This is a genomic window from Actinomadura sp. KC06 (assembly GCF_004348735.1).
Classification (GTDB): Bacteria; Actinomycetota; Actinomycetes; order Streptosporangiales; family Streptosporangiaceae; genus Spirillospora.
On sequence record NZ_SMKT01000002.1, the window covers coordinates 1 to 115343 of the forward strand.

The following is a 115343-nucleotide window of genomic DNA, read 5'->3' on the forward strand; positions in this document are numbered from 1 at the left end:
CCACATCCAGTTGGCCCGGGGTCAGCTTCAGGAAGCTGAACGGAGCCGCTTCCATCAATGCCCGGCCTAGATCAGCGAGGTCCAGGTCTTGCGGGAAGATGCGCACGGGCTGGCCGCACACCAGCGGCGCCCACAGGTTGGGCACCGGCAGGTCGAACGCCACCGACGAGAACAACGCCCCGCCACCAGAACCGTGCGAGGCCAGCTCATCGGCCGCCCACCGCACATGGTTGACCAGACCCCGGTGCGTGACCTGCACACCCTTGGGACGACCCGTCGATCCAGAGGTGAAGATGACGTAGGCCAAGTTGTCCTGGTCCACCGCTACATCCAGCGGTCCGTCGTCCAGACCGGACAGCGCCTCCCAGTCCACCGTGGAAACCGTCAGCTCAGCAGCGGCATCGGACAGCATCGACTCCACCCGGCCCGCCGGGTAGGTCGGGTCGAGCGGCACGTAGGCGGCGCCCGCCTTCCACACACCCAGCAACACCGCCACCAGATCCGGACCGCGATCCAGCTGCACACCGACCGCGGACTCCGGACCCACACCCAAACCCTGGAGGTGACGCGCGAACCGGTTCGCACGGGCGTCCAGCTCGGCATAGGTGAGCGAGCCCTCGTCCCACACCAAAGCGGCCGCGTCCGGTGTCTGTGACGCCTGCTGCTCGAACAACTCGCCCACCGACACCTGCGGCGCCGGCGCTGACGTGCGGTTCCAACCCGACACCAGCAGGTCGCGCTCGCCCTCGGGCAGGTAGGCGGCCTGCGCGTCGCCTTCGGGGTCGGCGGCCATCGACTCCAGGACGGCCCGGTACATCGAGGCCAGGCGGTCGGCGTTCTCGCGGGTGAGGCTGGGGGTGTTGCAGGACAGGATGAGGTAGCCGACCCGGGCGGAGACGGCGAAGGCGAACTCGGTCGGGCTCTCGTCGATGCTCGCGAGGTAGTCGATGAGCTCGGTGTCGACCTGGTGGAAGTCCTGGTAGCTGAAGCTGGTCTCGACGACCCGGTCGACGCCGGCGAGCCGCTGGATCTCCGGCATGGGGAAGCGGCGGTGCGGCCACAGCTCCACCTCGCGGGCGAACACCTGGCGCACCAGGTCCCGCCAGGTGCGGGCGCCGCGCTCGTGGGCGAACGGCAGCGTGTTGAGGTACATGCCGTACACGCGGTCGGCGCCGGTGACCTCCGGGCGCGCGTTGCAGACGAGGCCGGTGTAGAACGACTCCTCGCCCGTCAGCATGCTGAGGACCTTCAGGTGCGCCGACAGCAGGACACTCTTGAGGGACACCTCGGTCTTGCTCGCGAGAACGCGCAGGTCGTCCACGAGGTCGCGGAACATGACCGGGACGACATATCCCTGGCGGGGCGCGTCCGGGCCCTCGCCCCAGCCCTGCGGCCAGGCGAACTTGGCGTGGTCGCGGACGATCTCCGTCCAGTACGAGCGGTCCTCGTCCGAGCGGAGCGCCTCCTGTTCGGCGGCGATGAAGTCCGCGTACCGGACCGGCGGGGCGTCGAACGGCTCGGGCTCGGCGCCGTCCCGGATCCGCCGGTAGGCGTCGAGCAGCTCCATCAGCAGCGTGTGATGGCTCCAGCCCTCCAGGATCGGGTGGCACTCGGTGGTCGACAGCCACCAGACGTCGTCGTCGCAGGCGTAGGCGAACAGCCGCAGCAGCGGCGGGACGCCGAGGTCGAACAGTTCGGCGCGGTTCCGGACGGTGTAGTCGTGCAGGGCCCGCCGCTGCTCCTCCTCGTCCCGGCCGCGCAGGTCCGCCATGCCCAGCGACATCTCCGCGCCGGCGTGGACGAGCTGGAGCGGCTCGGAATAGGACTCCAGGTCGAAAGAGGTCCGCAGCACCTCGTGCCGCTCCACGACGAGCGCGACGGCGCGCCGGAAGGCGTCCATGTCGAACGGCGCGTCGTCGCGGATCCGGAAGGACGTCACGTTGTGGTACTTGTTCGTGCCGTCCCCGGACAGCATCTCGACGATCATGCCGAGCTGGACGCGCGACAGCGGGTAGGCGTCGACGACGCCGTCCGGGAGCGCGGCCCGGTCCGCGTCGGAGATCTGCTCGAACGGCGCGACCGCGGCCACCATCCCGGTGACGGCACCATCCTGCGACCCTTCCCCGGTGAGGTCGAGTGCCTCGCACAGCGCGGCGATGGTGCGGTGGTCGAAGATGTCGCGGACGGTGACGGCGAAGCCCGCCTCCTTCATCGCGCCGACGAGCGCGACGGCGCGGATGGAGTCGCCGCCGAGGTCGAAGAAGCCGTCGTGGACGCCGGCGCCGTCCACGCCGAGCACCTCGGCCCAGATCGCGGCGACCCGCTCCTCGGCGGGGGTGCGCGGGGCCACGAACTCGCGTCCCGACCCGAGCGCGGCGCGGTCCGGGGCGGGCAGCGCCGCCCGGTCCACCTTTCCGTTGGCGGTCAGCGGGATCGCGCCGATCGGCACGTAGGCGGCGGGGACCATGTAGTCGGGCAGGACCGCCGCGCAGTGCGCGTCGAGGTCGGCGCGGGACGGCAGGTCGCCGACGGCGGGCACGCAGTAGGCCACCAGCCGGGCGCCGCCGCCCTCGGCGCCGCTGTCGTCGGTGACGACGACGGCGTCGCGCAGGCCGGGGTGGCGGGCCAGCACCGAGCGGATCTCGCCGAGCTCGATCCGGTAGCCGCGGATCTTGACCTGGTCGTCCACCCGGCCGGCGAACTCCACGTCGCCGGCGGCCGTGGCGCGGCCAAGGTCGCCGGTGCGGTACAGCCGCGCTCCGGGCGGCCCGAACGGGTCGGGCACGTAGCGTTCGGCGGTCAGGTCCGGGCGGTTCACGTAGCCGCGGGTGACGCCGGCGCCGCCGATGTAGATCTCGCCGACGACCCCGGCGGGCACCGGCTGCATCAGCGCGTCCAGCACGTACATCGTCGTCGCCGGGATGGGACGGCCGATCGAGACCAGTTCCGCGCGGGCGCCGCCGGTGACCTCCAGCCCGGAGTTGCCGACCGTGATCTCGGTCGGGCCGTACTCGGCGGCTAGCCGGGTGCCGTCCGGGCCCGCCAGCTCGCGCCACCGGTCGGCGAGCCGGGCGGTGAACGCGTCGCCCGCCGCGATCGCCAGGCCCGCGAGACTCGCCAGCCGCTCCGCGTCCAGTTGCTCGGTGAGCAGCGCGAGGTGGCTGGGGGTGACCTTGATGAACGCGTAGGGCGCCCGCTCCGCCAGCAGCTCGCCCAGTTGAGTGATCTCGAACTCCTGCGGTAGCAGGTGCACGGGCTGCCCGGTCATGAGCGGGGTGTAGAGATCAGGGACGCCGAGGTCGAAGGCGATCGAGGAGAACAGCGGCGCCCCGCCGGACCCGGCGGACGCGTACGCGTCAACCGTCCAGTCGAGGTAGCCGGACAGGCCCCGGTGCGGGACGAGCACGCCTTTGGGACGTCCCGTCGAGCCGGAGGTGTAGATGACGTAGGCGAGGGTGTCGAGATCGGCCGCGGGCTCCACGGGGTCCTCGCCGGCCGCGCCGTCCAGGCCGCCGCGGTCGATCACGAGGCGGTCGCCGCTGTGGACGCCGTCCAGGAGGGGCTCGTGCCGCGCCTCGGTCACCACCAGCCGGGCGCCGGTGTCGCCGAGGATGTAGCCGAGCCGGTCGGCCGGGTAGGACGGGTCGAGCGGCACGTAGGCGCCGCCCGCCCGCCAGATGCCGAGCAGGCAGGCCACCATGTCGGGGCCGCGGTCCAGCAGGACCCCGACCAGGGTCTCGGCGCCGACGCCGAGGCTTCGCAGCCGCCGCGCGAACAGGTCGGCCCGCGCGTCCAGGTCCGCGAACGTCGTCTCGCCGTCCCGGGTCGTCACGGCGACCGCGTCCGGGGTCCGCGCCGCCCACTCGGCGATCACATGGTGGACGGGACGCGGCGTCGCGGCCGGCTCCGGGCCCGCGCCCGCGGCGAGCAGCCCGTCGCGCTCGGCGGCGGGCAGCAGGTCGACGGTCGAGGTCCGCGCGTCCGGGTCCGCGACGACGTTCTCCAGCAACCGGACCAGGTGCCCGGTGAGGCGACGCGCGGTCTCCGCGTCGAACAGCGCCGTCGCGTACTCCAGACGGCCGCTCATTGCGCCGTCCGGCCCGTCCTCGATCTGGAGCGTCAGGTCGAAGCGTGCGGTGCGGCCCGCCGCCTCGACCGCCGTGACCTCGATCCCCGGCAGGTCGAACAGCGCGGCCCGCGGCTCGACCAGGTCGAACACGACCTGGAACAGCGGCGTGCGGGACAGATCGCGGTCCGGCTGCAGCTCGTCGACCAGGCGGGCGAACGGGACGTCCTGGTGGTCGAAGGCGTCGAGCGTCGTCGTCCGGCCGCGGGCCAGCAGCTCGGCGAAGGTCGGGTCGCCGTCCCAGCGGGCCCGCAGCACCAGGCTGTTGATGCCGTAGCCGATCAGCCGCTGCAGCTCGGGCCGCTCCCGCCCGGAGACGGCCGTGCCGACGGCGACGTCCGTGGTCCCGGTGTAGCGGGCGAGCAGGACCTGGAAGCCGGTGAGCAGCACCACGAACGGGGTCACGCCGTGCCGCGCCGCCAGGTCGCGCACGCCGCCGGCGAGCCCGGCGGGGAAGTCGAAGGCGACCAGCGCGCCCGCGCGGTCGCGGACGGCCGAGCGCGGCCGGTCGGTCGGCAGTTCGAGCGGGTTCAGGCCCGCCAGCCGGTCCCGCCAGTACCCGAGGTGCCGCTCCAGGGTCTGCCCCGACATCCGGGCGCGCTCCCACGCGGCGAAGTCGGCGTACTGGACGGGCAGCGGTTCGAGCGACGGCTCGCGGTCCGCGGCGAACGCCCCGTACGCCGCGCTCAGCTCCGCGGCGAGCAGACCCGTCGACCAGGCGTCGCAGGCGATGTGGTGGAACGCCATGACCAGCAGGTGGTCGTCGGCGGCGAGGCGCACCAGCCGGGCCCTGGCCGGCCACTGGCGCTCCAGGTCGAACCCGGTGGCCGCCTCGCGCTCGGCCAGCGCGAACGCCTCGTCCCACCGCCCGTCCTCGGGGACGGAGGAGAGGTCGGTCAGCGGCACCTCCACGTCCGCGGCGGGGTCGATGACCTGCACCGGCTCGTCCCCCGCCATCGCGTAGCGGGTGCGCAGCACCTCATGGCGCCCGACGACCGTGTTCCAGGCCCGGGCGAACGCGGCGGCGTCCAGGGGGCCGCGCAGCCGCAGCACCATCGGGACGAGGTACTCCGTGCCGTCCGGGTCGAGCCGGTTGAGGAACCACATCTGCTGCTGCCCGAACGACAGCGGCAGCCGGCCCGAGCGGTCCGCCGGTTCGATCACCTGGCGGCGGCCGCGGCCGCCGCCGCCCTGCCCCAGGCCCGCGAGCCGCTTGCGCAGCAGCTCCGCCCGGAGCCGCGCGGGGTCCGACGTCACGATCTCGCCCGTGCTCATGACTCTCCCTCGGTGTCCGCCGCCAGCGCGGCGTCAGGCAGCGCGTCGATCTCCGCCCTGATCTGCTCCTCGATCGCCGCGGCCTGGCCGGCGACGGTCGGCCGCTCGAAGATCGTCCGGACCCGCAGCTCGATCTCGAAGGCCTCCTGCAGCTTGGAGATCAGCCGGATGGCCAGGATCGAGTTCCCGCCGATCTGGAAGAAGTTGTGGTCGACGCCGACCTGGGTGCCGCCCAGCAGGTCCGTCCACAGCTCCGCGACCCGCTCCTCGACCACGTTGCGCGGCTCGACGAGCTCGGGCCCGTCCGGTCCCGCCTCCGGGTCGGGGAGGGCGGATCGGTCGAGTTTGCCGTTGGCGTTGAGCGGGATCTCCTCCAGCCGGACCAGCACCGCCGGGACCATGTACTCCGGCAGCCGCTGCCCGCAGTACTCGGCCAGATCCGGGACATCCTGGTCGGCGGTGTAGTAGCCCACCAGCCGCTCGGCCTCAGCGATCACCGCAGCGTCCCGGATGTCCTCGTGCCCGGCCAGCACGGCCCGGATCTCGCCCGGCTCGACCCGGTACCCGCGGATCTTGACCTGATCGTCCACCCGCCCGACGAACTCCACGTTCCCGTCGGGTGCGCGGCGCACCAGGTCACCCGTGCGGTACAGCCGCGTCCCGGGGGTCCCGAACGGGTCGGGGACGAACCGGTCAGCGGTCAACTCCGGACGGCCCGCATACCCGCGCGCCACCCCCACACCACCGACATACAGCTCACCGACCACACCCACCGGGACCGGGCGCATCCCACCGTCCAGCACATACATCGTCATGTTCGGCAACGGCGACCCAATGGGAACCACATCCCAATCGGCATCGTCTGGCACCGGGAAAATGCAGGTGCCTACGGTCGCCTCGGTCGGGCCGTACTCGTTGACGATCGGGCCGGTGACCCCCAGCTCCCGCACCCGCTCCAGCGTCCGCCGCGTGAACGGCTCACCCGCCGCCATGATCAACCCGGCCAACCCGGCGGCGTCGCTCAACCGCTCGGTCGCCACATCCAGTTGGCCCGGGGTCAGCTTCAGGAAGCTGAACGGAGCCGCTTCCATCAATGCCCGGCCTAGATCAGCGAGGTCCAGGTCTTGCGGGAAGATGCGCACGGGCTGGCCGCACACCAGCGGCGCCCACAGGTTGGGCACCGGCAGGTCGAACGCCACCGACGAGAACAACGCCCCGCCACCAGAACCGTGCGAGGCCAGCTCATCGGCCGCCCACCGCACATGGTTCACCAGACCCCGGTGCGTGACCTGCACACCCTTGGGACGGCCCGTCGATCCAGAGGTGAAGATGACGTAGGCCAAGTTGTCCTGGTCCACCGCTACATCGAGTGGCCCATCGTCCAGGCCGGACAGGGACTCCCAGTCCACGGAGGACACGGTCACCTCCGCGCCTGCGTCGGCAAGCATCGACGCCGCACGCTCGGCCGGATAGGTCGGGTCGAGCGGCACGTAGGCGGCGCCCGCCTTCCACACACCCAGCAACACCGCCACCAAATCCGGACCGCGATCCAGCTGCACACCGACCGCAGACTCCGGACCCACACCCAAACCCTGGAGGTGACGCGCGAACCGGTTCGCACGGGCGTCCAGCTCGGCATAGGTGAGCGAGCCCTCGCCCCACACCAACGCCGCCGCGTCCGGTGTCTGTGACGCCTGCTGCTCGAACAACTCGCCCACCGACACCTGCGGCACCGACGCTGACGTCTGGTTCCAACCCGACACCAGCAGCTCGCGCTCGTCGGTGGCGAGGAAGTTCACGGCGTCGACCAGGACGTCGGGGTCGGTGGCGAGCGCGTCCAGCAGGCGTACGAAATGGCGGCCCAGGCGCTCGACCGTGGCGGCGTCGAACAGGGCGGTGGCGTACTCGAAGGCGCCCACCAGGGAGCCGTCGGGGCGGCGGCGCATGAAGAGAGTGAGGTCGGTCTTGGCGACGTGCCAGCTCTCCTGGTAGGTGTCCAGGTCGGTCAGGTCGGCGCCGCCGCTGGTGAGCCGCTCGTCGTGCAGGTCGAAGGCGACCTGGTAGAGCGGCGTGCGGGACAGGTCGCGCTCGGGCTGCAGCTCGTCCACCAGGTGCTCGAAAGGAAGCTCCTGGTGGGCGAAGGCCGCCAGGCACATGGCGCGGGTGCGGGTCAGGACCTCGCGGAAGGACGGGCCGCCCGCGAGGTCGCAGCGCAGGACGAGGGAGTTCAGGAAGAATCCCGCAGTCTCCTGCACCTCGGGCTGGCTCCGCCCGGCGACCGGGGTGCCGATCGCGACGTCCCGCTGGCCCGCGTAACGGCCCATCAGGACGGAGAAGGCCGACAGCAGCGTCATGAACGGGGTGGTCCCGGCGGACCGGCCGAGCGCGTCGAGGGCGCCGGCGAGCGGGGCCGGGACGGTGAAGGGCATGACGGCGCCGTGCGCGTCGCGTTCGGCGGGGCGCGGGCGGTCGGTGGGGAGCCGCAGCGCCGGGAGGTCGGCGAGCGCCCTCCGCCAGAACGCCAGCGCGCGTTCGAGCCGTTCGGGCGACAGCCAGTCGCGCTGCCAGGCGGCGAAGTCGGCGTACTGGACGGACGGCCGCGCCCGCTCAGGCGTGCCGCCGGCCGCGCGGGCGGCGCACAGTTCCCGGACGTCGCGTTCCAGCAGCGCCGCCGTCCAGCCGTCGCAGGCGATGTGGTGGATCGTCAGGAGCAGCAGCGGCGGTTCGCCGTCCGGGCGCGCCAGGACCGCGCGCCAGACGGGGCCCGTCTCAAGGTCGATGCCCCGGTCGAACTCGGTCCGGAAGATCTTGGCGAGACCTGCCCGGTCGGTGTCGAGGACGGCCAGGTCGGGTTCGGTCTCCGCGTCGACGATCTGCCGCGGCTCGCCCGCTTCCTCGGTGTAGCGGGTCCGGAGGATCTCGTGCCGGTCGGCGAGGTCCGCCAGCGCGCGGCGGACGACGTCGGGGTCGGTGCCGGGGTCGAGCCGGATGAAGACCGGCGCGAGCCATTCCGGGCTGCCGGGCCGCATCCGGTCCAGGAACCACAGCCTGCGCTGCCCGAACGAGACGGGCAGCGTGCCCCCGGCGGGACGCGGCACGGCCTGGACGGGCGGCGGCTCGTCCCCGGCCCCGGACAGCAGGCGTGCCTGCTCGGCGACGGTCGGGGCGCCGAACAGGCCGCGCAGCCGGTCCCGGCCGCCGAGCGCGGTCCGCAGCCGTCCGGCGAGCCGGGTGAGGATCAGCGAGGTGCCGCCGAGCTGGAAGAAGTCGTCGTGCACGCCGACCCGGTCGACCTTGAGCACCTCCGACCAGGTCTGCGCGATGAGCTCCTCGGCGGGGTCGCGGGGGGCGACGTAGGGCGGACGGCCGGGGTTCTCGGTCAGGTCGGGGGCGCGCAGCGCGGCGCGGTCCACCTTGCCGTTCGCGGTCAGCGGGAGGGCGTCCAGGCGGACGAACACGGAGGGGACGAACTGCTCGGGCAGGCGGTCGCGCAGATGTCCGCGCAGCATGTCCGTGGAGATGCCGTCCGCGCCGACCACGTAGCCGACGAGGCGGTCGGTCCCGTCGGGGGCGGTGGCCGCGGCGACCACGGCGCCCCGCACCGCCGGGTGGGCGAGCAGCGCGGACTCGACCTCGCCGGGCTCGATCCGGACGCCGTTGACCTTGACCTGGTGGTCGAGGCGGCCGAGGTACTCCAGCGTCTCGTCGGGCCGCCACCGGACCCGGTCGCCGGTCCGGTAGAGGCGGGATCCTGGCGGCCCGTACGGGTCGGGCACGAAGCGTCCGGCGGTCAGGTCGGCCCTGCCCAGATAGCCGCGGGCGAGGCCGGGGCCGCCCGCGAACAGCTCGCCGGGCAGGCCCGGCGGGACGGGCGAGCCGTGCGGGTCCAGCACCAGGACGCGGGTGCCGTCGATCGGCCGGCCGATGGGCACGGGCCCGGACGGCTGCGCGGGATCGAAGCGGTGCGCGGTCACGTCGATCGAGCATTCGGTCGGGCCGTAGGTGTTCCAGATCTCCACGCCGGGGACGAGCCCGCGGAACTCCTGGCACAGCTCGGCGTACAGGGGTTCCCCGGCGGAGAACAGCAGCCGCAGCGACCCGCACTCGTCCCAGCCGGGCTCGCGGACGAGCATCCGCAGCACGGACGGGACGACCTGCAGCACGGTGACGCCGTCCCGCGCGATCGCGCCGACCATGGCCGCGGGGTCGCGCTCGGCGCCCACCGGGGCCATGACGACGGTCCCGCCGCTCACCAGCGGAGCGAAGAACTCCCAGCACGCGGCGTCGAAGCTCAGCGACGTCTTCTGCAGGACCCGGTCCCGCTCGCCGAGGCCGTGGGTGCGGACCGTCCACGCCACCCGGTTCGCGATCCCCTCGTGGTTGATCACGACGCCCTTGGGGACGCCGGTCGAGCCGGAGGTGAACACGACGTAGGCGGCGTCCGCGGGCCCCGGGCCGCCGTCCGGCGGGGTCGCGGGCAGTTCGGCGAGCATCGGGTCGGCGTCGGCGTGCACCGCCTCGGTGCCTGTTCCGGCCAGCTCGGCGGCGAGCGCCCGCTGCGTCACGACGAGCGGGCCGCCGGTCTCGGCCAGCATCCAGCGCAGCCGTTCGGCGGGGTGCGCGGGGTCGAGCGGGACGTAGGCGGCGCCCGCCCGCCAGACGCCGAGCAGCGCGACGGCCAGGTCGAGGCCGCGGTGCATGCGGACGCCGACCAGGGACCCCGGCCCGGCGCCGCGGGCCCGCAGCAGATGAGCGAGCCGGTTGGCGCGGCGGTCGAGCTCGGCGTAGCCGAGGCGGTCGCGGCCGGCGGTGACGGCGACCGCCTCCGGCGACCGCTCGGCCCGCCGGGCGACCTTGCCGGGAAGCAGGCGCTCGGTGTCGGAAAGCAGGCGCTCGGTCATGGGTCAGCCCGCGCTCTGCCCGGCCATGCGGCGGCGGAGGCTCAGCGGACGCAGGTCCGTCCAGATCTCGGCGATGTGCGCCAGGCACTCCTCGCGGGCGCCCTCCGTGCCCTCGGCGTGCCAGCCCTCGGGCAGCGGCCGGTCAGCCCACCACACCGAGTACTGCTCCTCGTCGTTGCGCACCACGCGGTAGCGCACGTCGTCGTTCTGCTGCTGGTCAGCCACCTGAACTCGTCCTTCCTTGCGATCAGCCTTGATGGGTGGCGGTCCGCGGTCGCGGCGGCCCGTCCAAGGGGTCCTTCCAGAGGTGGAACACCTCGCCGAAGCGGGCGCGCACCCAGTCGTCCGAGTAGACGGTGCCGAGGTAGCGGTCGCCGCCGTCGGGGAAGACCAGGACGCAGTTGGCGCCCGGCTCCAGCTCGGGGGCGAGCCTGGTCAGGGCGGCGACGGTCGCGCCGGACGAGCCGCCGGCCAGGATCGCCTCCCGGCCGATGAGCCGCCGGCACGCCGCCACGCACTCCAGGTCCGTCACGTGCACGACCCGGTCGGCGAGCTCGGGCGCGGCGAGGGCGGGGAGGATCGAGGCGCCGTGGCCCGGGATGAGCCGGGGCGCGGGCGCGCCGCCGAACAGGACGCTGCCGACGGCGTCCACGCCGACGACGGTGGTGTCCATCCCGTTCGCCCGGAGGTAGGCGGCGCAGCCGCGCAGCGTCCCGAAGGTGCTGGTGGCGCAGAACAGGTAGTCGACCCGCCCGTCCAGCGCGGCGGCGATCTCGCCCATGGTGCGCTCGTGCGCCCGCGGGTTCAGCGGGTTGGAGTACTGGTCGGGCCAGAACGCGTGCGGCGTGTTCTCGACGATCTCGCGGACCCGCCGCACGCGGACGGGAAGGTACTCGCCGGACTCCGGGTCGGGCTCGGAGACCACCTCGACGTCGACCTGGTAGGCCCGCAGGATCGCCAGGTTCTGCTCGGTCGTCTTCGCGTCCACCACGCAGATGAAACGCAGCCCGAAATAGCGGCAGATCTGCGCGATGCCGATGGCCAGATTGCCCGAGCTGGACTCCACGACCACCGAGCGGCCCGGCACCAGCTCGCCGGAGCGGAGCCCGCCCAGCAGCAGGCTGAGCGCGGACCGGTCCTTGATGCTGCCGCCCGGGTTGAACCGCTCGAGCTTGGCGAAGACCCGTCCGGGAAAGTCGGGCAGCAGCTTCGCCAGCTCGACGAGCGGCGTGTCGCCGATCGTCGAGAGCACTCCCGCGGCCGTCACCTCGTCCACGAATTCCCTTCCCCCGATAATTCCGTTGGCTCGAACACGCGATTCTCCCGCCACGTTTTCCCCATAATGTGAAATGCCGCTATACCGCAGCTATATATGGCTCAGGCCAGCACATTGCCGTTCTCGGCGCGCAGGGCGCGGGAGCGCCGGTGGTCCAGGTGGACGAACGTGCGGTACAGCCACCGGTCGTTGCCGTCGTAGCGGGGCGTGAACGCGGTGCGCCCGTGGATCGCCAGCCGGTTGTCGAGCAGGGCCATCTCCCCCGTCCGCAGCACGAGCGTCCGGGTGACCTCGGTGAACGCGTCCTGCAGCGCCCTGATCGCCGCCCGCGCGCCGTCGTCGCGGGGGTGGGTGCTGAGGAAGTCGACCCGCACGTCGGGGTCGTCCCAGGCGCCGGTCAGCACCGCGTGCGGGACGGCCGCCCCGGCCATGTCGCCGAAGGAGGGCGGCGGCTCGGTCACGAACCGCTCCTCCGACAGCACCTTCCGGTCGTCGTCGGTCAGCAGCGCCGCCGCGCGGCGGATGGAGCCGACCCGCAGGCCGGCCTTGTCCTCGTGGTCGTTGCGCAGGCAGAACAGCGCGACGAAGTCGGGCCGGTGCGGGTGGAAGGCGTTCTCGATGTGCATCTCCAGCACCTCGGCGCCCGCGTTGCTCTGCGACGTCTCCCTGCCCGGCACCGGCACCACGTTCTGCACCAGCGCGCCGGACTTCTCGTTCCGGAACGCGATGATCTCCCCGAGCTGCAGGGTGAGGAGCGCCTGCACGGCGGCGGCCACGGTCGCGGTCCGCTCCACCGAGCCGGGGACGCTGGGGGTGGGCGGCAGCGACGCCGCGTCCACCGGGAGCCCCGAGATCAGCAGCAGCCCGTCGGTGCCCGGATCGGTGCGGAACGCGCGCAGCCGCTCCCGCAGCCGGCGCGGCGCCGCGCAGGACAGCGCCCTTGCCGCGTCCACCCATGCGCGCTCGTCCACGCGCCGCGGCTCGGTCCGCGTCAGCCTGTCCGCGAGCGCCCGCAGGTCGTCCCGCTCGGCCTGGGTGAGCGCCAGCCTGTCGATGTCCGTCGATGTCATGCCTGGTCCCCGTCCTCTTCCGTGGTCTTCGCGGCCGGTGGCCGCCCCCCTGGCGGATGTCGTCTCACGGTCCGGCGGCACCCTGCCCGAGCCGGAGCAGCCCGCGCAGCTCGTCGTCGGTCATCAGGGAGACGGCGCCGACGCGGGCGCCGGGGTCGTCCACCGCGGCCCGCGCCAGCAGCAGGAAATGGTCGCCGAGCCGCTCGATCGTTTCGCGCTCGAACAGGTCGGTGTTGTAGCGGAGCACGGCGGTGAGCGAGTTGCTGCTCCGCCGGAGCTCGACGCTCAGGTCGAGCTGGCCCTCCATGTGCGCGACGTCCACGATCGACAGGCGCAGCCCGCCGTAGTCCAGCTCCGCGGCGGCGTCGTCGGCGAGCAGGTCCAGCAGCGGCTCCAGCCGGCTGGTGGCCACCATCGTGGCGGCGATCTGGAAGACCGGCGGGCGGTCCTGCGCCCGCGGCAGGCCCAGCACGCCGGGCACGAGCGCGAAGGGGTAGCGCGCGACCCCGACGGCGTCGCGCATCTGCCGCCGCGCCGACTCCACCGCCTGGGCGAACGTGGTGTCGGGCGTGAACGAGGCGCGCAGCGCGACGGTGTTGACCAGGTATCCGACGACGTCCCGCATGGCGCCGCCGAACCGGGTGGCGACCGGGCAGCCGATCAGGAACTCCGGCTGCCCCCCGTACCGGTGCAGCAGCGCCTGGAAGACGCCGAGGAGCTGGACGAACGGCGTGACGCCCGCGCGCTCGGCGCGCTCGCGCAGCCGCCGGTCGAGGTCGGCGGGGAAGGCCACCCGGTGGGTCGCGCCGCCGAAGGTCTGCCGCACCGGACGCGGCCGGTCGGCGGGCAGCTCGGCGGCCGGGGCCCCGGCGCAGAGCCGCGACCAGCGCTCCTCCAATTCCGCCCGCTGCGGGGAGGCGAGCATCCGCCGCTCGGCCGCCACATGGTCGTCGAACGTCGCCTTCAGCGGCCGCCAGGCCGGGCGCCCGGTTTCGGCAAGCCCCAGGTAGGCGTCCAGGAGGTCGCGCATGATCAGCCATTGGGAGGTGCGGTCGGACACGATGTGGTGCGTGACGACGACCAGCACCGCGTCGTCCGGGGCGCGGCGCAGCAGGACCACCCGCAGCGGCGCCTCCTCGGTCAGCCGGAACGGTGCGGAGCCGGCCTCGGCGACCAAGTCGTGCAGCTCCGCGTCGCCGGCGCCGGGGACCTCCCGGACGTCCAGGCCGACCAGGTCCACCTGTCCGGCCAGGCGGACCGGGCCCGCCCGCTCCTCGGCGAACGTCGAGCGCAGCACCTCGTGGCGTCCCGCTAGCTCGGCCACGGCCCGGCGCAGGATCGGCACGTCCAGCGGCGCCGACGCGGGGGTCCGGACCCGGAAGGCCAGCGTGATGTTGTAGGCGGCGCTGTCGGGGGCCCACCGGTGGACGAACCACATGGCCTCCTGGCCGGCCGAGAGGCCGCGCTGGTTCCCCTCCATCAGCGCCGCCCCAGCTCCCCGATCAGGAAGGCCGTGATGGCGTTCACCGTGGGGTGGTCCCAGCCCAGCGTGGGCTCGACCTCGAAGCCGAACTCGTCCTCGATGTCGCCGCACAGGTTCAGCGCGTAGACCGAGTCCAGGCCCAGCTCCACGATCTGGACGTCGGGATCGACCGCGTCCGGGGCGCGTTCGGTGTAGAAGGCGACCCGCTCGATCAGCCAATCGCGGATGGTCTGCTCCGACGGGACGGTGCTCGCGTCCGGCATATGTCGCTGCTCCTCTGGCCGGGGATGGGATCTGGTCAGCCGGCGAGACGCCGGGCGTACAGGTCGAAGGTCAGGTGGTCGTCCGCCCGGCCGAACAGCTCGGCGGCCAGGCGTGCCTCGGTGCCCTCGGGGAGCCGGGCGCGGCGGCCGAGGCGGGCCTCCAGCCGGGCGAGCGCGCCGGTGATCCAGTCGGGCCCCGCCAGGAAGCCGGTGGCGTGCCGCCGCACGCCGACGCACGCGGCGGCCCCGAGCAGGACGATGTAGCGCTCGCAGAGGTCGAAGGCGGCGCGGCCCGCGAGCGCGGTCCGGTCCCGCGCCGGGAGGTCGAGGCAGGCCCGCCGCAGCCGGTCCAGCTCGGCGACGAGGCGGGCGCCGGGTTCGGCGACGCGCGGATCGGCGTCGCCGGCCGCCACCGCGAGCATCGCCGACAGCCCGTCGGCGCCCCGCGCGTTGATCGCGAGCCCGCCGAAGTCCAGCGGCGGCAGCTCGGCGCGGGTGTCGAACAGCGCGTCCGGCGGCGGGTCGGCGCGCAGCCAGCTCCGGGCCGCCAGCCGGGGCAGCTGCGGGATGATCGTCGCCTGGCAGACCGCCGCGTTGGCGTGCGCGAACGTCACCAGCGGCAGGTCCCGCATGGTCTTCTCGAAGATCGCGTACGGGCCGTCGCGCAGGTAGGAGCGCGCGCCGACCAGCACCGACAGGGCGTAGGACGCCTCTCGCAGGATCTTGGGCACCAGGAACTTCACCGCCGCGGTCAGCACGCTGGTCTCCGCCGGGCGCAGGTGCAGCGCGCGGGCCCCCACGGTCGCCAGGGCGTCGCAGATCAGCAGGTCGACGAAGGCGCCCACCAGCGTGGCGCGGGCGTTCGGCAGGTCGGCGACCGTCCCGCCGTACAGGACGCGGTGCCGGGCGAAGTCCGTGGCCGTCCGCAGCTGGGTGTCCAGCGCACCGATGACCACCCCCGGCAGCACGGCGCGGGTGACCTGGAACGCCTTGAGAACGGTCTCCATGGCCCCGCCGCGCTCGCCGAGCAGGCTGTCGCCCGGCACGGGGCAGTCCGTGAACTCGACGCCGCCGAGCAGGCAGCCGCGCACGCCCACGGTCGGGAAGCGCGGCAGGTAGGTCCGGCGGTCCGCGGGCAGCGCGGTCATGTCGACCAGCAGGTGCGAGTGGCTCCGGCTGCCGGGCCCGTCGTCGGTGCGGGCGAACAGCACGACCGCGTCGGCGCGGCCCACGTTGTTGACGAGCTCCTTGCGCCCGTCCACCGTGAACCCGCGGGCGGACGGCAGTGCGGTCAGCTCGTTGCGGGTGAAGTCGTTGCCGTGCGGGAGCTCGGTGTAGGCCGCGGCCGCCCGGCGGTTGCGCAGCAGCAGCCGGGCGAGCCACGCCTGCTGCTCCGGGTTCCCCGAGGCCCAGACGGGTGCGGCCGCGACGAAGTTGGTGATGCCGTAGCCCAGCCCGAGCGTGACGTCGCGGCGGAACACGGCGCGGACGGTCTCGGCCAACCGGTCCGCCCGCTCGAACCGGCCGCCGAGCGGGCGCGGCACGAACTCGGCGTTCAGGCCGTAGGCGTCGAGCGCGTCCTCCCCTGCGGCGAGGATCTCGCCGCGCTCGTCGGCGGCCAGGACGGCGGCGTGGCCCAGCGGGTTCGCCGGGTCCAGCGGATCGCCGAGGAGGGCCTCCAGCTCGCCCGGACCGGCGGAGCCGGTCTCGGGGGCGGGGGTCGCGGTGGCATGCGTCATGGCCGCTCCTCGGGCAGTCGGCAGAGCAGCGGGGAGAACAGGTGTCCCGCGCGGTACTGGGCCACCAGCTCGGGCAGCAGCCGGTCGAAGACCGTGCCGCCGTCGTAGTCGTCGTCGTCGGACGGGCTGGGCCGCAGCCTGGCGAGCAGGCGGGTCAGGCAGGCTTCCAGCCAGAGCGCGTCGTCCCAGAGCCCGGCCGTCCGCTTCTCGGCGCCCGCCCACTCACGGTTGTGGAGCCAGAAGTGGAGGCAGGCCGCGCCGGTGACGCACAGGGCGTACTCGCGGGCGAGGTCGAAGGCCGCTCCGGGGACGTTCCGCGCGGAGGGCCGATGAGCGGCCATCCGCTCGTGGACGCCGGCGGCGATCTCGCAGAGCCGCCGCGCCAGATCGGCCACGGCCGGGGGCATACCGCCGGGCGGCGCGGCCACCGTGGCGGGCAGTCCCTGGAGGAGCGAGCATCCGGCGCGGGCGACCAGTTCGAGCCGCTCCGGATCGAAGTCCGGCGGCGGCTCCGCCGCGCCCGCCGCGGCGGCCACGCCGGGCTCGTCCGCGCGGCCCCGGGCGAACCCGCGCGCCAGCACCGGGAACTGGTTGATCACGACGTTCAGGTTGACCAGCGTGTTCCCGTCGAAGATGCCGACGATGCGATGGTCGCGCTCGACCTTCTGGAACATGCCGTTGCCGTCGTCGGTCGCGAGGAAGGCCCGCGCGCCCATCGTCTGCCCCAGGTTCGCGATCAGCGCGTCGACGCTCGTCGGCACGTGGTACTTGACCACCGCCGAGAGCACGCTCAGCTCGCCGGGCAGCGCGTGGATCGCGCGCGTCGCCACCAGGCTCAGCACCTCGGCGGTCAGCAGGTCGGTGTAGGCCTCGGCGAGGGTGCGCGCCGCGTGCGGGAGGTCGGCGAGGCGGCGGCCGTACAGCTCGTGGCCGAGCGCGAAGCCGGTGCACAGCCGCAGCGCACGGTCGGCGGCGCCGAGCGACAGCGCGGCGACCAGGGTCCGGGTGAGCTGGAGCCCCTTCAGGACGGTCTCGACACCGCTGCCGGGCTCGCCGAGCATGTCCCCGGCGTCCACCACCGCGCCGTCGAAGCCGATGCCGCTGATGTCGGCGCCGCGCACCCCGTGCGTCCGGACCTTCGGCAGGCACCGGTAGCCGCCGGGGCCGAGCCGGCGCTTGTCCATCAGCAGCAGGCTGAACCCGCGCGGCCCGCCGCCGGGGTCGGTGCGGGCGAGCAGGCACACGACGTCGGACCGGGTGGCGTTGTTGATCAGCCATTTCTCCCCGGCGACCCGGTAGCCGCCCGCCACCGGCGCCGCGGTGACCTCTCCCGCGAGCAGGTCGCTGCCGTGCGCCGCCTCGGTCAGCCCCCAGGAGACGACGCTGCCGCCGAGCACCTCGGCGGCGACCCGCCGGGCCTGGTCCGGCTCTGCGCCGACCCAGGCCGAGACGCCGCCGAGGAACGTCTTGCCGTGGCCGATCGCGACGGTCAGGTCGCGGCGCGCCATCAGCCGGACGGCCTGCAGCGTGTCCTCGAACGTCCGGACGGCGCCGCCGTAGCGGGCGGGCACGTAGTAGGCGGCGACGCCCGCCTCGTCCAGCTCCCGGCAGATGGCGGCGGGGAACTCCTCGCGCCGGTCCAGCTCGGCGCAGCGGGCGAGGGAGAAGGCGCGGGACGCGTCGCCCGGGTCGCCGAAGCGCTCCTCCAGGCGCTCGGTCAGCGCGTACGGCTGGTACCTCATGCCGGGTTCCGCACGGGCTCGGCCGCTCGCCGCACGGCTGGGCGGTACCGGTCGCGGACCGCGGCGTCCAGGTCCTCGTGGACGGTGCGCAGCGCCCCCTCGGCGAAACGCTCCCGGACGCGGAGCCGCTGAATCTTGCCGCTGGTCGTCCGGCTCACCTGGCCCACGCGGACGAGGACGAAGCCCCCGACGGCGACGCCCAGCCGGGTGGAGAGCGCGGTCCTGGCCCGGCGCGCCAGCGCGGACGGCTCCGCGGCGTCCAGCCCGCGGACCCGGACCTCCTGCACGACGACGATCTCCTCGCGCGGCGCGGGCACCGCGAACGCGCAGCTCGCCAGCCCGGCGAACGCCTCGTCGAGGCCCTCGGCCTCCCGCTCGATGTCGTGCGGGTACAGGTTGCGGCCGTGCACGATGAGCATCTCCTTGAGGCGGCCGGTGATGTAAAGCTCCGTGCCCTGCCGGACGCCGAGGTCGCCGGTGCGCAGGAAGCCGCCCTCGCCGCCGGACGTGACCGCGCCGAACGCGCGCGCGGTCTCCTCGGGCCGCATCCAGTAGCCCTGGGCCACGCTCCCGCCGCGGATCCAGACCTCGCCGACCCGTCCGTCGGGCAGCGTCCGCGCCGTCGCGGGATCGACGATCCGGACGTCCAGGTCCCGGACGTGACCGCTGCTCACCAGGCTGGCCGAGCCGCCATCGGCGGGGACGAACGCGTCCCGCCGGAGCGCTTCGGCGTCGACCCGGGTGACGACCGGGGCGGACGCGGCGGGCGCCCCGGAGACGTAGAGGGTCGCCTCGGCCAGCCCGTAGCCGGGCAGGAACGCCTCGGGCGCGAAGCCCGCGATGGCGAACCGCTCGCCGAACCGCCGCAGCGTCTCCGCCCTGACGGGCTCGGCCCCGTTGCATGCCTGGCGCCAGCGCGACAGGTCCAGCTCAGCCGCCTGCTCCGCCGTGACGCGCCGCGCGCAGAGGTCGTAGGCGAAATCGGGCGCGCAGCTGACCTGGGCGCCGGTCTCGTCCATCAGCTGGAGCCAGGTCCGCGGGCGCTTGAGGAAGTCGGTCGCGGGCATGATCGCCGCCGTGCCGCCGAGGTAGAGCGGCATCAGCAGCATGGCGATGAGCCCCATGTCGTGGTGGAGGGGCAGCCAGCTGCAGAAGCGCGTGTCCCGGTCCCAGCCGTGGCTGCGCCGCATCAGGTCCAGGTTGTGGACGAGGTTGGCGTGCGAGACCATCACGCCCTTGGGATCGCTGGTCGAGCCGGACGTGTACTGGAGGAACGCCAGGTCGTCCGGGACGCGGGGCGGGGCGTCCCAGCCGTCCGGGTCCGCCTCCCGCGCGGTCTCGATCGCGACCGCGCCGAGCCGGGCGAGCCCCTGGCCGTCGAGCCGGGCGCGGACGTCCGGCAGCGCCGCCGCCGCGGTGAGGACCAGTGCCGGACGGGCGTCGGCCGCGACGCTCACGGTCCGGTCGACCTGGTGGCTGGTCCGCGCGGGCACGGGAACCGGCACCGGGACGAGTCCCGCGTACTGGCAGCCGAGGAACGCCTCGGCGAAGCCCGGACCGGGCGGGAACGGCAGCAGCACCCGGTCCCCCGGAACGCACCGCTCCCGGAGCGCGACGGCGGTCGCCCGCGCCGAGCGGTCGAGCGCGCCGTAGGTGAGGACCTCCTCCGTCCGGCGCTCGCCGGCGCCGCTGAAGAAGCGGACGGCGGCGGCGCCCGGGGCCCGGCCGGCATGGCGCGAGACCACGGTCATCAGATCAGCGAGATCAGGCACGCGCGACCCCGGCCTCCCAACGGTCTCTGGCTCGTCTGGACGAGCGTTTCGATGATCGGATCGTCACGGCCGCCCCTATACGTGGGCTATACGCGGCCTATGGGTCGCGGTCAGCCGCAGCCGCCGGCGTGGCCATCGTCGACGAGCGCGGAGACACCGCCGCCCGCCCGCGCGGGCGCGGGCCCGCCGTCCGCGGCCCTGCCGTCCGCGGCGGGGCCGCGGACGGAGGCGGCGAACGCGGCCAGCCGATCCACGCCCCAGAACCTCTCGAACCCGTTCACGAAGTACGGCACCCCGAAGACGCCGTCCTTGTAGACGTCCATGAGGGCCTGTACGCCCTCCGTGCGTATCTCCGGGTCGTCCACCGCCTTGGTGAGGTCGGCCGCGTCCAGCCCGAGCTCGGCGCCGATTCCCGCGACGGTCGCCGGGTCGCAGATGTCGCGGCCCTCCTCCCAGCGCGCCCGGTAGGCCAGCGCGATGAACTCCGCGCCCCGGCCGTGCCGGCGGGCGACCAGGTAGGCCAGATGCGGCACCTCCCACCACGGCTCGCGGTCCACCGGCCAGGCGATCGCGAGCCCGCGGTCGGCGGCCAGGCGCCGGACGTCCTGGAGGATGTAGAGGTGCTTGGCCTTGGACATCGGCGTGAAGGGGAACTCCCCGCCCGCTTCGGCGAGCAGTTTCAGGCTCGTCTCGTCCGGTTCCCAGAACGGCGCCCATTCCAGTCCCTCGGCCACGTCCGGGTACCGGTCGAGCAGGTCGCGGTAGGCCAGCCACGAGTAGGGGCTGCGCAGGTTGAAGTAGAAGCGCGGCGGGCGGTTCCGGCGGCTCACAGCGCCATTCCCCCGTCGACCTGGAACACCTGGCCGGTGACGTAGGAGGCGCGGTCGGACAGCAGGAACGCGACGAGGTCGGCGACCTCCTCGGCCCGGCCGAACCTGCCGAGCGAGATCCGTCCGAGCATCTCCCCGGTGAGCTTGTCCGGGAGCCCGGCGGTCATGTCGGTCTCGATGAAGCCGGGCGCCACCACGTTCGCGCGCAGCCCGTGCGGGCCGACCTCCTTGGCCAGCGCCTTGGTGAACCCGATGATGCCCGCCTTGGCGGCCGAGTAGTTGGTCTGCCCCGCGTTGCCCGCCACGCCCGCGATCGAGGAGACGGTGACGACGGCGCCCGCCTTGCGTTTCAGCATCGGGAAGAGGGCGGCGCGGCACACGTTGTAGGTGCCGTCGAGGTTGGTCCGCAGGACCGCGTCCCAGTCGTCGTCGCGCATCAGCAGCAGCGGCCGGTCGGCGACGATCCCGGCGACGCCGACCAGCGCGGCGACGGGGCCGAGCTCGTCCTCGACGGCGCCGGTGAACGCCTTGACCGCGGGACGGTCGGTGACGTCCACCTGCCGGGCCAGCACTTGCGCGCCCCGCTCTCGCGCCTCCTTGGCGACCAGCTCGGCCGCCTCCCGGCTGCGCTGGTAGCAGAACGCGACGTCGTACCCCGACTCGGCGAGCCGGTGGACGACGGCGCGGCCGATCCCCCGGGAGCCGCCGGTGACCAGTGCGACGGGACGTGCCGTGTCCGTCACGGTGCTCTCCTTCACGCGGTTGTCTCCTTCACGCGGCCGGTTTCGGGCACCGGCCCGAGCGCGTCGATGGAACGCAGCGCGACCACGAAATGGCCGACGGACATGACGGTCGCCCCGTCCACCGTGGTCTCGCCCGCGAGGATGGCGGTGTCCGCGACCGCCCGGACCATCCGCACCTCGTGCCGCAGCGCCTCGCCCGGGTGGACGGGGCGCTCGAAGCGGACGTCGTTGATCGCCCCGGCCAGCTCGACCTTGCCGGCGAGCACATCGGGGTTGGGCTGCTCCCAGACCGCCAGCAGCACGGCCGACTGCGCCCACGACTCGATCAGCAGGGACGGGGGGTAGGCGTGGTCCGCGTCGTCCGGGACGTCCGCGTAGCACGGCTCCGCCGCTGTCACCGCCTTGAGCGAGGTGAGCCGGACGCCCGGTTCGACGGACAGCACCCGGTCCACCAGCAGGATCGGGTGGCGGTGCGGGATGATCCGCTTGATCGCGTCGACGCCGATCATCCGGCCTGCTCCCGCCGGTAGGACAGCGTGATGTCGGCGGCGGGACCGCGGCCGGTCGCCGCCTTCGCCGTGCACCGCAGGCCCGCCTCGGTGTCCTCGGCGGTCAGCGCGATGGTGACCACGTCGCCCGGATAGACCGGCGCGAGGAAGCGGCAGCGCTCCACCGCCGCCAGCCGCACCGGCGGCCCGCCCGCGGCGAGGGCGGGCTGGGCGCGCACGGCGCGGTCGGCGTACTCGATCAGGTACACGCCCGGCAGCACCGGGTAGCCCGGGTAGTGCCCCGGGAACACCGGGTCGCCGGCGTCGACCGGGAACGACGCGACCGCCTCCGTCCGCCCGGGGGCGGCGGAGGGGTCGTGGACGACCTGCGTCATGACACCGCCTTGAGGCGGCCGTCCAGCAGGTCGTAGGTGCCGGCGAGGGTGGTGATGGACTCGAGCTCGGTCTCCTCCAGCCGGAGGCCGTACGCCTTCTCCAGCCGGACCATGATCTCCAGCGCCATCAGCGAGTCCACGTCGAGGTCGTCCAGGAAGTGCGCCTCGTCGGTGACCTCGGCCACCGGGAGGTCCAGCACCTCGGCGATCAGGCCCCGCAGCTCCTCTTTGTCGAGCTTGTCGAACCGGTCAGCCATGTCACTCTCCCTTCTCTCGGCCGCCGCCGTCGGCGGCGGGCAGGTCGAACAGCGCGCAGCCGGCCGTGCCCTCGGCACGGTCGACCGAGGTCACCAGGGCGAGCCCGGGACGGTCCGCCGCGCCGGCGAGCACGGCCGCGAGCTGGAAGGCGGCGGACGCCGCGCCGGTGTCGCCGATCGCCTCGCGGCAGTGCACGGCGGGGGCGGCGCCCACGACCTCGTCCAGGGCGGCCCGCTCCTCCTTGCCCTCCCGGCCCTGCGCGTCGGACGGCGCGACCACGCGGACGTCGGCGGCGTCGCGTCCGGCGCGGTCCAGGGCCCCGCGGACGCACCGGACCAGCGCCTCCCGCAGGGACAGCTCGGGGCCCGCGGCGGCGAAGCCGAAGCCGAGCACGGCCGCGAGGGCAGGACGGCCGCCGCGGGCGGCGTCGGCGGCGCGCTCCAGCAGGAACATCGCGCAGCCCTCGCCGATCGGCGCGGCGTCGCCGCCGGTCGCCCGCCATTCCAGCCAGGCCCGCCGCGGGGTGAGCTCCTCGGCCGCGCCGCACAGCATCGTCCCGGCGTGCCCGCAGCGCTGCAGCCGGGCGGTGTAGTTGAGCGCCGACAGCCCCGTCAGCGCGCCGGCGGCGACGGTGGCGTTGGGACCGCGCAGCCCGTGCCAGATGGCGCTCAGCCCGGCCATCCGGTTCATCACCGTGTTGGGGAACAGCGCGGGATCCACGTGGTACGGCTTGTCGCCGGTCAGGCCGTCGCGGGTGAAGTCCATGATGCTCTGCACGCTGCCGGACCCGGTGCCGAGCACCAGCCCGACGCTGTCGGGGTCGTCGGTCAGCCCAGGGCCCGCCGACTCCAGCAGGAGGCCGCTCGCGGCGACGGTCAGGGCGGTGACGCGGTCCATGGAGCGGGTGCCCTTCTTGCCCAGCACCTCCGCGGCCTCGAAGCCCGGGACCGCTCCGCCCCGCTCGAACGGCCCGAGCCCGCCTTCATCGGATCCGGCCGCGTCCGCGGCGAGCGGCCGTACGCCGGAGCGTCCGGCCCGCAGTCCTCCGGCGAAGGCGTCCGCGCCCAGGCCGAAGGCCGAGATCGCCGACCATCCGGTGATCACCAGTGCATCGGAGCTCATCGTGTCCCCTCTTCGCTGTCGTCACGGGCCTCGGCGGCCGGGCGGGCGCCCCAGACCGTGCCGGGCGCGTACAGCTCCCCGCCGTCGATCCCGATGGTGTTGGCGGTGATCCAGGAGGAGTCGGTGCGCGACAGCAGCACCACCGCCTCGGCCACGTCCTCCGGTGTGGTGAGCCGTCCGTGCGGGTTGGACAGGGCGGCCTCGTCCACGAACTCGGCGTGCTCGGGGATGCGCTCCAGCGCGGGCGTCACGGTCGTCCCGGCGCGCAGGGCGTTGACCGCCACCCGCCGGGGCGCCAGTTCGAGGGCGAGCTGGCGGACGTGCGACTCCAGCGCCGCCTTGGCCGCGCTCACGGCCCCGTAGCTGGGCAGCGCCTGCGTGGTGCCCGAGCTGGTCATCGCGTAGACCTTGGACCCGGGCGGCAGAAGGCCCGCGGCGGTGAGGTCCTGCACCCAGTAGACGAGGCTGTGCGCCATGACGTCGAGCGTCATGGCCATCTGCCGCCTGCCGATCCCCGCGGGGTGGCCGCCCCTCGGCAGGAACGGCACGAGCGAGCCGAACGCCAGCGAGTGGACGAGGACGTGCAGCCCCGCCCCTCCGGTCAGCTCCGCCACGCGGGCCGTCATGTCGGCGCGGGTCTGCTCGGCGGCGGCGTTGACGTTGAAGAAGTGCGCCTCCACGCCGTGGCCGCGCAGCTCCTCGACAAGGACCGCGACCTTTTCCGCACGCGCCCCGGTGTCGAAGTGGACGCCGATGACGTTGACGCCCTCGCGCGCCAGCCCCTCGGCGATGGCCTTCCCGATGCCGCTGGACGCGCCCAGCACCAGGCACCAGGCGCCCTTGATCGATATCAGCACGATCGGCTCCCCTCGACGCGCGCGAGCGCGAGGTTCCCCTCGCCCGCGGCGGCCACGATGAGTCGGTCCCCGGGCGGGCCGGTCAGCAGTTCGGCCAGCCGCGTCATGGGGGTGAGGCACCCGTTCCCGGCCGGTGTCCGCCGGATCTCCGCCGCGTGCCCGGCCGCGTCGGCCAGCGCGCGGCACGCCAGGTCGGCGACCTCCGACCCGTCGTCGACGACCTCCGCCGGAAGGGTCGCGCCGTTGCCCAGGTCCTTCGCGGCGGCGCGGATCGCCGCGCCGATCCGGTCCCGGCCTGCGGCGTCGCCGAGCAGGCGGGGCGGGGCGAACATCGTCCGGACCCGGCACGCGCCGTACGGGCGGGCGCCGCGAGCCTCCGCCGCCGCGCGCGGCTCGAACGCCAGGGCGACGGCGCCGTGCTCGGGCGCGCGGTCCGGCAGGCCGTCCTCGGCCGCCGCCACCAGCAGCGCCTCGCACCGCCCGGCGGACAGGGCCCGCAGGCCCGACTGCACGGCCTCCAGCCCGGCGACGCGGGGGGAGGTGACGGTGAGGGCGAACCCCTTCAGGCCGTGGTCGGACGCCAGGCGGTTGCCCAGCACGTTGATCGCGAAGAACGGGGCGCGGGCCGGGCTCAGGTCGTCGGCGCCCTGGTCGGCGACCGTGCGGTCCATCTCGTCCAGCGTCGCGGTGAGGCCGTTGTTGGTGGCCAGGACGGCGCCCCGCCGGTCCTCGGGGACGTCGCCCGCTCCGGCGAGCGCGTCCCGTGCGGCGGCCACGAGGTACTGGGCGGCGGGCGGAAGGTACCGGTAGCCGCGGCCGCCGAGCCGGGTCCGGACGTCGAACCAGGTCGCGGGGTCGTCGCCCGCCTCCGGGACGACCACCCCGATCCCGGTCACGACGGCGTCCATCTCAGGAGTCACGCCGCCTCCAGGACGACCGAGCAGTTGTTGCCGCCGAAGCCGTAACCGTTCACGAGGACCCTGCGGCCGGGGCCGGTGAGCGGTTCGGGGCCGGACTGCGGAAGCCATACCGGGCATTCGGGGTCCTGCTCGTCCAGCGGCACGTTCGGCGGGACCGTCCCGCTCCGCAGCATCAGCACCGCCGCGCACGCCGCGATCGCCGCGGACGCTCCGCCGGTGTGCCCGATGAGCGCCTTCAGGCTGTAGAGGGGGACGCGGTCCAGGCCCGGGCCGATCACGTCCCGCAGGGCGCCCGCCTCCAGGACGTCGTTCAGCCGGGTCCCGGTGCCGTGCGGGATGACGCAGTCCGGCGCGCCGCCGTCGCCCAGCGCCTCGCGCGCGGCCCTGGCGACCTGCGCCCCGCCGGGCTCGGGCGCCGTCGGATGGTGCGCGTCGCAGCTCCAGCCCGCCCCGCCGATCCGCGCGAGGACGGCGGCGCCGCGGGACTCGGCGCGGGCGCGGGACTCCAGCACGAGCATCCCGGCCCCCTCACCGAAGATCGTCCCGGCGCGGTGCCGGTCGAACGGGCGGCAGCGGACCGGGTCCACCGCCCCGAGCCGGTTGAAGCAGCCGAGCGCGATGCGGGAGTAGCCGTCGGAGCCGCCCGCGATGACCAGGTCGGCCTCGCCGGCCCGGACCAGGTCGGCGGCCGCGCTCACCGCGAACGTGCCCGCGGCGCAGGCGTTGGCGACGCTGAGGTTCGGCCCGGTCGCGCCGAGCCGGTCGCCCACCGCCGCCGCGAGCCGGAACGCGGGGTCCCATGCGGCGCCGGTCGCGCCGCGTCCCCGCTCGCTCGCCGCCACCTCGCCCATGCAGCTGCCGACGACGACGGCCGCGTCCGGCGCCGCGGTGAGCCCCGCGTCCCGGAGCGCCTCGTCGGCGGCGGCCAGCGCGAACCGGGCGGCCCGGTCGGCCTCGCCGCCGCCGTCCGGGACCAGGTGGATCAGCGGCAGCGCCATGCGCGCCAGCGGGTCGGCGGGACGGTCGGGCCCGCGCGCCGCGGCGGCGCCCATCGCCTCCCACAGCGTCCCGGCCCCGTAGCCGAAGCAGGTGACGGCGCCGACGCCGGTCACCACCGGTTCGGCCCCGGGATCCCCCGTCATCGGATCATCCCCGTCCCGTGCCGTGCCCCTGCCCGCCGGCGCCTTCCAGCGCGCCGGCGAGACGGTCGTCGAAGGAGACCAGGCTCCAGTCGCGGCGGTTCTCGATCACCGCGTAGCCGTGCGTGATGTGACCGGTGGCGGTGGGCACGAGGACGCCGTCGCGCAGCGCGTAGCAGTCCATCCGCGCCGTGTAGGTGAACCGCTTGAAGACGTTCTCCACGGTGAAGACGGTGTAGAGGTCCTCCTCCATGCGCGCCTCGTCCAGCAGGGTGATGCGCGAGTGCGGGACGACCGGGATCCAGTTCTGCTCGTCCAGCAGCCGCTTGATCGACACCCCGCGGTCGGCGAGGAACAGGTCGACGACCTCCTCCATGAGCCGCAGGTAGCCCGACATCTGCACCCGCTCGGTGAAGTGGCAGTAGAAGTAGGGCATCCGCCACTTCCACACGAAGGAGTTGCCGCCGCCGAGAGCCGCGGCGGCATCGCCGTCCCCGACCGGGACGGCGGGGGTGTCGTAGGGGGCGGGCAGCCCGGCGTTGGACACGACGAACGGCGCCAGGTGCGCGGGCACGTCCTCGGCGGCGCTGCCGTGCGGGTCGCTGCGCAGGACGACGCGGACCTTGGCGGAGACCGCGATGTTGGAGGGATCGGCCTGCCGGTTCAGCCGCACCGTGAACGCCAGCTCGCCGCCGGACGCGCTCGGCGCCGGGGCGACCTCGCCGACCGCGAGGTCGTCGATGTGGAAGGCGTGCAGGATGCGGGTGTCGATGTCGGCGATGTCCACGCAGAGGCCGTACCGCTCGTACAGCTCCCCGGCCGGCGCCCCGCGCCGCCGCAGGTGCTCGAGGACGGCCTCCTCGACCAGGTAGTTCACATGCTTGAAGCCGATCCAGGTGCAGATGTTCGACCCCTCGTACCGGGGGCGGATCTCCAGGTCGGTCGGCTGCGCGAGGGGCCCGGCCGGGCGGGTCGCGTCGGTGACGGTCATATCGGCTCCGGTTGCTTGCGGATCGGGATCGGGACGAAGCGGGCCAGGAACCCGCGGACGAGGTCGGCGAAGCGGTCGGGGTGCTCGATCATGGCGTTGTGGCCGCAGGCGGGCAGCAGCTCCAGGCGGCAGTCCGGCAGGGCGGCGGCGAGCGCCCGCGCGTCCCGCGGCCGGGCCGCCGGGTCCTGCTCGCCGCCGACGATCAGCACCGGCAGGTCGAGGGCGGCGGTGTCGAGGAACGGCGTGCGCAGGTAGGCGTCGAAGAAGCGGATCCAGCCGTACGGGCCGAGCCGGTCGCGGATCCGCAGCGCCATGCTCGCCCGCAGCTCGCCGGACAGCCGCCCGGCCGAGCCGACTCGCAGGCCCTCGTCGATGAGCGGGAGGAACCCGTCCATGTAGCGGGTCATCGCCGCCCAGTCGAAGTCCTCCTCCGACGCCCGGTAGAAGGGCGCGACCAGAACCACGGCCGCGGGGCGCGGACGCGTCCGGTCCGCGAGGAGCGTGAGCAGGACGTTCGCGGCGTAGGAGTGCGCGACGACGACGTCCGGCACGCCGCCGGGGCCCGCCATCGCGCCGGCGACGGCGCGGACCGGGTCGGCCCGGTGGTCCCAGCGGAGCCCCTCGCCCGCCGACCAGGGCAGGACGGGCGCCCGCACCGGCAGGGTCTCCGGCAGCCGGGCGCGCAGGGGCGCCCAGGCGAGCGGGCCGCCGGCCAGCCCGTGCAGCAGGAGCAGGCCGCCGCTCACCGCGCGGCTCGCAGGATCAGCGCGGCGGCCGCGTCGGTGCCGCCGTCGCGGCCCGTCCCGGCCGTGGCCAGCACGCCGGACGTCTCGTCGTCCAGCCAGGCGGTTCCGGCGGCCGCCTGCAGCACGCCGAGGGCGCCCGAGCATTCGCCCATCTTCGCCGTGAGATCGCAGGTCAGGGCGGGCTCCAGCGCGTGCGGCGGGACGGCCCCGCCTGGCGCGCACCACAGCCCGACCGGTTCGGCCGCAGGCCCGCGGACGGCGGCGACGGCCTCCGTCCAGGTGCCCTTCCTGGCGTACGGGCCGATCTCGGCGAGCCCGGGCACTCCGCGTTCGCGGGCGGACTCCGCGGCCTCCACGACGAGCGCGGCGGCGCCGTCGAGCAGTCGGACGTCGGCGCCGGTCCCGCCGGACGCCAGGTGCCTGACGGGCGGGTTGACCGGCTCGACCCCGACGACCAGCACCCATCCGACCCGGCGGGCGGCGATCAGCTGCCGGGCCCAGTGCACGGCGTCCAGCCCGGACGTCTCCCCGTTGCACAGCGTCAGGTTCGCGCCGCGCAGGCCGTGCGTGATCGCGACCCAGGAGGCGACGACGTTGCTGGCGGTCGCCGGGAGCGCCATGGGGCTGGTGCCCGCGTAGGTCTCCTTGGCGATGGTGGTGACCGCGTCGCAGACGGTGTCGACGTTGCCGTAGTTGGTGCTGGCGACCACGCCGGCCCGGTGCGCGGGCACGGTCAGCGCACCGTCGCGGACCAGTCCGGCGGCGGCCAGCGCGTCCCGCGCGGCGCACATCGCGAGCCGGGTCGCGCGGTCGCGGTAGCGCAGCCCGCGCCCGGTGAGCCGGGCGGCGGGGTCGTCGGCGTCCGGCGCGGGCGGGTCCGGCGCGAGCAGCCCGCGGGCGCCGTCGACGCCGCGCAGCGCGAGCCCGAGTCCGGTGACCACGACGTCCATGCTCAGACCGCCTTCTCCACGACCGCGACGGCGTTGAGGCCGCCGAACCCGAACGAGTTGACCTGGGCGACCGACAGCCCCTCGGCGCGCGCGGCGGCGCCCCGGACCAGGCGGAAGCCCGCCACCTCGTCGATCGGGTCGTCCAGATGCACGATGGGCGGGACGGTGCCGGTCCGCATCGCCTCCACCCCGGCGACCAGGCTGTGCAGCCCGGAGGCCCCGGCCGTGTGCCCGGTCATGCACTTGATGGCCGTCAGGTACGGGCGGGCCGCGGCCGCGCCGAAGACCTCGGCGAAGGCGTCGACCTCGGCCTCGTCGTTCAGCGGCGTCCCGGTCCCGTGCAGCATGACCAGGTCGATGTCGTCCGGGCGCACGCCGGACCGCTCGTGCGCCTCGCGGATCGCGACGCCGATGTTCGCGGCGTCCGGCGCGGACGGGTGCGAGGCGTCGCAGTTGATCGCCACCCCGCGGACGGTGGCGTGCCGCCGTCCGGACGGGCCGGGCCCGTCGGCGGCGCGGCGCAGCACGACGGCGACCGCGCCCTCGCCCTGCAGCATGCCGCGGCGGTCCCGGTCGAAGGGCCGGATCCGGTCCGGCGCCTCGGGGTAGCAGCGGTCCAGCAGCCCGTAGGTGCTCTCGGTGATCGTGTCGACGCCGGCCACCACGACCGTGTCGCACTCGTCCAGCTCCAGCAGGTCGGTGCCGAGGCCGAGCGCGTAGAGGGACGCGGAGCAGGCGTTGGCCACGGTGTAGGTGCGGGTCGCGCCGAACCGGCGGCCGAGCGCGGCGCCGAAGTGCAGGTCGGCCGGATCGAACGGGATGCCGTCGCGCCAGCTCAGCTCGACCGAGCGCAGCTCGCGCAGGGTGGTGCCGACCAGCACGGGGACGTCGCCCAGCCGCTCGTCCATGCCCGCGTCGCGCAGCGCGGCGGCGACCGCCCGCTCCAGCCACCGGCTCGCGCGCAGCGGCACGTCGCCGGAGTCCGGGCGGTCGTCGATCTCGTAGGCGTTCCGGGCCCGGTACCGGGTCGGGTCGAAGCCGCGCAGCGGGGCGTGCGCGCTGCGTCCGGCGCAGAGCGCGGCGAAGAACGCCGCGACGTCGTCGCCGGGCGCGGCGACGGCCCCCATGCCCGTGACGATCCAGCTCATCAGGCCGCCCCGGCCGCGTGCGAGGGCTCGGGCGCGCGCCCGAGGATGAGCACGGCGTTGTTGCCGCCGAACGCCAGCGCGTTGTTCTGGACGACCCGCAGGTCCGCCTCGCGCGCCTGGTTGGGGACGCAGTCGACGCCGCACTCCGGGTCGGTCTCGACATGGTTGATGGTCGGCGGGATGAAGCCCTCGCGCAGCGCCAGCGCGCACGCCGCCGCGGCGATCGCGCTGGCCCCGCCCATCGTGTGCCCGATCATCGCCTTGATGGAGATGGTGGGCGGCGGACGGTCGCCGAACACCTGCCTGATCGCGCCGGTCTCGGTGACGTCGTTGGCCTTCGTCCCGGTGCCGTGCGCCGAGATGAAGTCGACGTCGCCCGGCCCGATCCCGGCGTCGCGGTGGGCCATCTCGATGCCGCGGGTGATCCCGTCGCGGTCCGGGGCGACGGGATGGCGGGCGTCGCACGACAGCCCGTAGCCGAGCACCTCGGCGTAGATCCTGGCGCCGCGCGCGAGCGCGGCGTCCAGGCTCTCCAGCACCAGGACGCCCGCGCCCTCGCCGGTGAGGATCCCCTTGCGGTCCTTGTCGAACGGGCGGCAGACCTCCGGGGTGATGGTGCCGAGCCGGTAGAAGCCGGTGAAGGTCTTGCGGCAGACCGCGTCGGCCCCGCCGACGAGGGCGATCTCGGCGTCCCCGCAGCGGATCGCGTCGAACCCGCTGCCGACCGCGAAGTTGCCCGCCGCGCAAGCCGTCGGAAGGGTCGTGGCCTCGACGTCGGTCAGCCCGAACTCGGCGACGATCGAGGTCGACAGCCGGACCGCGCCGACCCGGCGGGCGATCACCGGGTCGAAGGCGCCGGGGCCCCGCTCCAGCTCGCTCTCCACCAGGCCGTCCAGGTCGCGGGACTCGCCGTCGGTGGTCCCCATCGACACCAGGGCCCGCCGGGCCCGGAGGTCCGCCGGGGCAAGGCCGGCGTCCGCGACGGCCATCCGCGCGGCGGCGACCGAGAACCGGGCCGCCCGGCCGAGGTCGTCCAGCGGGGTGCCGGTGATCCAGTCGGCGGCCCGGAAGTCGTCGATCTCGCACCCGTTGGCGTGGGCGAACCCGGCGGTGTCGAACGCGGTGATCGGCTTGGCGCCGCTCCGCCCGGCGCGCAGCCCGGCGGCGAAGTCCGCGACCCCGATGCCGATGCTGGTCACCGGTCCGAGCCCGGTGACCACCACCCGCCGGGACGCCTCCAGACCGGTCATGGCGCGGGTCACTCCCGCGCGGCGTCGGCCACGACGGCGTAGACGCCGTCGAGGTTCACCATCCGGTCCATCGCCGCCTGGTCGATCGTCACGCGGAACGTGCGCTCGAGCGCGGCCAGGATCTCGATGGCGCGCAGCGAGTCGGCGCCGTGATCCTCCTTGAAAAGGCTTCCGTCGGTGAGCTCGTCGGGGTCGATCTCAAGGATCTCGCAGACGATCTCCTTGATCTGACCCTTTTGCTCGCCGTCCAGGACCGCCGTGATATTCGAGCCGGACATGTCACCTCCGCGATTCGACGTACCGGTTCACGTCACTGCCGCAGAGCGTGCGATTGGGCGCTATATCTTTCCTATACGGCCGCCAGGTGCCCGGACGCGACCGCCGGTGTTCCGCGCCCCGCTCGCCGGGCAAGGGGTTGCGGGTCCGAGATTCGCGTGTATACGGTGATGCTCCGCAATGGCGCTGACGCGTGGCGGCGGCGAACTCGGGGGACGACCAGAAATTGTTTCTTCAGCCGTAGGTCAAAGCGCGCCCCTCATCACCGGGCCCGCGGGAATTCAACGGCGACTTGCGGAGGCGGCCCCGCGGAATCCCCGGCCGCCTGATCATCCAGCCGACATGGAGTTTCCATGAAACAGGTCCCGACATTCGCCGTGATCTCCGGCGCCCAGGTCCACGACGCGGTCGCCGGACGCGAGAAGCAGGTCATCGAGATGATCGAGGCCGCCTACCGGCTGCACGGCGAGGGCCGCACGGTCAATCCCGACTCCTACTTCCTGCGCTTCCCCGACCGCCCGTCCGACCGGATCATCGCGCTGCCCGCGTCGGTCAAGGGCGACGTCGGCGTGCACGGCATCAAATGGATCTCCAGCTTCCCCGGCAATGTCGCCGGCGGCCTTCCCCGCGCGTCCGCCGTGCTGATCCTCAACGACGCGGAGACCGGCTATCCGTTCGCGTGCATGGAGAGCTCCATCATCTCCGCCGCCCGCACCGCCGCGTCCGCCGCCCTCGCCGCCGCGGCCCTCACCGACCGCCGCGGCGCCCGGCCCCGCCGCGTCGGCTTCGTCGGCGCCGGCCTCATCGCCCGCTACATCCACACCTACCTGGCCGCCAACGGCTTCACCTTCGACACCCTCGGCGTCCACGACCTCTCCGCCGAGCACGCCCGGGGCTTCGAGGGCTACCTACGGCGCACCGAGAAGGGCGCCATCACCGTCCACGAGACGGCCGAGGCCCTCATCCGCTCATCAGACCTGATCGTCTTCGCCACCGTCGCCGGCGAACCGCACGTCAGCGACCCGGCCTGGTTCGCGCACAACCCCCTCGTCCTGCACGTCTCCCTGCGCGACCTCTCCCCCGAGATCATCCTCTCGTCCTGGAACGTCGTGGACGACGTCGAGCACTGCCTGAAGGCGAACACGTCCCCCCACCTGGCCGAACAGCACGTGGGCAACCGCGACTTCGTCGCCGGGACCCTCTACGACGTCCTCACCGGCGGGGCCACCCCGCCCGCCGACGAGCCGGTCGTCTTCTCCCCGTTCGGCCTGGGCGTCCTGGATCTGGCGGTCGCCCGCCACGTCTACGACCAGGTGGCCGCATCCGGCGCCCTGCACACCGTCCCGGACTTCTTCCACGACCTCACCCGCTACGGCTAACCCTCGCGAACCGGACCGGGGTCTCGGGCGCGCACGCCACAGGTGGTTCTGGCATGCGTGTAACGTATCCTGCATGACAGGACAGCGGTCTGAACGGTCGAGCGGTTACCGGGAGCGCAACTCCACCGCCGACCGCGCCCTCGACATCCTCCTGCTCTTCGAGGACACGCGGCTGGTGCTGACCGGCCAGGAGGTCGCCGACCAGCTCGGCGTCGCCCGGTCGACCGCCTACCGGTATCTGCAGAGCCTGGTGTCCTCGGGCTTCATCGAGGAGCAGCGGCCCGCCGGGTACCGGCTCGGGCCCCGGGTGTTCGAGCTGGCCCGGCTCGCCCGCAAGGGGATCGGGCTGTCGGAGATCGCCCGTCCGGTCATGCGGGAGCTGGTGGCGACCGTGGGCGAGGCCGTGCTGCTCACGCGGCGGACGGGCGGCACCGTCGTCTGCCTGGAGCGCGAGGAGACCGACCATCCGGTGCGGCTGTCCTACGAGCGCGGGCACGTGCTGCCGATCAACGCGGGCGCGGCGGCGCTCGTCCTGCTGGCCTGGGCGTCCGACGAGGAGATCACCGAGGTCGTCGAGCAGAGCGGGCTGCCGCGGTTCACCGGCGCGACCGTCACCGACGCGGACGTGCTGCGCAAGCGGCTGGGGGAGATCAAGGCGGCCGGGGTGGCCGTCACCCGGGGCGAGCTGGACGCCGACGTGCTCGGCGTCGCCGCCCCCATCCGCGACGAGTCCGGCGGCGTGGTGGCCGCGGTGAGCATCGCCGCCCTCTCCCACCGGGTGCCGGACGAGCGGCTGCCCGAGGTGGCGCGGGCGGTCGAGGTCGCCGCCGCCGAGATCAGCGAACGGCTCGCGGTCCTCGAATCCTGAACATCCGCGCGAGCCTGAAAACTCGCGCGAGTCCTGATCGTTCGCCGTCCACGGCCCCGGAGCGCGGCTCCGGGGCCGAATCTTTTTCGGCCCGTCCCGGGACCGCTCTCCGGACCCGTCCGATCGGCGTCTTCCCAGCTCAGCGCATGTCCCGTATGTTAGGAGCGCTGTTCTCCAGCACAGGACGGACCGCGTCCGGCGGCCGTGCCCCTTGTCGGCAACCCGTCCCAGTTGCATAATTCAGGACCACTGTCCCGCAAAGCGAGACATGTCCGAGGAGGAGGGGTTCGGATGAGGCTCCGTCTGTCGCGGCCTTGGAGGCCGGTCATCACAGCGGCGACGCTCGTGACACTGATCGCGGGGGCCACGGCCGCCTGCGGTTCGGACGCCGGCGATGAGGCCGCCGCCACGCAGGCCGCGGGCGCGGCGAAGGACCGCCTGGCCGCGACCCCGGCGCTGGCCGCGCTGGTCGAGGCCGCCAAGAAGGAGGGCGCGCTCGACCTCAACTGGGGCTTCGACGGGCGGGACACCGGCAAGGTGCTCACCGAGACCTTCAAGCAGGCCTACGGCCTGGACATCAAGATCACCCTGACCCCGGACCAGAACCAGCCAGGCAACGCCGCCAAGCTCGCGCGGGAGTACAAGGCCAAGTCGCCCGCCTCGACCGACGCCTACATGGGCAGCCCCGAGCTCGTCCAAGGCATCGGCCCGAAGCGCGACGACGTGCTCGCGAAGGTCGACTGGGCGGCGATCGCCCCGTGGACGAAGGGCCTGGCCAACTCCGACGGCACCGCGCTGACGTTCGTCGACCTGATCCCCGGCTTCACCTACAACACCACGCAGGTGGAGGAGGGCAAGGTCCCCGCCACGGTCCAGGACGTGCCGAAGATCGGCAAGCCGATCGCGAGCACCCCCTACGCCGCGCAGTTCAACGTGCTCGGGACGAAGGAGGGCATGGGCCAGGACGCCCTGCGCGCCTACCTGCGCGGGTTCAAGCCCGCGGGCTTCGTCGGCTGCGGCGAGCTGAACCGCGTCGCGTCCGGCGAGTTCGCCGCGCTGTGGATCTCGTGCGGCAAGAACATCGCCGACGTGTTCGCCGCGCAGGGCGCGCCGCTGAAGACGGCCGTGCTCAAGGACGCGGCGATCACCTCGACGCGGTACGTCGCCGTCCCGAAGCACGCCAAGCACCCGAACGCCGCGCGGCTGTGGGTCACGTGGCTGCTCACTCCGGAGGCGCAGAAGCTCGTCTTCAAGCACGACTTCGCCGACAACCACCGCATCCCCGGCAGCAAGACGGCCGCGCAGCTCGCCGAGTACGAGGCCAAGGGCGTGAGGTTCACCCGCGTCGACTACGAGTTCACGCTGGCCCATCCGGAGATCTACAACCCGAAGTTCAAAGGTGAGCTGATCAAGCTCCTGACGGCCAAATGACCCTGCCCGGCGCCCGGCTCGGCCGGCGGCCCACCGCGCTGGGGCTGCTGGCCGGGCTGATCACCGTCCCGGCGGCGTGCGTGGTGGGCCTGCTCGCGCTGGTCGTCTACCTGGGCTTCCGCGCGCAGGGCTCGCTGGACGGCGCGTTCACCCTCGGCAACCTGCGGGCGCTGTTCGGCGACGCGCAGGTCTGGGACGTCGTCCGCAACACCGCCGTCTACGTGACGGTGACGCTCGCCGTGGCGCTCTTCTTCGGGACCGCGATCGCGCTGCTGGTGGAGCGGACCGACTTCGGCTGGGGACGCACGGTCGGCACGGTGATGGTGCTGCGCATCCTCATCCCCGGCTTCTTCACCGCGATGGGCTGGATCTTCCTGCTGCACCCGCGGATCGGCGCGATCAACCAGTGGCTGATGGAGGGTTTCGGGCTCGCGAAGGCCCCGATCAACATCGTGTCGCTGGTCGGCATGGGCGTGGTGGAAGGGCTGGCCCTGTCCGCGCTGGTCTTCACGATGGTGTCGAGCAGCCTGCGCATGCTCGACGGGACGCTGGAGGAGGCGGCGCGGGCGTCCGGCGCGGGGCCCTGGACGGTGCTGCGCCGCGTGACGCTCCCCCTCATCTACCCGAGCCTGCTCGGCGCCGGGCTGTTCGCCGGGACGATCGCGATCTCCTCGCTGGACATCCCGCTGATCATGGGTCTGTCGAACCGCATCTACGTGTTCAGCAGCTACCTGTACGTGGCGACCAACCCGTCCGCGGGGACCCCGGAGTACGGCGTCCCGGCGGCGTTCAGCGGCGTCATGATCCTCGTCGGGCTGGCGTTCAGCCTCTGGTACCAGCGGACGCTGCGCTCGGGACGCAAATACCAGGTCGTCTCCGGCAAGAGCTACCGCCCGGCCCGCATCACCCTCGGACGGTGGCGCTGGGCCGCCTGGCTGCTGGTCGGCGGCTACTTCCTCTGGTCGATCGTGCTGCCGATGGCGATGGTCGTGTGGATCTCGCTGCTGCCGTTCGTGCAGAAGCCGTCGGCGGCGGCCCTCAAGGTGGCGTCGTTCGACAACTACCGGCACCTGGACTGGACGTTCGTCGGCCGCGGCCTGGAGACCTCGGCGAAGCTGATGGTGCTCGCGCCGACGCTGGCGGTGCTGATGAGCCTGGCGTTCGCGTTCGTCGTCGTCCGCTCGCGCGGGCGGCACCGGTACGTCTACGACCTGGTCGCGTTCCTGCCGCAGGCCGTGCCGAGCACCGTCTTCGCGTTCGGCGCCATGATCGCCGCGCTGTACTGGACGGAGGGCTGGTACGGCCTGTACGGGACGCTCGCGCTGCTCGTCGGCGTGACGGCCCTCATCCAGCTCGCGTTCGGCACCCGCATGTTCAACGCCGGGCTGCTCCAGATCCACACCGAGCTGGAGGAGGCGGCGGCGATGTCGGGCGCCTCGACCTGGACGTCCGTCCGCCTGATCACGCTGCCGCTGCTGCGCCCGGTGCTGACCTACACGTGGCTGTGGCTGGCGCTGCTGAGCCTGCGCGACCTCACGGTGCCGACGCTCATCGGCGGCCAGGACACGCTGACCCTCTCGGTCGCGTCCTGGACGCTCTTCAACACCGGGCAGGTCGGGGCGTCCTCGGCCCTCACCCTGCTGATGATCGGTTTCATGACCCCGGTCGTCGTGGTGTTCCTCCTGCTCACTCGCAAGAACGAAGGGAAGGCCCTCTCATGACGGGCACGCCGCTCGCGGTCGAAGGGCTGCGCAAGGGGTTCGCCGACCGCGGCGCCACCGTCCAGGCGGTCGACGACGTGAGCTTCGACGTCCGGGAGGGCGAGGTCTACACGCTGCTCGGTCCGTCCGGCTGCGGCAAGACCTCCACCCTGCGGTCGGTGGCGGGGCTGGAACGGCCGGACGCGGGACGGATCGTCATCGACGGGACGGTGGTGTCCGACACCGGCTCCTTCGTCCCGCCCGAGCGGCGCGACATCGGCATGGTGTTCCAGAGCTACGGCATCTGGCCGCACATGACCGTCTTCGACAACGCCGCGTTCCCGCTCAAGGTGGGCAAGGCGAAGGTGCCGAAGAAGGAGATCAGGGAGCGGGTGGAGAGCGCGCTCGCGGCCATCCACCTGTCCGGATACGAGGGGCGCATGGCGACGCAGCTGTCCGGCGGCCAGCAGCAGCGCCTCGCGCTCGCGCGGGCGCTGGTGCGCCGGCCGAAGCTGCTCCTGCTGGACGAGCCGCTGTCCAACCTGGACGCCAAGCTGCGGCAGGCGATGCGCGCCGAACTCGCCTCGCTCCAGCAGGAGCTGGGCGTCACGACGCTGTTCGTGACGCACGACCAGGACGAGGCGCTCAGCATGTCCAGCCGGATCGCGGTGATGCAGAACGGGAAGATCGTGCAGGAGGGCACCCCGCGCGAGGTCTACCAGCGTCCCGCGACCCGGTTCGTGGCCGACTTCGTCGGGACGACGAACTTCCTGGACGGCACGCGCGGAACGGGCACCCTGGTCGAGACGGCGGCCGGGACGATGGACGTCCCCGCCGTCGCGGACACGGCGGCGAAGGCGGGCGACCCGGTGGTGCTGGCCGTGCGGCCCGAGGCGGTGCTGCTGCACGCGGCCGAGCCGGGCGCGGTGCCGAACACGGTCAAGGGCGAGGTCGACCGGGTCATGTTCGTGGGCGAGAGCGTGGACTGCCACGTCCGGGTCGGGGACGGCACGTGGGTCACCCGCCAGGACCCCCGCCTCGACGTGGCGCCCGGGGACGCGGTGTGGCTGGAACTGCCCGGCGACCGGCTGTCGGTGCTCACCTGACCGGCGGGAGGCAGGCGCGGTGCGCGTCGTCGCACCGCGCCGCCGCGCCCCCGTCTCGGCTACTGGACGGGCTGGTAGGCCGGGCCGCCGTCCGCGAGCAGCCGCTCGGCCTCGGCGTAGATCTCCTCGGCGGGCAGCCCGAAGTCGATGGTCTTGCGGAACGGCTGCCGGACGTCGCGGTCGAGGCGCAGGTAGACCTCGTTGCGGTTGCCCTCCGGGTCGAAGAAGTAGATCCCGAAGGCGTTCCCGTGGGTGACCTCCTGCTGCACCTCGACGCCCTCGTCCTGGAACGTCCGGTGGTAGGCGCGGATGTCGTCCAGCGTCTCCACCCGCCAGGAGATCTGGTGCTGCTGCTTCGCGCCCGGCTCCGCGGTCCGCCCGGTCTGGAGCACGAACTCGTGATGCTCCACCTCGGGCCGGGAGCTGAGGAAGACGATGCCGAGCTCCTCGTCCTGGTCGGTGACGGTCAGGCCGAGCACGCGCTCGTAGAAGTCCCTCATCAGCGGGAGGTCGTGGACCCACAGTCCGGTGTGTCCGAGTTCGGCGATGGCCATGTCCGGCTCCTTGTCCTGATTTTCAGGAGTTAAATCCTGACTTACAAACGAGGCTAGCTCATTGACCCCGGGACGCTCTAGATCTAATCTGTTTCGCAATACAGGATATTTGCTCTGAAATTCAGGACACAGGAGTTGACCATGCGGTTCGTCGCCTACCAGGACGAGACCGGCGCCGAGGCGGTCGGCAGGCTCGACGGCACGCGCGTCCACCGGCTGCGCGGAACCGACCGGATCGACCGGCACACGTCCACCGCCACGCTGCGCGACGCGCTCCCCGACGACGAGGGCGTCGAGCTGGACGGGCTGACCCTGCTGCCGGTCTGCCGCCCGCAGAAGATCTTCTGCGTCGGCCTCAACTACCGGGCGCACATCGAGGAGACCGGACGGGAGCTGCCGGAGTACCCGGTGCTGTTCCCCAAGTTCGCGTCCAACCTCATCGGGCACGGCGCGGCGATCGTCCTGCCGCCCGAGTCCGCCCAGGTGGACTACGAGGCGGAGCTGGCCGTGGTGATCGGCACGGCGGGCCGCCGGATCTCCCGCGACGACGCGCTCGACCACGTGCTCGGCTACACGATCTGCAACGACGTCACCATGCGCGACTTCCAGTACCGGACCCACCAGTGGATGCAGGGCAAGGCATGGGACGGCTCCACGCCGCTCGGGCCCGTGCTGGTGACCGCGGACGAGCTCGACCCCGGCAAGCTCGACATCGCGCTGCGCCTCAACGGCCGCGGGATGCAGTCGTCCACCACCGACCGGCTGATCTTCGACGTGCCCGCGCTGATCGAGGTGACCTCGCGGTTCACCCGGCTGGAGCCGGGGGACGTGATCCTCACCGGCACACCGGGCGGCGTCGGGTACCGTCGCGATCCCCAGGTGTTCCTCACCGACGGTGACGAGGTCGAGGTGGAGATCGGCGGCATCGGCACGCTGCGCAACACCGTCCGGGCCGAGGGCTGAGAGGGGCGGCGGTGCGGGCACGCGACGTCCGGATCCTGTGTCCGGGCCAGAACTGGATGAACATCGGCAGCCTGATCGCCAACGGCATGGGCGGCTACGGCAGCCCGCTGCCGGACGGCTCGACGATCGCGGCCGTCACCGGGACCCCGCCGGCCGCGCTCGGCATGGACGGCCCGCGCCTGGTCGCCGAGGGCCGCTACGACTTCGGCATCACCACCCCGAGCTGGGCGCTGGCGATGGCCCGCGCCGGGAAGGGCCCGTACGCCGAGCCGCTGCCGGTCAAGGCGGTCGCCGCGTTCGCGCACGACGACCGGCTCGCGCTCGCCGTCCGCGCCGAGACCGGGATCACGAGCCTCGCCGAGATCGCCGAGCGCAGGCCCCCGCTGAAGATCTCCATGCCGTCCCGGGAGATGGGGCATCCGGCGCGGTGGGTGATGGACGAGATCCTCGCCTGCCACGGCTTCTCCCAGGAGGACGTGGAGCGCTGGGGCGGCGAGATCCTGCGCGACCGGCCGCGCTCGCAGAACTCCCCGGACGCCGTCCCCGCCGACCCCGCGTTCGACGCCGTCTTCGACGAAGCGATCATGACGTGGCGGTGGCGGAACCTGACCACGATGTACGACCTGGAGTTCCTGCCGCTGGACGAGCCCGTGCTGCGGCACTGCACGGCGATGGGCATGCCCGCCGGGGTGCTGGAGAAGGGCCGGCTGCGCGGCCTGCGCGAGGACGTCCCGACGATCGACTTCTCCGGCTGGATCCTGTACTGCGCCGACGACCTGCCGGACGAGCTGGCCTACCTCGCCGTCCGTGCCATCGAGGAGCAGAAGGACCTCGTCTCCGCGCGGTTCACCGGGCCGACCCGGGCGCTGACCAGCCCGGTCGACATGCGGGAGATCTGCCGCGACCTGCCCGTGCCCCTGCATCCCGGGGCCGAGGCGTACTACCGCGAGAACGACCACCTCGAGAACGACCGCTTCAAGCCCGCCGAGGAGAACTGACATGGGAACCGTCCACGAGCATTTCGAGACCTTTCCCTTCGACGCGCCGCCACGCGTCTTCGTCCGGCGGGAGGAGCTGCTGCTCGCCGAGCCCCTGACGCCCCCGGACGGCCGCAAGCGCTGGCGCGACCACCCGGAGATCCAGGTCGTGCACTTCCCGCCGGAGTACGTGGCGCAGCCGTTCGCGCACCCGCGCGGCGTCTACGAGAGCGACTTCATGCGGCTCGAATGGCAGACCATGGACAACCGGCAGCCGTTCTACCACCGCAACTGCGACGTGGACGAGATGTCGTACCAGGTGACGGGCGTGCGGTCGCTGATGACCGACCTCGGCAGCGTCGACCTCGTGCCGGGCGACTTCTCCCGGCTGCCGGTCGGGGTCGCGCACGACAACTACGGGCGCGAGGACATCCACATCCTGTTCTACGTGCCCGCGCCCGTCGCCGAGGCCCACCCGCACTACCGGACGTCGGAGGTGACGATCCCGCCGTTCGAAGGGTGGGAGCCGGTCATCACCAACGAGCTGATCACCGAGTGCCTCGCCGGTCCCGGGCACGACGTCGTCATGGCTCCGACCGACGAGCTGGCGCTGCTGGAGCACGCGAAGGAGGAGTCCGAGCGGCTGCGCATCCTGAAGCCCGCGGACGCGGCCGGGACGACGTGGCTCTACACCTCGTCCCACGTGCTCATCGGGCGGACGTTCCACGCCTCGTCCGACGGGCGCGTGTACCGGCGCGTCCGCAACGCCGACGAGATCCAGTACCAGCTCGACGGGCGGCGGACGCTGGTGACGCAGCGCGGCACCGTCCCGCTGGAACCGGGCGACTTCGCGCGCATCCCGGCCGGCATAGCGTTCACGAGCATCCACCACGAGCCGAGCGCCCACCTCACGGTCGCGTCCGCGCGGGAGCTTCCGCAGGTCGCGGAGACCACGAAGACGGCGGAGCGGGTGCCGGCGGACCAGATCGAGCGGCTGCGATGACGCTCATGCAGGCGGCCCGGGCCCACGACCGGACGGGCCCGCTCCGCCAGGAGAAGATCGCCGTGCCCGAGCCGGGCCCGCGGGACGTCCTGGTCAAGGTGGCGGCGGCGGGCCTCGCGCCGAGCCTGATGAAGCTGCTGGCGCGCGGCTCGTTCCGGCACCTGCCGGCAGTGCCGGGGCACGAGATCGCCGGAACGGTGACGGCGGCCGGGTCCGAGGTGGACGCCGCGCTGGTCGGTGAGCGGGTGCGGGTGCATCCCGTCCTCGCGTGCCGGGCGTGCCGGTTCTGCCGGAGCGACCGCGAGCAGCTGTGCCCGTCGGCCGCGATGATCGGGCACGGCGCGCACGGGAACGGTCCGATGCCGCTGTACGAGCGGTACCACGACGGCGGGCTGGCCGAGTACGTCCGGGCGCCGTCCTGGCTGGTGGACGTGCTCCCCGCGGCGGTCGGGTTCGACGTCGGCGCGAAGACGCACGACCTCGGCAACGCCGTCCGGGCGCTCAAGTGCGCGGACCTCCCGCCGGGCGGGACGCTCGTGATCACCGCCGCGACCGGGACGATGGGCACCGCGACGGTGAAGCTCGCGCCGTTCTTCGGCGCCGCCCGGCTCGTGCTGGTCGGACGTTCGGCGGAGCGGCTCGACGCCGTCCGCGCCCTGAGCGCGCTGCCCGCCGAGACCGTCGCCCTGGACGAGCTGGGCCCCGGTTGGGAGGACGAGCACACCCTGACGGCGCGGCTGCGCGCCCTCGTCCCGGACGGACCCGACGCGGTGATCGACTTCCTGCCCCAGGGCGGCGGCACGGCCCAGGCCCTCGCCGCGCTCGCCCCCGGCGGGACGCTCGTGCACATGGGCGGCAACCGCACGCCGCTCCCCTGCTCGGCCCGCGACCTCCAGCACCACTGCCGCCGCATCGTCGGCACCCGCGGATGCACCCGCACCGACACCGCAGCCGCCCTCGACCTGCTGGGCTCCGGCGCGCTCCGGGCCGACGAGCTGATCACGCACCGGTTCGCGCTCGACGACGTCAACGCCGCGCTGACCGCGCTGAGCAGCCGAGACGAACCGATCTGGATGGCGGTGGTGAACCCGTGACGCCGGACGAGGCGCGGCGGCTGGCCGCCCAGGCGAGCCGCGCGCTGGCGGCGGCGGGACAGTCGGACCTGGTCTGGGGGCACGCCGCCGTCCGCGACCCGGACGGGCGCGGCATCTGGATCAAGGCGCCGGGCTGGGGCTTCGAGGAGATCGACGAGGACCGCGTCCAGCTCGTCTCGTTCGACGCCGATGTGCTGGAAGGCGAGGGCAGGCCGCACCTGGAATGCCACATCCATCTGGAGATCCTGCGGCGGCGGCCGGAGCTGCAAGCCTCGGTGCACACGCACGGCCGGTCGGCCGTCGCGTTCGCCGCGCTGGACGTCCCGCTCCTGCCGATCTCGCACGAGGCGACGATCTTCGGCGGGGACGATCCGCCGCGCTTCACCGCGACCGGCGGCCTCGTCCGGACCCGCGAGCTCGGCGCGGCGCTGGCCGACGCGCTCGGCGCCGCGCCCGCCGCGCTGATGCCCAAGCACGGGCTGGTCGCGGCGGGGACGAGCGTCGAGGCGGCGGTGATGCACGCCGTCCTGCTCGACCGCGCCTGCGAGGCGCAGCTCGCGGCGATGGCGGCCGGTCCGGTGCGGGTGCACTCCGACGCGGCCGAGGCTGCGGCCAAACGCGCGGAGTGCTGGCCGGAGAGTCAGCTTCGCGCGGGCTACCGGTACCTCGCCAGGAAGGGCGGAGGCCATGACTGACCCCGTTCTCATCGTCGGCGCCGGTCCCGTCGGGCTGACGATGGCGAACCTGCTCGCCGCCCGCGGCGTGCCGGTCGTGCTCGTCGAGCGCAACGCCGCCACCAGCGACGAGGCCAAGGCGATCAGCCTGGACGACGAGTCCCTGCGCACCCTGCAGGCCGCCGACCTGGCCGAGGCCGTGCTCGGCATCGTCGTCCCGGGCACGGGCACCCGCTACTACGACCGCAAGGGCCGTCCGCTCTTCCACGCCCGCGGGCCCGAGCCGTACCGGCTCGGCTACACGTTCAAGAACCAGTTCGCCCAGCCCGAGCTCGAACGCCTCCTCCTCCAGTCGCTCAAGGACCGGGACGGCGTGGACGTCCGCTTCGGCACCGAGCTCGTCGGGATCGAGGAGACGGACGGCGCCGTGACGGCTCGCACGTCCGGGGGCGAGCTGCGCGCGTCCTGGGTGCTGGGCTGCGACGGCGGCCGCAGCACGATCCGCGAGCTGAAGCGCATCGACATGACCGGCACGAGCCACCGCGACGTGTGGCTCGTCGCGGACACCGTCGGCGACGAGCACGACGAGCGCTACGGCATGCATCTCGGCCGTCCCGACCGTCCGACGGTGATCGTGCCGGGCCGGGACGGACGCTGCCGCTACGAGTTCCGGCTCCGTCCCGGCGAGGGGAAGGGCGGCACCAAGCCGGACTTCGCCACCATCGAGCGGCTGGTCGCGCCGTACCGGGCCATCACCCCCGACCAGGTCGAACGCTGCATCAACTACACCTTCAACGCGGTGGTCGCCGACCGCTGGCACGACGGCCGGTGCTTCCTGCTCGGCGACGCGGCGCACATGATGCCGCCGTTCGCGGGCCAGGGCCTCAACTCGGGCGTCCGGGACGCCGCCAACCTCGCCTGGAAGCTCGCCGAGGTGTGGCACGGCCGCGCCGACGAGCGGCTGCTGGACACCTACGAGCCCGAACGCCGCCCGCACGCCACGGCGATGGTCGCGTTCTCCGAGCGCCTCGGCCGGGTCGTCATGACCACCGACCCGATGCGCGGCCGGATCCGGGACGGCGCCGTCCGCACCCTGCTGCTCACCCCATGGGGCCGCCGCTACCTCGCCGAGATGCGGTTCCGCCCCCGCGCCGAGCACACCGGGGGGCTCGTGGTGCGCACCGGGACGGGAGACGAGCGGCTCGTCGGCACCCTGCTCCCGCAGCCGCGCGTCCTCGTCCCGCCGAGCCTGCGTCCGCGGCTGCTCGACGAGGTGCTGGGCGACGGCATGGCGCTGCTCGGCACCGGCGTCGGACCCGACGACTGGGACCGCGTGGCGAGCGCGCTCCCCGCGCCCCCGGCGATCGCGCACATCGACGTCGCGCTCGGCGACCGGCTCCCCCGTCCCCACGACGAGCGCCAGGCGATCGCCGACGCCGACGGCCGGCTCGAAGCGGCCCTGGCCGGGACGCGCGGCCGCTTCGTGCTCGTCAAACCCGACCGGTACATCGCGGCCGTCTTCTCCGCGGCGCAGGCGGCACAGGTCGCCACCGCCCTCGACCAGCAAGGAATCGCATGAACGACCAGACAGCGGCCGTGCGGCCGCCCGAGCCGTCGATCGACCGGTCGCTGACGCTGCACCTGCGCGGCGACTGGGGAGCGGCCAACCTGCATCGCGTGTGCGGGTGGATCTCGCAGGAGCTCACCGACCGGTGCGGGCCGCACACCCGCGTCGCCGTGTGGAACAGCCGCGGGTTCTCCGACGCCGTGCACGCGGTCGGGCGCGGCGAGGTGCACGTCGCGATGACCACGCCCGCCGCCTTCACCGCCGCCGCCCTGGACGGCCGCGGCGTCTACGCCGGTGAGAGTCACCCCGACCTGCGGGCCCTGGGCGTGGTGCCGCAGCGGGACCGGCTCGTGGTGGCCGTCCACCGGTCAGTGGGCGTCTCGACGTTCGCCGAGCTGCGGGACGCCAAGCCCGCCCTCCGCCTGGCGACCTCGGTGAACGACGGCGTGAACCACGTCGGGCTCGCCGCGCACGAACTGCTGGAGCGTTCCGGCGTGGACGTGCCCGGCTGGGGCGGCACCGTCCTGGCGGACGAGCGCCCGTTCGAGACGTTCGCCCACGTCAAGGCCGGACGGGCGGACGCCGTCGTCCACGAGGCGGTCATGCTGCCGCACTGGCAGGAGTTCGGCGGCGACATGCACTTCCTTGAGGTCGAGGCCGGCGTGCTCGACGGGCTGCGGGCCGACTACTCCTGGCCCGACGCCGTCGTCGAGGAGGGCTTCTTCCCGGGGTGCCCGCGCTTCCGGACGCTCGACTTCTCCGACTTCCTGGTGCTGGCGCGCTCCGATCTCGCGGACGACGTGGCATACGCGATCGCCTGGGTGCTCGGCGAGACGCGGGACGTCATCGAACGGCAGTACCGGCACATCCCGCCCGAGCGCAGCCCGGTCACCTACCCGCTCGACCCGGCCGCGATGGGCCGCGCGCCGATCCCGCTGCACCCCGGCGCCGCCGCCTACTACGACGCACTCTGAAAGGACCCGACCATGCCGACCATGAGCGAATGGATCACCGTGGACACCGCCGACGGGCCCATGCGCGTCTACGCGGCGCGCCCCGAGTCCCCCGGCGACCGTGCCGTCGTCGTGCTGCAGGAGGCGTTCGGCGTCAACGACCACATCCAGGACATCGCGCGGCGGTTCGCGGCGCGCGGCTTCCTCGCCCTCGCGCCCGACCTGTTCCACCGCACCGGCGTCGAGACCCTCGGCTACGACCAGCACGCGGAGGCGATGCCGCTGATCGGCGCCATCGGGCCGGACGCGATCACCACCGACGTCCGCGCCGTGCTCGACCGCCTGGCCAAGGAGGACGGCATCGGCAGCGACCGGACGGCCGTCGTCGGCTTCTGCTTCGGGGGCCGCGCCGCCTTCACCGCCGCCACCGCGATCCCGGGCCTGGCGGCGGCCGTCGTCTTCTACGGTCCGGGCATCGCGGCCGGGCCGCACGCCGTGCTGGACCGCGCGGCGGCGATCGACGCACCGCTGCTGATGCACGTCGGCTCCGAGGACCCGACCATCCCGTCCGAGCAGGTCGCCGCGATCGAGACGGCGCTCCGGGACGCGGGCGCCGGCTTCGAGCAGCACGTGTACGAAGGGGCCGGGCACGCCTTCGCCTGCGACGCCCGGCCGCACATGTACCGGGCCGGGGACGCGTCCGCCGCGTGGGCGCGCACGCACGCCTTCCTCGACCGCCACCTTCCCGGGGAGGCACCCGTCCGATGACCTCCATGCTGGCCGCGCGGGCGCTCCCGGGCTCCGCCGAACTCCACCTGACCAAGACCGCCGTGCCCGAGCCGGGACCGCAGGACGTCCTGGTCAAGGTCGCCTCCGCCGGGCTCGCGCCCGGGATGATGACGCTGCTGGGACGGGGCGCGTTCAAGCACCTGCCCACCACGCTCGGCCACGAGGCCGCGGGCACGGTCGCCGCTCTCGGCGCCGACGCGGCGGGGGTCGCGGTGGGCGACCGGGTGCGGATCCACCCCAACCTCACCTGCCGGGACTGCGTCTACTGCCGCACCGACCGCGAGATGATGTGCGCGCAGCAGGCCATGATCGGGCACGCCGCGTTCGGGGACGTTCCGATGCCGCTGTACGACGCGTACCACGACGGCGGTCTCGCCGAGTTCGTGCGCGTCCCGCACTGGCTGCTCGACCCGCTGCCCGGGAACGTGAGCTTCGACGTGGGCGCGAAGGTCCACGACCTGGCGAACGCCGTGCGCGCCCTGAAATGCGCCGACCTGCCGCTCGGCGGGACGCTCGTCGTGACGGCCGCGACCGGGACGATGGGCACCGCCACCGTGAAACTGGCACCGCATTTCGGCGTGGCCCGGCTCGTCCTCGTCGGGCGCAGCGCCGAACGCCTCGCGGACGTCCGCCGCCTGGCCGGCGACCTGCCCACCGAAACGGTCGCCCTGGACGAGCTGCCGGACGACTGGGCGACGACCCAGGGCCTGACGCGGCGGCTGCGGGAACTGGCGCCCGAAGGGGCCCACGCCGTGCTCGACTTCGTCCCGGACGGCCCGGTGATGGCGCAGGCGACGGCTGCGATGGCGACGGGCGGGACGATGGTGCACATGGGCGCCAACCCCGGCCCGCTGCCGATCCCCGCCCGCGTCCTGATGGTCAACTGCTGGCGCGTCGTCGGCACCCGCTCCTGCACCCGCACCGACGCGCGGGAGGTGCTCGCCCTGCTCGGACGGGGCGTCCTGGCCGCCGACGAGCTGATCACCCACCGGTTCCCGCTGGCGGAGGCCGGACGCGCCGTCGCCGCCATGCAGAGCCGGAGCGAGCCGATCTGGATGGCGGTCATCAACCCCTAGAGACGTCGTCCCGTCGTGCGCGCCAGAACGCTGCGGGCATCAACCGCGTCGCCTGCGTCGCCCGCCCATGCCACGTGCTGGTCGGGGCGCACGAGCATCAGCCGGTCGCCGGGGTCGTCGAACGTGTCGAGCGGGACGCCCGCCCCGGCCGCCGCCTTGACGAAGTCGGCGGCGAGAGCCGTCGAAAGGTCGCCGACCAGGGTGAACTCCCGGCCGAGGCGGTCGTAGCGCGACTCGTTCGGACCGAGCCAGCGGTGCGGCATCCGCTCCCCCGCGCCGTCCGACACGACCGGCGAGCCCGCGTAGGAGTAGCCCAGCACCAGGTCGAGGCTGTGGAACTCGCCGTCCTTTGACCGGTGGACGGCGGCGGCCACGCCCGGACGCGCCGCCTCGAACTCCGCGCCCGTGCCCGCCAGCCGCGGGTCGGTCAGCTCGGGCGCGAGCGTGGCCATGTTGCGGGCGGCCTCCTCGATGGTCCGCGCGGCGACGGGCCGGCGCTCGGCCTCGTAGCTGCGCAGCAGCCGCGGACCGGCCCACCCGTTCAGCACGGCGGCGAGCTTCCAGCCGATGTTGACGGCGTCGCCGACGCCGGTGTTGAAGCCGTGGCCGCCCCACGGCGGGTTCAGGTGCGCGGCGTCCCCGGCGAGGAAGACGCGGTCGCTCGCGTACCGGTCGGCGAGGAGCATCCGCGCCCGCCACGGGTCGGTCGCGAGGATCTCGGCGTCGACGTCCGCGCCCACCAGGTTGCGGACGATCCGCAGCGGGTCCGCCTCGCCGTCCTCCTGGGCGACGCCCTGGGCGATGCACCACCACGTGTCGGCGAGGTCGAGGCGTCCGACCAGGCCGGGCTGGTCCGGGCTCAGGACCCAGTAGTGCACCGCCGGGCCGTGCGGCACGCGATCGGCCAGGCCGGGCGCGCGGAAGACGATGTTGAAGTTGGGCCGCGCGTCGTCGGCGCCCTCGTATTTCGCGCCGATCGCGGCGCGGGTCGCGCTCCGCGAGCCGTCGGCGCCGACGACGTACTCGGCGCGGGTCTGCTTCGCCGTCCCGTCCGGGCCCGTCAGGTCGGCGGTGACGCCCGTCCCGTCCTCGCGCAGGCCGGTCACGCGCCATTCGGTCAGGAGCGCGGCGTGCGGGGACGCGGCGACGGCGTCCCGGAGCACCTGCTCCACCAGCGGCTGGGCGACCTGCTGGCCGGGCTCGGCGACCCGGTCGTCGCCGGTCAGGTCCAGGCCGAAGCAGCCCTGGAAGCGGGTGATCTCCCGGCCCAGCAGGCCGGTGGCGAACACCGCCTCGTCCGACCAGGCGACCGGCAGCGGCGCGCGGTCGCGGATCACGGCGGCGAGGCCCCACCGGCGGAACAGCTCCATCGTCCGCGCCGAGGTCGTCTTGGCGCGGGGCCGGAGCCAGGACACCTCGGGACGCGGCTCCACCACCAGGCAGGGCACGCCGTGGTGGGCCAGCTCCAGCGCGGTCGCCAGGCCCACCGGCCCGCCGCCGGCGATCAGTACGGGCGCGTCCACGCTCACCCGCCGTGGACGCCGGTCATCAGCTCGGCCAGGTCGTCGGGACGCAGAAAGGACGGCGGCGGAGGCGGCCCCCAGTTGAACAGGCCCTTCGCCCCCTCGAAGGTCTCCGGCGTCCAGAGCTGGTCGTCGAGGACGCAGTCCATGTCGGAGTAGTACTCGCAGAAGTTGCCCGCCGGGTCCTTCAGATACCAGAAGAAGTTGGACCCGGCGTGGTGCCTGCCGAGGCCCCACACGTGCCGTTCGGGATGGTCCGCCAGCATCGCGGTCGCGCCCCGTCCGACCTCGTCGATGTCGTCCACCTGCCAGGACGTGTGGTGCAGGAACCCGACCGGGGCGGCCAGGACGAGCACGTTGTGGTGATCGGTCGAGCAGCGCAGGAACGCCCCGGCGCCCTTGATCAGGTCGCTGGTCAGGAAGCCGAGCCCGTCGCGGAAGAACGCGGTGGTCGCGGCGAAGTCGGTGGTGCCCAGCACCGCGTGCCCGAGCTTGCGCGGCTGGACCGGTCCGGTGCGCAGCACGCCCGGCGCCCGTTCTCCGGAACGTTCCAGGCGACCGGGGCCGTTGTAGCGGGTCGGCGGGACGGCCTCCTGGCGCAGCCTCGGCTCCACTTCGAGCACGGCCCGCACGCCGGTCGCCGGTTCCACCGCGGTCAGGGTCGTCGCGTCCTGCTCGCAGGCCACGTCCATGGCGCGCAGCCGCGCCCCGGCCGCGCCCAGGTCGTCGGCCGAGTCCACGCCGATGCGCACCTCGGCGAGCCTGCGGAACGGAGCGGGAACGAGGCGGAGCTGCCGCCCGCCGTCCCGGGTGCGGAACCAGCCGTCGCCGTCCGGGTTCAGCCCGAACTCGGTGTAGTACGCCGCCGTCCCGGCGACGTCGGGGACCCCGATGGTCACGGAGCTCAGCCGGTGCAGTGCCATGCCATTCCCCTCACACGCATCCCCTCACACGAACCGCTGGCGCAGCTCGCCGATGCCCTCGATCCGGCTGACGAGCTCGTCGCCCGGCGCCAGCCAGCGCTGCGGGGCGCGGCCGAGGCCCACCCCGGCGGGCGTCCCGGTGAACACCAGGTCGCCGGGCAGCAGCGGCAGCACCGCCGACAGCCGCGCGACCAGCAGCGGGACGGAGAAGATCAGCTCCCGGGTGCGGGCCTTCTGCACCTCCTCGCCGTTGATCGCCGAGCTCAGCTCCAAGTCGCCGGGGTCGGCGAACTCGTCCGGGGTGACGACCCACGGCCCGGTCGGCGCGAACCCCGGGAACGACTTGCCCAGGCTGAACTGCGGCGCGGGCCCCGCCATCTGGGATATCCGCTCGGAGATGTCCTGCCCGACGGTCAGGCCCGCGACGTGGTCCCAGCCCTCGTCCTCCGGGACGTTCCGGGCGCGCCTGCCGATGACCGCGACCAGCTCCACCTCCCAGTCGGTGTGGCCGCCGGGCGGGAGGGCCACCTCGGTGACCGGCCCGGTGATGCTGGTGGCGAACTTGGTGAACACCGGCGGCAGCCCGTCCGGCGCGTCGTACCCGGACTCGGCCGCGTGGTCGCGGTAGTTGAGGCCGATGGCGAACACCTGCCTCGGCGCGGGGACGGGCGCTCCCAGCTCGGCCGGGTCGAAGCCCGCCCCGCCGCCGAGGTCCACGGCGGACGCCCACGCGCGGAAGGCGTCCCACTCCGCGTAGACGGCCTGCGGATCGGGCCCGAACCGTCCGCCGCTCGCCGCCTCCACGTCCACCGCGCGGTCCCCGTCGAGCAGGACCAAGCGACCTGCGAGGTTGCCGATGCGCACCCGTCCTCCTAATTCATCAGGATCATTTCGCTCGATAATGATCCCTGGTGAGACGTGGTGTCAAGACCGCCCTCTGCTATTGTGCATGCTGAATTCGGTGGAGGAGGACGGATGCTCTCTGCGACGCCGGCGAACACCCGGCAGGCCGCCGAGCGGGCCGCCGACCGCATCGCCGGCCTGGCCCGGTCCGCGGAGCCCGGCACGCGCCTCGGCACCAAGAGCGAGCTGCGCGCGCTGTGCGGGGTCTCGGTCAGCACGTTCAACGAAGCGCTGCGCCTGCTCCAGGCCCGCGGGCTGGTCTCGGTCCGCCCCGGGCCGGGCGGCGGCCTCTTCGCCGCCGAGCAGTCACCGATGGTGCGGCTCGGCAACACCATGCTCGCGCTGGACGCCGAGCCCACCTCCGTCGCCGAGGCCATCCGCATCCGCGACGCCCTCGACCCCCTGCTGATCGAGGACGCCCTCTGGCACGCCTCCCCCGCCGACATCGCGGAGATGCGCACGATCCTGGACGAGATGGGCCGCGCCGCCGGCGCCGAGGACGCCACCGCCTTCGCCCGCGCGAACTGGCGCCTGCACGCCCGCATCGCGTCGACCAGCCCGCACGCGCTGCTCCGCGCCCTCTACGCCAGCCTCCTGGACCTCATCGAGGCCCACACCCTGGACGTTCGCCCGGACGGCGTCCGTCCCCTCCCGGAATACCTGCGCGAACGCCACCGCCTCCACACCGACCTCATCGACGCCGTGGCCCGCCACGACCGCGACGCCGCCATGCACCTGATCCACACCCACAAGACGGCCGGCGACCCCGGCGCCACCGAATGATCCGCACGTCCGACGGCAGCCCGGTGCGGGCCGGGCCGCCGCGACCCGGAACTACCAGGTGTGAGCCACATCGACGACGAGCCGCGTGCCGCCGCCGTCACGCGGAAGCGTGAGGACCCGGAACGGCAGGCGTGCCCGCACGCCCACGCCGATCGTCGTCTGGCTCTCGAACGAACCCGCCCCCGCTACCTGCCGGAACGTGGTGTAGCCGGAGACGTCGGCCAGGTTGGACGAGGTGGCCGGGAATCCCGGAGCGGTCGCCGCCTGCACGATGATCCGCAGCTTGGCGCCGCCACGCAGCGGAACCGGCTTGCCCGAACCTTCCTGGACCACCTCGTCGACGTACTCGGCCAGGTATCCGTAGCCGGATCCCGCCACCTCGACGACCAGCCGGTCGTAACAGGTCTGCCGGCCGGTGCGGACCCGCTCCAGCGGCCCCTCCGAGTAGTCGCCCAGCGCGCCCTTCGGCAGCGATCCCCACGTGGTGTCGCACGCGGCCGACGCCGGCGTGCCCATCACTCCGATGAGAGCGACCGACATGACAAGTGTCAGCACCCCCGCGAACAATGCGCGCATTGTGAACCTCCCGCGCAACTGACATCAATTGCTGAGGTAGACGCCTCGTTTCCGGGGGTGGTTGGCTCGGCGCCTAGTCCGCATGCGGCCGACGGCCCGCCACGCGCCGCCAGGGCGCGGACGCCCGCCCGCGGGCCTGCCATTACCCGGAATGGAGGTCCAGGGCCGCGCGGACGATCGAGTCGGTGTCGATGCCGTGGTGGCGGTGGACGTCGCCGATCGAGCCGGACTGGCCGAATCCGGTGACGCCCAAGGTGACGCAGGGGACGTTGTTCACCCCGGCAAGGAAGGCCAGGGTGTGCGGATGGCCGTCCAGGACGGTGACGAGCGGGGTGGCGCGTGCGGCGGGGAACGCCTGGTCCAGGATCCAGTTCGGGCCGTCGTCCTGGCCCTGGCGGGAGCGGAGGGCCTGGAAGAGCAGGCCGGGGCTGGTCACGCATACCACGTCCGTGCCGACGCCCGCCTGCTCCAGGCGGTCGGCGGCGGCGAGCGCCTCGGGGACGAGGGCGCCCATCGCCGCCACGGTGACGGCGGGACGTTCGGCGCGGCGCAGCGGATAGGCGCCCGCGACCACCTGGCGGCGACGGCGCTCCCGGGCCGCGGGGTCGGCCGGGACCGCGGCGAGCGTCTGGTCCACCGGACGGGTCGACAGCCGCAGGTAGGCCGAGCCGCCACCGGGGCGGCCGAGGCGGGCCATGCTCGCGAGCAGCGTCCACTCGGTGTCGAGGGCGAACGCGGGCTCGTAGGCGACGCAGCCCGGCTGCTCGATCCCGATCGACGGCGTGACGATCGACTGATGCGCGCCGCCCTCGGGGGCCAGCGTCACCCCGGACGGCGTGCCGATCAGGATCGACTGTCCGCCCGCGTACATGCCGAACGACCACGGTTCGAGGGCGCGTCCGACGAACGGGTCGTACAGGACGCCGATCGGGAGCAGCGGGCGGTTCCAGCGGCTCCATGTGGCGCCGAGCTCGCCGAGCAGCCCGACCAGGTTGGTCTCGGCGATGCCCAGCTCGATGTGCTGGCCCGCCGGCCCCTCCCGCCAGTGCAGGATCGTCTCGCCGTCGTCGGCGAACCAGTCGCGGCGCTCGGCGGTCGACCAGACGCCGACCTTGTTCACCCAGCCGCCGAGGTTGGTGGTGGAGCTGACGTCCGGGCTGACGGTGACGACCCGCGCCGCCGCCTCGGGCGCCTCCCGGGTCAGGTCCAGCAGGAGGCGGCCCAGCGCGGCCTGGGTGGTCGCGGTGCCCTTCGGGGTGCGGCCGATGTCGTCCGGCAGTTTGGGCGGGAGCTGCGGCGCGGCGGGGGTGCGGCGCAGCCGCGCGGCGGTGTCGGCGCACAGGCGGGCGGCGGCCGATCCGTCCTCGAAGCGGGCCCACGGGTCGGCCGCGTTGACGCCCAGCTCGGTCGCCAGCCCGGCGATCTGGTCGCCGGTGAGGAGGGACGAGTGGTTCTGGGGGTGGCCCTCGCTGGGCAGGCCGTGGCCCTTGACCGTGTACGCGAAGATCACGGTGGGGCGGGAGTCGTCGATGGACGCGAACGCGTCGGCCAGGCTGCCGTGGTCGTGCCCGCCCAGGTTGCGCAGGGCGGCGAGGAGCGTCGCGTCGTCCAGCGCCGCGACGAGGCGGGCGACGGGCTCGCTCCCGCCGGGGAGCCGCTCGCGCAGCTCGTCCGCGTCGCAGCGCAGGAGCCGCTGGTACTCCGGGTTGGGCATCGCGTCGATGCGGGCGCGCAGGTCGTCCCCGCCGGGGCGGTCGAACAGCTCGGTCAGCAGCCGTCCGTACTTCAGCGTCAGCACCTGCCAGCCCGCGGCGGCGAACATGCCCTTGAGCCGGTGCGCGGCCAGGTACGGGACGACCCTGTCGAGGGACTGCCGGTTGAGGTCGACGATCCACACGATCTCCCCCAGCTCGGCCACGCCGGGGTCGAGGATCGCCTCCCAGACCGCGCCCTCGTCCAGCTCGGCGTCGCCGACCAGCGAGTACTGCCGCCCGGCGGGACGCCCGCCGGACTCCCGGTCCACGTACCGGCGGGCGATCGCGCCCCAGATCGGCGCGGTGGCGCCGATGCCGACCGACCCGGTGGAGTAGTCGACCGGGTCCGGGTCCTTGGTGCGGCTCGGGTAGCTCTGCAGGCCGCCGAACTCGCGCAGGGACGTCAGGAACCGCTCGTCCAGCTCGCCGAGCAGGTAGTTGATCGCGTGCAGGACCGGCGAGGCGTGCGGCTTGACCGAGACGCGGTCGTCCGGTCCCAGGTGCCGGAACCACAGCGCCGTCATGATCGTCGCCATCGACGCCGAGGACGCCTGGTGCCCGCCCACCTTCAGCCCGGACGGGTTGGGCCGCACCCGGTTGGCGTGGTCCACGATGGCCGTCGCGAGCCACAGCACCCGCCGCTCGACCTCCGCCAGCACGCCGGCGTGCGCGGCCGTCGCCACCTGATCGTTCATCGTCGGCTCCTTCGCCTCAGCGCCAGGGCGGGGTCAGATCGACGGAGATCGACTGGATCTCCGTCACGGCCTCGGCCATGTGGCGTCCGCCCAGCCGGCCGTGACCGCTGGCGGTGCCCGGCGCGCCGCCGAACGGCAGATGAAGCTCCCAGTAGTTGCTGGTGTCGTTGACGGTGACCTGCCCGGCGCGCAGCCGTCCGGCGACCGCCAGCGTACGGTCCAGGTCGCGGCCGAAGACCGCCGAGCTCAGCCCGTACCGGCCGCGGTTGGCGGCGGCGATGATCGTCTCGGTGTCGTCGCCGACCCGCAGCACCGGCGCCAGCGGGCCGAACGTCTCCTCGCTCATCACCGCGGCGTCCTCGTCCAGCCCGACCAGGACGGTGGGGTTCCAGTACAGGTCCGTGGGCCGGTCGGGCAGCGGGCCGCCGCCGAACGCCGTCCGGCCTCCCCTGGCCTGCCCGTCGGCGATGTGCCTGGCCATCGTGTCGGCCACGCCGCGGGTGTGCACCGGCCCCATGGTCGTGGCGGCGTCGAACGGCGACCCGACCACCTCGCGGCGGGCCTCCTCGACCAGGCGCTCTTCCAGCTCCGCCGCGATCGGCTCCGCCGCGACGATCCGTCCGGCGGCCGAGCAGGACTGGCCCGCGTTGGCGAACGCGGCCGAGGCGATCGCCGGGGCCGCGCGGTCCAGGTCGGCGTCGGGCAGCACCACGACGGGCCCGTTGCCGCCCAGCTCCATCACCTGCGCCTTGCCGGCGGCGAGCCGGGCGATCTCGGCGCCCGCCTTCGAGCTGCCGGTGAACCCGACGCCGTTGACGGCGGGATGGGACACCAGGCGCTGCGCCGGTCCGAGGTCCGGTCCGGTGATCAGGTTGACCAGCCCCGGCGGGACGTCCGCCGCCTCGATGCAGTCGTACAGCGCGCCCGCCACCGCCGCCATGCTGGGCGCCGGACGCCACACGACCGCGTTGCCGCAGGCCAGCAGCGGCCCGAGGTACTCCACCGGGATGTTCACCGGGAAGTTGAACGGCGTCATCACCGCCCACACGCCGCGCGGCTTGCGGGTGGTCAGCACCAGCTTCGCGCCGTCGCGCACCGGGACGGTCTCGCCGCCGAGCCGCTTGCCCTCCTCGGCCGCGAGCCGGAAGCCCTCGGCGGCCAGCCGGATCTCGCCCTCGGCCTGGTCCACCGGCTTGCCGTGTTCGAGGGCCAGCAGCCGGGCCATCGCGGGCGCGCGCTCCTCGACGACGGCGGCGACCCGGTGGCACCAGTCCGCGCGGGTGAACGCGCTCTCCTGTCGGTGCGCCTCGAACGCCTCCTCGGCGGCGGCCACCGCCGCGTCGACGTCGGGCTCGGCGGCCCGCGCGATGGCGGCGATCCGCTCCCCGGTCGCCGGGCTCACCGCGTCGTAGACCGCGCCCTCGCGGGCGGGCACGGCGCGGCCGCCGATCCGCAGTGCGACCTCGTCAGCCACTCCCGACCTCCTTGGCGATCTTCGGGGCGGGCGTCCACGCGAGCGCGCCGCCGCCCTCGGCGTCGAACAGATGGGCCTTCCCCGGACGGACGCGCATCGCCACCGGGGTCCCGGAGTCCAGCTCGATGTCCGGGTCGGCGCGGGCGATGACGTCGCCGGACGGGAACGAGGCCACGACGATCGCCTCGACCCCGAGCCGCTCGATCAGCCGGACCCGGCCGACCGCGTCGGGACCGTCGCCCGGCTCCAGGGTGACGTCCTCCGGACGGACGCCGAGCGTCACGCCCGCCCTGGCGGACCCGGTCCAGCCGATCGGGACCGTCCAGTCGCCGTGCGCGAACGAACCGTCGTCGTCCAGGTCGCCCGGCACGAAGTTCATCCCCGGCGTCCCCACGAATCCGGCGACGAACCGGTTCGCGGGCCGCCGGTACAGGTCGAGCGGCGGCGCCTCCTGCTGCACCACCCCGCCGTTCATGACGACGACCCGGTCGGCCATGCTCATCGCCTCGCCCTGGTCGTGCGTGACGTACACGAAGGTGCCGCCCAGCTCGCGCTGCAGCTCGCGCAGGCTGATCCGCATGTCGGCGCGGAGCTTGGCGTCGAGGTTGCTGAGCGGCTCGTCCAGCAGGAAGACGTTGGGCCGGCGGACGATCGCCCGCGCCAGCGCCACCCGCTGCTGCTGGCCGCCGGACAGCTGCCGCGGCTTGCGGTCGAGGAGCGTGCCGATGTCGAGCATCTCGGCGACCTCGGCGACCCGCGCGGCGATCTCGGCGGCGGGCTGCTTGCGCAGCTTGAGGGCGAACGAGATGTTCTCCCGGACGCTGCGGTTCGGGTAGAGCGCGTACGACTGGAACACCATCGCGACGTCGCGCTTGTGCGGCGGGACGTCCTGGACCTCCTTCCCGTCGAACAGGATCCGCCCGGACGACGCCTCCTCCAGCCCGGAGATCATGTTCAGGGTGGTGGTCTTGCCGCACCCGCTCGGGCCGAGCAGCACGGTGAAGCTGCCGTCCTCGATGGTCAGGTCGATCGAGTCGACGATCAGCGTGTCACCGAACCGCTTGGTGACCTGCCGGAGTTCGATACTGGACACGCGTCACACCTTTCCGACGCCTGAGGTCAGGCCGCGTACGAGGAACCGCTGCGAGACGAGGGCGAGCAGCATGGTGGGCAGTGCGGCCAGCAGCGTGCCGGCGGCCATGATGCCGAAGGACTGCTCGCGCACGTTGTAGAGCCCGGAGATGGCCGGCTGGATGAGCATCGCGTCCGTCCGCGAGTTCAGGACCAGCGCGAACAGGAAGTCGTTCCACGACACCATGAACGAGAACAGGCCGACGCTGATGATCCCGGGGCGGGCCAGCGGCAGCACCACGCGGGCGAAGACCTGCCAGCGGGTGCAGCCGTCGATCATCGCGGCCCGGTCCACCTCGACGGGGATCCCGTTGAAGTAGGCCCGCATCATCCACACCGAGAACGGCACCGTGAAGCCGAGGTGGGCGATGACGACGCCCGTCCTGGCGTCGGTGAGGTCCATCGAGTGGAGCATCACGTAGAACGGCACGACGAGGGCGAACACCGGGACGAGCTGGCTGCCGAGCATCAGGCCCGGGACCGTCCGGGAACCGGGGAACCGGAACCGCGCGAACGCGTAGCCCGCCGTGGAGGCGATCATGATGTTGAGGACGGCGACGCAGACCGCCACCACGGCGCTGTTCTGCATGCCGGGGACGATCAGGTCGCTCGGGTTGCTCGGCGGCGCGCCGCTGAACGCCGAGTCGAAGATCTGCTGGAAGCTCCCGAAGTCCATGGCGGGGATCCACCGCGGCGGGGTGCGCAGCGAGTCGGCCCGGGACGTCAGCGCCACCAGCAGCAGGAAGTAGAACGGCAGCAGCACCCAGAGCAGGAGCGCCAGGACGATCCCGGTGCGCAGCGCGCGCACCCCGATCCGTTTCGCCAGGCGCGCGCGGTTCGCGGTGGCGGTCACGCGGTCCTCCCTTCGCGCTTGCGGCGGGGGCCCCTGATGCCGAGCGCGGTGAGCGCGGCGAGCAGCACCATCGCCAGGGTCATCAGGTAGAAGATCGCCGCGCCCTTGCCGAGATCGAGGTCGCGGAACGCGGTCGTGTAGCCCCACCAGGACAGCAGCGTCGTCTCGGTGCCCGGGCCGCCGCCGGTGAGGATGTAGATCAGCGCGAACGCCAGGAACGCGTTGATCAGGGCGAGCACGGACACCACGAGCACGGTGTCGCGGATCCAGGGCAGCGTGACGAAGAAGAACCGCCGGACGGGCCCGGCCCCGTCGATGCGCGCCGCCTTGTGCAGGTCCTCCGGGACGGTCTGGAGCGCGCCGAGGATGAGCAGCGTGGCGAACGGCACCAGGCTCCACACGAACGCCACCGCCATCACCGTCAGCGCGACCTGCCCGGACGCGAACCAGGCGACGTACCTGTCGATCAGCCCGGCCTGCTTCAGCCCCCCGTTCAGCGGCCCGAAGGTGGAGTTGAAGATCCAGCCGAAGGTGAGCGCCAGCGTGATCTGGGACAGCGACCACGGCAGGATCAGCACGCCCCGCACCAGCGACCGGCCCCGGAAGTCCTGGTTCAGGGCGAGGGCGAAGACCGTGCCGAGCAGCAGCGTGCCCGCGACGACGGCGGCGGCGAACAGCACGGTCCGGGTCAGCGACGGCAGGAACACCGGGTCGCTCAGGACGGCGGTGTAGTTGTCGAAGCCGACCCAGCGGGCCGGGGCGCGGCTGCCGAGGGTCTGCTCGTGCAGGCTGACCCAGAACGAGTAGACCAGCGGGTAGGCGAGCAGGACCAGCGTGACGATCAGGGCGGGCAGGGCCATGGCGATGCCGAACCTGGCCTCGCCGCGCCCGTAGCGAGTCGTGGCCACGGCTACTTCTGCGCGCCCGCGAAGTCGCTCAGCTCCTTGAGCCCCTCGTCCGAGGACTTCTTGCCGAGGACGACCTCCTGCAGGACGGCGCACGCCCTGTCGGCGAACTTGGGGTACCAGGTCCGGGTGGTGACCGGGCCGAGGCTCACGGTCTTGGCGAGCTGGCCGGTCAGGGCGTCCACGTCGGCCCACTTCGCCCACGACTTGAGCACGGCCGGATCCGAGTCGACGCTCTTGTAGCCGCTGGAGAGCCCGAGCTCGGTGGCGACGAGGTTCTTCGGCACGTGGTAGGAGCCGTCCTTGCCCGCGCCGCCGAGGTAGTCGATGAGCGTCCCGGCGTTCTTGTCGCCCTCGGTCTCATACGAAAGCATCCAATATGCGCCGAAACTATGTGTTTGATGTGTTTTGCCGGGCATGGCGATATTCTTCACGGCCTTGGCCGCGGAGCTCTGCTTCGGGTCCTTCCAGCCGACGACCTGCGCCTGGTACCGCATCGAGAAGCTGCTCTTGCCGCCGCCGAAGATGTTGGTCACACCGCCGTAGTCGGTGGTGAACAGGTCCTTCGGCACCAGGCCCTCGGAGTAGAGCGTCCGCCAGCGCTCCAGGGTGGCGCGCGCCGCGGCGTTGCCGACGAGGACCGGCTTGCCGGACGGGTCGAACAGCGAGCCGCCGCCCTCCGACGCCACCTCGGCCGCGAACTGGTGCCACATCAGGAACGCGTACTTGATCCAGTACGGCGAGTACGGCGTCTGGCTGATCCCCTTCGCCTTCAGCTCCCGCGCCTGCTCCAGGAACTCGTCCCAGGTCGCGGGCGCGGACGCGTCGATCTTCTTCAGATGGTCGGTGTTGACCACGAAGAGTTCGGCGCCCTGGAAGTAGGGCAGCGCGTAGATGTCGCCGTCGGGGCCCTTGAGCGCCTCGGCCACGCCGGGGTTCATGTTCGCGATCAGCTTGTCCAGGCCGGGCAGGTCCTTGAGGGAGCGCACCCACTGGTTCTTCGACCACGACTCCAGGTAGCCCTCGTCCGCGAAGAGCACGTCGTAGGACGCGTTGCCACCGGCGAGCTGCTGGTTGGTGACGGTGAGGTAGTCCTGCGCGACGTACGACGTGCCGAGCTTGAGCGGCGCGTAGTTGCTGTTGAAGTGGTCCACGTACGGCTTGAACAGCGGGCCGACCGCGGCGTCGTGGTGCATCTGGAGGTCGTTGGGGTCGCCGCCCCCGTCGCCGGACCCGCAGCCGGTCAGCAGGCCCGAGCCGCCGAGACCGGCGGCGACGCCGAGCGCCACGCCGCCGCGGAGGAAGGAACGCCTGGTCACGCGCGAGGCGCCCGGGGATGCGTTGCTGGTTGCCATGGATTGCTCCGTTCGCGTGGGGATGCTCATGCCGCCCGCAGGACCTTCCCTGCGCGCCGACCGGTGGGGCGGAAGTTGTCGATGGCGGTCTCGCCGTTCACGAAGACCCAGCGCATGAGGCCGGGGTAGGCGCGCCGGGCCTCCGGTCCCCTGTCGTTCTGGTAGGCCGCCGCGCGGGCCGGGTCGGCGACGGCGATATCGGCGTAGGAGCCGGATCGGAACGTTCCACGATCGTCCAGGCGCAGCCGTTCGGCGGGGACGGTGGCCAGGTGCCGGATCGCCCGGTCGAGCGGCGTCCGGCCGAGGAGCGCGGGGACGAGGACCTCGGCCGCGCTCGCCAGGTTGCGCGGGTGCTCGTGCCGCGCCTGCTCGGCCGTCATCAGCCAGCCGTCGCTGCCGTGCATGGCGGCCGGGTGCGCCGACACCCGGGCGAGGTCGTCGCGCGACGCGGCCGGGACGATCATGGTGAGCCGCTCCCCCTCCGCCAGGATCAGTTCCAGCAGCACGTCCACGGCGTCCCGGCCGAGCAGGGCCGCGTACTCCGGCAGCGCCCGGCCGGACGCCTCGGGCCGCGTCCCCGACCGGCCGAAGATGATCTCGTCGGGACGGAACTGCGCCGCGCCGTCCAGGTGGCGGAGCAGCCGGAGCCGTTCGGCGCCCTCCCCGGCCCGCTGGCGCAGCAGTTCCCAGCCGCCGTCCAGGGAGCCGGGCGGGAGCAGGCTGGAGACGCCGGTGCTGCCCGAGGTGTAGGGGTAGTAGTCGACGGCGACACTGACGGCGCCGCGCTCGTTGGCCTCGTCGACCATCGCGAGGGTCTCCTCGGTGCGCCCCCAGTTGGCCTTGCCGAGTGCCTTGTGGTGGGAGATCTGCAGGTCGACGCCGGCGTCCTCGGCGGTGGAGATCGCCTCGGCCACGGACGCGACCAGGCCGTCCCGCTCGTCCCGCAGGTGGGTGGCGTAGAACCGGCCCGACCCGCGCAGCGGCGCGATGACCCGGCGCAGCTCGTCGGCGGCGGCGAACCGTCCCGGGGTGTAGACCAGGCCGCTGGAGACCCCGAACGCGCCCTGGTCGAGCCCTTCGGCGACGAGCCGCCGCATCTCGGCCACGGCCTCGTCCGACGGCGGGCGGGGGTCGGAGCCCGCGACGTGCTCCCGGACGGCGCCGAGCCCGACGAGCGGGGCGACGTTCACGCCGGTGCCGAGCGACTCCAGGTGCGCCGCGTAGGACGCCAGGTCGGGGAAGCCGCGGTCGAGCCGGGAGCTGAAGAAGGAGCCGAACCCGATGCTCGACGGCGGCAGCGGGAACGGCGAGAAGCCGCAGTTCCCGGTGACGTCGGTGGTCACGCCCTGGTGCAGGCGCGACGGCGCGGCCGGGTCGTGCTGGAGCGTGAAGTCGCTGTGGGTGTGCATGTCAACGAACCCCGGCAGCACCAGCAGGCCGGTGGCGTCGAACACCGCCGCGCCGGCGGGCGGCTCGATCCGCGCCGCCAGCGCCGTCACCCGCTCACCCTCGATGAGCAGGTCGAGCACCGCGTCGGTCCCGGTTCCGGGGTCGACGACGCGGCCGCCACGGATGATCTTCACCACTGTCGTTGCGTTCCATTCTGCGGTTTGGAGTTCCACTCAATGGGATGTTGTGGCAACCTAATCTCGCTGCCGCTCCCCGGTCAAGGCATTCTTTGGAGGCGTTCGTGGTTCAGGTGGTCGATCGCGTCGGTGCGCTGCTCGCCGCGTTCAGTCAGGAGGAACCCGTCCTCGGCCTCGCCGAATGCGCCGAGCGGGCGGGGTTGAGCAAGAGCTCGGCGCACCGGCTGCTGACCGGGCTCGCCGAGATCGGGCTGGTGGAGCGCGACCGGGCGGGCAACTGGCAGATCGGGGAGCTGCCGCTGCGGCTGGCCGCGATCCGGCTCTCGCACCGGACCATGCGGCGGGAGGCCGTGGCGGCGCTGGTCGAGCTGGGCAGGCGTTTCGACGCCGCCACCGCGTTCTCCGTCCCGAACGGCGACGAGATGGTCTACGTGGAGCGCACCGACAGCAGCCTCCCGTTCGCGCCCAGCGCCCGGCTGGGCAGCACCGCGCCGATCTGGGAGGGCGCGGCCGGACGCGCCGTCCTGGCCCGGCTGGACCCCGGCCGCCGGCGCGACCTCTGCGCCGGGCCCGGCTGGTCGGCGCTGCCCGAGGACGTGCGCGCCCGGATCACCGGCGATGTCGAGGAGTCCGTCACCCGCGGCTACTCGGTGGACCGGGGCCAGTTCTTCGACGGGATCGCGGGGGTCGCGTCCGCGCTCGGCCCGCCGGGCGCACCGGCCGCCGCGCTCAGCCTGATCGTGTCGGTCGAGCGGATGTCGCCCGACCTGGAGCGCGAGATGGGCCGGGCGGTGTCCGAGCTGGCGCGCGAGATCAACGGCAGGACCGTCCTGCCCGGGACGGACGCGTGACGAGCGGCGACGGCTGGGCAGCCGTCTGCGCGGACGGCGGGCCGCCGACGCCGTTCCTCGCCGTGCACCATCCCCGGCTCCTCGCCAACGTCCGCGGCATGGCCGAACGCGTGGCGGCGCGGGGCGGGCACTCCACGCCCCATCAGAAGACGCACAAGTCCGCCGAGATCGCGCGTGCGCAGGTCGCGGCGGGCGCGAACAGGGCGACCGTCGCGACCGCGGCCGAGGCGGAGCTGGCCTTCGACGCCGGGTTCGAGGACGTCCTCGTCGCCTACCCGCCCGTCCCCGGCGGGCGCGCCGCCGCGCTGGCCGCGCTGACCGAGCGCGGCGGGGTCGCCGTCACCTGCTCGCGTCCCGAGCACGTCGGCGCGCTCGCGGCGACCGGCGCGGAGTTCGACGTCTACTGGGAGATCGACTCCGGGACGGGGCGCCTCGGCACCCCGCCCGGCCGTCCCACCGCAGACGCGGTCGCGGCCGCCCCGTTCGGCGGACGCGTCCGGCTGCGCGGGCTGATGACCTTCGCGGGGCACGCCTACGCCGCCGCCGACGCCGCCGGGCTCGCCGCCGTCCGCGACCAGCAGGACGACGCCCTGGTGAGCACGCGTGCGGCGCTGGCCGAGCGCGGGGTCGAGGCCGCCGTGCTCAGCGCGGGAGTCACCCCGCTGGCCCGCCTGGAATCCGGCCGCGCGGACGAGTACCGCTACGGCAACTACGTCTTCTACGACGCCACCCAGGTCGCGCTCGGCGGCCCGGACGCGGCCGAGTGCGCGCTCGCGGTGATCAGCACGGTGGTGGACGTCCCCGCGCCGGACCGGCTCGTCCTGGACGCGGGCTCCAAGAGCCTGCCCGCCGAGCGGATGACCAGCCTGACACCGGGATTCGGCCTGGTGGACGGGCATCCCGGCGTCGTCGTCGAGAAGCTGTACGAGGAGCACGGGCTCGCCGGATCGGCGGAGCCGCACGGCCTGACGCCCGGCGACCGCGTCGCCGTGATCCCCAACCACGCCTGCACGGCGGTGAACCTGTTCGGCCGGTACGCGGTGCACGACGGGACGGACTTCGTCGACACCTGGCCGATCCGCGCACGCCGGCACTGAGCCGGAACCGAGAAAGGGACCCACGATGACAGCGGTGAAGGAACGGCTCGCGGCCGGACCGGACCTGGACCTCGACACCGTCCGGTTCGGCTCCGGCGGCGGGCCCGCCGTGACGATCCTCGGCGGCGTGCACGGCGACGAGCCGGAGGGCGTCCTCGCCGCGTACCGGGTCGCGGACGAGCTCGCGTCGGCGCACGTCCGCGGCACGGTGACCGTGCTGCCCCGCGCGAACCCGCCCGCCCTCGCGGCGGGCACCCGGCACGGCGACGGTGGCGTGAACCTCGCCCGGGTCTTCCCCGGCGATCCCGGCGGCGACCTCAGCGCGCGGATCGCCCACGCGATCGCCCGCGAGCTGATCGAGCCCTGCGACCTGCTCATCGACCTGCACTCCGCCGGGCGCCGCTACCGGATGCCACCGATGTGCGGGTTCGGCGCGGCCGGGACGCTCGGCGGCCGCCCGCTGCTGGACGCGGCCCGCACGACGCCGTTCCCGTACCTGTGGGCGCACGCGTCGGTCGCGCCGGGCCGGTCCGTCAGCCACGCCGACGCGCTCGGGAAGCCGTGGGCCTACTTCGAGAGCGGCGGGGGCGGCGCGCTGCGCGAGGCCGACCTCGACCTTTACGTGCGGGGCGTCCTGCGTCTGCTTGAGGTGGCGGGCGCGGTCGAGCCCGTGTCGTTCGCCGGGCCGCCGCCCGGACGCCAGACGGTCGTGACCGGCGGGGACGGCGACACCGACACCGGCGTCCTGATCACGGTGCCGGGGTCGTTCGCCTCGTCCGTCTCGGCCGGGGACGCGGTGAGCTCCGGGCAGCGGATCGGCGCCGTGTACGACGACGCCGGGCGGCGGGCCGAGGTAGTGCGGGCCCCGTCGTCCGGGATCGTCATGATGCTGCGGCACGAGCTGCGCGTGGCACCGGGCGACGTTGCCGCGATCGTCGCGGGGGCGGACCGCCGTGCGGCTTGACGCGAACGTCGACCTGGTCGGCGGCGGACGGCTCGGCGCCGGGCTCAGCAACGCCTACGACAGCAACGTCTACCTGCTGCGCGGCGCGGACGGCGCCTGGCTCGCCGACACCGGGAGCGGCCTCGACCAGCAGGTTCTGCTCGCCCGCGTCCGCGAGGCGCTCGGCGGTCTCCCGCTGCGCGGCGCCGTGCTCACGCACGCGCACGCCGACCACGCGGGCGGCGCCGCCGGGCTCGCCGCGCAGGGCGCCACGATCGTCGCCGGGGCGCACACAGCCCAACTCGTCCGAGCCGCCGACCCCGGTCCGCTGGGCCTCGACGCCGCGCTGCGCGCCGGGATCTACCCGCCTGACTACCGGTTCGTGCCCTGCCCCGGCGTGCTGACGCCGGACGAGGCGGACCTGGGCCCGCTCCGGGCGCTCCCGACGCCGGGGCACAGCGCCGACCACACCGCCTACCTGTTCACCGCGGGCGGCACGACCTACGCCTGCACGGGCGACCTGCTCTTCAGCCGGGGACGGATCGTCCTGCCGGGTGCCGAGGACGCCGACGTCCAGGAGCTGCGGCGGTCGCTGGTAAGGCTCCGCGACGCACGGCCCGACGTCCTGCTCCCCGGCCACGGCACGCCGGTGATGGCGGACGCGTCCTGGCACATCGAGCAGGCCCTCGCCGCCTTCGACCTGGGGCGGCTGCCCGCCTCGTTCACCTGAAAAGGAACGTTCCATGAGCAAGAGCGTCATCGTCACCGGCGGCGGAGGCGGCATCGGAGCCGCCATCACCCGGCGGCTCGCCGCGCCCGGCCGGACCGTCGTCGTCTTCGAGGCCGGGCCGGACGCCGTCGAACGCGCCCGCGCCGAGCTGGCGGGCATCGCCGAGGTGATGGCGGTCGACGCCGGCGACCCGGCCGCGATCGGCGCGGCCGTCGCCGAGGCCGCCGCCGCGCACGGGCCGCCGGAGATCCTGGTGAACTGCGCGGCCGTGACCGGCGCCCCCGCCAAGGCGCCGCTGCTCGACACGTCCGACGAGCTGCTGGCGCGCATCCTCGCGGTCAACACCGCCGGGCCGTTCACCTGCGCCCGCGAGGCCGCGCGGCACATGGTCGCGGCGGGCGGCGGCACCATCGTCAACATCGGGTCGATCGCCGCGCACCGGGGCCAGCTCGACGCCGCCGCCTACACCGTCAGCAAGTCCGCGATGACCGGGCTGACCCGTGCGCTCGCCGTGGAGCTCGGGCCGGCGGGCGTGCGGGTCGTCCAGGTCGACCCGGGCGACATCAGCACCCCGCGCAGCGACCGGCTCGTCGAGCTGGTCGAGACCGACCGGGCACGCCCTGGCGTCTCGGGCCTGCCGCCGCTCGGCCGCCGCGGGCGGCCGGAGGAGATCGCCGAGGTGGTGGCGTTCCTCTGCTCGCCGGGGGCCTCGTTCGTCTCCGGCGCCCAGATCGTCGTCGACGGCGGATACCTCGCCGGATAGGGAAACCCATGATCGATCTTCGCTCCGACGTCAAGACGCTGCCCACCGAGGGCATGCTGCGCGCGATGACCACCGCCCCGCTCGGCGACGAGCAGGAGCGCGAGGACCCCACCGTCCTCGCCCTGGAGGACGACCTCGCCGGGCTGCTCGGCCAGGAGGCGGCCGTGTTCGTCCCCTCCGCGACGATGGCCAACCAGATCGCGATGCTGTGCCAGGTGGAGCGCGGCCAGGAGATCCTCGGGGAAGAGCACAGCCACATGTTCCGGTACGAGGCGGGCGGCCCCGCCTTCCTCGCCGGCGCCGTCCTCACCGGCCTGCCGGGGACGGCCGGGGTGTTCACCGGGGGCCAGGTCCGCGAGATCGCCCAGGTCCGGGACTCCGAGCACCGGCCCCGGACCGCGCTCGCCCTCGTCGAGAACACCCACAACGTCTCCGGCGGACGGGTCTGGCCGCTCCCCGCCCTGGACGACCTCTACGACACCTGCGACGAGCTGGGACTCGCCGTCCACATCGACGGGGCTCGCCTCTTCAACGCGTCCGTGGCGCTGGACGTCCCGCCCGCCCGGATCACCGCGCGGGCGCGGACCGTCGCCGTCTGCTTCTCCAAGGGCCTCGGCTGCCCCGCCGGAGCGGCCCTCGTCGGCCGCGCCGGCGTGCTCGCCCCCGCCCGCCGGATCCGCCAGATGCTCGGCGGCTCGCTCCGCCAGGCCGGCGTCCTGGCGGGCGCGGCCCGTTACGCGCTCAAGAACAACGTCGCCCGGCTGGCCGACGACCACGCCAACGCGCGCACCCTCGCCGCCCTGCTCGCCGAAGACGGCCTGCCCGTCGACCCCGCCGCGACCGACACCAACTTCGTCTTCCTGGACGTGGCGCCGCTCGGCCTCGCCCGCGACGCCGCCCGGGACCGGCTGCGCTCCGGCGGCGTCCTGTGGTCCAACTCGCACCACCCCACCCTCCTGCGCGCCGTCACCCACCTCGGCCACTCCAAGACCGACGTCCAGACCGCCGCGACCCGCACCATCCGTTCCCTGACCACGGGCTGAACGCCTCGGGGGCGGCGTTCAGGTCTTCCCGGAGGCGAGCCGTCGCTCTGCCGGTCAGTGCCAGATCGTCCGCAGGACGCGCATGACGTTGCCGCCCGTGACCTTGAGGATGTCCTCGTCGCTCCAGCCCTCCCGGACGAGCCATCCCACGATGTTGTGGAAGCACTCGCTCGGGTTCTCCAGGCCCGCGACGTGGTCCACCGTGGGATGCGACGGCGTCCCGGCCGCCTGGTGGACGCCGAGGTTGGCGGCGAAGACGCGGTGCGAGCCGACATGGTCGCCGTACATGGTGTCCGGGCCGAACGCGACGTGGTCGATGCCCATGAGCTCGACGCAGTACATGAAGTGGTCCATGACCGAGTCGAGGGTGTGGACGGGGTGGTCCGGCGAGATGGTGGTGTGCGGGGCGGCCTCCAGGCCGAGCACGCCGCCCGACTCGGCGCAGGCGCGCAGGACGTCGTCGGGCTTGAGCCGCGGGATCGGCCACAGCGCGCGGGCCCCGGCATGGGTGATCAGCACCGGCTTCTCGGACGCCTCGATGGTGTCCAGTGACGTCCGGTCGCCCGAGTGCGAGACGTCGATGACGATGCCGAGCTTGTTCATCCGCTCCACGGCCCGCCTGCCGAAGACGGTGAGGCCGCCGTCGCCCGCCTCCTTGAGCCCGCTGCCGAGGGCGTTGGACTCGGAGTACGCGATCCCCATCTGGCGGATGCCGAAGCCGTAGAGGATGTCGAGCCGGTCGACCTCGTTCTCGATGGGCGTCGAGCATTCCAGGCCCATGACCATCGCGAGGCCGCCGCGCCGGTGCGCCTCCTCGATGTCGGAGACGCGGTGCGCGACGCGGATGTAGTCCTGGTGGGCGATGTCGGACAGCCGCATGCCGAGGTCGTACAGGACGTCGTCCCATTTCCAGCCGGACCTGCTGGTCACGCAGCAGGTGCCGCCGAGGAGGTTGTCGAAGACGGCGGTGAGGCCGGAGCGCGAGAGCCCCTCGTAGGCGGTGTGCTGGCGTCCGGTGCGGATGTAGTCGAAGGCCTGGTCGAGGTTCTGGGCGTGCCGTGTCGGGTGGTCGTGCAGGCTGATGACGATGTTGTCGTCGATCAGCGCCTGCCGCCGCTTGTCCTGCTCCGGGGTGAGGCCGAGGTCGTAGGCGGGGAGACGGTCCAGCTCGGGCGCAAGGTCGAAGGTCTCGTAGTCGGCGCCCTCGTCCAGGTAGGAGAAGGAGCGGTATCCCTCGTGGCGGGGTGCGCGGTACGGGAGTCCGGCGGCGGTCATGCGGTCGTCCTCTTCATCAGTGACACGAGATGGTCCAGGCAGGCGGTGCCGCGCCCGACGGTCCCCTGTTCGGCGCCGTGGACGAGGTCCAGCAGGCCGGTGAGGAGCGGCACGTCGCGGCCCTGCTCGCGGGCGAGGGCGACGACGGGGCCGACGATCTGGTCGACTTCGGTCTGGCGGCGGTGGACGGCGAGGTCGCGCCAGACTCCGGTCCGTCCGATGCCGTGGGCGTGCCAGTAGTCCTGCTGCGCTTTCCAGGCGGCGTCCGCGCGGGCGGCGTCGCGCGGGACGGCGGTGAAGACGGCGGGGTCGAAGCCGTCTAGCGCTACGCATCGGACGCCGTCCGCGGCCGCGACGCCGACGACTTCGGCGATCAGGGCCTCGAACATGGGGCGGTACTCCGTCCAGCCGAAGATGACCGGGACGTCCTCGTCGACGAGCGCCGTCGCGATGTAGGCCGCTCCTATGGCGGCCTTGCTCCACAGGGCGCCCGCGATGTTGCCGGTCGCCTCCGCGTGGTGGAAGTCCCTGGTGAAGGTGTCGGCGAGTTCCTGCGTCCGCGCGGACGGACGGCCGTCCATCTCGCCGACGAGCAGGGTGCCGGGGCCCATGTAGTGGATCACGCCGGGGGACGCGTAGTAGCCGCCGAAGGTGAGCAGCGAGCCGACGACCCGGTCCTGCCCCACCAGCGCGCCGATCTTGGCCTCTTCCAGCCCGTTCTGCATCGAGACGACGTACCCGTCGCCGGTCAGGAGCGGCGCGATCGGCTCCAGGGCGTCGGCGGTGTGCCGGGCCTTCACCGCGAGCAGGACGGTGCTCAGCGGCTCGTCCAGCTCGGACGTGTGGAGGGCGCGGACGGCGACGGTCCGCTCGGCGTGGCCGGTCAGCGTCAGCCCGTTCTCCCTGATCGCCTCGACATGCTCCTCGTTCGCGTCGACCACCGTGACGTCGTGCCCGGCCGGGACGAGGTGCGCCGCGACGATCCCGCCGATGGCGCCGGCTCCGACGATGTGGACCCTCATCGCATCTCCGAGGTCTCGGGCATCTGGGTGCGTCCGGCGTGCGAGCCGCCGCTGATGTCGATGACCGCGCCGGTCGTCCAGGCGGACGCGTCGGAGAGCAGGAACGCCGCCGCGTGGGCGATGTCGTCCGGTGCGCCGGTCCGTCCCAGGGGCGTGAGGTCGAGCTGGAGGGCGAAGTACGGGTGCAGGCCCTCGTCGCCCTTGTGCTGCACCTCGTCCAGGACGAGTCCGGGCTGGATCGCGTTGGCGCGGATCCCGTGCGGCCCGCCCTCGATCGCGGTGACGGCGGTCAGCGAGTTCACCGCGGCCTTGGAGCCGCTGTAGTGGCTGCCGCCGGTGCGCGGCGAGGTCGCCGCGCAGGAGCTGATGTTGACGATCGAACCGGCCGTGCCCCGCTCGATCCAGCGCAGCATCATCGCGCGGGTGGTGAGCATGCTGCCGCGCGCGTTGACCGCGAAGACGCGGTCCCACTCCTCCACCGTCATCTTCGTGAGCGGCAGGTTCGGGTAGTAGCCGTGCGAGTTCACCAGGCCGTCGAACCGGCCGAGGGAGTCCTCGAGCCGCGCCACCGCGGCCTCGACGCCGTCCGGGTCGGAGACGTCGCAGGACGTGTAGCGGACGTCCCCGCCGTCCGGGATCGAGGTGGTCTCGCCGAGGTCGGCGCCGCCGACCCGGGCGCCCGAGTCGAGCAGCAGCCGGACGATCGCGCGTCCGATCCGGCCGTTGCAGCCGGTGACCAGGACGGTCCGGCCTCCCAGGTCCGTCATGCGAGGGCCCCCTTCGTATCCGTCACTTCTGGCTCCCCTGGCTGCGGCGCAGGGCCTCCATCGCGTTGCCCCGCTTGAGCAGGACCGCCGCCACGATGACGAGCACCACGCTGAACAGGATCATCAGCGACGACAGCGCGGCCACGGTCGGGTCCTGGTGCTTGATCGTGTAGTTGAACAGGGCGATCGGCAGGGTCTCGGTCCCCGGCTTCAGCAGGAAGATCGTGGACTCCAGCTGGTCGAAGGAGACGATGAACGCGAACAGCGCCCCCACGGTGATCGAGACCCGGATCTGCGGCAGGACGATCTGCCGGAACGTCGTGAGCGGCGAGGCCCCCAGATCGCGGGACGCCTCTTCGAGGCTCCGGTCGAGACCGACCATCGCCGCGCTCACCAGCGTCACCACGAAGGGCAGGGAGATGACCGCGTGCGAGACCACGACGGACCACAGCTGCCCGTAGCCGCCCATTTTCGCGAAGAAGACGAACAGGCCCACGCCAAGGACGATTTTGGGGACGACGAGCGACGCGAGAATGGCCCCTGAGATCAGCCCCTTCGCGAACAGCCTCCCCCGGACGAACGCGTAGGAGGCCATCGCTCCGATGACGGTCGCGAGCACCGTCGACATCGCCGCGAGGACCAGCGAGTAGATCGCCGAATTCCCGAACTCCGGGACCTGGAAGATGTTCTCGTACCACTTGAGCGAGAAGCCCGGCGGCGGGAACTTGTTGTAAGAGACGCTGCTGAAGGAATTCAGGATGACGACGACCAGCGGCGCGAGCACGAAGAAGACGCACAGCGCGGTGATCACATGCAGGATCAGCCTGCGGACGCGGGCCGCCCGGAACGCGGAGGATGCGGCCATCAGTTCACCTTCGTCCTGCGTGACACGGCGCCGAAGACCAGGACGGCGACGAGCGCGCCCACCAGCAGCACCGTGCTCTCCACGGACGCGATCGGCCACTCGACGGAGCTGGTGTCGTTGTAGATGGTCACCGGCAGGAACTTGACCCGTCCGCCGCCCAGGATCGACGGGATGACCAGCGACCCGAGCACGAGCGTGAAGCAGATCTGCGCGCCCGCCACCAGGCCCGGCAGCGACAGCCGGAACGTGACCCGCCGGAACGTCGTGAACCAGCTCGCGCCGAGGTCGGACGAGGACTCCAGCACCTCCGGCTCGATCTGCTGCAGCGACGTGTAGACCGGGTAGACGACGAACGGCAGGAACATGTGGACCATGCCGATGACCACGCCGCTGGTCTGGAACAGCAGCTCGGGCGGATGGTCGCTCAGGTGCGTGACCTTCAGGAACCAGGCCAGCGGGCCGTGGTCGGCGAGGACGACCTGCCACCCGTACGCCCGGACGACCGAGCTCACCAGCATGGGCAGGAAGGCGACGACGCCGAGCGTGACCCGGAGCCAGTCGCTGTCCGTCCGCCACATCGCGTAGGCGAGCGGATAGCTGACCAGCACCGAGAACACGGTGGCGATCGCCGCGATCTTGACCGTGCTCAGCAGGATGCCGGTGTAGTAGCCGTCGGTCAGGAACGACTTGTAGTGCTCCAGCGTGAAGCCCGAGTCGCCGATCCCGTTGTCCTCGGTGGTGCCGAAGCCGTACCGGAAGAAGATCACCATCGGGACGATGAAGAACAGGACGATCAGCAGCAGCGCCGGGAGCAGCAGGAACCAGCCCGCGGCGGCGGAGCGCACGCGGGCCCCGGAGCGTCCGCGGGAGCCGGAGCGGCCGCCGGTGTCCGGTTTCGAGGACGTCGCGGCGGTCATGAGGCGAGCGGGATCGCCGCGTCCGGGTCCCAGCCGACGCGGACCTTGGCGCCGATCGGATACGGGGTCTCGACCCCCGTCCGGGGCACCTCGGCCACCAGTTCCCGCCCGCCGCCGTCCAGCCGGACGCGGTAGCGGATAGAGCCGCCGAAGAAGACGACCTCCTCGACGGCGGCGTCCGCGACGTTGGCGCAGTCCAGCTCGTCGCCGACCCGGACGCGCTCGTACCGCAGGCTGAGCGCCTCGCACCCGCCGTCGCCGCCGGCGGCGCTGCGGGCCGGGGCCGCGAACGTCCGGCCGCCGACGGTCATCCGGCCGTCGCGGACCGGCTCGTCCAGCTCCAGCAGGTTGGTGTCGCCGATGAAGTCGGCCACGAACGCCGACCGCGGCTCGTCGTAGATCTCCTGCGGGCTGCCGATCTGCTGGACGCGGCCGTCCTTCATGACCGCGATCGCGTCCGACATCGTCATCGCCTCGCCCTGGTCGTGGGTGACGAAGACGAACGTGGTGCCGACCTCGCGCTGGATCCGCTTCAGCTCGAGCTGCATCTGGAGCCGCAGCTTGAGGTCCAGGGAGGCGAGCGGCTCGTCCAGCAGCAGCACCCGCGGCTCGATCGCCAGGGCGCGCGCGAGCGCCACCCGCTGCTGCTGCCCGCCGGACAGCTGGCTGGGCCGCTTCGCGCTGTGCTCCTCCAGCCCGACCAGCGCCAGCAGCTCGTCGACCCGCGCGCGGATCCGCTGCTTGCCGGCCTTCCGCAGGCGGAGCCCGTACGCCACGTTGTCCCGGACGTTCATGTGCGGGAACAGCGCCCACCGCTGGAAGACCATCGCGGTGGGACGCCGGTTCGGGGGCGCGTCGGTCATGTCCCGCCCGGCGATCTGGACGGTTCCAGCGTCCGGGGACTCGAATCCGCTGATCACGCGGAGCAGGGTCGACTTTCCGCAGCCGCTCGGCCCGAGCAGCGAGAAGAACGAACCGTCCGGGACGTCGATCGACACGCCGTCGAGCGCGACCGCCCCGTTGAAGGCTTTCCGCACGCCCCGGATCTCGACCGCATGCGACGGCGCGGCATGCGGTGGCGCGGCGTGCGGTGGCGCGGCGTGCGGTGGCCCGGCCTGGCCCTGGTCACTCATCGGGAGTACGGCCTCACTTCATCCGTGACTTGACTTCGCTGTCCCACCGCTTGCGCCATTCGGCGTCCTGGGAGGCGATCGCGCCCCAGTCGAACTGCATCGCCTTCTGCCCGACCTCGGGCTGGAGCGCGGGGTCCTTCTTCTGCCGCTCGGTCAGCACCGCGTTGTCGGTCGCGGCGATGGTGCCGGTCAGATCGGCATAGCGGCCGGCGGCCTTGGCTTCGAGCAGCCGGTTGATGATCTGCTGGGCGACGTCCTTCTGCTCCGAATTCAGGTTCGACACCATCGCGAGATAGGCGGGGAACGAGACCGCGCCCTCCGCCGGGGTGACGTACTCGAAGGGGGCGCCGCCCTTGATCCAGTCCTTGGAGATCCCGTACCACCAGTAGCTCAGCGCCGCGTCGCCGCTGGACATCAGGTTGAGCAGCTGGTCGTTGGAATTGAGCAGGGCCTTGAACTGGCCGGCGTGCTCGGCCCACACCTTGAATCCCGGGTCGATGTTCTTCTCGCTGCCGCCGTTCAGCCGCGCCGCGAGGACGAGCGGGATCCACTGGTAGTCGAAGACCGCCACCTTCCCGGCGAAGGCCGGGTCCCACAGCGCCTTCCACGAGGTGGGCGCGGCCGGGGCGACCTTCTTGTTGTGGAGCAGCCCGGCGACGGTGAGCTGGTAGCCGGCGCCCATGTTGTCCTTCACCTGGTAGGGCTTGAGGACGTGGGACATGTTCGTCACCACGGACGGGTTCAGCGCGTCCCACATCTCGTCCTCGACGCCCTGCGCGAAGGTGGAGGCGTTGAAGAACCCGAAGTCGACGTAGTTGTCGTCGGGCGTCGTCTTCTTGGCCGCGACCATCTTCGGGTAGGTCACGGTGTTGTTGGACTCGACGAAGTCGATCGAGACTTCCGGGTTCTCGGCGAGGAACTGCTTGACCACCTCGCGCGGCAGGACGCCCTGGTTCGAGCCGGCCCAGATGAACATGTTCAGGTGCAGCTTGCCGTCCTTGGACCCGCCGCCGCCCAGCGAACCGCAGCCCCCGAGGGCGAGGGCGGCCGCGGCGCCTCCCGCGAGACCGAACAGACGGCGCCGGCTGAGGCCGGGCTCCGGTGCGCTCATGGTCAATACTCCTCCGGATCCATGGACGGTCCAGGCGTCGAACATCGGTCGGACGGTGCCGCATCGTCGGGCACGTGAGGGATGACGGTATACGATTCGACGTCCAGCGACAAGATAGTCCCATGTCGCGAGATCCAGAGGAAGCGCTTTCGTATACAGTCCTCTGATTCCCCTCGATCATTTCGCTCCCGGGAGTTGAGCCCATTGCAGACCCGTCCGGAACTCAACGGCAGCTTCGGCATGGTGGCCAGCACCCACTGGCTGGCGTCCGCGTCGGCGATGAACGTGCTGGAGCGGGGCGGCAACGCGGCCGACGCGGCCGTGGCGGCGGGGTTCGTCATGCAGATCGTCGAGCCGCACCTGTGCGGACCCGGTGGCGACCTGGTCGCCCTGACCTGGAGCGGGCGGGAGCAGGCAGCGAGCGTCGTCTGCGGGCAGGGGGTGTCCCCCGCCGCCGCGACGGCGGAGCACTTCGCCGGACTCTCGCTCGGCCTCGTGCCGGGCAGCGGCCCGCTGGCGGCGGTGGTCCCCGGCGCGTTCGACGGCTGGCTCACGATGCTCGCCCGCTGGGGGACCTGGGAGCCGGCGGACGTCCTCGCCTACGCGATCCACTACGCCGAGACCGGCTTCCCCCTGCTGCCGACGACGAGCGCGGCCATCGACGCCGTCCGCCCGCTGTTCCTCGACCACTGGCCCACGTCGGCCGCGGTGTGGCTGGACGGGACCGAAGCGCCGGCGCCGAAGGCGTGGTGGCGGCTGCCCGCGACCGGGGCGACCTACCGGCGCGTCCTCGCCGAGGCCACCGGCACGACCCGGGAGCAGCGGATCCAGGCGGCCCGGGACGCCTTCTACCGGGGCTTCGTCGCCGAGGCCGTCGACCGCTTCCGGGCCACCGCCTGGCGCGACTCGTCCGGCGCGGACCACACCGGCCTGCTCACCGGGGACGACCTCGCCGCCTGGAGCGCCTCGGTCGAGGACCCGGTCTCGGCGCCGTTCGCCGGCCGCTACACCGTGTTCAAGGCGGGCCCGTGGAGCCAGGGACCGGTGCTCGCCCAGCAGGTCCGCCTCTTCGACGCCCTCGGCCTGTGGGACCACGAGGTCCGCTCGCCGGGCTGGGTGCACCTGATCACCGAGGCGGCCAAGCTCGCCTTCGCCGACCGGGAGGCCTGGTACGGCGACCCCGATCACGCCGACGTCCCCCTCGCCCGGCTGCTCTCCGAGGACTACGCGCGGGAGCGGGCGGCGCTCGTCTCCGACCTGGCCGATCTCGACCTGCGGCCCGGCCGTCCCGACGGGCGCGCGCCCCGGCTGCCGCACCTCGCCTCCGTCGCGGGGACGGAGACCGCCGGTGAGCTGGGCGAACCGACCCTCGGAAAGCTGGGGGCGGCGCGCGGCGACACCTGCCACGTCGACGTGGTGGACCGCTGGGGCAATTTCGTCTCCGCGACCCCGAGCGGAGGCTGGCTGCAGAGTTCGCCGGTCATCCCCGAGCTCGGCTTCGGGCTGGGGACGCGGGCGCAGATGTTCTACCTCGACCAGGGACGTCCCAACTCGCTGCGGCCCGGCGTCCGTCCGCGCACGACCCTGACGCCGTCGCTGGTGTTCCGCGACGGCGTTCCGTGGATGGCGATGGGCACTCCCGGCGGCGACCAGCAGGACCAGTGGCAGGCGGCGTTCCTGACCGACGTCGTCGCGCAGGACCGGCGGGGCTCGAACGATCTCCAGTCCGCCATCGACGCTCCGCTTTTCCACACCACGCATTTCCCCGGCTCGTTCTATCCGCGGGACTACCGGCGCGGTGAGCTCGTCATGGAGAGCCGGTTCCCGGAGCAGGTGCGGGAGGAGCTCACGAGGCGGGGCCACCGCGTCGTGGTGCCCGGCGCGTGGCGGCTCGGCCGCCTCACCGCCGTCGCCAAGGAAGGCCACCGGCTCAAGGCGGCGGCCGACCCGCGCAGCGCCCAGGCTTACGCCGTCGGCCGCTGATCCGGCCGGCGGCCCGGCGGCCGGTCAGCCGATCCGGGGCAGGAGGCGGTGCCGGACGCTCAGGACGTGGGCCCGCGCGGTCGTCTCCGCGAGTTCCTCGGCGCCCATCTCGATGGCGGCGATCAGGGGTTCGTGCTCGTCCCAGGCGTGCGGGTTCTTGAGCGAGGAGTGCTGGAGGAGCAGCCACTGCCCGCGCCGCACCATCGGCAGGGCGACGCTGATGAGGTGGTCGTTCTGCGACATCTCGAAGATCTTCGAGTGCAGGTCGGTGTGCAGGTCGGAGAGTTCCTGGGCGCTGCGGCGGGCGCCGTCCTGCTGCGCCATCGCGAGGATCTTCCGCAGCAGGTCCACCGCGGGCTGGGTGACATGGCGCGCCGCGAGCCGGGCGCCGAGGGGTTCGAGCGCGAGCCGCAGGTCGAAGAGATCGTCCGCCTGCTTGATCGACAGCGTGGCCACGGAGGCGCCGCGGCGGGCAGCGACCTGGACGAAGCCTTCGGCCTCCAGCGTCCGGAGCGCCTCCCGCACCGGGTTCCGCGAGACGCCGAGCTGCTCGGCCAGGTGGTCCTCGGGCAGCCGCTCGCCCGGGCTCAGCCCTCCGGTGAGGATCAGCTCCCGGATGCGCCTCGCGACGACATCACGAAGAGGAAGTTGCGGGTCGGCGCCCGCGTCCTCGCTCGTTTCCATGACGGGATTCTCGCACGCCCGAACAGGTGACGGTCAGGACGCATTTCCCAGATCCCGCGGCAAATGCCAGGGCGTATGCGTTTGGGTGGTGTTCGTTCGCTTCCCGAGTCCGGTGGTCCGCGGAGGGAGAACGGGCATGACAGGGACGCCGTTGCCGGACTGGCTGGCCACCCTCGAACACGACGCGCTGGCGGAGGTGCTGGCGGCTCGAATCGACGTGTGCGGGCCGCCCGCGCCGCGCGGCTGGGCCGATCTCGCCGGACGGCTCCAGCAGAAGCAATCGGTGGACCGGGCGCTCAAACGGATGACGCGCCCCTGCGTCCAGGTCGCGGAAACGGCCGCGGCGCTCGGACGGGACGCGACCACGGCAAGCATCGCGGAGTCGCTGGACGGGCCCGCCTCCGCGGTGGACGACGCGTTATCCGCGTTGAAGCAGCATGCCCTCGTCTGGCCCGGCCACGACGGAGTGCTGCACGTCGCCGATCCCCTTCTTGAACGGTGGCCCACGCGGCGCGGAACGGCGGCGAAGGCGCCGTTCGACCCTTACCCGCCCAGGCTGCCGACCGTCCCAGTCGACCCGGAACGGGTGGAGCGGACGGCCGCCACCCGGCTCAAAGAGTTCGTCGCCTACGCGTCAGAGACGCTTGCCGAATGCACAAGACGGCCGTTGCAGGTGTTCAAAGTGGCCGGGATGCAGCCGAAGGCCCTTCAACGGGTAATGCGGAGCGCGCGTTGCAACGAGGCGTCCGCGCGGCTCGCGTTGGCATGTGCTCAGCGCGCCGGGCTATTCGTCAACGACGGGACGCACATCCATCTGTCGCCGGGAGGCGAGGCGTTCACGCTTCTGCCGCCGGGTGAACAGGCCGCGCGGCTCCTGTTCGCATGGTGGACGCTGCCGTCCGCGCCGACGCGCACCCGTCTGGACGACGGCAAACAGCTCTATCCCCTGAGCCCGAAGGCCGCCTGTGACGGCTGCGTCCAGATGCGGCGCGAACTCGCGAAGGTCATGCAGGGGGTGCCGGAAGGACAGGGCGTGCAGGCGCCCGAACATCTCGCCAAGGTGCTCCACTGGCATCGTCCGCTCGCCTGCGAGCATGTCTCGGACCGTCCGCCGCGCGGCATGCTGCAGGAGGCCGTCCTGCTCGGGCTGATCGCGCACGGGGCGCTCTCCTCGTTCGGCACGCTCCTCGCCGCCGGGGATCATGACGGGCTGGCGCGAGGCGCCTCCCGGGTGCTGCCGGTGTTCCGCGATCCCGCGACGAGCGGCCCGGACGGCGGCGTCCGGCCGCCGGGGCTTCGGGAGGTGCCCGCCACCTGCGTCTTCCAGAGCGAGGACACCGGACTGCTCGCGCGCGCCGTCCGGCACCCGGCGCTCCAGGATCTGGGCGTGCGGCTGCTCTCCCCCGGCGTGCTGATCGCCACCGCCCCGCGCGAGAGCGTGCTCGCGGCGCTGCGCGCCGCCGGGTACCCGCCGGTCGAGGATCCCGCACCCGGACCGCTTCCCCCGCCGCCCACCGAGGAACCGGCGCCCACCGAGGGACCGGCACCCGACGTCGACGCGCTCGCGAAACGGCTGCGGAAGAACCCGCGCGTCCCGCTGCGCTCCCCCGCTCGCCCCCGGTCGGCCGCCTCCCGTCCGGCGCGGCCGTCCCGCCCGCTGACGGCGCTGGAACGAGCGCAGCGAGTCATCACCCGCGAGGCCCGCGAGCTCAGGTCCGACGAGATCGAGCTGCTCGCCCAGGCCGTCGCGGAGGACGAGCGTGTCCGGATCACCTACGTCGACCAGAACGGCGTGGAAACGGCCCGGATCATCAGCCCTCCCTACGAGCAGGTGCGGATGGGCAGGAGGAAGCTGCTCAAGGCGGTCTGCGAGCTGCGCAGCGCGGAGACGGGGCGCCAGGAGGAGAGGAACTTCCACTACTCCCGCATCCAGGCCGTCGAGGCGGTGGACGGCTGATACGGCCGGGCATCGTGGGTAGGGAGGGGATATCGCGGGTGCGGCGGACCAACCGGGGGACGCGTGATGCATGACGCTGGCAGCCGTGGAATGGAGTGGCTCGCGCTGGAGGCGTTCGATCCGGCGCCGGTCGCGGTCGCGCTGACGGCCGGGCCCGACCACCGGGTGGCGTACACCAACCTCGCCTTCCGGACCTACGTCGGCGACCCCCCGCTCGGCCGGCCGATCGCGGACGCCTTCAGCGATCAGGTACAGCGGGACTACGGCGGCCTGCTCGACCATGTGCTGGCCACCGGGGAGCCGGCCAGCCTCGTCGAGGCGCCGGTGCGGACGGCGTCGTCCGCCGGCCCGGACCGGTTCCTGTCCGTCAGCCTGTCCCGGTTCACCCACGGGCGGCCCGGCGTGCTGATCATCGCCGTGGACGTGACCGAGCAGGTCGCCGCCGCGCGGCGGGCGGACCGGGCCACCAAGGAGCAGGAGCGGACCCGGCGCCGGTTCGAGAGCCTGGTGTGGCTCAGCGCGCAGATCGTGTGGGTGGCGGACCCGTCCGGCCAGGTGACGGAGTCGAGCGGGGTCTGGGAGGAGGTGACGGGCCAGTCGTGGGAGGAGTACCGCGGCGACGGCTGGTCGGACGTCCTGCACCCCGACGACCGGGCGCCGGCGCTGCGGTCGTGGCGGGAGACGTGCGAGCGGGCCCGTCCGTGGCACTACACCTACCGGGTGCGGAGGCGGGACGGCGAGTACCGGCACTACGACGTCCACGCCGCGCCCGTGTTCGAGGGCGACGTCGTGGTGGAGTGGGTCGGGACCTGCACCGATGTCGAGGAGCAGTGGCGGGAGCGGCAGCGCACGGAACTGCTCGACCGGGCCGCGGCGGCGGCCGGGGAGCAGACCGAGCTGGCCGGGATGTTCGCCGCGCTCGCGGACGTGCTCGTCCCCGCCCTCGCCGACGGTTGCGGGGTCCACCTGCTGCCCGACCTGGTCGACCGTCCGGCGGGCGCGCCGATCGTCGCGCACCGCATCGCGACCGCGTCGCGGGGCGGCGTGCGGCGGCAGCCGCCGGTCGGTGAGGAGCGCTTCGCCCCCGATAGCGGGTTCGCCCGCGCGATCAAGGCGCGCCGTCCGCTGCGCCGCACCTTCCCGCCGGGCCGCCCGCCCGAGGATCTGCTGCCCAGGACGACCGTCGCCTGGCTGGCCCGGGCCGAGGCCACCAGCGTCGTGCTGATGCCGGTCATCGTCGACGGGACGGTGGCGGCGGCGGTCACGGCAGCCCGGCGCGGCGACCGCGCACCCCTGGGCCCGGACGACATCGCCCTCATGCAGCAGGTCTTCAACCACACCCACGACGCGCTGAGCAGCGCCGCCCAGTACCACCGCACCCAGCAGCTCGCCCTGGCCCTCCAGCACAGCCTGCTCGCCGACCCGCCCGAGGTCGCCGGCCTGCGGCTCGCGGCCCGGTACCTGGCCAGCCCCGCCGCGGCCGGGGTGGGCGGCGACTGGTACGACTCGTTCGTCCTGCCGGACGGCGCGACCGTCATGGCCATCGGCGACGTGGTCGGCCACGACCTGGCCGCCGCCGTGGAGATGAGCCGGCTGCGCAACATGCTGCGCGTACTGACCGCCGACCGCCTCGCCCCGCCCTGCGAGATCCTCCGCCGCCTCAACGCCGCCATGGAGACGGTGGACCCCGACGCGACGGCGACCTGCGTCCTGTCCCGCGTCGAGCAGGCCGCGCCCGGCCGATGGCGGTTCACCTACGCCGTCGCCGGGCATCCGCCGCCGCTCCTGATCACGCCCGGCGGCGACGGCCGCTTTCTGGACGAGGTCGCCGACCCCCTGCTCGGCTCCCCGCTCGACCAGCCCTACCGCAGCGCGACCGAACCGCTGCCGTCCGGCTCCACCCTGCTGCTCTACACCGACGGCCTCGTCGAACACCGCGGCGAGGACCTGGACGCCAGCCTGGACCGGCTCCGCCTGAACGCGTCCGCGCTCGCGTCCCGTCCCCTGGAGGATTTCTGCGACGCGCTCCTGGACGCCATGCCCAGCACCGGCACCGACGACATAGCCCTGATCGCCCTGCGCGTCAGCCCGTGACGCCGACGGCGACGCCCGTCCCGGATGGGCCGGGACGGGCGCCGCCAGGGCCAGCGGCTCAGCGCGTCGGCGCGGGCGCGGCCGATTTCCGGGACCTGTAGTTGCCGATCGCGGCGGCGATCCCGGCGACCAGGGCGACGGTGATCCCGGCACCCCGGACCGACGCGCCGGCGAACTCGCCGAACGCGTCGGCGTCCGCCAGGCTGCCCACGAAACCCGCCACCTCGGCCAGCGCGGCCAGGACGGCCAGGACGGGCGTCCAGCGCCAGCGGGTCGCGGCCATCAGCGCGGCCACCACCAGCAGGATGATCATGCCGGGCGGGACGACCGGCATCTCCACCCCGGCCACCTTCTGGATCAGGAGGCCCGCGGCGCCGGTGACCAGGCCGGTCACCGTGATCAGTTCGGCTCGGTCGAGCGTCTTCATCTCTGCACTCCCTGCTCGGTTCGTACGGTGAGGCGATGATCTGATGCGGTGTCGGGGTGCGGCGTCGTCCCCGGGAGGGCTTCGCCGGTACGTCGGACGGCGCAGGCGGCGGCAAGCACGGACGGGCGCATCAGCGCGGTCGGCGGGTCCAGCAGCCCGATCACCCGCACCAGCCGCCCGGCGATCTCGGGGTCGCGGGCCGCGGCCGCCTGGACGCGGCCGACATAGGCGTTGAGCAGCCGGATCGCCGGGCCGCGCCGTCCCGGTACCTCGGGCATGGACAGGTCGGCGGCCACGGCCATCCGCCACGGGACGTCCAGCGCCTTGGCGACCGCGCGGAAGTACCGCCGGGTCAGGTCGCGGGCGCCGGCGTCGTCCAGGCACCTGGCGAGGACCTGCGCCTCCAGGCACGCGACCGTCATCCCCTGGGCGTAGATCGGGTTGAAGCTGCACAGCGCGTCCCCGGTCACCAGCAGGCCCGCCGGGAACCGCCGCAGCCGCTCGTAGCGGTGCCGGAGGTCGGACGGGTAGCGGTGGGCGGAGATCTCCCCGAGCGGCTCGGCCGCGCGTACCGCCCTCGCCACGTCCGGCGGGGCCAGGCCCTCCATGTAGGCCAGGAAGCCCTCCGGGTCGGTCGGCGGCCGGTGCCCCTTGTCGAGCCCGGCGACGGTCAGCAGGTGCCGGTCGCCCTCGATCGCGATCAGCGCCATCCCGCGCGGCCGTCCCGGCCCGGGGCCGACCACGACGGCCTTGTCGGGCAGCGATCCGAGCGGCAGCCGGACGGGACGGCTCGCGTACGCCACCCCGACCTCGATCTCCTCGCGCGGGGCAGGGTCGTAGCCGAGCGACTCCAGCCAGAGCCGGGTCCGCGCGGCACGTCCGGTCGCGTCCACCACCAGGTCGGCGGGGAGTTCCTCCTCGGCGCTGCCCGGGACCCGGCGCATGATCCGCACACCGGTGACGCGCCGGGGATCGGGCGCGACCAGCCCCACCGCGTCGCATCCGTGGGCGAACACGACGCCGTCCAGCGCCCGCACCCGCTCGCGGACGGCGCCCTCCAGCAGCGGGCGGCTCGCCTGCACCGCGCGGTCGCTGCGCGGCACCCGGCACAGCGCGTGCCCGCCCAGGTTGAACCGGTGCTCGGTGCTCGGGTCCGCGACCACGGCCCCGGCGTCGATCAGCTCGTCCTCGAGCCCGGGGAACAGGTCGCGCAGGATCTCCTGCCCGCGGGGCATCAGCATGTGCGCGTGCCGTCCCTGCGGCACGCCCTTCCGCGGCCGGCCGGGCCCGGGCGGCTCGTCCCGTTCGACGATCGTCACCTGCTCGCAGGCCCCGGCGAGGACCCGGGCGGCGAGCAGGCCCGCCATCCCGGCCCCGAGGACGACCGCGCGTTCTCCGACGCGTCCCATGTCTCGTACCTCCTTCGTAGCGGTGAGGTACGGCGACCATCCGGCGGTCCGGTGTCCACTCGACAGGCCATTCGCTGTCCGCCTTCTGCCCGATCCCGTGGCCTAGCGTTAGGGGACGGGGCAAGGCGGGCGCGGAGGGTGCCGATGAGCGGGACGTTCGGGGATCGGCTGCGGCGGGCCCGGCGGCGCCGGTTCGTGGGACGGGCCGGGGAGATCGAGCTGTTCGGCGGCGTGCTCGAAGCCGGCGACGGCGCGCCGTTCTCGGTGCTGTTCCTGCACGGGCCCGGCGGCGTCGGGAAGAGCGCGCTGCTGGCCGAGCTGGCCGAGGAGGCGCGGCGCTACGGGGTCGCGCCCGTGCTGGTGGACGCCCGCGTCGTGGACCCGGCCCCCGAGGCGCTCGCGCAGGCGGCCGGGCCCTTCGAGCAGGCGGCGGGGACGGGCGCCGGCCGCCGGGTCGTCATGATCGACACCTACGAGCTGCTCGCCCCGCTGGACGACTGGATGCGGGAGACCTTCCTGCCGTCGCTTCCGTCGGACGCGCTCGTGGTCATCGCCGGACGGGACGCGCCCGGCCCCCGCTGGACCGCCGATCCGGGGTGGCGAGAGCTGCTGCGGGTGGTGTCGCTGCGGAACCTGCGTCCGGAGGACACCCTCGCGTACCTGCGGGTGGAGGGCGTCCCGGACGACCTGCACGAGCAGGTGCTCGCCATGACGCACGGGCATCCGCTGGCGCTCTCGCTGACCGTGGACATGATCGTCCGGCAGCGGCGGGAGGGCCGCGCGGTGCCGGACGCGCTGGCCGGCGCCCCCGACGTCGTCCGGGCCCTGCTCGGACGGGTGATCGACCAGGTCCCCTCGCCCCGGCACGCGCGGGCGCTGCAGGTCTGCGCGCACGCCCGCTTCACCACCGAGGAACTGCTGCGCGCCATGCTCGACGGCGACAACGGTGACGGCGACGGCGAGCTTTTCGGGTGGCTGCGCACGCTGTCGTTCATGGAGGAGGGAGTGCACGGCATATTCCCCCATGACGTCGCCCGAGACATCCTGGATGCGGACCTGCGCTGGCGCGACCCGGACGGTTACGCGGCCCTGCACCGCCGGCTGCGCGGCCATTTCGTCGAGCGCGTCCGGCAGGCGACGGGCAACCGCCGCGACCGCCGCAAGCACGTCGCGGACGTGCTGTTCCTCAGCCGGTCCCATCCGGTGGTCAGCTCGTACTGGCAGCTCACCGGGCTGGGCCGCTTCTTCACCGACGAGGTGCGCCCGGAGGACCACGCGGCGCTGCTCGACCTGACCCGGCGCACGCAGGGCGAGGAGCAGGCCCGGCTCGCGGCGTACTGGCTGGAACGCCGTCCGGACGCGTTCGGAGCCTTCCGCGACACGTCCGGCGAGACGTTCGGGTACGCGGCATTCCTGCCCTTGCACGAGGCCGACGAGCAGGACCTCGCGCACGATCCGGCCGCGCGGGCGATGTGGGAGTACACCGCGCGGCACGGCCCGGCCCGTCCTGGAGAGAGCGTCATGGCCTGGCGGTTCTTCGTGGACTCCGAGGCGCATATCCGCCCGTCCCGGGCGGAGACGCTGATCCGGCTGTGGAACGGCCAGGAGATCATCACGCGCGGGCCGCGGGCGTGGGACATCGTCGCCGTCCCGTCCGACCGCGACTACTGGGACCCGCTGCTGAGCCATTTCGACTTCCACCACGCCACGCGGTACGAGATAGGCGGCCGCCCCTACGAGATGTACGCCCACGACTGGCGGCGGCTGAGCGTCGAGGAATGGCTCGACCTGACCGCCGAACGCGAATTGGGCGCCGCCGCCACTCCGCCCACCGGGACGGCTCCGGAACTGGTGCTCTCCCAGCCCGAATTCGCAGACGCGGTAAGGGCGGCGCTGAAGGATCTGCACCGTCCGGAAAGGCTCGCGGGCAATCCGCTCATGCGCTCACGGCTCGTCCGGCACCGTCCCGGGACGCTTCCGGAACTGATCGCCGAGGCGGCCGAAACGCTCCGCGGCGAGGAGTCCCTGTATAGGGTCATCGACCGCACGTTCCTGCGCCCGGCGTCCACCCAGGAACGCGCGGCCGAAATGCTGGGCCTGCCGTTCAGCACCTACCGCCGCCACCGAAACCGCGCGGTGGAGCGGATCACCGCCTGGCTCTGGCAACGCGAAATCCACGGCCCTTCGGACGATGACTAGCGTGCGTTGAAGGCATTGATCGCGGTGTGGGCTTCGGGGGTTTGGATGATCTGGAGCTGGTTGGCGGCCTCGGCGTCCAGGGCCTCGGCGAAGGTGGTCCGCCATGTCTGGTTCAGCATGCGTTTCGTCCCGGACAGGGCGGCCGGGGAGAGGGCTAGCAGACGGTCGGCCAGGTCGGTCACCGCCGCGTCCAGGCCGCTCGGTGAGGTGACCTGCGTGATCATGCCGATGTCGAGGGCGGCCTCGGCGCCGACGCGGTCGCCCAGGAGGCACAGTTCGCGGGCGCGCCGTTCCCCCACCAGCCTCGGCAGCAGCCAGCTCGCGCCGCTGTCGACCGACAGCCCGCGGTGCACGAACAGCTGGGCGAAGTAGGCGTCCTCGGCGGCGAGGACGAAGTCGCAGGCCAGCGCCAGGTTCGCGCCCGCACCGGCGGCGGGCCCGCCGACCTTGGCGATCGTCGGGACGGGCAGCTCGCGCATCGCCAGCACGCACCGGTTCGACACGGCGATGCGGTCGGGCAGCGAGCCGGGGTCGTCCAGCAGGCCGGAGACGTCCGAGCCGCCGCAGAAGGAGCCGCCCGCGCCCGTGACGATCAGGACGCGGATGTCGTCGAGGTCGGCGAGGATCTCGTCCAGGGCGCTCCACATCGCGTCGGTCATGGCGTTGCGTTTGGCGGGACGGTTCAGCGTGATCTCGGTGATCCCGCGGTCGCGGACGACGTCGACGCTCATCGCCGCGCCCCCGCCGGACGGTCGCCGTCCAGGGTCCGCGCGACGATCTCCTTCATGATCTCGTTCGTGCCGCCGAAGATCGTCTGGATCCTGGCGTCCAGGTACGCCCTGGCGATCGGGAACTCGCGCATGAACCCGTAGCCTCCGTGCAGTTGCAGGCAGCGGTTGACGACCGTCTGCTGCAGCTCGGTCGTCCAGTACTTGGCCTTGGCCGCGTCCTCGGCCGTCAGCTCGCCCCGGCCGTGGGCCTCGATGAGGGCGTCGACGAAGGTCTGCCCGACGTCCACCTGGACGGCGAGGTCGGCGAGGGTGAACCGGGTGTTCTGGTGCGCCATCAGCGGCTTCCCGAACGCCTCGCGCTGCTTGCAGTACTCGACCGTCCAGGAGAGGGCGGCGCGGGCGGCCGAGATCGCCGACACCGCCAGGCCCAGCCGTTCCTGGGCCAGGTTCCGCATCAGGATGGTGAAGCCCTCGCCCTCGCCGCCGAGCAGGTTCGCGGCGGGGACCCGCGCGTCGGTGAAGAACAGCTCCGCCGTGTCCTGGCTGCGCAGCCCGATCTTGTCGAGGTGGCGGCCGCGGGTGAAGCCGGGCGTCCCGTCCTCCACGACCAGGAGGCTGATCCCCTTGTGGCGCTGTGCCGGGTCGGTCCGGACGGCCAGGACGACCAGGTCGGCGTTGAGGCCGTTGGTCACGAACGTCTTGGCGCCGTTGACGACGTAGTCGTCGCCGTCCAGGCGGGCGCTCGTGGTCAGCGCGGCCAGGTCCGAGCCCGCGCCCGGCTCGGTCATGGAGATCGCGCCCATGATCTCGCCTGTCACCATCCCCGGCAGCCACCGCTGCTTCTGCGCCTCGTCGGCGAAGTGCAGCAGGTAGGGCAGGACGACGTCGTTGTGCAGCGTGATGCACATGCCCGACCCGATCACGTTCGCCCGCTGCAGCTCCTCGCCGATGACGGCGTTGAACCGGAAGTCGTCCTCGCCGAGGCCGCCGTACCCGGACGGGACCGCCATCGCCAGATATCCGGCTTCGCCGGCGGCGGTGAACATCTCGCGGCCGACCCGTCCCGCCTCCTCCCAGCGGTCGTGGTGCGGGAGGATCTCGGCGGCGACGAAGGACCGGAAGCTCTGCCGGAAGTCCTCGTGGACGTCGTCGTACAGCGTTCTGCGCATCGTCCCTCCGCTCATCGCGCGGTCCAGCCGCCGTCCACGGCGATGGTCTGGCCGGTGATGAAGCCGCCTGCGTCACCGGCCAGGAGCAGCAGCGGGCCGTCGAACTCGTCCAGCCGACCGGGACGGCGCATGGGCGTGTTGCGCCGGAGCCACCGCATGGCCTTCTCGTCGGCGAACATCTCCTCGGTCAGCTCGCTGGGAAACCAGCCGGGCGCGATGGCGTTGACGCGGACGCCCTCGTCCGCCAATTCCGCGCCGAGCTGCCGGGTGAGGTTGACGACCCCGCCCTTGGCCGCGCAGTAGGCCGCCTGCGTGACCGGCCACGACGCGCCCAGGCCGAAGATCGAGGCGATGTTGACGATGGAGCCGCCGCGTCCCCGCATGGCCTGCGCGGCGTGGACGCTCATCTCGAAGGTGGCGGTGAGGTCCACGTCGAGCGTCCGCCGGAACTCCTTGGCCGTCAGGTCGAACGCGGGCACCGGGTCGCCGAAGCCCGCCGCGTTGACCAGGACGTGCGGCCCGCCGAGCTCGGCCGCCCGCTCCACGACGCGGGCGCAGTCCTCGGTGACCGTGACGTCGCACGCCTGGGCGATGATCCGGTCGTCCGCCTCGGCCAGCTCCCGCAGCCGGGACTCCCGGCGCGCCGCGGCGACGACGGTCGCGCCCGCCCCGGCCAGGACGCCGCACATGTGCCGCCCGATGCCGCTGGACGCGCCGGTGACGATCGCGACGCGTCCGTCCAGGGAGAACAGCCCGCTCATGACAGACGCTCGATGATCGTCGCGTTGGCCATGCCGCCGCCCTCGCACATCGTCTGCAGCCCGTACCGGCCGCCGGTGCGCTCCAGCTCGTGCAGCAAGGTCGTCATCAGCTTGGCGCCGGACGCGCCGAGCGGGTGGCCCAGCGAGATGCCGCCGCCGTTGACGTTGAGCCTGTCCGGGTCGGCGCCGAGTTCGCGCTGCCACGCCAGGACGACCGGCGCGAACGCCTCGTTGACCTCGAACAGGTCGATGTCGTCCACGCTCAGGCCGGTCCTGGCGAGGACGTCGCGGGTGGCGGGGATGGGCGCGGTGAGCATGTCGACCGGGTCGTCGCCCACCACCGACATGCCCCTGATCGCCGCGCGGGGCGTCAGGCCGAGGCGCTCGGCGGCGGTGTCGCTCATGACGAGGACGGCGGCGGCGCCGTCCACGATCTGCGAGGAGTTCCCGGCGGTCACCCGCCCCTCGGGGACGAACGCCGGCTTGAGCCCGCTCAGCGCCTCCGCGGAGGTGGCGCGGATGCACTCGTCCTCGGCGAGCAGCCCGCCGGGCTTGCTGACCTCGCCGGTCTCCCGGTCGCGGACCTTCCGCGCCACCGGGACGATCTCGCGGCGGAACCGCCCCTCGGCGGTGGCCGCCGCCGCCCGCTCCTGGCTGCGCAGGCCGTAGGCGTCGAGTTCCTCGCGGGTGAGCTTCCAGCGGTCCACGATCAGCTCGGCGGAGATCCCCTGCGGGACGAGCCCGGACGTCCCGTAGGAGACGCGGTCGGCGTACCGGGCCTGGACCTCGTCCCCGTAGACGGCCCTGATGTCGCCGCCGGGGGCGTTGGAGAACATCGGCACGGTGCTCATGCACTCGACGCCGGCGGCGACGACCACGTCCATGAAGCCGGACGCCACGGCCTGCGCCGCGAAGTGGACCGCCTGCTGGGACGAGCCGCACTGGCGGTCCACGGTCGTCCCCGGGACTCCGGCGGGCCAGCCCGCCGCCAGGACGGCGTTCCGCGCGATGTTGGTGCTCTGCGGACCCACCTGGGTCACGCAGCCCATGATCACGTCGTTGACGGCGGACGGGGGGATCCCGGCGCGCTCGGCGAGGGCCTTCAGCGTCTCGGCGGCCAGTTCGGCGGGATGCCACCCTGACAGCGACCCGCCCCTCTTGCCCGCGGGGGTACGGACGGCCTCCACGATGACGGGAGTCGGCACGGCATGTCCTTTCAGAATCGTCGTGGAACGGAGATCAGCCGGCGGGGGCCCGGGTGAGCAGCGACAGGCATCCGGCCGTGACGGCGTCGTCCCGCAGCCGGGACGGCGGACCGTCCAGCGCCGACGCCGCCCGCGCCCGCCGGAAGTACAGGTGGGCGTCGTGCTCCCAGGTGAACCCGATGCCGCCGTGCACCTGGATGAGCGCGTCGGCGGCGCCGTCGAACGCCTCGGACGCCTCGGCCTTGGCCAGCAGGACGAGCTGGTGCGCGGCCTCGCCATCACCGGAGTCGATGGCCTTGGCGGCGGCGAGGACCAGCGCACGTGCCCCCGCCACCGCGATCGCGACCCGCGCGCAGCGGTGCTGGATCGCCTGGTAACCGCCGATGACCTGGCCGAACTGCGTCCGGATCTTCGCGTAGTCCACCGTCTGGGCCAGGCAGCCCTGCGCGCCGCCGACCTGCTCGGCGGCCAGCAGGAGGCGGGCGGCGTCCCGCGTCCGGTCGTGCGCGCCGGTGTCGCCGGGCGCCGCCGGCACGGCCCGCAGCTCAAGATCGGCCAGGGTGGCGGTCAGGTCGGTCGCCTGGACGGGCCGCCGAGCGACCTCACCGCTGTCCCCGTCCAGCCGGACCAGGACGGGGACGGTCCCTTCAGCCGAGTCGGCCAGAGTGAGCAGCACGTCCGCCGACATGCCGTGGGTGACGGCGCGCACGGTTCCGGAGATGCGGCCATCGGCGGAGAGCACCACCCCCGGACGCCGGTCGGCGAACGACTGCGGCATGCCGACGATCTTGGTGCCGTCCAGCAGATCTTCGACGCCGTCAGGCGCGCCCAGGAGGCTCAGCGTCCAGGCGGCGAGGACGGACGCCCGCACCGGCCCGGGGTAGAGGCACGCGCCCGCCTCTTCGAGCGCCGCGGTCAGATGGACGAGCCCGAGCCCCAGACCGCCCGCCGCCTCCGGACCGGCCATCGCGACCAGGCCGACCTCGCCCGCGAGTGCACGCCAGCGTTCGCGGTCGAAACCGTCCTGGCCGAAGGCGCCGGGGTCGTCGCGCAGCGCCCGCGCCTCGTCCAGCACGGAGGCGTCGGCGAAGTACGCGCGCAGCGCGGACCGCACCTCCTCCGGGCTCAGCAGTTCCTCGCTCACTTCGCGCCCGCCCAGCCCCGCTCGTCCAGCCACGCGCTGATCGTGTCGACGGCCTCCGCCAGGTGCGGGCGCTGGCTCCGGCCCGAGTAGTAGTGGTTGGCGCCTTGGACGGTGTGCAGCGTCTTGTCCTTGTGCCCGACCGCCTCGTAGAGCCGCTGCGTGTGGCTGGGGGTGCAGGCGTCGTCGGCGGAGTTCCCGATGACGAGCGTGGGGACCTCCAGGTCGGCGGCGCAGCGCAGGCCGTCGGCGTTCGCGTCGTCGTAGCTCCACTGCGACAGCCAGCTCCGCAGGGTGGAGAAGCGCGCCAGCCCCACCGGCCCCATGTTCACGACCTTGGGATCGCCCAGGTAGCACCAGCCGGGTCGCCGGTCGTTGGGGTCGACGGCGGGGTCCAGCCAGCGCGGGTCGGCCATCGTGCCGTGGGTGACGAAACCCCGTTCCTCCAGTGGCCGCCCGCTGCTCCGCAGGTCCTCCAGCGTCTCCTTGACCCGCGCCGTGATCCGCCGGTTGCGGTCGATCTGCGCCTGCCGGTACCGGGCCAGGAACTCCTCGGTGTACGGCGGCCGGTTCGGGTTCTCCGGGTTGTAGAGGTCGAGCTCGGGGTCGCGCTTCTCGGGGTCGTGCTCGTCCAGGATGGACGCGTCCATCCATTCGGTGAGCGTGCCGTGCCTGCTGATGTGCGCGGCGAGCAGCATCAGGCCGTCCGCGGGCTGGAGTCCGAGCTTGGTCAGGTCGGGCGCCTCGCCGGCGGGGGTGGCGGTGACGGTCGGCGACTGCGCCTGCTGCTGGTAGTACAGCGACAGCGAGCCGCCGCCGCTCCAGCCGCCCAGGATCACGTTGCGGTAGCCGAGCCGCTCGCGGGCGTCCCGGACGCAGGCCCCCAGGTCCTGGACGACCTTCTCCATGATCAGCGCGCTGTCCACGCCGCGGTACCGGCTGTTGCAGTAGATGACGTGGTGCCCGGCCCGGGGCAGCGCGTTCGACATCGGCAGGTAGGCGCCCCCGCCGATCGGGTGCATGAAGACGATCACCGTGTCGGACGGGACGCCGCGCGGCCTGAGCAGGTAGCTCTCCAGCACCACGTCCTCGACCACGCCGCCGTAGGTGTCGCGGTAGGCGGAGTCGTCCTTGAAGATCACCAGGTACGGGACGCGGTCGTACTCGTAGCGGTCAGCACTGACGGCGCGGTCGGTGGCGGTCATGCGCCCTCCCCGAGGGCCGCGTCCAGCAGCGCCGGGCTCGGGGTGAGGCGGCGGCGCGTGTCGATCGCGATGACCTTCCACTCCACACGCTGGTCCACGTCGAACCGGCGCCGCGAACGCTCCCGCGCGCGTTCCGGAATGCCGTGGTGGATGCCCTGCGGGACGACGGAGAGCAGCCCCTCGGGCATGTCCACGCCGAACACGTTCCCGCCGTGGTAGAACGCGACCTCGTCGTAGTCGACGTTGCGGTGGTACCAGGGGATGCGCTCCACGCCCGGGACCATCTCGGCCGGACGGGGCAGGAAGTTCATCACGTACACGCCGGTGGCCTGCATGAACAGGTGCACCGTCGGCGGCAGGTGGACGCTCTCCGACGTGATCACGTCGTAGTCGTCGATGTTGAACGTGAAGGCGACGTTGTCGCCCCGCCAGCCCTCGGCGTCCAGCGGGTGGTGCGGGGTGAACAGCGACGTCCGGCCGCCGAGGTGGCGGAGGCGGATCTCGTACTCGTCCTGCCGCGGCTCCTCGAACACCTCGGGCTCGGGCACCGTGATCAGCGCGGGGTCGTAGGGGAAGTACCGGCCGATCGCGCCCGCCTCGGGCACCCGGAACTCCTCCCGCGCCTCCACGATGAGCAGGTGCGACTCGCCGTCCGGGACCTGCCGGTACGTCGTCGCCTTCGGCAGGTAGACGTAGTCGCCCGGACGGTAGGCCAGCCGTCCGAACTCGGTCTCGAAGTGCCCGGTGCCCTTATGGACGAAGTAGAGCTCGTCACCGTCGACGTTGCGCTCGTAGCACGGCGCGGCCTGCCCGCGGCGGCTGAGCAGGATGCGGCAGTCGTCGTTGCTGAGCAGCGGCAGCGGCTCGCCCGCCGGGTCGTGCAGGTCCGTCGGTTCGAGCGTGCCGGTCAGGACGTCCAGCGGCCGCAGGTCGCCCTCGACGCGGTATTTGGACGGGTCGTTGCGGCGGTAGAAGAAGGTGGTGCGGCCGGTGAACCCGGACCGGCCCATCTCGTCTTCCTTCAGCCCGTCCAGGTCGCGGTGGACCTGCCGTGGTGTGTTTCCCTTGCGCAGTTGGATGAAGGATTCCATCGTGCAGTCCTTAGTTGAGCGGCTTGGGCGGCCGGGGAAGGCCGAGCCCGCGCTGGGCGATGATGTTGAGCTGGATCTCGTCGGTGCCGCCGGCGATGTGCATGGCCGGGGCCCCGAGGACGAACTCCGACCAGGCGTAGGCGTCCGGCTCGCCGCCGTCGGCGAAGGCGCGCTCGCCGAGGACCTCGCCCGCCAGCGCCGCGATCTCGTCCACGGCCCGGGTCATGAGCATCTTCAGGACGGACCCGGACACCGGCGCCGTCCGGTGGCCCCAGGATGTTTCGGGGAGCGCGGCGGCGGCGCGCATCGCGGTGACCGCGGCGACCGTCCGGGCGATCCGCTGCCGGTGGACGGGATCGCCGGCCGCGCCGAGCCGCTCGACCAGCGCCGCCAGCCGCTCCAGCACGTACGGGCTGACCGGGCCGTCGCCGCCGATCATGGTCTCGCGCTCGCTGCCGAGGCTGGTCCCGGCGACCCGCCAGCCGTCGCCGACGCCGCCGATGCGGTGGGAGTCGGGGACGCGCACGCCGTCCAGGAACACCTCGTTGAACGCGGACCCGCCGGTCATCTGCCTGATCGGGCGGACGGTGACGCCCGGAGCGTGCATGTCCACCAGGAACACCGTCAGCCCGCCGTGCTTGGGCGCCGACGGGTCGGTGCGGACGAGCGCCTCGCCCACGTCCGCGAGGTGGCCCATCGACGTCCACACCTTCTGGCCGGTGAGGATCCAGTCGTCGCCGTCCCGGACGGCCCGGGTCGCGACGCCCGCGAGGTCCGACCCGGCGCCCGGCTCGGAGAACAGCTGGCAGCCGATGATGTCGGCGCGGTAGAGCGCGGTCAGCATCCGCCGCCGCAGCTCCGCCGTGCCGTGCGCGTCGATCGCGGGCGCGACGATGTGCAGCCCGACGAACAGCATCTCCCGGGACGGGAAGCCCAGGTCGGACAGGAGGCGCTCGACGATCTGGTCGTGCTCGCGGGTCAGCCCGCGTCCGCCGCAGTCGGCGGGGCCGCTCGGCCAGGCCAGCCCGGCGTCGAACAGCCGCGCCTGAAGCTCCCTGGCCTGCTTGACCTGGAGTTCGTGCCCTTCGCCCAGCTCCTCCACGGCGGCGATCCGGTCGGACGCGCGGCGGCCCCCGCTGAGCCCGGCGTCGACGAACTCGTCGGCGATCGACCGCAGGAACCGCTCGGCCTCGTCCTGGAAGGCGTCCAAGCTGAGGGAGTCGTTGTCGCTCGGCACCGGATCAGTCCTCCGCGAGCCCGGCGAGCTTGAGCGCCAGGGCCTTCGCGTCGTCCATCGGGTAGTGCTTGCGGGCCACCAGGCGCTGCGCGTAGAGCCCGCCGCCGGACTGCAGCATGGTGACCAGCTGCCAGCCGCCGTAGGCGTCGGCGGTGAAGTCGCGGATCGCGTGGAACAGCCGGGTGCGGTACTCGCCGTCGATGCCGTCCTTCGTCCGCATGTACTTGCGGATGAACGGGCCGACCTCGGCGTGCTCCAGATCGCTGACGGACGGCGCGGTGACGATCGCCCCGCCGCCGATGTCGTGCAGGTGGCGGATCATCGTGCTGAACTCGGCGGCGCCGTAGTGCTTGGCGGCGTTGGTGTACAGCTCGCTGGGGAAGTACCAGCCCTCCGGGCTGGCCTCGGCGTTGGCGATGGCCGCCTCCAGGGAGCCGCGCACCAGCGTGGCGTAGATGACCATCTCGGCGATCTTCTCGCGGATGTGCGAGACGCGCTCGGTGCCGTTGGCCTCGGCGATGAGCTGCGCCAGCCCGACCAGGGTGTCGCCGTACTCGGCCAGGTGCGCGGTCCCGCCGAGCCGCTCCCACAGCCCCAGGGAGTGCGCGAACGTCGCGGAGTGCTCGATCTCGCCCGCCAGGAACACCCGCTCGTTGGGGACGAAGACGTCGTCCAGGAGGACGAAGCCCTCCGGCATGTTGTGCTTGGAGCTGACCGGGAAGTCGGCCTCCCGCTCGCGCGGCGCGTAGCTGGTGTTGACGATCGTCACGCCCGGTGCGTTCACCGGGATGGCGCACGCGACCGCCCAGTCCTCCTCGCCCGGCTTCATGTTCTTGGTCGGCATGACCACCAGCTCGTGGCTCACCGCCGCCGACGAGATGTGCAGCTTCGCGCCCCGGACGACGATGCCGTCCGGGCGGCGCTCGACGATGCGGGTGTAGACGTCGGGGTCGTCCTGCGCGCTCGGGGGGCGCTTGCGGTCGCCCTTGGCGTCGGTGATCGCCTGCACGCAGCGCAGGTCGTTGTCGCGGCAGTGCGCGAAGTAGTCCTCGATCCGCCGCGCGTACTCCTGGTTCGCCGGACGGATCCGCGCCGCCGCGGTGAGCAGCGCGAGCAGCCCCTGGGACGTGGTGACGGTGACCATGTCCCAGCCCAGCAGCAGTTCCAGGATGTCCTTCAGCTCCGCCGGGCTGTGCGGGATCTTGAAGTACGGGCCGCTGGCGTCGTCCCCGGGGCGGTGATGCCGGTCGTATCCCGCACCCACCAGCTTCAGCGCGGTGGCGAACTGCGGGTGGGTGGTCAGGTCTTTGATGTCCTCGCCCTCGGCGACGATCCGTCTGCCGTCGTCGAGTGAGGCGAGGTACTCCTCCCCGGTCATCATCGCCATGGGTGCGTCCCTTCGATCGGCCGTTCGGTCGTGCGGCGGGGGAACGCCGCGTGCTGAGAATAATACTGATGCTAAATTCAGTTTTAGTCAACGCCGATCATGCGCCCGCCGGGGGCCGATCCTCTAGACTCGGTCCACCACGTCACCGGGTGCGCGGGAGCGGTCCGCGGTCATCAGAAGGGGTTGCAGGATGCCTTCGAGGCCACCCACGCCGAAGGGACGGCGGACCGAGGCGGCGTTCCTGGACGCGGCGCGGAAGGTCTTCGCGGAGCAGGGCTACTTCAACGCCAAGATCTCCGACATCGCGCGGCAGGCGGGCAAGTCCCCCGGCTCGTTCTACAACTACTACGAGAACAAGGAAGAGCTGCTCCAGGCGCTGCTGGAGCAGTTCTCCGTCGAGGTCCTCGAGACCTCGTTCGAGGCCCAGAGCGACGACCCGATGGAGGGCATCCGCGCCGCCGTCCGGGCGTACTGGACCACCTACCGCAAGTACCTCGCGGAGATGGTCGGCGTGTTCCAGATGTCCATGACGGACGAGGCGTTCGCGCAGCGGTGGCGGGAGCACCGCGCCATCGGCATCCGCGTGGTCCGGGCCGGGATCAGGAACGCGGAGCGGTCGGGCTACCGCGTCGGCGCCGCGCCCGGCCTCCTCGCCTCGGCGATCGTCTCGGTGCTGGAGGCGTTCTGCTGGGTCTGGATGGTGTCGGGCGGCGACACCGACGTGGACGCCCCCGACGACGAGGCCGCCATCGAGACGCTCAGCCTGCTCTGGTACCGCGCCGTCTACCACCGCGAACCCGAGGCCTGACCGCTGGGACGGCCGGCGGCCGGGAGGTCACGCCCTCGTCGCGGCGTTCAGCCTGGGTCCCGCGCGCATGATCTGGCCCGGAAGCTCGCGTCCCGTGATCTCCTCGGCGAGCCGGGCGGCGGTGACCAGCCGGGACAGGTCCAGCCCGGTGGCGACGCCGAGCTCGTGGGCCAGGTGGACGAAGTCCTCGGTGCTGATGTTGCCGCGGGCGGACGGCGGCGCGAACGGGCAGCCGCCCATGCCCGCGGCCGAGGCGTCGAACAGCGTGACGCCGAGCGTCAGCGCGGTGAGCGCGTTGGCCATGCCGAGGGCGCGGGTGTCGTGCAGGTGCAGTCCCACGGGACGGCCGTCCGCGGCGGACCGGGCGACGGGCACCAGGGCGGCGATCGACGCGGGCGTGGCCATGCCGGTCGTGTCTGCGAGGAAGACCTCGTCGGCGCCTTCGCGCACCGCCAGGCTCACCAGCGAGAGCACGGTCTCGGCGGGGACGTCGCCCGCGTAGGGGCAGCCGAACGCGGTGGCGACGACGACGCTCAGCGGCGTCCCCGCCTCTCCGGCGAGCGCCGCGACCCGGTGCAGTTCGCGTGCGGATCGCTCCGTGGTCATCCGCACGTTGCGCTCGTTGAACGTGCTGCTCGCCGCGACGACGAACACCAGGCGGTCGACGGCGCCGGTGGCGAGGGCCCGCTCGGCGCCGCGGCCGTTGGGCACCAGCGCCTCGACGGACACGTCCGGGAGGTCGCGGACCGCGCGGACCACCTCTTCGGCGTCCGCCATCTGCCGGACGGCGCGCGGGCTGACGAACGACGCCGCCTCGATCCGCCGCACGCCCGCGGCGGCGATGGCGCGGATCAGCCGGACCTTGTGCTCGGCGGTCAGCGTGGCGTCGATGTTCTGCAGCCCGTCCCTGGGGCCGACCTCCCGGACCTCGATGGCGGCGGGCAGCCGCTCCGGCCAGTTCCAGGGCAGCGGGGAGGTGGAGTCGGCGGACTGGACGGGCATGCGGATTCCCTTCTGGGGCGGTGACGGGTCGGCCGCCGCGGCACGGTTGCCTGAACCCGACCACCAAGACTAATTTCAGATTCAGAAAAATCAAGACCGGCGGCGCCGTCGCGATCTTCCGTCCCGGGATACGGTCCCGGGGATTGCGCTCGCGCAAGACTGAGACTAGTTTCAGTTTCAGTTTGTTTCGAAAGGACCGATCTCCGTGACCCACCGCTTCACCGTCCGGCCCGGGGACGTCCCGTGAGCTCCACCCCGCTCGACGGCGTCCGGGTCCTCGAACTCGGGAGCTTCATCGCCGGTCCGTTCGCCGGCCAGCTCCTCGGCGACTACGGCGCCGAGGTCGTCAAGATCGAGCCCTGCGACGGCGACGCCATGCGGCGCTGGGGCCTCATGCGGGACGGCCAGTCCCTGTGGTGGGCCCAGCTCGCCCGCAACAAGCGCTCCGTGGCCGTCGACCTGCGCGATCCGCGCGGCCGGGACCTGGTGCGGCGGCTGGCGCACAAGGCCGACGTCGTGGTCGAGAACTTCGCGCCCGGACGGCTGGCGGGCTGGGGCCTGGACTACGCCGCGCTCTCGGCCGCGAACCCGAAGCTGATCATGGCGCATGTCTCCGGCTTCGGGCAGAGCGGGCCGCGGGCGCACGACCGGGGGTTCGGCAGCGTCGGCGAGGCGATGGGCGGCATCCGCGCCCTCACCGGCCATCCCGACCGTCCGCCGACGCGCGTGGGCGTCAGCCTCGGCGACGCGCTGGCCGGGATGTTCGCAGTGATGGGGGTGCTCGCCGCGTTGCAGGAGCGCCACCGCAGCGGCCGCGGCCAGGAGATCGACGTCGCGCTGTACGAGGCCGTGTTCGCGCTGATGGAGTCGAGCCTGGCCGAGCACGAGCTCGCCGGTTCCACCCGTACGCGCACCGGCAGCACGCTGCCGGGGGTGGCGCCGTCCAACGTCTACCGGGCGGGCGACGGCGGCGAGCTGCTGATCGCCGCCAACGGGGACGCGCTGTTCGCCCGGCTCTGCGCGGCGATGGACGCCCCGGACCTGGCCGCCGATCCCCGGTTCGCGACGCACCAGGCGCGCGGGCAGAACATGGCCGAGCTGGACGCCCTGATCGGCGACTGGGTCGGCGGGCTGCCGCTGGAGGAGGCCGAACGCCTGCTGGACGAGCACGCCGTCCCCCGCGGACGCATCTACACCCCGGCGGACATGCTCGCCGACGCGCACTACGCCGCCCGCGACATGATCGTGCGACTCGCCGACCCGGGCACCGGCCTGGAGATCCCGATGCCCAACGTCGTCCCCAAGCTGAGCCGGACGCCGGGCGCGGTCCGCGCGCCGGGCCCGCTGCTCGGCGCCGACACCGACCAGGTCCTGCGGGACTGGGCCGGCTGCCCGGAGAAGGAGATCGACCTGCTGGCCGCGCGCGGAGTCGTCCGGCGCGCGGACGCCACCGACGCCGCTGCCGCCGCCGACACCGGCGACGCCGACCCCCGCCCGACCTCCGCCGTCCGGCACTAGCAAGGGAGAATCGAGGATGCGCACCACCGAGTCCCTCGTCCGGAGGCACGCCGAGCTGCGGCCGGACGCCGTCGCGTTCGCCGGCCACGATGGCCCGCCGCTCACCTACCGGGACGTGGACGCCGCCGCCGACCGGATCGCCGCGGGGCTGCTCGCCGCCGGGATCGGGCCGGGCGACCGGGTGGCCTGGCTCGGCCGCAACCATCCCGACTACGCCCTGCTGCACCTGGCGGCCGAACGCGTCGGGGCGGTGATGAACCCGCTCAACTGGCGGCTGTCCGCCCGCGAGCTGACCGCGGTGATCGCGGACGCGGGGCCCGGGATCTTCGTCGTCCAGGAGGAGTTCGAGCCGCTGCTGCGGGACTCGCTGCCCGGGGACTCGTCCGCGCCCGTCGTCGTCATCGGCGGTGCTGGGTCCGAGGACGGCTTCCGCGCCTGGTACGGCGGCTTCCCCGCTGAACCGGGCGGGCGCGGCACCCGCGAGGGCGACCCGACGCTTCTCTACTACACCTCCGGCACCAGCGGCCGGGCCAAGGGCGTGCTCTACGAGACCGGGCGCTGGGTCAAGGCGCTCGACGCCTACCCGGGGTGGGAATGGCCGGAGTCCCCGGTCCTGCTGATCGTCGCGCCGGTCTTCCACGTCGCCGGGGGCGTCTGGACGATGTACGGGCTGCGCCTCGGCGCCCGGACCGCGCTGGTCGCCGACGCCTCGCCCGCCCACGTCCTCCGCGTCCTGCAGAAGCAGAGCATCACGCACGCGCAGCTCGTCCCGGCGATGCTGCGCGCCATCGTCGACAGCGGGCAGGTGGACGCGCACGACCTGTCCGCGCTGCGGCTGGTCGCCTACGGCAGCTCTCCGATCACCCCGTCGCTGCTGAAAGCCTCCCGTGCGGCGCTGGGCTGCGACTTCGTCCAGGTCTACGGGCTGACCGAGACCTGCGGGACGGTCTGCACCCTCGGCGCGGACGAGCACGACGAGGCGGGGCCGTACCTGGCGTCGGCGGGGCGGCCGGTGGCGGGCGCCGAGATCCGGGTCGTCGGGCCCGTGGACCGCCGCGTCCTGCCGCCGGGCCAGGTGGGCGAGGTGACGCTGCGGATGCCGTGGATGATGGCGGGCTACTGGGGCATGCCGGAGAAGACCGCCGAGGTCGTGGACGCGGACGGCTGGTTCCGCAGCGGCGACGCGGGCTACCTGGACGAGTCCGGCCATCTGTACCTGACCGACCGCATCAACGACATGATCGTCAGCGGCGGCGAGAACATCTACCCGGCCGAGGTCGAGAACGTCCTCGCCGAGCATCCGGCGGTGCTGGAGGCGGCGGTGGTGGGGCGGCCGGACGAGCGGTGGGGCGAGTCGGTGCTCGCCGTCGTCGTGCCGCGCCCCGGCGCCGAGCCGGACGCGGACGAGGTGATCGCCTTCTGCCGGGAGCGGCTGGCCCACTACAAGTGCCCGCGCCGCGTCCAGGTGGTGGAGGCGCTGCCGCGCAACGCCTCGGGCAAGATCCTGCGCAGGGAGCTCCGCGGCGGCCCGGCGGTCCCTAGCTGAGCCCTGCCGGGGAGGCCGTCACGTGCCGGGCGGGGTGCTTGCCGTTACCACCGTCCGGCGCGTGGTCGTGCGCGTGATCCGGGACGTCGGCCTGGGCGTCGGCCGGGGCGTTGAAGAAGACCGTCCGGTACCAGATGGCGGCCAGGGTGCGGATCGCGGTCTCGTCGTCGGGCGCCGGGACGCCCTCGTCGCCGCCGCCGACCATCCACACCCAGCAGAACGACTCCAGGGTGGACACCAGCGCGGAGGCCAGCACCTCGGTGTCGAGGCCCGGGTCGTAGCCCTCGCTGCGGGCCCGGACGATGCCGTCCACGATGCTCCGCACCCCGGCGGCGCGGTTGCGGCGCCACTTGCGGGCGTACTCGGGGTCGGTCATCGACATCTGAAAGACCCCGATCATCTCGGGCAGGTACTTCCGGTAGGCGGACCAGTAGGCGCGCACGGCCTCGACGATGTTCTCGTACGGGTCGCCCTTGTGGTGCAGCCGGGCGGTGGTGCCTTGCACCTCGGACGAGAACTGCCCGAGCAGCGCTTCGAGCAGCTCTTCCTTGTTGTCGTAGTAGTTGTAGAAGGAGCCGGCCGAGCGTCCCGCGGCCTCCGCGATGTCGGAGATCTTGGTGTTGAAGTAGCCCTTTTCGGCGAACACCTTGCGCGCGGCGTCCAGGAACGCCGCCTCCGTGCGCCGGCCCTTCGGAGTGTTAGCCATTCCGCTCGGTCCTCCACTGCGTGTGTACGACCATCGTAACCAGATCTTGCGCATACCTGAAACTGAATCTATCATCAGAAATTCTGCGACCGGAAGCCCCGACACCCCCTTTGGAGCCCGCATGTCCGACGAGGTGCTGGTCGAGCACGCCGACGGCGTCACCGTCATCACCCTCAACCGCCCGTCCGTCCGCAACGCGGTCAACCGGGCCGTCAGCGACGGCGTCGCCGCCGCCCTGGACGAGTTCGACTCCCGTCCCGACCTCACCGTCGCCGTCGTCACCGGCGCCGGCGGGACGTTCTGCTCCGGAATGGACCTCAAGGCGTTCGTGGCGGGCGAGGACGTCAGCCATCCCGAGCGCGGCTTCGCGGGGATCGCCGAGCGCCCGCCGCGCAAGCCGGTGATCGCGGCGGTCGAGGGCTACGCGCTGGCCGGGGGCTGCGAGATCGCGCTCGCCTGCGACCTGATCGTCGCCGCCGAGGACGCCAGCTTCGGGCTGCCGGAGGTCAAGCGGAGCCTGGTCGCGGGCGCCGGCGGCCTGCTGCGCCTGCCCCAGCGCATCCCGCCGGGCATCGCCATGGAGCTCGCGCTGACCGGCGGGCTCTTCACCGCCGCCGACGCCCACCGGCACGGCCTGGTCAACCGGCTGACCGCGCCCGGCGAGGCGCTGGCCGCGGCCCGCGCGCTGGCCGCCGAGATCGCCGCCAACGGCCCGCTCGCGGTGGCCGCCACGAAGGAGATCATCGTCTCGTCCGCCGACTGGAGCACCGGCGAGGCGTTCGCCAGGCAGCAGGAGATCATGGACCCGGTGTTCACCTCGGAGGACGCCCGCGAGGGCGCCGTCGCCTTCGCCGAGAAGCGCCCGCCGAAGTGGCGGGGGCGCTGAGTTCGCTGACGGGCGGAATGCCGGGCCGGGCGCCGTCCGCGTCCGGCCCGGCACCGCTACCGCCGTCCCAGGCCGGACGGCTCGAAGCCGTACACGCGCTCGGCGTTGGCGATCCGGAGCTTGTACTGGACGTCCTCCGGGAGGCCGGTGAGTTGCGCGTCGATGGCCTTGCGGACGTCCGGCCAGATCGAGTCGCCGTGCGGGTAGTCCACCTCGCACATCACCGCGTCGGCGCCGAGGTCCTCGAGGAACCGGATGCCGACCTGGTCGTCGATGAACGCGCCGAAGACGTTCCTGCCGAAGTAGTCGCTGGGCCGGTGCCTCAGCGTCGAGTCCACCCAGTCGGGACGGTCGTCGTAGTACCGGTCCATCGTCTGGAGCTGGTACGGGATCCAGCCGATGCTCGCCTCGGAGTAGACGACGCGCAGGTCCGGGAAGCGGTCGAACGTCCCCGAGAAGATGTACTCGGTCATGGAGTACGGCGCGTTCAGCCACACCTCGCTCATGTGGGTGAGGTAGTCGCCGTCCTCGGGGCTGTCCACCCTGGACGATGATCCGATGTGGCAGGACAGGGGGAGGTCCATCTCCTGGGCCGCCGCGAACAGCGGGTCCCAGTAGCGGTCCTTGTCGTACAGGGACGGGAAGCCCTGGTGGTGCGGTCGCTCGGAGAACACGACGCTGCGCACCCCGCGCGGCGCGACCCGCTCCAGTTCCTTCACGGCCAGGGCCGGGTCCCACATCGGGACGAGGACGGCGGGGATCAGCCGTCCCGGCGCGGCCGCGCACCACTCCTCGGTCATGAAGTCGTTGTAGGCGCGGATGCACGCGTACGACAGGTCCCGGTCGGTGTTGAGGTTGAGGTACGTCCCGCCGAACCCCGGCATGGTGGGGAAGCACATCGAGGCGAGCACGCCCGCGGCGTCCATGTCCTCCAGGCGCCGGTCGACGTTGGAGCATCCGTCGTACAGGTCCTCGAACCGGGGGACGATCCGCCGCCGCTCGGTCTCCGTGAGCTGGTCGACCGAGCACATCATCCCGGAGAAGAACCGGACGTCGCCGTCGAAGTCCCAGGCGATGCCCTCGTCCCCGCGCTCGACCACCTTGGGGGCGCGGTCCTTGTACTTGGCGGGGACGCGGGACGTCCAGGTGTCGGGCGGCTCGATCACGTGGTCGTCCACCGAGATGACCGCCCATTCCTCTGCTTCTGCCATCTGCGGGCACTCCTTCCGGTCGTCGGGTGAAAGTCAGAGCTTGAGGACGCGCTCGGCGTTGCGGTGTGCGATCTTGGCGCGGTCGGCGGCGCAGATCGGGGCGGCGTCGAGGAACCGCACCGCGACGTCGGTGCGCTCGAAGGGGTAGTCGACGCCGAACATGATGTTGTCGGCGCCGACCGCGGCGATGGCGCCGGTGAGCGCCTCCGCCGAGCACACCCCGGTCGTGGTGATCATGACGTTGCTCTCCAGGTACTCCGAGGGCCGCTTGCCGAGCCGCAGCGTCATGAACTCGTACCGGGCGTCCAGCCGGGCCTTCTGGAACGGCAGGAACTCGCCCATGTGGCCGAGGACGAGGGTCGCGCCGGGGAAGTCGTCGAAGACGCCCGCGTAGATGAGGCGGAGCGCGTGCGCCGCGGTCTCCGCCGCCCAGCCGAACGTGGGGCCCTTGAGGTACGGGTGGCCGCGGAAGACCTGCCAGTCGTCCTGCGGCGGGGCGCCCGGATGGAGGTACAGCGGGACGCGCAGCTCCTCCAGCCTCTCCCAGACGGGACGGAACTGCTTCTCGTCCAGGTACTGCCCGAACGTGTGCCCGTTGACGAGGGCGCCGTTCAGCCCGAGGCCGCCGATCGCCCGGTCCAGCTCGGCGCACGCGGCGGCCGGGTCCTGGAGGGGTAGTGCCGCGAGGCCCGCGAAGCGGGTGGGGTGGGCTTCGATGGTCGCGGCCAGGAAGTCGTTGGCGGTCCTGGCGTTCGCGATCGCCGTCGCGGTGTCGCGCTCGGCCTGGATCCCGGGGGCGGTCAGGGACAGCACCTGGACGTCGATGCCGTGCGCGTCCATGTCGGGGATGCGAAGCTCGGTGAAGTCGGTGAGCCTGCGGTTCCAGCGCTCGACGGCCTCCGCCCGGTAGTGCGGGTTCCCCACCATCCTGCCGACCTCGGAGCCCATGCCGGGCAGGGCGAACGCCTCTTCGAGGGCGATCCTCCTGAGCTTGCCGTTGTCCGTCATCGCGCCGCGGTCGCCCTCCGTGCCGATCATCGCCTGATCTCCGTCCGTGGACAGCCAGTATGAAGATGAATTTAGAATTAGTAAACCCCTGGAAGGCGGGCTGACAGGGGCTTCCGCGCGAAGGTTGACGCAGTCAACGAACACGGGGCGAGACCGAAGCCGTGCTAACCCTTGCCCGTCACCAAAAAACTGAGTATAAAATCACTTTCAGGGAATCGTCCGGCCATCGTTGCTGGTCGCACCGGATGGCGCGGGATCTTGTCCAGAGAGAATCGGTGGTCGGAGCATGAACAGACGGACGGCGATCGCGGCCGCGGCGGCGGCGCTCCTCGGGCTGACAGCCGCCTGCGGACCGAACGAGGGCGGGACCAAGTCGGACGACGGGGTGCTGAAGGTCGGCGCCACCTTCGCCTCGACCACTTTGGACCCGGCCCGGCTGCCCATCCGGCAGATGGCCATGTACACCGCTCCCCTGTACGACTCGCTGACCCTGCTCGGGTCGGACGAGAGCGTGCAGCCGCTGCTCGCCACCAAGTGGACGCCGGGCGGCGACGCCGAGGGCCCCTACCTCGACATGACCCTCCGCGCGGGGCTGAAGTTCCCCGACGGCACCGCGTTCACGTCCAAGACGGTGGCCGCCAACGTCAAGCGCTCGCAGACCCTCAAGGGCAGCACCAACGCGCCGCAGCTCGCCGGGGTGACCGTCGAGGAGCGCGGCGCCGCCGAGGTCAGGTTCCGGGCGAAGAGCGGGGTGGGGGCGCTGCCGCGCATCCTGTCCGGCTCGGCCGGGCAGATGATCTCCGACAAGGCGATCGCGGACGGCGCCGACCTGACCCGCACCCCGGCCGGGATCGGCCCGTTCACGCTCCAGCGCGTCCAGGCCAACCGGGTCGTCTACACCGCCAGCAAGAACTACTGGGACGCGAAGGCCGCGGCGGCCGGTTCCCTGGAGATCGCCTACCTCGCCGACGACGCGAAGCTCAACGCGGTCCGCTCGGGCGACCTGGACGTCACCATCCTCCCCGAGAAGATGGTCAAGCCCGCGGAGACCGCCGGCTACAAGATCGAGCGCAGCATGGGCTCGGAGAACTACGTGTTCTCCTTCAACACCGCGATGAAGCCGTTCGACGACATCCGGGTCCGCCGGGCGGTCAACTCCGCCCTCGACCGGAAGGCGATCTGCCAGGGCCTGCTGGACGGCAAGTGCGAGCCCAACGGGCAGTTCTTCGGCGCCGGCACCAAGGCGTACGCGCCCGGCGTGGACCTGAAGCTCGTCCCCTACGACCTCGCGAAGGCCAAGTCGCTGGTCTCGGAGGCCGGGGCGACCGGGGCCAAGGTCGAGATCGTGACGGTGGCGGGGAACCAGGTGTTCGAGCAGCTCGCGACGATCGTCCAGGAGCAGCTGAAGAAGATCGGGCTGGACGCGTCCGTCGCCGCGGTGGCGCCGCCGCAGGTGGTGAGCCGGTTCACGGCGGAGAAGAACGTGGCGATGGCGTTCGGCGCCACCGGGAACGCGTTCGACCCGTCCGACACCCTCGACCGGTACGGCCTGGCCAAGGGCCTCTACAACCCCGGCGGGATGAAGAACGACAAGGTCGAGAAGCTGGCCAAGGACGCCCTGCGGGAGACGGACCAGGCCAAGCGCATGGCGATCTACCAGCAGATCTCCACCGTCATCGCCGAGAGCATGCTCAACGTGCCGGTGCTGACCCCGGAGACGGCCTACGTCATCGCGCCCGGCGTCTCCGGCTGGAAGGCGCCCTGGGCGCCGTCGTTCCCCTCGTTCCGCGGCGTCAAGGGGTGATCGGATGCCACCGACCGTCCGGGGAGTGACGCCATGGCGGCGCTGATCGTCAAGCTGGTGGCCAGGCGGCTGCTGGCGGCCGTCCCGATCCTGATCGTCGTCACGTTCGGCACCTACCTGATGCTGTTCTCGATCGGCGACCCGGCTTCGGTGGTCGCCGGGGAGAGCGCGACGCCGCAGCAGGTGGAGCAGGTCAGGCAGGACCTGGGGCTCGACCGGCCGCTGGCGGCGCAGTACCTGTCGTGGCTCGGCGACGCGGTGCGCGGCGACCTCGGCGAATCGCTGCACCACCGCGGCTCGGTCACCGCCCTGATCGGGGAGAACCTCGCGCCGACGCTGCTGCTGTCGCTGCTGGCCATGGTGATCGCCGTGGTGACGTCGGTGCTGATGGGCTCGGCGATCAGCATGCGTCCGGGCGGGCTGCTGGACCGCATCCTGCGCGGGGTCGCCGTCCTCGGGATCGCGATCCCCAACTTCCTGGTCGGGCTCATGCTCATCCTGGTGTTCGCGGTGTGGCTGCCGTGGCTGCCGGCGGGCGGGTACCGCAGCCCGTCCGAGGTGGGGCTCAGCGACGCGCTCTGGTACCTGCTGCTGCCCGCGCTCGCGCTGGCGCTGTCGCTGATGTGCCAGCAGATGCGTACGTTCCGGGCCTCGCTGGTCAAGGAGTACGGCGCCGACTACGTCGGGACGGCCCGGATGAAGGGCGTCTCGCGGCGGGGCATCTTCTTCCGGCACGTCAGCCGCAACGCGTCCGCGCCGCTGGTGACGGTGATCGGCCTCGAGGTCGGGGTGCTGATCACCGGGGCGCTGCTGGTGGAGGTCGTGTTCGCGATCCCGGGCATCGGGACGCTCACGCTGGACGCCGTCCGCGGCCAGGACTTCCCCGTCGTGCAGGCGCTGGTGGCCCTGTTCGCCCTGGTCGTGCTCGGCGCCAACCTGGTCGCCGACCTGGTGGCGTCCTGGCTCAACCCCGAGGCGAGGAGCCGGTCATGAAGGGTGCCGTCGTGGAGGCGGCCGGGCCCGCGAAGGCGGCCCCGGCGAAGACCGGCCGCCGCAGGCGGGGCCCGCGGCGGCCGCGGGGGCTGCGGCGGCTCGGCTGGGGACGGTGCGCCGCGCTCGGCTTCGTCGTCCTGTGCCTGCTCGTCACCGTGCTGGTGCCGTTCCTGCCGGTGGCCGACCCGGCCCGCCAGGACGTGGGCCGGACGCTCGCCGACATGTCCGGCGACCACTGGCTCGGCACCGACCAGCTCGGCCGCGACCTGTTCAGCCGTCTGCTGTGGGGCGTCCACACGTCAATGCTCGCCGCGCTCACCGCGATCGGCGTCGCGGCGGCCATCGGGGTGCCCACCGGGCTGCTCGCCGGGTACCGCGGCGGCTGGATCGACGGGATCACCGGGCGGATCGCGGACGTCGTCCTCACCGTGCCCGCCCTGATCCTGCTGCTGACGGTGCAGGCCGCACTGCGCACCGGGATCACGGGGCAGATGGTGACGCTCGGGGTGATCTTCGCGCCCCGGATCTACCGGGTGGTCAGGGCCGAGACGATGCGGCTCGCGGTGAGCCCGTTCGTCACCGCCGGACGGATGTCCGGCTGCTCGCACACCCGGATCGTGTGGCGCTACCTGCTGCCCGGGGTGCGCGACCAGGTGGCCGTGCAGATCAGCTACCTGCTGGGCCTCGCGCTCGTCGTGGAGGCGGGCATCAGCTTCCTCGGCGTCGGCGTCCAGCCGCCCGGCGCGAGCCTCGGCACGCTGCTGACCGGCGCGTCGGCGATGCTCGCGTCCGAGCCGCGGGTGGTGCTCGTCCCCGCCGTGGTGATCACCCTGCTGATCCTCTGCCTGAACCTGCTCGGGGACGTCGAGGACAAGGAGGAGCGCCGTGACTGACCGCGCCGACGCCGGGCCCGCGCTCCGGGACACCGCGCCCGCGCTCCGGGTGGACGGCCTGACGGTCGAGCTGGACAGGGCCCACTCCCCCGCTCAGCTCGTGACCGACGTGTCCTTCGACATCCGTCCGGGCGAGATGGTGGGGCTGGTCGGCGAGTCGGGCTCGGGCAAGAGCCTGACGGCGTCCGCGGTCGCGGGGCTGCTGCCGCGCGGCGTCCGGCTGGCCGGGGGACGGATCGAGCTGGCCGGGCAGGCCGTGGACGGCGACGGCGTCCGCACCAAACGGCGCGACTCGCTGGCGATGGTGTTCCAGAACCCGATGACCAGCCTCAACCCGTCGATGCGGGTGGGCGACCAGGTGGCCGAGGCGCTGCGGACGCGCCGCAAGGGCATGTCCCGCCGCGACGCCCGCAAGCGGGCCGTCCAGATCCTGGACGACGTCGGCATCGACCGGGCGGCGGAACGGGCGCGGCAGTACCCGTTCGAGTTCTCCGGCGGCATGCGCCAGCGCGTCATGATCGCGATCGCCGTCGCCGGGGACCCGTCGGTGCTGATCGCGGACGAGCCGACCACCGCCCTGGACGTGACCGTCCAGCAGGGCGTGATGGACCTGATCGACCGGCTGCGCCGCGACCTCGGGCTCGCGATCCTGCTCGTGTCGCACGACCTGGCGCTGGTCAGCGAGCGCTGCGACCGGCTGCTGATCATGTACGCGGGGGAGCTGGTCGAGACCGGGAAGACCTCGGCCGTGCTCGGCGACGCCCTGCACCCCTACGTCAACGCGCTCGCCCGCTGCATCCCGGAACGCGCCATCGAGCTGGGGACCATCCGCTCCCTGCCGGGGTCCGTCCCGCAGCCGGGGCAGATCGCGGCGGGGTGCCGGTTCCTGCCGCGCTGCTCGTTCGGCATCGACGCCTGCGCCGGGCATCATCCGCCGCTCGCGGAGCACGTCCCGGGCAGGGACGTCCGTTGCCTGCGCGCCGGGGAGCCCGCCCTCGCCGAGGACCCCGAAGACCGGGTCACGATCCGGAAGGACGCCGATGTCTGAGGCGCTGCTCGAAGTCGAAGCGGTCACCAAGACCTACCGCACCGGCGGCTGGCCCCGCCGCGGCAAGCCGGTCGTCGCGGTCGACGGGGTCGGCCTCAGCATGGCCGCCGGGGAGTCGCTCGGGGTCGTCGGGGAGTCGGGGTCGGGCAAGTCCACGCTGGCGGGCGTCATCTGCGGGCTCACCCGTCCGGACTCGGGCCGGGTGCGGATCGCCGGGCGCGACATCCACGCGGGCCGCCGCGTCGACCGGGAGGTGTGGCGGACGGTCCAGATGGTGTTCCAGGACCCGTACACCTCGCTGAACCCCTACATGACCGTCGAGGAGATCGTCGCCGAGCCGTTGCGGCTGTGGCGGGAGCTGCCGGCGGCGGAGGCGCGCAGGCGCGCCGTGGAGATCCTCGACCGGGTGGGGCTCGGCTCGCAGGTGGCGTCGCGGCGGCCGGCCAGCCTGTCGGGCGGGCAGCGCCAGCGGGCGTCGATCGCCCGGGCGCTCGCGGTCTCCCCCGAGCTGATGGTGCTGGACGAGTCGGTCTCGGCCCTGGACGTCTCCGTCCAGGCGCAGATCCTCCAGCTCCTGCTGGAGCTGAAGCAGGAGGAGGGGCTGTCCTACCTGCTGATCAGTCATGACATCAGCGTGATCCGGCTGGTCTGCGACCGGGTGCTGGTGATGAACAAGGGCGCGGTCGTCGAGGAGTGCACCGCGGAAGGGCTCACCGAGGACGCCGTGCAGCATCCGTACACCCGGCGGCTGCTGTCCGCGGTGCCCGAACTGGCGGTGGGCTGAGCGTCCGGGCCGGGCATCTGGTGCTCCGGCCCAGACGGAAGGTTCTCAGCCCATAGCCTGCGGGCGGAGCCGCGGCTCGCGCTCCGGAGGCAGGTTCTCGTAGAGGTCGCGCACCAGCTTGGCCTTCACTTCGGCCGCGGAAGGGTCGTCCCACCGGTTGACCCACTGGTACGGGTCGTCGGCCAGGTTGTACAGCTCCCCTTCGCTGCCGTCGTAGGTGATCTCCCGCTCGGGCGGGCGCATGCCGAAGTCGGCGTAGCGGTCGGCCTTCGGCATGCCGTACTCGCGGTCGGTCGGCTCGTACACCGTGCAGATCCAGCCGTCCTGGACGATCGTCCGCAGCCGGTATCCGGTGTCGAGCTGGCTGTCCCACTCGACGATGGCGCGCTCGCGTCCCGACCCGGCGGCCAGCGGAAGCGGCTTCCCCTCCATCCAGTCCGGCACGGGCACGCCCGCGATCGCGCAGAAGGTCGGGGCGAGATCGATCTGGCTCACCGGCTCGGGGACCACCGCGGGCGCCGTGCCCGCCGACCGCGCCGGACGCCACACCATCGGAAGCCGCATCAGCGCGTCCACGTGGTACGGGCCCTTGAAGAGGAGGCCCAGCTCGCCCTGGAACTCGCCGTGGTCGGTGGTCACGAACACGTCGGTGTCGTCGCCCCAGCCGCGTTCCTCGATCTTGGCGAGCACCCTGCCGAACGCCTCGTCCAGCAGCTCGTTCTTGGCGTGGACGAGCGCGTTCAGCTCCCGGATCTGGTCATGGGTGAGGTCCGCCGGGACGAAGTCGCCGGGCGCGGCGTCGACGTTGGGCACGGAGCCGTCGTACCAGGCCAGCCAGTGCTCGGGACGGCCCGCCAGGATCTCCCTGATCCGCTCGTCGGACCCGGGGTGGCCGGGCGGCAGGTCGAGCTTGCGCCAGTCGACCCGGCCGACCTCGGACGCGGGCACGTCCCAGGGGTGGTGCGGGTCGGGGAAGCTCATCCAGCAGAACCAGTCGTCGTCATCGTCCAGGGTGTCGAGCCAGGCCGCGGTCCGGTCGGCCACCCAGTCGGTGTGGTAGTGCTCGCGCGGCACCGGGTTGTGGGCGACGCCCGGCGCCCCGGTGTCGCCGCCCGGCGCCGCCGAGAAGATCCGCAGGAACCCGCCGGTCTCGTCGGGGTGCTCCTCGCGCAGCCAGTTCGCGTAGTGCGAGGCGCCCTGCGGGCCGTGCCCGGCGAACTCGACGTACTCGAAGCCGCGGTAGGGGCCGTGCTCGCCCGCGAGCGGGATCCGGTTCTGCTCCCACTTCCCGGACGGGTCCGCGATCGGCTCGAAGTGCACCTTGCCGATCAGCGCCGTGCGGTAGCCGCCGTCGCGCAGCACCTGGGCGACGCTGGGCGCGTCGTCCGGCAGCGGCACCCCGTTGGCGATCGCGCCGTGCGTCCGCGGGTACTGGCCCGTCAGCATGCTGGACCTGGCCGGGGTGCACACGACGTTCTGGCAGTAGGCCCGCTCGAACCGCACCCCCTCGGCGGCGAGCCCGTCGGTCACGGGGGTCCGCGCCACCTCTCCTCCGTTGCACCCGTACGCGTCGTACCGCTGCTGGTCGGTGGTGATGAACAGGATCCTGCGCCCCATGTGACTCCTCCGGGAACGTGCGGGCATGCGTCGGCGACTCCTGAAAATGATACTAACTTCAGAATTACTAAATCGCCATGCCGTGCCCGGTCACGGAGCCGTTCCGGAAGAGGTGGGGTCAGCCCGCGACGAGGTCCCAGCGGCCTGCGGTGAGCTTCTCGCGGAGCTCGCCCGCGCTGCCCGCGTGGACGATGATGTGGGCCCCGCGGACGGCGGTCCACCGGTGGGCGTGCAGGTCGAAGATGATCCCCCAGCCGCCGGCGGCGGCCGGGTTGAACTGGGCCCGGACGATGGCCAGTTCGCGTTCGCACGCCGCCGCGTGGTCCTGCGACCCGGTGAGATGAGTCTGATCGATGGCCATGTGCGTTCCTGGGGGTGGGAAGGCCAGTTTTTCGGACAACGCTTGGACATATCCTGACGTCGTCCCAGGTCGCTAGCCCAATCCCACTTCCCCATTGCGCGGAGGCTATGACCCGCCACCCGGAGTGATAGCGGTCGGGATACGCGGGCCGGTCGGGACCTGCGGGCAGGGAAAGGCCCCGCCGATCGGGGGCGTGAAACTCGGCGGGGCCTTGGCCTTCGGGTTCGTCCGGTCAGCCCCACTGGCCGGGCTCGTAGTCACCGGCGGGCTGCTGGACGATGACGTTCATCCGGTTCCAGGCGTTGATCAGGGCGATCTCGGACACCAGGGCGGCGAGCTGGTCGTCGTCATAGTGCTTGGCGGCGTTCGCCCAGACCTCGTCGGGCACACCGCCGGCGGCGTCGGCAATGCGGGTGCCCTGCTCGGTCAGCTCCAGGGCGGCGCGCTCGGCCTCGGTGAACACCTTGGCCTCCCGCCACGCGGCGATCATGTTGAGGCGGGCCGGGGTCTCGCCCGCATGCGCGGCGTCCTTGGTGTGCATGTCGACGCAGACGCCGCAGCCGTTGATCTGGCTGGCGCGGATGTGCACCAGCTCCCGCGTCGCGGCGGGCAGCGAGGTGGTCCCCAGGGCCTTGCCCGCCGACTGGACGTACTTCATGAACTTCGCCGTGGTCGGGTTGCCGTAGTAGTCGATTCGAGCGTCCATCAGGTTCTCCTTGCCGTTTCAGCCGGTACACAAGGAGAGACGGGACGGCCCGGCGAGATGTGACGTCCGTACGGGTGTGATGCGCTTCTCACCGCTGAACTGGGATGTCGGGCACCGGGTGGAAGGCTGGGATCTCCACGGTGACGTGGGTGGCGGTCGGACTGATGAGGAACACCTGGCTCAGCGGGATCTCCTCGCCTTGGGCGATGGAGCTGTAGTCGATGCCGGGCGGGGTCCGGTAGCACAGGCACCAGTTCTCGTGGAAGAGCGTCGCGTGGCGCTGCCCCTCGTACACGATGCGCACACCGGAGGGCTGGATGACCGATTCTCCCCAGCGTCCGGCGGCGGCGAACTTGCCCGGCCCGAGGCTCTCGGACGTGTCACTCTCGTTGCGTAGCGTCCAGTAGAGGACGCCGAGGCCCTGCCCGTCCGCCTTGAACCCGTTGATCTTCGCTGCGGCCCCCGTCCGGTCGGAGCCGTTGGAGTTCTTCGCGTCGGCCGGGTTGAACTTGGCCTGGGCCAGCACCGGCAGGGTCGGCCCCGCCGTCGGCCCGGCGGGCCCCGGGGAGGGCGCCCGGCCCTGAGCGGCCGGGCCCTCGGCCAGCGCTGGCGAGGCGTGCAGGGCCGGGCCGGTCAGCAGGATCAGGGCGGCGAGGAGCGCGGCCATCGGACGGCGGGACATGTGGATGCTCGCTTTCATCGTGCGGACGGCCCTCATCGCGCGAAGCCGATCGTCACGCGGCGGTTGCGCTTGCGGTTCTCCTCGGTGTCGTTGTCGGCCACCGGGTCGGCCGACCCGTGCCCCGTCGCCTTGTAGGTGATCCCGGGCTTGGTGACCATCGGCGCCAGCGCCTTCTGCACCGCCTGCGCCCGCCGCTGCGACAGCGGGACGTTGATCGCGTCGTTGCCGGTGTCGTCGGTGTAGCCGTCGATCGTGACGACCGTCGCCGTCTTGGACGCGTTGATCTGGGACGCGACCCTGCGCAGGACGTCCTGTGCGCGCGGGTTCAGGTCCGCCTTGTTGAGGGCGAACAGCACGTCCGCCGAGAGGCGCACCTCGACCTTCTGGTCGTTCTCGGTCTGCTCGCTGGTGCCGTCCAGAGACTCCGACTCGTCGGTCAGCGGGACGATCTCGGGACCGTCCAGGGCGACCTTGGCGGGATCGCGCTCCTGCTGGCCCTCGGGCGCCGTCACCGGGCCGGGCCGGTCTCCGATCGGGACGTTCATGAACGGCGGGGTGTTGGGCACCAGCAGCATCACCTTGCGCACCGGAGGCACCGGGAAGTTGACGAAGTACTCGGCGCTCTCGCCCTGCTCGATGAACATCCCCATGCCCTCCGCGATGGAGCAGACGCATCTGTCGTCCGCGCCCCACCACGGGTAGTAGCGCTTGCGGTTGACGCCGTCGACGAGGGTGACTCCGGACAGGGAGTCCTTGGGAGCCCGCCGTCCCCCAAGGTCCGACTGGCTGAACAGGAACGAGCCCTGGGAGGAGAAGTTGGTGACGCGCAGGCGGGCGGTCACCGCCTTGTCGGACGTCTTGTCGAGTGAGAGCAGGTCGATGCGGACGGGCCTCTTCGCCAGGACCCATTGCGACATCCCTGTGGCCGGCAGCTTGCCGCCACCGCCGGAGGTCCCCTCGCCGGTCTCTCCGCCCTCGTCTTCGCCGCCGAACAGGGAGCAGCCCGACAGCAGGACCGTCCCGGCCACCGAGACGGCGGCCAGGCGCCGCAGGGCCCCCCGCCGGGGACGCCGGGAGCGTTGCAGGGATCGACGGAGCATCCATGCTCCTTTCACAGGAATGCGAATCGCGGGGTTGCAGGCGTGAGCGCACCGAGGCGAGTTTGCGTGACGACCCGGTCTCGGTCCGTTCTGGTGGTTTACGCTGTGCCGCGTTGTGCAGCAAGGGGGGCCAAAACTGCACAACCCCCAATGGACGCGGCGAAGCCGGAAACCGACGAGAGAGAAACCGGGAGTGGCCCGTGCCCCGTCCCGAGCGAGAACTCGATCCGCAGGCCGACCCGCTGCACGGTTTCGCGCACGAGCTGCGGGAGCTTCGGCGGCAGGCCGGGGAGCCCGGCTACCGGGAGCTGGCCGACCGGACCCGCTTCTCGGCGTCGGCCCTAGCGGCGGCGGCGCGCGGCGAGCGGCTGCCGAGCCTCCAGGTCACGCTCGCCTACGTCGACGCCTGCGGCGGCGACCGCGACGCCTGGAAGCGGCGGTGGGAGGACCTGCGGCGCCGCCTCACGGAGGGGACGGCCGACGCCGCCGACGCGGAGCCTCCCTATCTCGGGCTCTCCCGGTACGAGGCCGGTGACGCGGGACGGTTCTTCGGACGCGACGCGCTCGTGGACGAGATCGTCGCCAGGACGCGAAAGGACCGCTTCGTCGCGGTCTTCGGCCCGTCGGGCAGCGGCAAGTCCTCGCTGCTACGCGCGGGCGTCGTCCCCGCCCTGGGCCTGGACGCCACGGTCGTCACGCCCGGCGCGCACGGCATGCCGCCCGAGGCCGAAGTGCTGGTGGTCGATCAGTTCGAGGAGGTGTTCACGCTCCGTCCGGACGCCGCCGGCCGCCACGCCTTCCTCGACGCGCTGCTCGCCCGCCGGGGACGGACGGTCATCGCCGTCCGGGCCGACTTCTACGGGCGCTGCGCCGAGCATCCAGGGCTGGTCGCCGCGCTGCGCGACACGGGCGTGCTGGTCGGCTCGATGCGCGGGGAGGAACTGCGCGAGGCGATCGTGAAACCGGCCGCCGCCGAGGGCCTGGTGCTCGAACCGGCGCTGGTGGCGCGGGTGATCCAGGACGCGGGCACCGAGCCGGGAGCCCTGCCGCTGGTGTCCCACGCGCTGCTGGAGACCTGGCGGCGGCGGCGCGGCAAGACGCTGACCCTGGCCGGGTAC

The 115343-nt window shown here is 72.9% G+C and carries 100 protein-coding genes (1 of these 100 running past the window's edge); 35 read left to right on the forward strand and 65 right to left on the reverse strand.

Features of this window, described 5'->3' with window-relative positions; translation table 11 throughout:
* The 25 genes from E1287_RS00965 to E1287_RS01085 all read right to left on the reverse strand — a co-directional run.
* A partial coding sequence (locus tag E1287_RS00965) for a non-ribosomal peptide synthetase (RefSeq protein WP_131962550.1) occupies positions 1-5401 on the reverse strand: 5401 nt, incomplete at its 3' end.
* Positions 5398-10302, reverse strand: a complete 4905-nt coding sequence (locus E1287_RS00970; protein ID WP_131962552.1) for a non-ribosomal peptide synthetase — start codon at positions 10300-10302, stop codon at positions 5398-5400. The genes E1287_RS00965 and E1287_RS00970, both read right to left, overlap by 4 nt.
* Before the next feature lie 3 nt (positions 10303-10305).
* Complete coding sequence (locus E1287_RS00975) at positions 10306-10527, reverse strand: MbtH family protein (protein ID WP_207933951.1); 222 nt, start codon at positions 10525-10527, stop codon at positions 10306-10308.
* 22 nt (positions 10528-10549) lie between these two features.
* Positions 10550-11578 carry a 2,3-diaminopropionate biosynthesis protein SbnA gene (sbnA, locus tag E1287_RS00980; protein ID WP_131962556.1) on the reverse strand — a complete coding sequence of 343 codons (1029 nt, stop codon included), beginning with the start codon at positions 11576-11578 and terminating at the stop codon, positions 10550-10552.
* Positions 11579-11679: 101 nt separating this feature from the next.
* Positions 11680-12648, reverse strand: coding sequence for a TauD/TfdA family dioxygenase (locus tag E1287_RS00985; protein WP_131962558.1), 969 nt, complete (start codon positions 12646-12648; stop codon positions 11680-11682).
* Positions 12649-12712: 64 nt separating this feature from the next.
* On the reverse strand, positions 12713-14128 hold the full coding sequence (locus E1287_RS00990; protein ID WP_131962560.1) for a condensation domain-containing protein: 1416 nt from the start codon (positions 14126-14128) through the stop codon (positions 12713-12715).
* Positions 14128-14394, reverse strand: coding sequence for an acyl carrier protein (locus E1287_RS00995; protein WP_131962562.1), 267 nt, complete (start codon positions 14392-14394; stop codon positions 14128-14130). The genes E1287_RS00990 and E1287_RS00995 overlap by 1 nt, the downstream gene beginning before the upstream one ends.
* Before the next feature lie 35 nt (positions 14395-14429).
* A complete protein-coding gene (locus tag E1287_RS01000) occupies positions 14430-16133 on the reverse strand; it encodes an acyl-CoA dehydrogenase (protein ID WP_131962564.1) in 1704 nt (567 codons plus the stop codon).
* The gene (locus tag E1287_RS01005) at positions 16130-17875 is read right to left on the reverse strand and encodes an acyl-CoA dehydrogenase family protein (RefSeq protein WP_131962566.1); all 1746 of its coding nucleotides are present in this window, start codon (positions 17873-17875) and stop codon (positions 16130-16132) included. The genes E1287_RS01000 and E1287_RS01005 overlap by 4 nt, the downstream gene beginning before the upstream one ends.
* The gene (locus tag E1287_RS01010) at positions 17872-19626 is read right to left on the reverse strand and encodes a fatty acyl-AMP ligase (RefSeq protein ID WP_131962568.1); all 1755 of its coding nucleotides are present in this window, start codon (positions 19624-19626) and stop codon (positions 17872-17874) included. The genes E1287_RS01005 and E1287_RS01010 overlap by 4 nt, the downstream gene beginning before the upstream one ends.
* Before the next feature lie 131 nt (positions 19627-19757).
* Positions 19758-20477, reverse strand: coding sequence for a DsbA family protein (locus E1287_RS01015; RefSeq protein WP_131962570.1), 720 nt, complete (start codon positions 20475-20477; stop codon positions 19758-19760).
* A complete protein-coding gene (gene fabG, locus E1287_RS01020) occupies positions 20474-21235 on the reverse strand; it encodes a 3-oxoacyl-[acyl-carrier-protein] reductase (protein ID WP_243718480.1) in 762 nt (253 codons plus the stop codon). The genes E1287_RS01015 and fabG overlap by 4 nt, the downstream gene beginning before the upstream one ends.
* Positions 21232-21729, reverse strand: a complete 498-nt coding sequence (locus E1287_RS01025) for a 3-hydroxyacyl-ACP dehydratase (RefSeq protein ID WP_131962572.1) — start codon at positions 21727-21729, stop codon at positions 21232-21234. The genes fabG and E1287_RS01025 overlap by 4 nt, the downstream gene beginning before the upstream one ends.
* Positions 21726-22103 carry a hypothetical protein gene (locus tag E1287_RS01030; RefSeq protein ID WP_131962574.1) on the reverse strand — a complete coding sequence of 126 codons (378 nt, stop codon included), beginning with the start codon at positions 22101-22103 and terminating at the stop codon, positions 21726-21728. The genes E1287_RS01025 and E1287_RS01030 overlap by 4 nt, the downstream gene beginning before the upstream one ends.
* On the reverse strand, positions 22100-22360 hold the full coding sequence (locus E1287_RS01035; protein WP_131962576.1) for an acyl carrier protein: 261 nt from the start codon (positions 22358-22360) through the stop codon (positions 22100-22102). The genes E1287_RS01030 and E1287_RS01035 overlap by 4 nt, the downstream gene beginning before the upstream one ends.
* Position 22361: 1 nt before the next feature.
* Complete coding sequence (locus tag E1287_RS01040) at positions 22362-23483, reverse strand: beta-ketoacyl synthase N-terminal-like domain-containing protein (RefSeq protein ID WP_207933952.1); 1122 nt, start codon at positions 23481-23483, stop codon at positions 22362-22364.
* The gene (locus E1287_RS01045) at positions 23480-24340 is read right to left on the reverse strand and encodes an SDR family oxidoreductase (protein WP_131962578.1); all 861 of its coding nucleotides are present in this window, start codon (positions 24338-24340) and stop codon (positions 23480-23482) included. The genes E1287_RS01040 and E1287_RS01045 overlap by 4 nt, the downstream gene beginning before the upstream one ends.
* Complete coding sequence (locus E1287_RS01050) at positions 24334-25260, reverse strand: beta-ketoacyl synthase N-terminal-like domain-containing protein (protein WP_207933953.1); 927 nt, start codon at positions 25258-25260, stop codon at positions 24334-24336. Before E1287_RS01050 ends, E1287_RS01045 begins: the two co-directional genes overlap by 7 nt.
* A complete protein-coding gene (locus tag E1287_RS01055) occupies positions 25257-26402 on the reverse strand; it encodes a beta-ketoacyl synthase N-terminal-like domain-containing protein (protein ID WP_131962580.1) in 1146 nt (381 codons plus the stop codon). The genes E1287_RS01050 and E1287_RS01055 overlap by 4 nt, the downstream gene beginning before the upstream one ends.
* Positions 26403-26406: 4 nt before the next feature.
* Positions 26407-27390 (reverse strand): thioesterase family protein, encoded by a 984-nt coding sequence (locus E1287_RS01060; RefSeq protein ID WP_131962581.1) that lies wholly within the window; start codon positions 27388-27390, stop codon positions 26407-26409.
* Complete coding sequence (locus E1287_RS01065) at positions 27387-28136, reverse strand: alpha/beta hydrolase (protein WP_131962583.1); 750 nt, start codon at positions 28134-28136, stop codon at positions 27387-27389. Before E1287_RS01065 ends, E1287_RS01060 begins: the two co-directional genes overlap by 4 nt.
* Entirely contained in the window at positions 28133-29086 is a 954-nt protein-coding gene (locus tag E1287_RS01070; RefSeq protein WP_131962585.1) for a beta-ketoacyl synthase N-terminal-like domain-containing protein, read from the reverse strand. The genes E1287_RS01065 and E1287_RS01070 overlap by 4 nt, the downstream gene beginning before the upstream one ends.
* Before the next feature lie 2 nt (positions 29087-29088).
* Entirely contained in the window at positions 29089-30234 is a 1146-nt protein-coding gene (locus E1287_RS01075) for a beta-ketoacyl synthase N-terminal-like domain-containing protein (RefSeq protein ID WP_131962587.1), read from the reverse strand.
* Complete coding sequence (locus tag E1287_RS01080) at positions 30234-31484, reverse strand: beta-ketoacyl-[acyl-carrier-protein] synthase family protein (RefSeq protein ID WP_131962589.1); 1251 nt, start codon at positions 31482-31484, stop codon at positions 30234-30236. Before E1287_RS01080 ends, E1287_RS01075 begins: the two co-directional genes overlap by 1 nt.
* 8 nt (positions 31485-31492) lie before the next feature.
* On the reverse strand, positions 31493-31762 hold the full coding sequence (locus E1287_RS01085; protein WP_131962591.1) for an acyl carrier protein: 270 nt from the start codon (positions 31760-31762) through the stop codon (positions 31493-31495).
* A 351-nt stretch (positions 31763-32113) separates the two neighbouring features.
* Between E1287_RS01085 and sbnB the strand changes: the two genes are divergently transcribed.
* The 5 genes from sbnB (at position 32114) to E1287_RS01110 (ending at position 38244) form a co-directional block, all read left to right on the forward strand.
* Positions 32114-33139: a 2,3-diaminopropionate biosynthesis protein SbnB gene (gene sbnB, locus E1287_RS01090; protein ID WP_131962593.1), complete on the forward strand. Its 1026-nt coding sequence runs from the start codon at positions 32114-32116 to the stop codon at positions 33137-33139.
* Positions 33140-33212: 73 nt separating this feature from the next.
* Entirely contained in the window at positions 33213-34007 is a 795-nt protein-coding gene (locus E1287_RS01095; protein WP_131962595.1) for an IclR family transcriptional regulator, read from the forward strand.
* Positions 34008-34352: 345 nt separating this feature from the next.
* On the forward strand, positions 34353-35438 hold the full coding sequence (locus tag E1287_RS01100) for an extracellular solute-binding protein (protein ID WP_243718482.1): 1086 nt from the start codon (positions 34353-34355) through the stop codon (positions 35436-35438).
* A complete protein-coding gene (locus E1287_RS01105; RefSeq protein WP_131962599.1) occupies positions 35435-37159 on the forward strand; it encodes an iron ABC transporter permease in 1725 nt (574 codons plus the stop codon). The genes E1287_RS01100 and E1287_RS01105 overlap by 4 nt, the downstream gene beginning before the upstream one ends.
* On the forward strand, positions 37156-38244 hold the full coding sequence (locus E1287_RS01110) for an ABC transporter ATP-binding protein (protein WP_131962601.1): 1089 nt from the start codon (positions 37156-37158) through the stop codon (positions 38242-38244). The genes E1287_RS01105 and E1287_RS01110 overlap by 4 nt, the downstream gene beginning before the upstream one ends.
* 59 nt (positions 38245-38303) lie before the next feature.
* On the opposite strand, the gene E1287_RS01115 is transcribed toward E1287_RS01110, so the two are convergent.
* Complete coding sequence (locus tag E1287_RS01115; RefSeq protein ID WP_131962603.1) at positions 38304-38798, reverse strand: VOC family protein; 495 nt, start codon at positions 38796-38798, stop codon at positions 38304-38306.
* A gap of 141 nt (positions 38799-38939) precedes the next feature.
* Here E1287_RS01115 and E1287_RS01120 point away from each other — a divergent pair, with 141 nt between their 5' ends.
* From E1287_RS01120 to E1287_RS01160, 9 genes are read left to right on the forward strand one after another with little or no spacing between them, the layout of a single operon-like run.
* Positions 38940-39761: a fumarylacetoacetate hydrolase family protein gene (locus E1287_RS01120; protein WP_131962605.1), complete on the forward strand. Its 822-nt coding sequence runs from the start codon at positions 38940-38942 to the stop codon at positions 39759-39761.
* An 11-nt stretch (positions 39762-39772) separates the two neighbouring features.
* Positions 39773-40759: a TAXI family TRAP transporter solute-binding subunit gene (locus E1287_RS01125; protein WP_243718484.1), complete on the forward strand. Its 987-nt coding sequence runs from the start codon at positions 39773-39775 to the stop codon at positions 40757-40759.
* 1 nt (position 40760) lies between these two features.
* The gene (locus tag E1287_RS01130) at positions 40761-41741 is read left to right on the forward strand and encodes a hypothetical protein (protein ID WP_131962607.1); all 981 of its coding nucleotides are present in this window, start codon (positions 40761-40763) and stop codon (positions 41739-41741) included.
* Complete coding sequence (locus tag E1287_RS01135) at positions 41738-42835, forward strand: alcohol dehydrogenase catalytic domain-containing protein (protein WP_131962609.1); 1098 nt, start codon at positions 41738-41740, stop codon at positions 42833-42835. Before E1287_RS01130 ends, E1287_RS01135 begins: the two co-directional genes overlap by 4 nt.
* Positions 42832-43530 (forward strand): class II aldolase/adducin family protein, encoded by a 699-nt coding sequence (locus tag E1287_RS01140; RefSeq protein ID WP_131962611.1) that lies wholly within the window; start codon positions 42832-42834, stop codon positions 43528-43530. Before E1287_RS01135 ends, E1287_RS01140 begins: the two co-directional genes overlap by 4 nt.
* Positions 43523-45088, forward strand: coding sequence for a bifunctional 3-(3-hydroxy-phenyl)propionate/3-hydroxycinnamic acid hydroxylase (locus tag E1287_RS01145; RefSeq protein WP_131962613.1), 1566 nt, complete (start codon positions 43523-43525; stop codon positions 45086-45088). Before E1287_RS01140 ends, E1287_RS01145 begins: the two co-directional genes overlap by 8 nt.
* Positions 45085-46050: a TAXI family TRAP transporter solute-binding subunit gene (locus E1287_RS01150; RefSeq protein WP_131962615.1), complete on the forward strand. Its 966-nt coding sequence runs from the start codon at positions 45085-45087 to the stop codon at positions 46048-46050. The genes E1287_RS01145 and E1287_RS01150 overlap by 4 nt, the downstream gene beginning before the upstream one ends.
* Before the next feature lie 21 nt (positions 46051-46071).
* Positions 46072-46797 (forward strand): dienelactone hydrolase family protein, encoded by a 726-nt coding sequence (locus E1287_RS01155; protein ID WP_131962617.1) that lies wholly within the window; start codon positions 46072-46074, stop codon positions 46795-46797.
* A complete protein-coding gene (locus tag E1287_RS01160) occupies positions 46794-47894 on the forward strand; it encodes an alcohol dehydrogenase catalytic domain-containing protein (RefSeq protein ID WP_131962619.1) in 1101 nt (366 codons plus the stop codon). Before E1287_RS01155 ends, E1287_RS01160 begins: the two co-directional genes overlap by 4 nt.
* Here E1287_RS01160 and E1287_RS01165 read toward each other — a convergent pair.
* The 3 genes from E1287_RS01165 to E1287_RS01175 are packed head-to-tail and all read right to left on the reverse strand — an operon-like array spanning position 47891 to position 51204.
* The gene (locus E1287_RS01165; RefSeq protein WP_243718486.1) at positions 47891-49417 is read right to left on the reverse strand and encodes an FAD-dependent monooxygenase; all 1527 of its coding nucleotides are present in this window, start codon (positions 49415-49417) and stop codon (positions 47891-47893) included. The two genes, E1287_RS01160 and E1287_RS01165, sit on opposite strands and share 4 nt — an antisense overlap.
* A 2-nt stretch (positions 49418-49419) precedes the next feature.
* Positions 49420-50340, reverse strand: a complete 921-nt coding sequence (locus E1287_RS01170; RefSeq protein WP_131962622.1) for a VOC family protein — start codon at positions 50338-50340, stop codon at positions 49420-49422.
* 24 nt (positions 50341-50364) lie between these two features.
* Entirely contained in the window at positions 50365-51204 is an 840-nt protein-coding gene (locus E1287_RS01175) for a fumarylacetoacetate hydrolase family protein (RefSeq protein WP_131962624.1), read from the reverse strand.
* 111 nt (positions 51205-51315) lie between these two features.
* Between E1287_RS01175 and E1287_RS01180 the strand changes: the two genes are divergently transcribed.
* Complete coding sequence (locus E1287_RS01180; protein WP_131962626.1) at positions 51316-52026, forward strand: FCD domain-containing protein; 711 nt, start codon at positions 51316-51318, stop codon at positions 52024-52026.
* A 51-nt stretch (positions 52027-52077) separates the two neighbouring features.
* Here E1287_RS01180 and E1287_RS01185 read toward each other — a convergent pair whose 3' ends face one another.
* The 8 genes from E1287_RS01185 to E1287_RS01220 all read right to left on the reverse strand — a co-directional run bounded on the left by E1287_RS01185 (position 52078) and on the right by E1287_RS01220 (position 62352).
* Positions 52078-52542 carry a hypothetical protein gene (locus E1287_RS01185; RefSeq protein ID WP_207933954.1) on the reverse strand — a complete coding sequence of 155 codons (465 nt, stop codon included), beginning with the start codon at positions 52540-52542 and terminating at the stop codon, positions 52078-52080.
* A gap of 202 nt (positions 52543-52744) precedes the next feature.
* Positions 52745-55051 carry a pyruvate dehydrogenase gene (locus tag E1287_RS01190; protein WP_131962630.1) on the reverse strand — a complete coding sequence of 769 codons (2307 nt, stop codon included), beginning with the start codon at positions 55049-55051 and terminating at the stop codon, positions 52745-52747.
* A gap of 16 nt (positions 55052-55067) precedes the next feature.
* Positions 55068-56525 (reverse strand): aldehyde dehydrogenase family protein, encoded by a 1458-nt coding sequence (locus E1287_RS01195; protein ID WP_165968835.1) that lies wholly within the window; start codon positions 56523-56525, stop codon positions 55068-55070.
* Positions 56518-57618 carry an ABC transporter ATP-binding protein gene (locus tag E1287_RS01200; protein ID WP_131962634.1) on the reverse strand — a complete coding sequence of 367 codons (1101 nt, stop codon included), beginning with the start codon at positions 57616-57618 and terminating at the stop codon, positions 56518-56520. Before E1287_RS01200 ends, E1287_RS01195 begins: the two co-directional genes overlap by 8 nt.
* Before the next feature lie 3 nt (positions 57619-57621).
* Positions 57622-58509, reverse strand: a complete 888-nt coding sequence (locus E1287_RS01205; protein WP_131962636.1) for a carbohydrate ABC transporter permease — start codon at positions 58507-58509, stop codon at positions 57622-57624.
* The gene (locus E1287_RS01210; RefSeq protein WP_131962638.1) at positions 58506-59417 is read right to left on the reverse strand and encodes a sugar ABC transporter permease; all 912 of its coding nucleotides are present in this window, start codon (positions 59415-59417) and stop codon (positions 58506-58508) included. Before E1287_RS01210 ends, E1287_RS01205 begins: the two co-directional genes overlap by 4 nt.
* A 2-nt stretch (positions 59418-59419) precedes the next feature.
* Positions 59420-60769 (reverse strand): extracellular solute-binding protein, encoded by a 1350-nt coding sequence (locus tag E1287_RS01215; RefSeq protein WP_165968836.1) that lies wholly within the window; start codon positions 60767-60769, stop codon positions 59420-59422.
* A 26-nt stretch (positions 60770-60795) separates the two neighbouring features.
* Complete coding sequence (locus E1287_RS01220; RefSeq protein WP_131962642.1) at positions 60796-62352, reverse strand: amidohydrolase family protein; 1557 nt, start codon at positions 62350-62352, stop codon at positions 60796-60798.
* Positions 62353-62459: 107 nt separating this feature from the next.
* Here E1287_RS01220 and E1287_RS01225 point away from each other — a divergent pair, with 107 nt between their 5' ends.
* The 6 genes from E1287_RS01225 to E1287_RS01250 are packed head-to-tail and all read left to right on the forward strand — an operon-like array spanning position 62460 to position 67782.
* On the forward strand, positions 62460-63206 hold the full coding sequence (locus tag E1287_RS01225) for an IclR family transcriptional regulator (protein WP_165968837.1): 747 nt from the start codon (positions 62460-62462) through the stop codon (positions 63204-63206).
* A complete protein-coding gene (locus E1287_RS01230; RefSeq protein ID WP_131962646.1) occupies positions 63203-64303 on the forward strand; it encodes an alanine racemase in 1101 nt (366 codons plus the stop codon). The genes E1287_RS01225 and E1287_RS01230 overlap by 4 nt, the downstream gene beginning before the upstream one ends.
* A 25-nt stretch (positions 64304-64328) precedes the next feature.
* Entirely contained in the window at positions 64329-65267 is a 939-nt protein-coding gene (locus tag E1287_RS01235) for a M14 family metallopeptidase (protein ID WP_131962648.1), read from the forward strand.
* Entirely contained in the window at positions 65257-65976 is a 720-nt protein-coding gene (locus E1287_RS01240) for an MBL fold metallo-hydrolase (RefSeq protein WP_165968838.1), read from the forward strand. The genes E1287_RS01235 and E1287_RS01240 overlap by 11 nt, the downstream gene beginning before the upstream one ends.
* Positions 65977-65989: 13 nt before the next feature.
* Positions 65990-66739 carry an SDR family oxidoreductase gene (locus tag E1287_RS01245; RefSeq protein ID WP_131962652.1) on the forward strand — a complete coding sequence of 250 codons (750 nt, stop codon included), beginning with the start codon at positions 65990-65992 and terminating at the stop codon, positions 66737-66739.
* 8 nt (positions 66740-66747) lie between these two features.
* Positions 66748-67782, forward strand: coding sequence for a threonine aldolase family protein (locus E1287_RS01250; protein ID WP_131962654.1), 1035 nt, complete (start codon positions 66748-66750; stop codon positions 67780-67782).
* 54 nt (positions 67783-67836) lie between these two features.
* Here E1287_RS01250 and E1287_RS01255 read toward each other — a convergent pair whose 3' ends face one another.
* Genes E1287_RS01255 through E1287_RS01285 form a run of 7 tightly spaced genes read right to left on the reverse strand, consistent with a single transcriptional unit; the run spans position 67837 to position 74872 of the window.
* Complete coding sequence (locus E1287_RS01255) at positions 67837-69057, reverse strand: membrane dipeptidase (RefSeq protein ID WP_131962656.1); 1221 nt, start codon at positions 69055-69057, stop codon at positions 67837-67839.
* Complete coding sequence (locus E1287_RS01260) at positions 69054-70079, reverse strand: 2-dehydropantoate 2-reductase (RefSeq protein WP_131962658.1); 1026 nt, start codon at positions 70077-70079, stop codon at positions 69054-69056. Before E1287_RS01260 ends, E1287_RS01255 begins: the two co-directional genes overlap by 4 nt.
* A complete protein-coding gene (locus E1287_RS01265; RefSeq protein WP_131962660.1) occupies positions 70076-70846 on the reverse strand; it encodes an SDR family oxidoreductase in 771 nt (256 codons plus the stop codon). The genes E1287_RS01260 and E1287_RS01265 overlap by 4 nt, the downstream gene beginning before the upstream one ends.
* Before the next feature lie 22 nt (positions 70847-70868).
* Positions 70869-71711, reverse strand: a complete 843-nt coding sequence (locus E1287_RS01270) for an ABC transporter permease (protein ID WP_131962662.1) — start codon at positions 71709-71711, stop codon at positions 70869-70871.
* Positions 71711-72628, reverse strand: coding sequence for an ABC transporter permease (locus E1287_RS01275; RefSeq protein ID WP_131962664.1), 918 nt, complete (start codon positions 72626-72628; stop codon positions 71711-71713). The genes E1287_RS01270 and E1287_RS01275 overlap by 1 nt, the downstream gene beginning before the upstream one ends.
* On the reverse strand, positions 72625-73761 hold the full coding sequence (locus tag E1287_RS01280) for an ABC transporter ATP-binding protein (RefSeq protein WP_131962666.1): 1137 nt from the start codon (positions 73759-73761) through the stop codon (positions 72625-72627). The genes E1287_RS01275 and E1287_RS01280 overlap by 4 nt, the downstream gene beginning before the upstream one ends.
* 13 nt (positions 73762-73774) lie before the next feature.
* Complete coding sequence (locus tag E1287_RS01285; RefSeq protein ID WP_165968839.1) at positions 73775-74872, reverse strand: extracellular solute-binding protein; 1098 nt, start codon at positions 74870-74872, stop codon at positions 73775-73777.
* A gap of 240 nt (positions 74873-75112) precedes the next feature.
* Here E1287_RS01285 and E1287_RS01290 point away from each other — a divergent pair, with 240 nt between their 5' ends.
* The gene (locus tag E1287_RS01290; RefSeq protein ID WP_243718497.1) at positions 75113-76855 is read left to right on the forward strand and encodes a gamma-glutamyltransferase; all 1743 of its coding nucleotides are present in this window, start codon (positions 75113-75115) and stop codon (positions 76853-76855) included.
* Between the two features lie 24 nt (positions 76856-76879).
* On the opposite strand, the gene E1287_RS01295 is transcribed toward E1287_RS01290, so the two are convergent.
* Positions 76880-77539 carry a GntR family transcriptional regulator gene (locus tag E1287_RS01295; protein WP_131962673.1) on the reverse strand — a complete coding sequence of 220 codons (660 nt, stop codon included), beginning with the start codon at positions 77537-77539 and terminating at the stop codon, positions 76880-76882.
* A 136-nt stretch (positions 77540-77675) separates the two neighbouring features.
* Here E1287_RS01295 and E1287_RS01300 point away from each other — a divergent pair, with 136 nt between their 5' ends.
* Both E1287_RS01300 and E1287_RS01305 read left to right on the forward strand, forming a co-directional pair.
* Entirely contained in the window at positions 77676-79496 is a 1821-nt protein-coding gene (locus E1287_RS01300) for a WYL domain-containing protein (RefSeq protein ID WP_131962675.1), read from the forward strand.
* 66 nt (positions 79497-79562) lie between these two features.
* Complete coding sequence (locus tag E1287_RS01305) at positions 79563-81590, forward strand: SpoIIE family protein phosphatase (protein ID WP_131962677.1); 2028 nt, start codon at positions 79563-79565, stop codon at positions 81588-81590.
* Between the two features lie 58 nt (positions 81591-81648).
* Here E1287_RS01305 and E1287_RS01310 read toward each other — a convergent pair whose 3' ends face one another.
* Both E1287_RS01310 and E1287_RS01315 read right to left on the reverse strand, forming a co-directional pair.
* The gene (locus tag E1287_RS01310) at positions 81649-82017 is read right to left on the reverse strand and encodes a hypothetical protein (RefSeq protein WP_131962679.1); all 369 of its coding nucleotides are present in this window, start codon (positions 82015-82017) and stop codon (positions 81649-81651) included.
* Entirely contained in the window at positions 82014-83426 is a 1413-nt protein-coding gene (locus E1287_RS01315) for an FAD-dependent monooxygenase (RefSeq protein WP_207933955.1), read from the reverse strand. The genes E1287_RS01310 and E1287_RS01315 overlap by 4 nt, the downstream gene beginning before the upstream one ends.
* A gap of 144 nt (positions 83427-83570) precedes the next feature.
* Between E1287_RS01315 and E1287_RS01320 the strand changes: the two genes are divergently transcribed.
* The gene (locus E1287_RS01320) at positions 83571-85625 is read left to right on the forward strand and encodes an AAA family ATPase (protein WP_131962681.1); all 2055 of its coding nucleotides are present in this window, start codon (positions 83571-83573) and stop codon (positions 85623-85625) included.
* On the opposite strand, the gene E1287_RS01325 is transcribed toward E1287_RS01320, so the two are convergent.
* From E1287_RS01325 to E1287_RS01365, 9 genes are read right to left on the reverse strand one after another with little or no spacing between them, the layout of a single operon-like run.
* A complete protein-coding gene (locus tag E1287_RS01325; RefSeq protein ID WP_131962683.1) occupies positions 85622-86356 on the reverse strand; it encodes an enoyl-CoA hydratase-related protein in 735 nt (244 codons plus the stop codon). The genes E1287_RS01320 and E1287_RS01325 overlap by 4 nt on opposite strands.
* Positions 86353-87525, reverse strand: a complete 1173-nt coding sequence (locus tag E1287_RS01330; protein WP_131962685.1) for an acyl-CoA dehydrogenase family protein — start codon at positions 87523-87525, stop codon at positions 86353-86355. The genes E1287_RS01325 and E1287_RS01330 overlap by 4 nt, the downstream gene beginning before the upstream one ends.
* 11 nt (positions 87526-87536) lie before the next feature.
* The gene (locus tag E1287_RS01335; protein ID WP_131962687.1) at positions 87537-88286 is read right to left on the reverse strand and encodes an SDR family oxidoreductase; all 750 of its coding nucleotides are present in this window, start codon (positions 88284-88286) and stop codon (positions 87537-87539) included.
* On the reverse strand, positions 88283-89491 hold the full coding sequence (locus E1287_RS01340) for a thiolase family protein (protein WP_131962689.1): 1209 nt from the start codon (positions 89489-89491) through the stop codon (positions 88283-88285). Before E1287_RS01340 ends, E1287_RS01335 begins: the two co-directional genes overlap by 4 nt.
* A gap of 34 nt (positions 89492-89525) precedes the next feature.
* On the reverse strand, positions 89526-90668 hold the full coding sequence (locus tag E1287_RS01345) for an acyl-CoA dehydrogenase family protein (RefSeq protein WP_131962691.1): 1143 nt from the start codon (positions 90666-90668) through the stop codon (positions 89526-89528).
* Positions 90632-91837, reverse strand: coding sequence for an alpha/beta fold hydrolase (locus E1287_RS01350; protein WP_131962693.1), 1206 nt, complete (start codon positions 91835-91837; stop codon positions 90632-90634). Before E1287_RS01350 ends, E1287_RS01345 begins: the two co-directional genes overlap by 37 nt.
* The gene (locus E1287_RS01355) at positions 91834-92928 is read right to left on the reverse strand and encodes a homogentisate 1,2-dioxygenase (RefSeq protein WP_131962695.1); all 1095 of its coding nucleotides are present in this window, start codon (positions 92926-92928) and stop codon (positions 91834-91836) included. The genes E1287_RS01350 and E1287_RS01355 overlap by 4 nt, the downstream gene beginning before the upstream one ends.
* Positions 92929-92938: 10 nt before the next feature.
* Positions 92939-94165, reverse strand: coding sequence for an acyl-CoA dehydrogenase family protein (locus E1287_RS01360; protein ID WP_131962697.1), 1227 nt, complete (start codon positions 94163-94165; stop codon positions 92939-92941).
* 4 nt (positions 94166-94169) lie between these two features.
* The gene (locus tag E1287_RS01365; protein WP_131962699.1) at positions 94170-95552 is read right to left on the reverse strand and encodes a 4-hydroxyphenylacetate 3-hydroxylase N-terminal domain-containing protein; all 1383 of its coding nucleotides are present in this window, start codon (positions 95550-95552) and stop codon (positions 94170-94172) included.
* Positions 95553-95742: 190 nt separating this feature from the next.
* On the opposite strand from E1287_RS01365, the gene E1287_RS01370 reads away from it, so the two are divergent.
* Entirely contained in the window at positions 95743-96360 is a 618-nt protein-coding gene (locus E1287_RS01370; protein WP_131962701.1) for a TetR/AcrR family transcriptional regulator, read from the forward strand.
* Between the two features lie 27 nt (positions 96361-96387).
* Here E1287_RS01370 and E1287_RS01375 read toward each other — a convergent pair whose 3' ends face one another.
* Entirely contained in the window at positions 96388-97362 is a 975-nt protein-coding gene (locus E1287_RS01375; protein ID WP_207933956.1) for a hydroxymethylglutaryl-CoA lyase, read from the reverse strand.
* A 243-nt stretch (positions 97363-97605) separates the two neighbouring features.
* Between E1287_RS01375 and E1287_RS01380 the strand changes: the two genes are divergently transcribed.
* Positions 97606-98880, forward strand: a complete 1275-nt coding sequence (locus tag E1287_RS01380; protein WP_131962703.1) for a CoA transferase — start codon at positions 97606-97608, stop codon at positions 98878-98880.
* Between the two features lie 16 nt (positions 98881-98896).
* On the forward strand, positions 98897-100426 hold the full coding sequence (locus tag E1287_RS01385) for a long-chain-fatty-acid--CoA ligase (RefSeq protein ID WP_131962705.1): 1530 nt from the start codon (positions 98897-98899) through the stop codon (positions 100424-100426).
* Here the strand turns inward: E1287_RS01385 and E1287_RS01390 are convergent.
* On the reverse strand, positions 100419-101132 hold the full coding sequence (locus E1287_RS01390; RefSeq protein WP_131962707.1) for a TetR/AcrR family transcriptional regulator: 714 nt from the start codon (positions 101130-101132) through the stop codon (positions 100419-100421). The two genes, E1287_RS01385 and E1287_RS01390, sit on opposite strands and share 8 nt — an antisense overlap.
* Positions 101133-101253: 121 nt before the next feature.
* Between E1287_RS01390 and E1287_RS01395 the strand changes: the two genes are divergently transcribed.
* Positions 101254-102018 (forward strand): crotonase/enoyl-CoA hydratase family protein, encoded by a 765-nt coding sequence (locus E1287_RS01395; protein ID WP_131962709.1) that lies wholly within the window; start codon positions 101254-101256, stop codon positions 102016-102018.
* 56 nt (positions 102019-102074) lie between these two features.
* Here the strand turns inward: E1287_RS01395 and E1287_RS01400 are convergent, their stop codons facing one another.
* Together E1287_RS01400 and E1287_RS01405 are read right to left on the reverse strand one after the other, a co-directional pair.
* Positions 102075-103229: an amidohydrolase family protein gene (locus E1287_RS01400; protein WP_131962711.1), complete on the reverse strand. Its 1155-nt coding sequence runs from the start codon at positions 103227-103229 to the stop codon at positions 102075-102077.
* A gap of 33 nt (positions 103230-103262) precedes the next feature.
* The gene (locus tag E1287_RS01405; protein ID WP_243718488.1) at positions 103263-104267 is read right to left on the reverse strand and encodes an amidohydrolase family protein; all 1005 of its coding nucleotides are present in this window, start codon (positions 104265-104267) and stop codon (positions 103263-103265) included.
* A 256-nt stretch (positions 104268-104523) separates the two neighbouring features.
* Here E1287_RS01405 and E1287_RS01410 point away from each other — a divergent pair, with 256 nt between their 5' ends.
* Genes E1287_RS01410 through E1287_RS01430 form a run of 5 tightly spaced genes read left to right on the forward strand, consistent with a single transcriptional unit; the run spans position 104524 to position 109759 of the window.
* On the forward strand, positions 104524-106041 hold the full coding sequence (locus E1287_RS01410; RefSeq protein WP_131962713.1) for an ABC transporter substrate-binding protein: 1518 nt from the start codon (positions 104524-104526) through the stop codon (positions 106039-106041).
* Between the two features lie 33 nt (positions 106042-106074).
* Positions 106075-107034, forward strand: a complete 960-nt coding sequence (locus E1287_RS01415) for an ABC transporter permease (protein ID WP_131962715.1) — start codon at positions 106075-106077, stop codon at positions 107032-107034.
* Positions 107031-107927 (forward strand): ABC transporter permease, encoded by an 897-nt coding sequence (locus E1287_RS01420; protein WP_131962717.1) that lies wholly within the window; start codon positions 107031-107033, stop codon positions 107925-107927. The genes E1287_RS01415 and E1287_RS01420 overlap by 4 nt, the downstream gene beginning before the upstream one ends.
* Complete coding sequence (locus tag E1287_RS01425) at positions 107920-108975, forward strand: ABC transporter ATP-binding protein (protein ID WP_131962719.1); 1056 nt, start codon at positions 107920-107922, stop codon at positions 108973-108975. The genes E1287_RS01420 and E1287_RS01425 overlap by 8 nt, the downstream gene beginning before the upstream one ends.
* Positions 108968-109759, forward strand: a complete 792-nt coding sequence (locus tag E1287_RS01430) for an ATP-binding cassette domain-containing protein (RefSeq protein ID WP_131962721.1) — start codon at positions 108968-108970, stop codon at positions 109757-109759. Before E1287_RS01425 ends, E1287_RS01430 begins: the two co-directional genes overlap by 8 nt.
* A gap of 45 nt (positions 109760-109804) precedes the next feature.
* Here the strand turns inward: E1287_RS01430 and E1287_RS01435 are convergent, their stop codons facing one another.
* The 5 genes from E1287_RS01435 to E1287_RS45335 all read right to left on the reverse strand — a co-directional run bounded on the left by E1287_RS01435 (position 109805) and on the right by E1287_RS45335 (position 114225).
* Positions 109805-111376: a sulfatase-like hydrolase/transferase gene (locus E1287_RS01435; protein ID WP_131962723.1), complete on the reverse strand. Its 1572-nt coding sequence runs from the start codon at positions 111374-111376 to the stop codon at positions 109805-109807.
* 118 nt (positions 111377-111494) lie between these two features.
* Positions 111495-111737, reverse strand: a complete 243-nt coding sequence (locus E1287_RS01440) for a hypothetical protein (RefSeq protein ID WP_131962725.1) — start codon at positions 111735-111737, stop codon at positions 111495-111497.
* 232 nt (positions 111738-111969) lie between these two features.
* The gene (locus tag E1287_RS01445) at positions 111970-112443 is read right to left on the reverse strand and encodes a carboxymuconolactone decarboxylase family protein (protein WP_131962727.1); all 474 of its coding nucleotides are present in this window, start codon (positions 112441-112443) and stop codon (positions 111970-111972) included.
* Positions 112444-112531: 88 nt separating this feature from the next.
* Positions 112532-113143 carry a hypothetical protein gene (locus tag E1287_RS01450; RefSeq protein ID WP_131962729.1) on the reverse strand — a complete coding sequence of 204 codons (612 nt, stop codon included), beginning with the start codon at positions 113141-113143 and terminating at the stop codon, positions 112532-112534.
* A 14-nt stretch (positions 113144-113157) separates the two neighbouring features.
* The gene (locus tag E1287_RS45335) at positions 113158-114225 is read right to left on the reverse strand and encodes an OmpA family protein (protein ID WP_243718490.1); all 1068 of its coding nucleotides are present in this window, start codon (positions 114223-114225) and stop codon (positions 113158-113160) included.
* A gap of 200 nt (positions 114226-114425) precedes the next feature.
* On the opposite strand from E1287_RS45335, the gene E1287_RS01465 reads away from it, so the two are divergent.
* Positions 114426-115343: the start of a hypothetical protein gene (locus E1287_RS01465; RefSeq protein WP_131962733.1), read on the forward strand. Its footprint extends 2577 nt past the window's final position; the window shows 918 of its 3495 coding nt (coding positions 1-918); the start codon lies at positions 114426-114428; its stop codon lies off the right edge, out of view.

Coding starts and splice junctions, on each gene's coding strand:
- E1287_RS00970 (WP_131962552.1), bottom strand. CDS start 10,302: ATGACCGAGCGCCTGCTTTCCGACACCGAGCGCCTGCTTCCCGGCAAG.
- E1287_RS00985 (WP_131962558.1), bottom strand. CDS start 12,648: ATGACATCGACGGACATCGACAGGCTGGCGCTCACCCAGGCCGAGCGG.
- E1287_RS00990 (WP_131962560.1), bottom strand. CDS start 14,128: ATGGAGGGGAACCAGCGCGGCCTCTCGGCCGGCCAGGAGGCCATGTGG.
- E1287_RS00995 (WP_131962562.1), bottom strand. CDS start 14,394: ATGCCGGACGCGAGCACCGTCCCGTCGGAGCAGACCATCCGCGATTGG.
- E1287_RS01000 (WP_131962564.1), bottom strand. CDS start 16,133: ATGACGCATGCCACCGCGACCCCCGCCCCCGAGACCGGCTCCGCCGGT.
- E1287_RS01005 (WP_131962566.1), bottom strand. CDS start 17,875: ATGAGGTACCAGCCGTACGCGCTGACCGAGCGCCTGGAGGAGCGCTTC.
- E1287_RS01010 (WP_131962568.1), bottom strand. CDS start 19,626: ATGACCGTGGTCTCGCGCCATGCCGGCCGGGCCCCGGGCGCCGCCGCC.
- E1287_RS01025 (WP_131962572.1), bottom strand. CDS start 21,729: ATGATCGGCGTCGACGCGATCAAGCGGATCATCCCGCACCGCCACCCG.
- E1287_RS01030 (WP_131962574.1), bottom strand. CDS start 22,103: ATGACGCAGGTCGTCCACGACCCCTCCGCCGCCCCCGGGCGGACGGAG.
- E1287_RS01035 (WP_131962576.1), bottom strand. CDS start 22,360: ATGGCTGACCGGTTCGACAAGCTCGACAAAGAGGAGCTGCGGGGCCTG.
- E1287_RS01040 (WP_207933952.1), bottom strand. CDS start 23,483: ATGAGCTCCGATGCACTGGTGATCACCGGATGGTCGGCGATCTCGGCC.
- E1287_RS01055 (WP_131962580.1), bottom strand. CDS start 26,402: ATGACGGGGGATCCCGGGGCCGAACCGGTGGTGACCGGCGTCGGCGCC.
- E1287_RS01060 (WP_131962581.1), bottom strand. CDS start 27,390: ATGACCGTCACCGACGCGACCCGCCCGGCCGGGCCCCTCGCGCAGCCG.
- E1287_RS01070 (WP_131962585.1), bottom strand. CDS start 29,086: ATGGACGTCGTGGTCACCGGACTCGGGCTCGCGCTGCGCGGCGTCGAC.
- E1287_RS01075 (WP_131962587.1), bottom strand. CDS start 30,234: ATGAGCTGGATCGTCACGGGCATGGGGGCCGTCGCCGCGCCCGGCGAC.
- E1287_RS01080 (WP_131962589.1), bottom strand. CDS start 31,484: ATGACCGGTCTGGAGGCGTCCCGGCGGGTGGTGGTCACCGGGCTCGGA.
- E1287_RS01085 (WP_131962591.1), bottom strand. CDS start 31,762: ATGTCCGGCTCGAATATCACGGCGGTCCTGGACGGCGAGCAAAAGGGT.
- sbnB (WP_131962593.1), top strand. CDS start 32,114: ATGAAACAGGTCCCGACATTCGCCGTGATCTCCGGCGCCCAGGTCCAC.
- E1287_RS01095 (WP_131962595.1), top strand. CDS start 33,213: ATGACAGGACAGCGGTCTGAACGGTCGAGCGGTTACCGGGAGCGCAAC.
- E1287_RS01105 (WP_131962599.1), top strand. CDS start 35,435: ATGACCCTGCCCGGCGCCCGGCTCGGCCGGCGGCCCACCGCGCTGGGG.
- E1287_RS01110 (WP_131962601.1), top strand. CDS start 37,156: ATGACGGGCACGCCGCTCGCGGTCGAAGGGCTGCGCAAGGGGTTCGCC.
- E1287_RS01115 (WP_131962603.1), bottom strand. CDS start 38,798: ATGGCCATCGCCGAACTCGGACACACCGGACTGTGGGTCCACGACCTC.
- E1287_RS01120 (WP_131962605.1), top strand. CDS start 38,940: ATGCGGTTCGTCGCCTACCAGGACGAGACCGGCGCCGAGGCGGTCGGC.
- E1287_RS01130 (WP_131962607.1), top strand. CDS start 40,761: ATGGGAACCGTCCACGAGCATTTCGAGACCTTTCCCTTCGACGCGCCG.
- E1287_RS01135 (WP_131962609.1), top strand. CDS start 41,738: ATGACGCTCATGCAGGCGGCCCGGGCCCACGACCGGACGGGCCCGCTC.
- E1287_RS01145 (WP_131962613.1), top strand. CDS start 43,523: ATGACTGACCCCGTTCTCATCGTCGGCGCCGGTCCCGTCGGGCTGACG.
- E1287_RS01150 (WP_131962615.1), top strand. CDS start 45,085: ATGAACGACCAGACAGCGGCCGTGCGGCCGCCCGAGCCGTCGATCGAC.
- E1287_RS01155 (WP_131962617.1), top strand. CDS start 46,072: ATGAGCGAATGGATCACCGTGGACACCGCCGACGGGCCCATGCGCGTC.
- E1287_RS01160 (WP_131962619.1), top strand. CDS start 46,794: ATGACCTCCATGCTGGCCGCGCGGGCGCTCCCGGGCTCCGCCGAACTC.
- E1287_RS01170 (WP_131962622.1), bottom strand. CDS start 50,340: ATGGCACTGCACCGGCTGAGCTCCGTGACCATCGGGGTCCCCGACGTC.
- E1287_RS01180 (WP_131962626.1), top strand. CDS start 51,316: ATGCTCTCTGCGACGCCGGCGAACACCCGGCAGGCCGCCGAGCGGGCC.
- E1287_RS01185 (WP_207933954.1), bottom strand. CDS start 52,542: ATGGGCACGCCGGCGTCGGCCGCGTGCGACACCACGTGGGGATCGCTG.
- E1287_RS01190 (WP_131962630.1), bottom strand. CDS start 55,051: ATGAACGATCAGGTGGCGACGGCCGCGCACGCCGGCGTGCTGGCGGAG.
- E1287_RS01215 (WP_165968836.1), bottom strand. CDS start 60,769: ATGGCAACCAGCAACGCATCCCCGGGCGCCTCGCGCGTGACCAGGCGT.
- E1287_RS01235 (WP_131962648.1), top strand. CDS start 64,329: ATGACAGCGGTGAAGGAACGGCTCGCGGCCGGACCGGACCTGGACCTC.
- E1287_RS01245 (WP_131962652.1), top strand. CDS start 65,990: ATGAGCAAGAGCGTCATCGTCACCGGCGGCGGAGGCGGCATCGGAGCC.
- E1287_RS01250 (WP_131962654.1), top strand. CDS start 66,748: ATGATCGATCTTCGCTCCGACGTCAAGACGCTGCCCACCGAGGGCATG.
- E1287_RS01255 (WP_131962656.1), bottom strand. CDS start 69,057: ATGACCGCCGCCGGACTCCCGTACCGCGCACCCCGCCACGAGGGATAC.
- E1287_RS01260 (WP_131962658.1), bottom strand. CDS start 70,079: ATGAGGGTCCACATCGTCGGAGCCGGCGCCATCGGCGGGATCGTCGCG.
- E1287_RS01265 (WP_131962660.1), bottom strand. CDS start 70,846: ATGACGGACCTGGGAGGCCGGACCGTCCTGGTCACCGGCTGCAACGGC.
- E1287_RS01270 (WP_131962662.1), bottom strand. CDS start 71,711: ATGGCCGCATCCTCCGCGTTCCGGGCGGCCCGCGTCCGCAGGCTGATC.
- E1287_RS01275 (WP_131962664.1), bottom strand. CDS start 72,628: ATGACCGCCGCGACGTCCTCGAAACCGGACACCGGCGGCCGCTCCGGC.
- E1287_RS01280 (WP_131962666.1), bottom strand. CDS start 73,761: ATGAGTGACCAGGGCCAGGCCGGGCCACCGCACGCCGCGCCACCGCAC.
- E1287_RS01285 (WP_165968839.1), bottom strand. CDS start 74,872: ATGAGCGCACCGGAGCCCGGCCTCAGCCGGCGCCGTCTGTTCGGTCTC.
- E1287_RS01290 (WP_243718497.1), top strand. CDS start 75,113: ATGGTGGCCAGCACCCACTGGCTGGCGTCCGCGTCGGCGATGAACGTG.
- E1287_RS01295 (WP_131962673.1), bottom strand. CDS start 77,539: ATGGAAACGAGCGAGGACGCGGGCGCCGACCCGCAACTTCCTCTTCGT.
- E1287_RS01300 (WP_131962675.1), top strand. CDS start 77,676: ATGACAGGGACGCCGTTGCCGGACTGGCTGGCCACCCTCGAACACGAC.
- E1287_RS01305 (WP_131962677.1), top strand. CDS start 79,563: ATGCATGACGCTGGCAGCCGTGGAATGGAGTGGCTCGCGCTGGAGGCG.
- E1287_RS01310 (WP_131962679.1), bottom strand. CDS start 82,017: ATGAAGACGCTCGACCGAGCCGAACTGATCACGGTGACCGGCCTGGTC.
- E1287_RS01315 (WP_207933955.1), bottom strand. CDS start 83,426: ATGGGACGCGTCGGAGAACGCGCGGTCGTCCTCGGGGCCGGGATGGCG.
- E1287_RS01320 (WP_131962681.1), top strand. CDS start 83,571: ATGAGCGGGACGTTCGGGGATCGGCTGCGGCGGGCCCGGCGGCGCCGG.
- E1287_RS01325 (WP_131962683.1), bottom strand. CDS start 86,356: ATGAGCGTCGACGTCGTCCGCGACCGCGGGATCACCGAGATCACGCTG.
- E1287_RS01330 (WP_131962685.1), bottom strand. CDS start 87,525: ATGCGCAGAACGCTGTACGACGACGTCCACGAGGACTTCCGGCAGAGC.
- E1287_RS01335 (WP_131962687.1), bottom strand. CDS start 88,286: ATGAGCGGGCTGTTCTCCCTGGACGGACGCGTCGCGATCGTCACCGGC.
- E1287_RS01350 (WP_131962693.1), bottom strand. CDS start 91,837: ATGACCGCCACCGACCGCGCCGTCAGTGCTGACCGCTACGAGTACGAC.
- E1287_RS01355 (WP_131962695.1), bottom strand. CDS start 92,928: ATGGAATCCTTCATCCAACTGCGCAAGGGAAACACACCACGGCAGGTC.
- E1287_RS01365 (WP_131962699.1), bottom strand. CDS start 95,552: ATGGCGATGATGACCGGGGAGGAGTACCTCGCCTCACTCGACGACGGC.
- E1287_RS01370 (WP_131962701.1), top strand. CDS start 95,743: ATGCCTTCGAGGCCACCCACGCCGAAGGGACGGCGGACCGAGGCGGCG.
- E1287_RS01375 (WP_207933956.1), bottom strand. CDS start 97,362: ATGCCCGTCCAGTCCGCCGACTCCACCTCCCCGCTGCCCTGGAACTGG.
- E1287_RS01385 (WP_131962705.1), top strand. CDS start 98,897: ATGCGCACCACCGAGTCCCTCGTCCGGAGGCACGCCGAGCTGCGGCCG.
- E1287_RS01390 (WP_131962707.1), bottom strand. CDS start 101,132: ATGGCTAACACTCCGAAGGGCCGGCGCACGGAGGCGGCGTTCCTGGAC.
- E1287_RS01395 (WP_131962709.1), top strand. CDS start 101,254: ATGTCCGACGAGGTGCTGGTCGAGCACGCCGACGGCGTCACCGTCATC.
- E1287_RS01400 (WP_131962711.1), bottom strand. CDS start 103,229: ATGGCAGAAGCAGAGGAATGGGCGGTCATCTCGGTGGACGACCACGTG.
- E1287_RS01405 (WP_243718488.1), bottom strand. CDS start 104,267: ATGATCGGCACGGAGGGCGACCGCGGCGCGATGACGGACAACGGCAAG.
- E1287_RS01410 (WP_131962713.1), top strand. CDS start 104,524: ATGAACAGACGGACGGCGATCGCGGCCGCGGCGGCGGCGCTCCTCGGG.
- E1287_RS01415 (WP_131962715.1), top strand. CDS start 106,075: ATGGCGGCGCTGATCGTCAAGCTGGTGGCCAGGCGGCTGCTGGCGGCC.
- E1287_RS01420 (WP_131962717.1), top strand. CDS start 107,031: ATGAAGGGTGCCGTCGTGGAGGCGGCCGGGCCCGCGAAGGCGGCCCCG.
- E1287_RS01430 (WP_131962721.1), top strand. CDS start 108,968: ATGTCTGAGGCGCTGCTCGAAGTCGAAGCGGTCACCAAGACCTACCGC.
- E1287_RS01435 (WP_131962723.1), bottom strand. CDS start 111,376: ATGGGGCGCAGGATCCTGTTCATCACCACCGACCAGCAGCGGTACGAC.
- E1287_RS01440 (WP_131962725.1), bottom strand. CDS start 111,737: ATGGCCATCGATCAGACTCATCTCACCGGGTCGCAGGACCACGCGGCG.
- E1287_RS01445 (WP_131962727.1), bottom strand. CDS start 112,443: ATGGACGCTCGAATCGACTACTACGGCAACCCGACCACGGCGAAGTTC.
- E1287_RS01450 (WP_131962729.1), bottom strand. CDS start 113,143: ATGAAAGCGAGCATCCACATGTCCCGCCGTCCGATGGCCGCGCTCCTC.
- E1287_RS45335 (WP_243718490.1), bottom strand. CDS start 114,225: ATGCTCCGTCGATCCCTGCAACGCTCCCGGCGTCCCCGGCGGGGGGCC.